The sequence below is a fragment of the Bacteroides sp. AF39-11AC genome (genome assembly GCF_003474285.1).
Classification (GTDB): domain Bacteria; phylum Bacteroidota; class Bacteroidia; order Bacteroidales; family Bacteroidaceae; genus Bacteroides.
On record NZ_QROH01000002.1, the window covers coordinates 429,826 to 545,168 of the forward strand.

The window sequence follows — 115,343 nt, forward strand, 5'->3', positions numbered from 1 at the left end:
GGTATAGACAGGCTCTTCCACACTGCCCTGATGAGGTTTCAAATCCATACCCAGATAGCGTCCATCGGCATCTGTAAACAGATTAGGTTGCACACCGGTATGATAGAGTGCAGTATAAAACATTACCCGCTGATCCTTGTCAGAGGTTTCAATATCTATCTTGGCAAGATAATTATTCCATGATTCACGGGCAGCACTACGCACACCGTTAAAGTCCCATTCAGGTATTTCAGCTTCCACATTCTTTCGTGCCCCATCCATATCTACAGCAGAAACACCGACTTTCACAAGAACTTCCTCATTATTCTCTGTCTGGAACTGTAACAAAGCCTTAGCTGTCGGAAAAAGTGGCCCCCCTTCATCCAATGCCATAGAATCGGTTACCAATGTATAGGTAAAAGGTTTGGAGAACTTCGCATAAAAATTGATATACTGGTCAAATGCCCAATATACTGTTTTCTTACGTCCTCGTATCTCTGTATCACTGATTACCTCCAACTCCATCTCTTCATTCTTCTGACGCTGCAGACTGTAATCCAAGTCCAGTATAAATCCGGCATCTTCCGCCTTCGGAAAAGTATAGCGGTGAATAGCTGCACGTTTAGTAGCTGTCAATTCGGCTTTTACCTGATAACGATCCAAAAAGACTGAATAGTAACCCGGTTGTGCCACTTCATTGTCATGAGAGAAAGCAGAAGCATAAGCCATCTGTTGGCTCTCTTCTCCCATTGCATGATAATCCTGTTTGCCTACGGTAGGCATCAGCAATACATCACCATAGTCTCCACAACCTGTACCGCTGAGATGGGTATGCGAAAATCCATTAATAGTAGAATCTGCATAATAATATCCGGAACAGGCATCCCACTGATAAATGCGTGTGTCGGGACTGGGCTGTATCATTCCGTTCGGAACTACAGCCCCAGGGTAAGTATGTCCATGCCCTCCCGTACCGATAAACGGATTAACGTATGATGAATAATCCTGTGCTCCCGGGGTACAACTGTACATTCCGAATAACAGCACTCCACTCATCAACATAAAATTCAGTTTCATGTTTTTCTTCATATTCTTAATAGTATTACATATTCATATCAAAGTGGCATAAAGGTAATGGCTTGTCCTCCACCTCTTGCCATGTCCACAGACAAAGTGTCTTCAGCAGTTACCTGCTTCTCTATAATCTCATAAGCCGTAGGATTCGTTATCCAGTCAGCCTCTTTACCATCAGCATAAATGACAGCCCTGTAAGTCTTGTCTTTTTCCAGAAAATCCAATTTGACTGTAAACTCACGTGCGTCTTCATTAGTAGCTGCACCCAGGAAATATTTTTCTCCTGCACGGCGCACGATGACTACATATTCTCCCGGCTCACCTGCCAGCGCTTCCGACCAGTCACAATCAGCATCAAAATCACGGAAGAATTGAAAAGCAGGATGTCCTTCGTAATTCTCAATCATGTCGGCAGCCATTTGTAAAGGAGAATAAAGTATCACCCAGTTAGCAATCTGCTTTGCCAGCGTAGAATTGATCCGGCAATCCTTACTATCCCTCATGTTCCACTTCTTGCGATAAGGAGACTTTTTGGCACGCTCATACAGTATGTCGAAGATTCCCGGAGTATAGTCCATTGGTCCTGACAACAGGCGGGTAAATGGCAAAAGTACGTGATGTTCGGGTGGATTGCCCTCGCTCCAAGCATTCCATTCCATGCCACGGGCACCCTCACGAGTCATCATATTGGGGTATGTACGACGGATACCAGTGTCTTTGATCGGTTCGTGTACATCAAGAGTGGTATGATATTTTGCAGCGGTCTCTACCACTTTACGGTAATGACGTACATTGTATTGTCCATGATGGTTGTGCCCATTGGGAAGTCCGCCGGCATAACCTGTCTTCACACTATGAATACCCAGGTCAGCATACCATTTATAAGACTTATCCAGTTGTTTCTCATAATTGATTATGTTACCCCCCGTTTCATGGTGTCCGATAATCTCAATTCCTTTTTCCTTAGCATAACGGGCTATTTCCTTTATATCAAAGTCGGCATACGGACGCGTATAATCAAAGTCTTGAGAGCCTCCCCAATTTTCCCAACCGGCGTTCCAGCCTTCAAACATCACTCCTTCAATGTTGTTGGCTGCTGCAAAGTCAATATACCTTTTAGCATTCTCCGTTGTGGCACCGTGGCGGTCATTTATCACCCAGCTTTCTACACCCAGATGCATTCCCCACCAGATACCTACATATTTCATTGGACGTATCCAATCCGTAGTTTCCAGTACACAAGGCTCATTCAGATTCAGTATAAGCCCGGAGTTAATTAAACCGACAGCTTTCGGAGCAATCTGTATGGTACGCCAAGGCGACTTGAAAACACCACCGTTTACCCGCACTTTAATGCCATCAGGCCAAGGAGCCAGTTCCGACTTGAGATTGCAACCACCTGTATTTTTCAATGTCATCTCGGGGAAGTCCGTCAATGCTGCTTCGTGAATGCTGGCATATACATTGCCTGCCTTAAATGTCATGGGAGTATTGGCATTGTCTATCCGGCTGACAGGCTGCGTACGATATAGCAATTCATAAGTATCATAATTGGCAGGTATGGACCATGAAGTACCATCCTGTGCTATATTGAACTCAGTCAGCTCATCCGTGATAAGAAGACTATCTGCTCCGGACACTTCATACTCGTAACGGAAGCCTACCCCATCATCGAATACACGAAACCGTAAAATCAGTTTGGTAGCAGCTGCATCAGACAAGTGAACAGCCATTTCATTATAGTGGTTGCGAATGGTTTTATTTTCTCCCCAAGGTTGCGTCCAGGTTTCATCCTGGGTAGTGAAATCAATATCTACAATGCGGAATTCTTTATGAAGATTAATCCCGTTCTCTGCTTCGAATCCCAAACAGGAAGAAGCTACAAAAGGAATACTGTCAACTTCAATTTGGTAGGTCATACGGTTACTGTCATTCAGAGAAAACTGTAACCTGATACGACTATCAGGTGAAAAGACCTCTTTTTGTTTAGAAGAGCAACTACTTGCCAGACAAACAATTACAATAAAATAAATAAAATGTATTCTCATATTCGATTCATTATTTTGTTATCGGAAATATGTTTCACCAGAACTCATGTGTCCGAAGTTATCGGTCAGCAAGATAGTTAAGAGAATGTCTCAAAGATACATAAAATAGCATGATTATTTGAGACATTCTCTTTTAAAAAGCCAAAAGCTTACTTTTTAGTCAGATTATAATTATCACCAGGATGGTAATAAGCATCATAATATGCCTCCGGCAATTCTGCCGTACCATCTACTATACGACAAAGAGAAATACCATAACGACGTGCTCTACCATTCAATGTCAAATTTCCAAGCGGGTCAAGTGTTCCTTTTGTAGCAGTCGTATTTGTATCATATTTCCATGTATTTTTACTACCGCTAGCATAAGTTCCCCATCTCATTTCCCATGTTTCGGGATCCTCTATATCACCTTCATGAATAACCTGAGGCATGGAAATAGTAAAGTTACCATTATTGGAATCAAATTCAGCTACCAAAGGATATTTATTGGTTATTTCAGGATATTCTCCCCAACCATAGATATAGTAAGTCTTACCATCCTCTTTAGCCTCAATACGAATATCAAATGTCTGATCTCCATTATAATCCCACCAGCCATTTCCACCTTCGGGAGGCGTAAAGAAGAATAAAGAACTGGTAGAAGCTACTTGCCATTCACCCAGATAAGCTTCATAGTTAGACTTAACCCCTGTTGAAGCCGTGAAGTCTGTCCTTCCATAATACTTGCCACTCCATTCTACCTCATCATTGAACAGAATCTTACTTACAGCTGTGAAATAATAATCATAAGAATACAATTGTGGCTTCGGGTTATAGAATACCTGTAAACCATATCCGGCATCTTTCAGGTCCTGAATCGTTTCTTCTTTAAAACTTGTCCAGCCACCTTTATATTCTTCATTAATCTTCAATGAATAAGGGCCATACTTTGATTTGGGAAGTCCGGTGAAATTAGATTCACGTCCTTTGACGTATCTCTGATAAGTTCCGTAACACATATAATCGACCAACTCGCCAATAGACTTACCGTCGACAGTTCCGCTTGGAGAATCCTCAAAATTACTTTTATATTCATAAATACCCAGCAATTTATCAGGCATCACCTTGCGACATTCGCTGATTAAGCGACAGTAATTCTCACGGGAACGTTGCTCGAAGCCCGGACTCGGATTCTCTTTGTAGTCTGTATACTCGTCATCAAAATCAATACCGTCCAAACCATAAATATCGACAAATGCTTTCAATTCTTTGGCTAAATCAGCCGCAGCAGCCTGCGATAAGTTACCCATACCGGCTTCATCATGATTACCCAAGATACTCATATTGACTTTGATACCTTTAGCCTGCAAAGGACGGATGAATTTATCTGCATTTTTCAACAGGAAAGATACCTGATCGTTACAATGAATATGCACACGACCGCTTTCACTATCCACATTGATATTGGCAGCAAAGATACTGACTACATCAAAGAACGGTTTTCCACTTTCCTTCATTACGTATTCACCACAATTCAGGATATTTTCATCATTCACTTCCACAAAACAGAGAGTACGTACATCTCCCTTTTTAGAATCAGGCACAGCCGCCAATGGCTTTACCAGATAAATATAAGTCTGATTATTAGCTGAAACAGCCACTCCATCATTTGCAGTAGCTGAAACCGCTACTGCATAGGTTGAACCGATTGAACCTCCGGCATTAATAGTTAACTCTACTGCACCGGACTTTTTCTCTCCGGTTTTAACAGTTGCCGTACCACCATTTGCCAAGCTCAATTTATCAGCAGGATACATAGCATAAGATGTACCATGAGCAGCATTATAAGCTTCAAGCGCTGTTGCATCTACTTTGAAAGTAACCGTTATGTCTTTTTCAGCAGCTTTACTCAATTCAAAATAAAGATGTCCTGCACCGGATTTATCCCCGAAGAGAGAAATCGAAGTAAGTTCGCGTGCCCCGGCAGCTGATCTGACATAACCGTATACGCCGTCCACTGTATCCAGCTTTTCTGTATTAACGGCATTGATTGTAATGTCATCTTCACAACTTGTGAAAACAGTTCCTGCACAGGCAAAGGTAACTGCCAACAAGCCTAATTTTATGTGATTCATATATTTCATAATATACATCTATTTAAAATATAACTTAATTTATTTCGCAGGCAATTCTACTGCAGTCCAAGTAAGCGATTCCACCGCTGTAGCATGATTCTCATTCCCGCTATAATCGGCTATTGAAGTACCTACACCTTCATCAAATTTCCAATAGGCAACCAGTCCTTCCGCACCCGGTTCTACCTGGTAGAAATGATTCTTTGCATTAATCTCCTCCTGAGTTAAAACTTTATTCCAAATACGGCATTCGGACATTTCACCATCAAACCAACGATCACGGTTATAAGAGTGACCAATCCAGAAACCATTACCCTCATCAGTTTTGGTCTTTCCCAAATCCAATGCTCCCCAATTCGCTGTCGCTTCCAATTTATTCACGCCATTGAAATAGGCTATCACTTTTTGAGCATCAGCATCATAAGTCACTGCAATATGTGTCCATTCACCGGTAGCCACAGTCAGATCTTCTGAATTTATCTTCTTATCTCCAGGACCTACAATCTGCAAACAATTCTTTGCCGGCGCAGTATCTCCGAAACGGAGCAGGAAATATCCTTCAATACCCAAAACTGTACTAATAGCTTTATCGAGCTTGCTGGGATTCACTAATACTTCCACAGTCATCTTCCGTAAACCATTTGCCTTTTCAGGTGTACCCCAATTTACGTATACAAGATTCTTAGTAAGATCAGCTACTACATTGATAAGTGCAGCACCTTTAAATACGTAATACATGGTACGGGCACTTTGCAGAATACCTACGTTAGCCTGATCGATGGTTACAGGTAATACATATACCTTTTCAGCATCCAGCTCTGTCAGATTACCAAATTTCAATGTGACTTTTTCTGAAAGAACGGATCCGGCAGGAATCACGGTCTGTGGAGTTTCCAATGTATAGTGCTTACTCGGCAAAGCCTCAGCATTGTCATAAAATGCAGCATTATAAGTATCAACCAACGCAGGTTCAGCTTTCAAGGAAATAGTTACATCTGTATTTTCCGGCTTAGCCATAGCAACCCTGAATTCACCTTCCGCAGAAGGAACCGTATTCTTCAGTAAAACATTACTAGTTTTCACCGAAGCATCTACATACACTTGGTTATCAAACGTTTCAGTATCATCACTACAAGCCGCCAAAGCTACAGACAGCAATGTGATCGATAGTAAATATAAGTTTTTTAATTTCATAGCTTGATTTATTTTTTAGGAGCAGGGTTCATAATATTAATAGCCTCTTTCACATACTGGTATGTGTTAGTAGCATTGTAATAGTCATTCTGAACATTATAGATAGCCAATCCGGCACGGGTATAGCCATCTGATGGTTCTGTAGTCCAATAAGCTGCTTCCGTAAGTGCCCGGTCGGTACCGTAGAACCCGGTTTGCTTATCAGATGCATCCAGTGAAGCTGTAGAAACTGCAACTACGAAACGATCAGTCGGAACACCTGCAGCAGCCATGGCCAAACGGGCAAATACCGACAACTGTGCATCATCCGTTACATTATCCGTAGCCAGGATGATGTGCTTACAATTAGTCAAAACGGTCTGCTCAATCAGATTTTCCGGATATCCCTGAAATGTCAGCAACTTATCCGCATTAGCTGTTTTCCAGGTTGAAACAGCACTGAAAAAAATATCCTGATATTTCTTTGCCTCCGCTTTTTGTTCGGCAGACATATAAATAGGATTATTTCCCTTATATTCAGTAATCATACCATCGAAACTCCCTGCATAACCAATCTGTTTGTCCATTTCTGACTTCAGATAAGTATCGAAGGATCCGGTTTCCGTACCTTCCTTTACTTTTTCAGTATATTCTTTTTGAATCTTATCAAAACTGATAGTATATACCACTTTGGTACCCTTAGCATGTACAGTTTTCATATCAACTAATTCAAACTCAGCTAGTTCCGCCGGGTACATCATTGAAATTACGTCCAAACTGTCAGGAGTATCAGAGATATGCTGTCCACGACTGAACGGTGTTTTCTCGCTATTGTCGAACCAGGCATATACAACCTTATGGTCCGAATTTTTATAGGCTACCAAATTTTGCAGATATTTGGCATACGCAGCCGGATCTTGTTCCTCTATTCCGGGAGTATTGATATTCACATTCTCTACTTCCGTCCAGTCGTCGCATGCGCTGAAACAGGTTATGGCAGCGAAGCAGGAAGCCACGATGAATATATTTTTCATTTTATTTTTCATAATTCTTTTCTTTATTAGATGTTAGGGTTGCAGTCCCACCATACTTTGGAAGACATTCTATCATTCGCAGGTTTCAAATCTTGCAGAGCATTCTGCACATTCGTACCATTGTCCTTGTACTCATCCTGCGGATAAGGCAAGCGGCGTGGGAAAGTACCTTCGGGAACTTCCGCCTTGTTTTTATTAACGGCAGCAGTCATCAAGCGTGGGTAACCCGTACGACGGAATTCAGCCCATGCTTCGTTACCCAACGGGAATATGGCGATCCATTTCTGAGTAATTATACGTTCCAGATTTGTTTCAAAGACGGCACTATTATCATACTTAATCGTAATAGTCGGCTGAGAACCGTTATAACTATAAGTTCCCAGAGGATCTTTATACAGATCGGGCAAACTACTACCATCTTCCAGATAAGCATCCGCACCGGAAGCCCCCCATTGGCTGAATGATAACTCTACGCCTTTCTTATAAAAACTTTCTGCAGTTCCACCCATGTTCCAACCACGCAATGCACCTTCGGCACGCAGGAAGGCAACTTCAGCAGCAGTCATCCAAACAAGTTTCGTATTGGCTTCAACATTCATGTTAGAATACTTATGAGCTGTTTCACTCGGAAGCGGTTCAGTTCCTAAACGAATACCATGATAACCGTTCTTCACTCCATCGGCTGTCGTAAAGGTAGATTCTACAAAATATTTTTCACGACGAGGATCTTTGTAGCCATTCATATAAGCAGTAATATCTGCCGCAATACGAGAGTCACCACCATTATATTCGTACATAATAACTCTGAATGGATTAGTAGTAGCCTGAATGGTTGCATTATCATCATTCGATGTAAACACACCTCCTCTTTCTGAGTCAACGGCTTCCACCGCTTTAGCTTGCGCTGTAGTAGAATCTACATATACCATACGCATAGCCATACGCAATTTCAAAGAATTCGCTAGTTTTATCCAGTTTTCCACTTTACCACTATAAACCTTATCAGCTTTGGATGAAAAAGTCTCCGTACGATGTGGCAATAATGCAGTCACTGCCTCATCCAGTTCATTCAACATAGTCTCATAAACTTTCTTCTGAGTATCCAGCGGAGCAGTCAGGTCACCATTTGCTCCCAACTGGGAATAAGGAATAGGACCGTATCCATCTGTAACACGCAAGATAGCTGCTACCTTTACAACTTTTCCTACTGACAAATAAACGGGGTCTTCTGTTGCAGCTTCCAACTGTGCATAGTTAGCATACACATTAGGAATAACATCTTTATATAATTTACCTACCCAGTCCTGAGATTGGTTGTAGTTGGAGAAACGGTTCGTGAAACCGGAATTGGATTCCGCCAGATAGCCACCGTAAGGTCCGCCCAGAAGGGCCTCCAGAAACTGATTAAGAAGTACATCCGTAGGGATGACATATCCCTGCATACCTGTCAATGCCGAACGGGTCAAGTAGGCATCACGATCCATCTGGTCTTTGGTTGCTTCATACGGATTAGTATTATAATCCATATAATCACCTGTGCAAGATGCCAACATGCCAGCTAACATTCCACCGCATAAAGCGAATTTTATAATTGATTTTCTCATTGTTTTTCTTTCTTTAATCTGTTAGAACTTAAATCTTACATTGAATCCTAAGCTACGTGCACTCGGCGTCATAAAGTTGTCAATACCCTGATAGTAGTTACCGGTAGAAGCTACTGCTTCCGGATCAAACGGAGCTTTACAATAAAGCATCAGTAAGTTACGGCCTACCAGAGATACGGTCACGTCAGCCACATTCCAAAGCTTATCTCTTGGAATAGTATAACCGACACTAGCCTCCTGGAGACGCAGGTTGGTAGCACTGTAAGTGTAATATTGTGGAATACCAGACTGAGAACCGATAGTAGTATACCATTTCTGTGCATTTACCAAGTCCGTTCCATTCACATAAACACCACCTTGATTACGCGCAGTTTCTGTTGACTCTGAAACACCATACATATCCATAGCAGCCTGTGTAGCAGAGTAAACAATACCACCGATACGTGCAGAGAGCATGAAACCAAAATTCAGGTTCTTCCAGCTAAAATCGTTTCTCCACGACATATTGCATTTTGCAAATACGCTACCCAATTTAATATCTTCTGCATTATAGTTAGCAGTCACACTACCATTCTGATCTACCAGAATATTGCCGTTACTATCACGTTGCAGGTCGGCAGTAGAATAGAGATCCCCCAGAGAACCACCTTTCTTCAGAATGAAACGAGCCTGTCCCATACCACCTACATCCAAGCGTTCTTTAGTGATGACAGTTCCGGTTTCAGGATGTACATAGTTTTCCAGCAGTTCAAGAATCTCATTCTTATTGGTACTGAATACGTAATTGCTGGACCATTTAAATTTACCCCATTCATTAGAGTAGCCTAATCCTAATTCAATACCCTTATTTCGTACGCTACCCGTCTGCACATACAATGTTGAGTAACCGGAAGATACGGAAATCTTAGGGTCAAACGTCTGATTATAAGTTTTAGTAGTATACAGAGCCAAATCCAGATTAAAATGATTCAGGAAACGGGCAGTAAGACCTACTTCCCATGAATCCGTTCTTTCCGGTTTCAGATTATACATCGGATAGTTACGTTTGGATTGCCAAACCTTATTGGAGTTATCCCATGAATAAGTAGGGTTGGCCAGGAAACGCGGGAAAGGAAGCCCCACAGATGCAAATGAGCCACGTACCTTCAGGAAAGAAATCTGTTGTGGCAATTTCAGTAACTCGGACAAGATAACAGAACCACCGACTGAAGGATAAAGGAATGCACTCTGAGTAGAGTTAGGACCTGCCAATTGTGAAGGCCAGTCAGAACGTCCGGTCAAAGTCAGGTAATAAGTACTCTTATATCCTACTTCAAGACTGGCAAAAACTGACTGAGTCTGATCATGAAAACCTGACTGTGTACGTTTCGTCTTACTGTCATCCAACTGGAATACATTGAAAACATTAGGAATGCCGTCTTCACTGATAGGACCACGATTTTGCAGTACATCTTGTTGCATATCCGATAAAGAAGCACCAATATTAGCCTGGAAAGTAAGATTTTCACCAAAGTTTTTATTGATGTTCAACATGATATCAGCATAAGTTTGCTTGTCATTCGTATTAGAAATACCATACAAACCGTTGTTAGAGCCTTCGGTCAATGTAGTATTACTCGTAGCATAAAGCTTTTCCGTATAAGTACTTGCAGAGTTATCCACACGCACACGGCCCGATACACTCAACCAATCTAAAATCTTATAGCTCAAGCTACCGCTCAGCATATAACGGTCCTTATTATTCTCACGCAGGTTACGGTAAGCAATCCAGTACGGATTTTGTCCTGTAAAAGTATCGATGCCCTGTGGCCAATATTGTGTATAAATGTTACGGGAAGTATCCCAGCGTTCGTACATCTTAATCTCATTCCAGTCGTCACCACGAGGGAACAAATAAGCTGTAACCAACGGATTAGAGTAAGTACCCTGATTCACCATGTTCTGGTCTTTCTGTTTGATATAAGAAGCACTTACATCCAGTGTCATCTTATCATTCAGGAAAGAAGTAGTGTTGCGGAAAGTAAAGTTATAACGGTCATAATCGTTATTCGGAACCATACCGACAGAATTCACAGCACTCGCAGAGAAGTAGGTCTGATTCTTTTCCGTACCTGTAGATAAAGAAACAGTCTCGGTAGCTACCACACCTGTTCTCAGAAAGTCATTGATCGGATTATATCCCATGTAATTGGAAGGGTTCAATTTATTACCCCAGCTTTTTTCTACAGAACCTGCACTGGACAGAAGATCGCCTGTACCATAGGAATTCTGAAAATTAGGAGTAACAAACGGGCGGAGGAATTCAGTATTCTGTGATACAGTCAAACTCAGACGTCCTTCCTTGCCTTTCTTAGTCGTAATAACAATAGCACCATTGGCAGCGTGACTACCATACAAAGCGGCAGCGGCAGCCCCCGTCAGTACAGACATAGATTCGATGTCTTCCGGATTTATATCTGCAATCGCTTCTGAAGAACCTTTAGAATCAAATTCCTGACCACCTTCACCGGAAAGATTGAACATAGGTACACCATCGATCACATAAAGAGCATTGCTGGACTGGTCAATACCTTTCGTACCACGCATCACTACTTTACTGGCGCCACCTACACCGGAGGAACTGGCATTAATGGTAACACCTGCCACTTTACCTGACAAAGAATTTACAAGGTTAGCATCTTTCACTCTGGTCAGTTCATCACTCTTGATTTCCTGAACATTGTAACTCAATGCTTTAGTGGCACGTTTAATACCCAAGGCCGTTACAACCACCTCTTCTACCAGTTGAGAATCGCTCTCCATCATCAGATTGATAACACTCTGTTCATTTGCTGCAATCTCCTGTGTTTTATAACCGACATAAGAGAATTGAATTACAGGATTTGCTTCGGTTGTGGTCAGCGTAAAATTACCGTCAAAATCGGTGATACAACCAACACTGGTACCTTTCACCAATACATTGACACCGATCAGAGGTCCCATATCGTCTGATACCTGACCAGTTATCGTACGTTCTTTTCCTTGTTGGGTACCTTCTTGTCCTGATTGAGACTTCTCTGAAAGATAAACGATGTTATCTTCTACTTTAAAAGAAATATTTTTCCCTTTAAGAATAGCAGTCAAGGCATCTTCGATAGATGCATTCTTCACATCGACTTTTTCCACTGCCGTAGCAGCAAGTTTGTCGTCATAAAAAAATTGATACTTGGATTGAGTTTTGATTTGTTCGATGACCGTACCTAATGTCGTGCGAGACATGTTCAAATTCAGTTGGGCAAAAGTCCACTGGATTGATACAGTCATGAAGAACAAGACTAATAAAGCCCGTAGAAATTTCGAACTTTGAAAAGCATGATTGTTGTCCATAAACAAAGTTTAAAGGTTACACATTGGTTAATTTTAATCTGCCAGGAGACCCTTTCTCCCGACTTTCATATATAAAACAACAGTCGCTAAAAATACACTTACTACAAAATGATATTTTTTTTCATTAAAACAAAAAAGGGAATAGTTTTAATTCCTATTCCCTTCTTTCTTACATTATTAACTTCAGTCCTTACTTCTTTTTTATTTCATTAGAGAAAGAATATGGATAATCTTCCGGATGTATTCCTCTCTGCAAGTTGGGCTTGTTACCCATATCAAATTTCAGGACACCACCCTTCAACAGGTCTTCATGTTTCACATAATTCTTCGTATATTCATTTCCATCCAGACGAAGCGATTCAATATACATATTTTCAGAACTATTATTTGCTGCATCAATGACCAATGAACGACCATTCTCCAGATGAAGCGTAGCTTTCTTGAACAAAGGAGCACCGAGAACATATTCATCGGTTCCCGGGCAAACCGGATAGAAGCCTAATGCAGAGAATACATACCAGGCAGAAGTCTGTCCGTTGTCTTCATCTCCACAATACCCATCAGGACCGGGGGTATACATACGGTTCATCACCTGACGCAACCAATATTGAGCTTTCCAAGGCTGTCCGGCATAATTGTACATGTAAATCATGTGCTGTATAGGCTGGTTACCATGCGCATAGTTACCCATGTTCATCACTGTCATTTCACGTATTTCATGGATCACCTGTCCATAATAGCTGTCATCGAAGATAGGAGGAACAATAAACACAGAATCCAACATTTCGACAAATACTTTTTCACCACCCATTAAATCGATCAAACCTTGCGGATCGTGGAAAACAGACCAAGAGTAATGCCAACTGTTTCCTTCTGTAAAGGCATCTCCCCATTTCAAAGGAGAGAAAGGTGCCTGGAACTGCCCATCTTTATTACGTCCACGCATCAACAGGCTTTCCTTATCGAACACGTTCTTATAGTTCATGGCACGATTGGCAAAAAGCTTCTGCTCTTTCTTCGGGCGATCCAACGCTTTTGCCATCTGATAGATACACCAGTCATCATAAGCATATTCCAGAGTACGGGCAGCATTCTCATTGATCTTTACGTCATAAGGAACATAACCTAATTCATTATAATATTCATGACCGAGACGCCCGGTAGAAGAAACTTCCGGATGTACATTCTTTGTGCCATGGATAAGTCCTTCATACAAGGTAACCACATCATCCACTTTAACCCCTTTCAGATAGGCATCAGCCAGTACAGAAGCAGAGTTGTTACCAATCATGCAACCACGATGTCCCGGGCTAGCCCATTCAGGGAAGAAACCGCTTTCCTTATATGTATTGACGAGACCTTCCTGGATTTGTTTGTTTACCGAAGGATACATCAGATTGAGGAAAGGGAACAAGCAACGGAAAGTATCCCAGAAGCCGGTATCCGTATACATATATCCAGGTAATACCTGACCATTGTAAGGACTATAATGAACAGGATTGCCCGCCTCATCAAATTCATAAAAAGCACGGGGGAAAAGTACCGAACGATACAGACAAGAATAAAAAGTACGATACTGATCAAGATTACCACCATCCACTTCTATTTTACCCAATGCCTCGTTCCAGGCATCTTGCCCTTTCTGAACCAAAGTATCAAAACTATCGTTCCCAAGCTCTTTCAAGTTTCTGTCTGCCTGCTCAAAACCGATAAAGGAAGAGGCTACACGAGCATGCACGATTTCTCCTTTACGGGTTTTAAAACCAATAATTGCACCTGCATGTCCGGTCTTCTGTTCTTTTTGATTCTCTGTCAAAACGCCATCGGCAACAGAAGCCTGATAAGTGAAAGGCTTGTCGAACTCAATAACAAAGTAATTTTTGAAATTATCGGGCACTCCACCACTGTTACGGGTTGTGTATCCGATAATCTTATTTTGTTCAGGAATAATTTTAATATAAGAGCCTTTGTCGAAAGCATCCACTACAATATATGAATGTTCATTCTCCGGAAAAGTAAAACGGAACAAAACAGCACGTTCAGTGGGAGTAAACTCTGTCACGACATCGTGTTCGGCAAGATACACCTTATAATAGTGAGGCAATGCAACTTCTCCTTTATGAGAGAACCAGCTGGCACGTTTATCTTCATTAAATTCGGGTTTGCCTACTACCGGCATGATAGAAAACTGACCGTAATCATTAATCCAAGGACTGGGTTGGTGGGTTTGTTTAAAACCACGAATTTTATGGGCTGTATATACATACTGCCAACCATCTCCCATTTTCCCTGTTTGAGGAGTCCAGAAATTCATACCCCATGGACGTGCAATAGCAGGGTATGTATTACCTGTAGATAGTTCGAAACTGGATAACGTACCCATCAGCGGGTTAACGTATTGTGTTAAATCTTTAGCCTGCGCCCAGAGAGCACAGCCCAAAAAGCACATTGATAAAAGCAGCTTTCTCATACTATTATATTTATAAGATTATATATTTCAAAAGTTTCCTTTTATTTTTTGGGAGACAAAAATACACTATTTCCTACAATTTTATATTCAATAGGTATTGCATTTGTACTTTTAATCAAATTCAGGATTTCCTCCACAGTGTTTTTCTTCTTCAGTGTACCCGAATATGTTTTAGTAGCATCCATATCAGGCGCCAGAATAATCTTCACTCCATAAGAGTTCTCTAAAGTACGGGCAATCGTAAATATATCGGCATTTTCAAAGACAAACTGATTATTATGCCAATTCTCAATACCTGTATCCACTTGCTTCACTACCAGACGACGAGTTACAGCATTCAATTCGGCTTTTTGCCCCGGGGCCAACACAATCATACCCTCATTGTGATTGCCCTTCACCTCAATCTCTCCCTTAATCAGTGTAGCTACTGCCGAACGGTTCATCTTATCACTCTTCAAGTTAAAGACCGTACCCAGCACTCTGACCTGCATGGCTTCACTTCGCACAATAAAAGGCTTTTCTACGTTTCTCTTTACTTCAAAATAGCCCTCTCCCTCCATATACACATTTCTTCCCTTTTCAGAAAACTCACGCGGGTACTTCAAGGTCGTGTGCTTATTCAACCAAACTTTAGTGCCATCGGGCAGCATTAACTCCTTCACCTCATCCCGGGCTACAACAGCCACTAACTGTTCTTCACTTTGAGACTGATAGATATGATAACTCAAACCGGATACAAGGAAAATTCCTATGAACATAGCAGCATACTTCATCCAAGTATGCATTCTACGCACCTTGAACTGCTCAGCTTCTTCCTGTGCCAACCGTTTGAATAACAGCTTTTCTGCTTTTTCTATTTTTTTCTCATCAGTAGAATCGCCACTCTTTCCCAGATGATATATTTCCTCTATCCTGAACAGTTCACGCGCATTATCGTCCGACTCGTTCAGCCAAGCGTTCACCTCACAGAGTTCTTCTTCAGAACATTCACCCATAAGGAATTTGGCCAGTAATTCTTCATTCAACTTATTTCTTCCTTCCTTCATCATACTAATAAAACAATCGTTTCGACAAAAACACTTATACCTTATTCAATAAAAACAGGACTAACATAAAGTTCAGGTAGCCCAATCTTTCACGCAGGAACTTCAAAGCTTTATACATGTGAGCTTCTACCGTCCGCAACGATATTCCCATTGTTTCTGCAATTTCTTTGTTCTTCATATCATGCAGATAACTGAGTTTGAAAACCATCTTGCATTTATCCGGCAGTTCATTAATGGCTTCGGAAAGTTCTCTTCTAAGCTCACGATCCTCTATCCTTTTCACGACATCATTACTATCCGGCTGATAGAATTCAACCCTCTTCTGATTAATTTCCGTTACGACAGCTTCGTAACTATTCTTGATGTCCCGGTGCTTCAAAACATTCAAAGCACGGGTATACACCGCCCGATACAGAAATGCCTGTATCTGCTCTCCCACCGTCACTGTATCTTTTCGTCGCCACAATTCCACAAATACATCTTGTACTACGTCCTCTGCTTCTTCCTCGCCCACAATACGTGTGGCATAGAAAAGCAGATTGGCATAGTATTTACGGAAAAGGAGTTTATAAGTTGAATCAAAGTTATCACCCATAATCCCACAACTTCATTTTATCACTCTATCGCATACCACACTGCCCCCGGTTTATCCCCCATTTCAAATTCAAAGACAGAGCCATTCATTATTTGTTCATGTGTGATATAGCTTTTATCATAAGGTTTCCCGTCGAGTTTCACCGACTGGATATATATATTTTCTTTACTAACAACCGGTGCTAATACCGTAAATGTCTTGCCGTTATTCAAATGCATTTTCATTTCAGGATACATAGGGGTACCTATTTCATATCTGCCGCTAACCGGATCTACCGGATAGAATCCCATTGCGCTAAATACGTACCAAGCAGACATCTGACCACAATCCTCATTCCCGCATAAACCGGCAGGCGTATTCTTATAAAGTTCATGCATCACCTCAGCGGCATATTTCTGAGTCTTCCAAGGTTGCCCTACAGCATTAAACAAATAAATGACATGATGACTCGGTTCATTTCCATGCGCATACTGCCCAATCATTCCGGTACTGAAAATAGGCAAATCTTCATCCGCAGAAGGATTATAAGTGAACATACTATCCAGTTTCCGGGCAAAACGCTCCGTACCTCCGACCAAGCCAATCAAACCATCGACATCTTGCTGCACAGACCAGAAATATTGCCAACCATTACTTTCGCAAATATGTGGAGTATACTCATCCGGACTGAAAGGATGAATAAAGTTTCCTTTATTATCACGAGGCTGCATAAAAGAAGTCTGGGGATTATATACATTCTTATAGTTTTGAGAACGTTTATAGAATTCATCTGCAATCTGCCTTTCACCCAACTTTTCTGCCATACGGGCAATACAATAATCATCGTAAGCATATTCCAGAGTTTTAGAAAGCGACCAGTTCTCTGAGTTATAATGATCCGTCACATCATAAGGTACATAACCATACTTTTTATACAATCCAATTCCGCGATATTCATCTATATTGGCTGTAGCTACACAAGCTGCCAAAGCTTTCTTCGGATCAAAATTTCCTATTCCCTTCAGATAAGCATCCACAATAACCGGTACGGCATGATAGCCTATCATCATGTCCGTTTCACTTCCATAGAAGTTCCATACCGGAAGACGTCCGTTCTGTTCAAAAAAAGCAAGAAAAGACTGAACCATATCATTCACACGTTGCGGTTCTACATAAGTGTAAAGAGGATGAGCGGCACGATAGGTATCCCACAATGAAAAAGTACTGTAATTGGTCCATCCATCTGCCTGATGCACTTGTTTATCGGGACCGTAATAGGTACCGTCCACATCATTATAAATAGTCGGTGCCAGCATAGAGTGATACAGAGCCGTATAAAATTTGACTTTCTCGTCAGGATCATCGCATGTGATTTCTATTTTAGAAAGTTGTTCATTCCAGCTTTTCCGGGTAGCAGCCAGATATTTATCGAAATCATCCTCCGGTGTTTCGGCTGCAAGATTACGGGCAGCACCTTCCATGCTTACACCCGATATGGCAGTGGTTACAAGAATCTGCTCTCCTGCAGCGGTATGGAAATCAAAACGGGCGATAGCAGAAGTTCCAATCCGTTCACCATCCTTGACAATAGCAGCAGTATCCAACTGCATTGCTTTAAACGGTTTAGAGAAGCGGGTACGAAAATAGATATGCTGATCGCGTGCCCAACCGTCAGAAAAGCGATACCCTTGTATGGTAACAGAATCGATTCTCTCAATATAAGTATCATTGGTAAAATCCCAATTCATAGCCTTTCGCAAGTTAAGGAAAATGGCAGCATCTGCTTCAGGAAAGGTATAACGTTGAATACCGCAACGCTCGGTTGCCGTCAGCTCTACATTGATATCATAGTCTTTCAACCGAACCTGATAATATCCGGCACTGGCAGTTTCTTCAGAGTGAGAAAACAAAGAATGAATACCTAACGGAGCATCCGCTTCTTTATAGGGCAAAGTAACAGGCATAAAAGATATATCATATAAATCACCTGCCCCGGTACCTGAAAGGTGGGTATGACTAAAACCTGCAATCGTACTATCCGGATAGAAATAACCGGAGATGCGATCCCATCCCGGAAGCCCGTTATCAGGACTTAACTGCACCATACCGAACGGGGATTGTGCTCCGGGATACGTATTCCCGGTAAAATCCGTACCGATAAAGGGATTGACATACTCTGTGGCATAGCACTTACTCTTCGTATCCGATTGCTGGGACACACACGCTGAAAGGGAGAAAAGGAATAAAACCAGTAAAAACAATTCTGACAATTTCATAATACTACATAGTTAACGTGCATATGTAACAACTCAGCATCCGGAAACACTTAGCGGTTTCCCAAATAAATTCATCGAACGAACAAATATAGCCTAAAAATTCCAATTAATTTATAACTTTGCCACAAAAAGCAACAATGAGCTATACGACTTATCTCTTTGACTTTGACTACACGCTCGCAGACTCCTCGCGCGGCATCGTTACCTGTTTCCGTAATGTGCTCAATCAACATGGTTATACAGATGTAACCGATGAAGATATTAAACGCACCATTGGAAAAACTTTGGAAGAATCTTTCTCTATCCTGACGGGTGTGACGGATGAAGACCAACTGGCTGGTTTTAAGAGTGAATACAGGAAGGAAGCAGATACCCACATGACAATAAACACCGTACTCTTTCTGGAAACCAAGTCCGTGCTGCTTGCACTGAAAGATGCAGGCGCATTCATCGGCATCATCTCCACCAAATACCGTTACCGCATAAAGGAAATGCTCGACCAGCACTTCCCCGGCAGTTTCTTCAATATCATCGTTGGCGGAGAAGATGTACAAACAGCCAAGCCTTCACCCGAAGGACTACTACTTGCCATCAAACAGCTACACGTCACCAAAGCGGAAACCCTCTACATTGGCGATAGTACAGTAGATGCTGCCACAGCCAAAGCGGCCGGTGTGAACTTTGCCGGTGTAACCCATGGGGTAACCACGGCCGAAGAATTAAGCAAATATCCGCATTGGAAAATTATGAACTCACTGGAAGAACTGTTGGAAGCGGATGAACAACCAACTCATGATAAGCAGTCGACTGATGATACACCTCCGAGTACGGATGTAACAGTATCCTCCCATCCGATTGTCAACTCACCTTCCGTTCCAGTTATTGCTCCCCGCCCCACTCCCCGCAAAAGGAAAATGATCAATATCTGGCAAATACTAATCCTGGCAGTGCTACTATGGTTATCTTTTGAAGAAGGAAAAGACAGTAATGTTTTTCTGTGGTCTTTCATACTGGTGCTTTGGTATATCCTTACCAAACGCAGGATTCTGCCGGACCGTGTATTAGATCTTATATCCCCCTGGTGGACTCCCTGTAAGAAGTACCTTCGAGCCTTGCATATCAAGATGGTACGTGGAAAAGATATTCCGCCCATCAGTGAGGAAAGTAACATCTGCCTGAATTGTGATACCGTTTATACAGGTAGCTATTGCAACCGTTGCGGCCAAAGCCGGAATACTCCCCGCTACCGTTTCAGTAATGCATTCAGAAATATATTAGGAGGATTCACCAATATTGATAATGGCTTCGGGCGTACCCTTCTGGACTTGCTCTACCGCCCGGGATATATGATCAGAGACTTCATTGCCGGCAAACGAATCTTATACTTCCGTCCCTTCCAGACATTATTTGTGCTTGCCGCCCTTTACATCATGGCTGTACAACTGGTGGATCCTGAAGCTCTAAAAGAGAAAAAGGGAAAGTCTCCGGAAGTCCAAAGACAAGAAATACTTGCTACACGCGAACAATTACAAAAACGGATAGAAGCAGCAACAGATCCGACTACCCAAAATATCCTGAATAAAACGATAGAAAGCCTGGATAAAGAACTGAAAACACTGGAAGCAAAAAGTTCTTTAAAAAAGGATAATATCACCCTCCAAATAAAAGGCGATGAAGATGGCGAGCTCATAGATGAACTTTTGGAAAGTGGATCATCAGTATTTAATAAGCTTGAAAAAGCCATTCACAATACACCTTTTCTGGAAAAAGTATGGAACTTACTGAAAAGTTGGGGACATGGTAACAAGGCATTCCGTATTATCGCCACATTACCTCTCTTTGCGCTGGCAACACTCATGGCTTTCCGCCGTAAAAAGAACAAACTGCGCTATAATCTGACAGAACATGTATTTATACAAGCTTATATTGCCTGCCAGATACTCTTGCTCAGTATCATAGTGCTTCCTTTCAACGGTAGTGCACAGGTAGGAGATTTATATGAATTGCCCATACTATTCATCTTTGCTCTCTTCTGTCTGGATTATAAGCAACTGTATGGATATACTTGGTGGAGAAGCTTCTGGACTACAATACTGATGTTCTTCTACAGTTTGATACTGCTTATTATCTTTGCTATTATTGTAGTAGCCCTGATAGTTGCGGCGGTTTATATACTAAAACCGCTTTTATAATTCATAAAATACCCGGCCACTTAATTATATAATAAAAGTCCTCTCTATCAATTGATATGAGAGAACTTTTATTTATTTCAGGAAAAATCAATTCGTATCTATTATTTGGGATTTGCAAGAGCTCCTACCATCCATTCTGCAAAAGGATAAGTATTCATCATACCGGAATTGATTGAGGAACAAGTCCAAGCATCCCAACTGTTCTGAGTTAATATGCGCAAGTCTGCCATATACGGAGAATATTCAAATGATTCCGGAACATTTTTCCCATCATCACCCAAATAATACGAACAATAATTCTCATACCAACCACCCATCCAATAATCGGCAGGATCGGTTGACACAAATCCGTCTCCTGTCACATCATCTTTCAGAAAAATTACACCATCCGTAAAATTCTTTGCATCATATGTAACAGACATGGATTCATTCTTTATAGAAAAACGACCATCACCATTGGCATCATAACCAAAACCACGAATAGACCGACTGTCATCACCACCAAATCCTGGCCCCATCACAACAAAGAAGCGAGGATCTGCTTTAGCTATTGCTAAGATCATCTGATATCCGGTGGATTGGTCACTTTCTTTCCAACGATATCCCCAACTCAAGAAATGGACATTATCCTGTGTCGGATCTTCCCAGTTGTCACCATTTATCCATTGCACGCCTAATGCAGACTGACATTCTCCCTCTCCTGTCCAGAATTGAATATCACTCATAGACTTTACAGCATCATAAGCCACATATACATTCACCAGTACAGCAGCATAGGCTTCATCTTTATCCTTATAAGCTGCAAACTTCACGTCGTAAGTGCCTGCCTTTGTGGGAGTAAAAACATACTTCAGTTCAGTTGACACCTTCTCACCATCCACCGTCCACTCAAAACGAGCATTTTCACCATTTTCCACTTTCGCCTCCAAAGTGAGGGACTTTCCAAGTGCAACATCTTGTTTTTCACCATCGACAATGGATACTGAGAGTAGTAAAGCATTGTCGTTGGAATCATCGTCACTACAAGATGCCAATCCTATAGTAAGGACAAGGCATGATAAAAAATAAATAATATTATTCTTCATAGTTATCTAAAATTAGAAGTGAAGAAGACGCCAGCCGGATATTTTGTACAATCATTGTAAGCAGCTCTCAGTGTAGGAGTTGTACCACTAAAATCGAATATACTAATCTGATTGATACCAACATCTCCATATCCTTTTATCGTATTGAAATAAACTCCTTCCGTTACCGGATCAACAGTAACTGTATTATAAACGATATTGGCATTTTCTACCATCTCTTTAACATCTACCATCAGTTTAGTTTCATTAGTACTAAAAATATGACGGTAAATTTTAGTAGCGAGACCACTCATATACAATGTATCTCCCTTAGCTGTTATACTGGGAGCAGCAGCAAATGAAGCTGACAACGTTTTTGTAGCATCTGTATTCGACGATAAATCGTTTTCTTTTATAATTGAGTAATCTTTAGCACTTACCTTAGCTATTTTACCGGATGCTACCGATACCCAAACGTTATTATCTGATGATTTCACGACGCCTGAAATCTTACCATCAAATTCAACTGTTGCCGACACTTTATCTTTTCCAGTTTCTATAACAAGAAGGTTCTTGTCTTGCGAAGCAAAAACTTTTCCTCCAACAACTGCCATTGTATTTTTTCTGGCTCCTTTCGTTCCTTCTATAAGGGTAGCCTCTCCCGTAGAAGGATGAAACAACTTAATGCCAGCATTATCGCGCAGATATATATTATCATCACTCAGCACTGCCACATGGGTAGGCCAATCAATCTTCCCCTTCAATTCATCACCAAAAGCAGTTTCCAGTTTCAATGTTTCAGCATTGACAACCGTCAAAAAACCACCCTCATTACCTCCATTCTGAGATACAATATACATTTTATTGTTGGCAATAAACACATCCTGCGGAACACTGCCTAACCATGCTCCATTGTTCTCTTTTTGGAAAGCCTTCTCCACAAGTTCTCCCTCCGGACTTATAAAGATTAGGTAGCCACCTTTATCACCTCCCCAGGCTGCGCCTTCGTTCAGGATAAAGGTTCCATACTTGTACTTTCCATACACGTCGAGGTCTAACTTAGCTGCTGCTTCACCTTGCTCTGCATTTGAAACAGTCAGTTGAATTTCACTTTTTCCAAGATCCGTCGCAGTAAAATCATAAGTAGAAGTGGTAGAGACTTCCTTACCATTCAATGTCCAGACGTATTTCACCTCAGAACTTCCCTCTACTACAGCCTTTAGATTCAGAGTTGCCCCCTGTACCACTTCCTGTGCTTCAGTGCCTTCTATCACAACCGTCAAAGGCGACAACGGTTCTTTGTCATCATCACTACAAGATACCAGTCCTACCGTAAGAACAAGGCATGATAAAAAATAAATAATGTTCTTCTTCATTGTTAGTATATAAAAAATTAAAAACTAAAATTCAAACATCAACGAGCACAGCACATTACGCAATGGCATCGGATAGTATTGTGTCGATTCATAATAAGTATTCAGAATGTTATCCACACGTACTTGTGAAGTAAGCTGCATGCCGTTCCCTAATTTCCACAAATAACCCACTAATAAGTTATGAACCGTATAAGGACGGGTTGAATAAGATTCATCAGTTGTGACATAACGTTTACCTATATAAGTAGTCTGCCACGAACAAAAGGCTTTTTTATAATCGAATGCCAGCCGTGCATTCCATTTCAATTCGGGCACATAAGGAATCTGCTGCATATAAGAGTTATCATCCACATGCTGCTTCTTCCGCGTACGCGAACGCGCCCAACTGAAATTACCGGAAAGTGTAGTTTTGAAATCCCCGAAACTAAGCACCATTTTGCCTGTAAACTCTGCTCCCAGCGAGAGAACGTTACGTTTGTTTTGAGGTGTCCATATCCATTGGTTGCCATCTTTTGGAAGCCACAATATCCAATTGTCAATATGCATCAGATAACCGGATGCTTCTGCATTCAATGTCATCCAGGAGGTTAAATCATTCTTATAACCGATAGCTGCATCGTAAGAATAGCCGTCTTCAGGTTTCACATCGGGATTTCCACCGGGACGCCAATAAAGATCGTTCATACTGGGAAAACGATAATTATACGACATGCTACCTTTTACGTAGAAAGTCTTATCAAAAAAGTTAGTGGCAAAACCAGCCGACCATGTAGACACGTTCCGGCTATTATTCTGCTCGAACATATACTGCCCATGTAGTTGTAACCATGGCAATAATGTCCAGTTCGCCGAAGCTTGCAACGACAAAACATTGCGATGATGTTTCAATGGCGGTTCGGGTACCGGTATATTATAATATACATCGTCTATCAGGTACTTAGCGGAATCCACATCAATGTAACTACTCACATTTACCAAGTCGTGTGTATAGGTAAGGGTAGCATTCAATACCAACTCGTCAACAGGTGCACACGAATAATCAGCAACACCCTGCCATGTCTGCGAAGAGTTGATATTGCCTTCCGGATCGAACAAGCCACCATCAAACCATTTGTCATACTTCAGACGATAATAAAGCCATGCACCCTTTACATGAAATTCATGGATGCCACGCACATAGTCGAACCCTACATACCCGCGAATATTCGTTTCATTCTGCTGTTCGTGCGTCTTTCCCACAATGCCTAATGGTTGGGGCAACATACGCTTCCCTTGTTGTATCCAACCTACAGCAGCCAGTTGTGCGTATGGATTCAGTTTAAAGTACCCTTCCTGCATCGCACTCCATTGTGAGTATTTGGCATCCTGCCGCTTCTCACGGAAAGCTTCATTAGTAAGTACTTTATTTATATAAGTATAGTCATTATCCGAATGTTGGTAAAACAAACGCGTTTTCGAAACCACCCGTTTGCCGCTTACATTAATCTGTGCTCCTCCGGTATATGTGTTATAAGAACCATATTCTCCAAAGAATTTACCTGTAATCCCCTTTCCCCACTCCGGATCATTGAAGATGTTTACACTCCCACCTACAGCACCGGTACCACTCTTCACATGACTGCTTCCATAATAAAGGTTCACGTTGTCGGCAAAGAAGACAGGGAACTGCGAAAAGTCAAACACTCCGGACATCGGCGGCGTGATGTTGATTCCATTCCAGTTGACCCGGGTTTGCGCAGCACTTCCTCCACGGAAAGAGGCTGTAGATAATGCTCCCGTACCCAGACTCTTAATGTAAGTAGCCGAATTTTCGGTCAATAACTCAGAAAACGAACGGGTTTTATTGATTTGCAACAATTCAGGTTCAAGATGCGTCACTTTTGCACCGGCATTTGCTTCATTGGCATGGCGTATCCGACGGGCTACAATCTGCACCTCATCCAGATTCAGACCATAGGCAATCGTATCCTTTTTCTGAGCTATCGCATCAGTCACCAGCAGACATGCGGCAACTATCAGGAAAAACAGTTTTCTCATAAACTCAGATTATTGAACTTCGGATAATTCAGGAAAATAGACCTGATTGGGATAAATACCAACACGGTAACTTTCAACATTTCCACTCTCTTTATAATGACGAATATAGCCACGCTGTGCCGAATAGTCCAGGCAGTCGCAGATATACACTTCCCCTTGCGGACTTACTCCACAACCATACATCATATCTACTCCAGGCACATGACGATGTAATTTAAAAGTGCCATCATCCGTGTTCAACGTATAAATACTTTGTTGTGAGTCATTCGGAAGACCCGGTTTGCAGGTTCGCACACTAAAATAAATCAGAGTTTTAGTAGCATCCATGTCTGTCCGATTATAGCTGATAGTTCCGGTTACATCCCCTTCTTTAGCTTCATTCTTACTGACAAAAGGCAGTCTGTAAGTAGTCACTACCTTCTCCGTCTGCGGATCAATACACTTCAACAAAATAGCAGTGGGTTTTCCTTTATCGCGTTCGTTCATCAAAGCCCATATCTTACCGTTTTTGTCTTTCAGCAATTTACAGGTTTTAGTAACTTCCTCATTATAGACTTCTTCTATCATGCGGCTTCCTTCCAGAGTTATATTGTCCAAATCGAACACATAAAGCCCTTTTGCCGTAATACCAAAGAGTTTATGATCAGCCACTTCCATATATTCGACCCATTTCCTGATAACAATATATTCCAAGGGAGAGCCATAAGGAGGTACGGTACGGATTCGTACCAGCTGACTGGGCAAATCAACACCGGAGACATTGTTACTTAAAAGATCGGAAACGATAGCAGTGGTATCCGATATAGCTACAATCTGACGCGGTAATCCTGCCTGTGTATAAAGTATCGTACCTTCGGATTCGAAAGTCTTGGAATTTACAATCTCGATTTTCTTAGAATTGTTCAAAGCGATGAAGTACTTCCCATTAATCATCGTAATAGATTGTGCTACATCCCCTAACGGTCGGTTATTCACAACACGAAAGACATCGGGACTCACCATCCCGTTACGGTACAATACGGATATAGCTCCCATATTCGTACCTATTCTTCCCTCGTTCAAAACAATAGCTTCGATATTACCCTCGCCCACTCCGGCAGGAAAATCATCCTCATACTCGCAAGCGGATAATAACACTATTAGCACTGCATAACATAACCTCAAAATGCGTTTCTTCTGCATACACACAATTATTTTTCGTTATGTTTCGAGGTACGAAGTCCGAGCAATGACCTCCCATATCTATAACAATATGAGTTGAAGCAATGTGAATCTCTTACGTTTCTTTTCCCCCGAAACTGTAGATTGCAGACTTTGCAGGCAGGTCTTCTGACTCGCTTCCCTTTCGGAAGTCCTTCCCATCCTATACAGACAGTGGACAAGTGTAGAATTTATCCGAAAAGTTTAATGAAGCTCACAGCAGTGGGTCTGTTCAGGAGTTTCACCTGATTCCCTTTTCACCTCGTTTGATAAGATATATCACGAAGCACCCGAAAGCCGGATTCTTAAATCCAGACGCAAATATAGATATTATAAATCATGCAAGGAAGAATATTCTAAAAAAAGAGAAAATGAACTTAATGTTTTATTCTCTCTTATAAGTTTGCCCGGTTCAGTACTCAATACTTTATGAATAGGCCCCGTATATTCATCATATCTAAGTCTTATTTACTCCGTGTCTTCTCCGTATCTATACGCTTGGACTTGATACGGAGTTGGTACGGCCTTGACACGGAGTTGGTATGAATCAGACATGCAAACATCCCCTTCTGATAGATTCCGCGAATCTAATACTCGAAAAAAGAGGAAGAAACGTTTGTCTGTTCCAAATAAAAAAAGTACTTTTGTGCCCGATTATTCCGCACCGGGTTCGACAAAGTGCTTTCTAAGTGATTAGAGACCACCCGACGGAGCTAACTTATACATTATATATAAGAAATGTACGCAATTGTAGAAATCAACGGTCAGCAATTTAAAGCAGAAGCTGGCAAAAAGCTGTTTGTACACCACATCCAGAATGCAGAAAACGGTACAACAGTAGAATTTGACAAAGTTCTTTTGGTAGACAAAGAAGGTGCTATCACCGTAGGTGCTCCCACTGTAGAAGGTGCAAAAGTAGTTTGCCAGATTGTATCAAGCCTGGTAAAAGGTGATAAAGTTCTTATCTTCCACAAGAAAAGAAGAAAAGGTCATCGCAAGTTGAACGGTCACCGTCAACAATTCACAGAGTTAACAATTACAGAAGTAGTAGCTTAATCAATTTAAAACAGTAAGAAGAAATGGCACATAAAAAAGGTGTCGGTAGTTCTAAGAACGGCCGCGAATCACAGAGCAAGAGATTAGGCGTTAAGATATTTGGTGGCGAAGCTTGCAAAGCAGGTAACATCATCATTCGTCAAAGAGGTACTGAATTCCACCCGGGTAATAACATCGGCATGGGTAAAGACCACACTCTTTTCGCTTTAGTAGATGGAACTGTACAGTTCAAAGTAGGTAGAGAAGACAGACGTTATGTATCTGTTATTCCTGCTGAAGGCACAGAAGCGTAAGTTTCAGAATAAGAAATAAAGAAAAGGGATGTAATCCAATGGATTGCATCCCTTTCTTTTTATAGCAAAAACAACACCTTATTTGTTTTTTACTTATCTTTGTACTCTCAAATCAAGATTTTAATCAAAACAAAGTATCAAGATATGCTTACCATCAAACAAATTACAGAAAACACCGACGCGGTGATCCGCGGACTGGAAAAGAAGCATTTCAAAAATGCTAAAGAGACAATAGACCAGGTAATTGCCTTTAACGACAAAAGACGTAGCACACAGTCTGTATTAGATAATAACCTCTCTGAAGTGAACTCTATTTCCAAATCTATCGGACAACTGATGAAGGAAGGAAAGAAAGAGGAAGCTGAAACTGCCAAAAGTCGTGTAGCCGAACTAAAAGAAAGCAACAAGACTTTGCAAGCTGAAATGGACCAGGCTGCTGAAGATATGCAGAATCTACTCTACACAATTCCTAATATCCCTTATGATGAAGTACCCGAAGGTGTGGGTGCCGAGGATAATGTAGTAGAGAAAATGGGGGGCATGGAAACCGAACTTCCCAAAGATGCACTGCCTCACTGGGAACTGACGAAGAAATATGATTTGATAGACTTCGACTTAGGCGTAAAGATCACAGGAGCCGGATTCCCTGTTTACAAAGGGAAAGGTGCACAGTTGCAACGCGCACTGATCAACTTCTTTCTGGACGAAGCCCGTAAGGCTGGCTATCTGGAAATCATGCCTCCGACAGTGGTAAATGCAGCTTCCGGTTACGGAACAGGCCAGTTGCCCGATAAGGAAGGCCAGATGTACCATTGTGAAGTAGACGATTTATATCTTATTCCGACAGCTGAAGTTCCTGTAACCAATATCTATCGCGACGTGATTCTGGAAGAAAAGCAACTTCCTATCAAGAACTGTGCTTACACGCAGTGTTTCCGTCGCGAAGCCGGATCTTACGGTAAAGATGTGCGCGGTTTGAATCGTCTGCACGAATTTTCTAAAGTAGAACTGGTACGAATTGACAAGCCTGAACATTCCAGAAAGTCTCACAAAGAGATGTTGGACCATGTAGAAGGATTGTTGCAGAAACTGGAATTGCCATATCGTATCCTTCGCCTGTGTGGCGGTGATATGAGCTTTACAGCCGCTCTTTGCTTCGACTTCGAAGTTTATTCTGAGGCACAGAAGCGTTGGCTGGAAGTAAGTTCCGTTTCTAACTTCGATACTTATCAGGCTAATCGCTTGAAATGCCGTTACCGCAGTGGAGAAAAGAAAACAGAGCTTTGCCATACATTGAACGGATCTGCATTGGCATTGCCACGTATCGTTGCCGCTTTACTGGAAAATAATCAGACACCGGAAGGTATCCGTATTCCAAAGGCACTGGTGCCGTATACGGGTTTTGAAATGATTGACTAAAAATAACTGCGCTATTCTGGCGGGTAAATCATAATTCGCTCTTACACAGGTAACCACAGACGTTTATATCATTACGTCTATATGACCTGGTAAGAGCGAATTATCGTTTGCCCACATCAGTTACACAGCTTTTTAGAAGAAACTTTCTTTGTTTTTACCAAATAACCCGTATCTTTGCAAACCGTAACAATCTGAAAGTGATTACGTAATTATACCAACAAAATTTATAGATAATGAACAAAATCATTAGCAAAGAACATTTTTCTGAAAAGGTTTTTAAATTAGAGATCGAGGCACCTTTAATAGCCCGCTCACGTAAGGCAGGACACTTCGTCATTGTACGTGTAGGCGAAAAAGGCGAACGTATGCCATTGACAATTGCGGCGGCTGACACCGTACGCGGTACTATCACTTTGGTAGTACAGGAAGTAGGCCTCTCCTCTACCCGCCTTTGCGAACTGAATGAGGGCGATTACATCACCGATGTAGTAGGTCCGCTGGGACAAGCTACTCATATTGAAAACTTCGGAACAGTGGTTTGTGCAGGTGGTGGTGTAGGCGTAGCTCCCATGCTCCCTATCGTACAGGCTTTGAAAGCTGCCGGTAACCGCGTGATCGCCGTACTTGCCGGACGTAGCAAAGAGCTGATTATCCTTGAAAAAGAAATGCGCGAAAGCGCAGACGAGGTCATCATTATGACCGATGATGGTTCATACGGACGCAAAGGATTGGTAACCGAAGGCGTTGAAGAAGTCATCAAACGGGAGAAAGTGGACAAATGTTTTGCCATCGGCCCCGCCATCATGATGAAATTTGTTTGTTTGCTGACTAAGAAATATGAAATACCGACCGATGTCTCGCTGAACACAATCATGGTGGATGGTACAGGTATGTGCGGCGCTTGCCGCATCACCATCGGCGGAAAGACCAAATTCGTTTGTGTAGACGGACCGGAATTTGATGGTCATCAGGTAGACTTCGACGAGATGTTGAAGCGTATGGGTGCTTTCAAGAGCATCGAACGCGAGGAAATGCACAAGCTTGAAGAAGGTGAATCCTGCAAAGTTATGCCGGAACCTGCACAGGAAGTAGACGAGAAAAGTCGTAATGCCGCATGGCGTCTGGAACTTCGCAAGGCAATGAAACCCAAAGAACGTACCGCTATTCCGCGTGTTGAAATGAACGAACTCGATTCGGAATACCGTTCGCATAGTCGTAAAGAGGAAGTAAACCAAGGGCTGACAGAGGAACAAGCCCTGACGGAAGCTAAGCGTTGCCTCGATTGTGCAAATCCAGGTTGCATGGAAGGTTGTCCCGTAGGTATTGATATTCCTCGTTTCATCAAAAACATTGAACGCGGAGAAATACTCGAAGCTGCCAAGACACTAAAAGAGACCAGTGCTCTGCCTGCCGTTTGCGGTCGTGTTTGCCCGCAGGAAAAACAGTGCGAGTCAAAATGTATCCACCTGAAAATGAAAGAAAAGCCGGTAGCTATCGGCTATCTGGAACGATTTGCTGCTGACTATGAGCGTGAAAGCGGACAAATCTCCGTACCGGAGATCAAAGAAAAGAATGGTATTAAGGTTGCCGTCATTGGCTCCGGACCTGCCGGACTTTCTTTTGCCGGAGATATGGCTAAATATGGTTACGATGTCACAGTTTTCGAAGCACTTCACGAGATAGGCGGTGTACTGAAGTATGGTATCCCTGAATTCCGTTTGCCAAACAAAGTGGTGGATGTAGAGATTGACAATCTAGCCAAGATGGGGGTTAACTTCATTAAAGACTGTATCATAGGTAAGACAATCAGTGTGGAACAGTTGGAAGAAGAAGGTTTCAAAGGTGTATTCGTAGCATCCGGTGCCGGATTGCCTAACTTTATGAATATTCCGGGAGAGAACTCTATCAATATTTTGTCATCCAATGAATACCTGACGCGTGTCAACCTGATGGATGCAGCAAGTGAAGACTCTGATACTCCGGTACCTTTCGGTAAAAATGTAGCCGTTATCGGTGGTGGAAATACAGCTATGGACTCAGTACGTACTGCACGCCGTTTGGGTGCCGAACGTGCTATGATTATCTACCGTCGTTCCGAAGAGGAAATGCCTGCACGTATCGAAGAGGTAAAACATGCAAAAGAAGAAGGTGTTGAGTTCCTTACACTGCATAACCCTATCGAATACATTGCCGACGAACTGGGAAAAGTGAAACAAGTCATTCTGCAAAAAATGGAACTTGGCGAACCGGATGCTTCCGGACGCCGTAGCCCTGTAGCTATCCCAGGTGCAACGGAAACTATTGATATAGACCTGGCTATCGTCAGCGTCGGAGTTTCTCCTAACCCGATTGTACCTTCTTCTATTCCGGGACTGGAAATGGGACGCAAAGGCACGATTGCAGTAAATGAGAACATGCAGTCGTCTATTCCGACCATTTATGCCGGAGGTGATATTGTTCGTGGTGGTGCTACCGTTATTCTTGCTATGGGCGACGGACGAAAAGCCGCTGCTGCTATGCATGAGCAACTGAGCAAGTAAGCAGAATTTGTCAAGAGTAAGTTTACATAACTTTAACAAAGCGGGAAGATTTCGCTCTTTCCGCTTTTCTTTTTCGGGAACAGAGGATATGTTTACCCCGATTACATCATTTGCTAACCCTAAACAGATGGTATGTTTCGAGCGATTACATGGTATGTTTTACCCAATTACATGCTATGTTATGAACCCAAACATAGTATCTTCTGATAAATCCCACATGCAGGCACAAAAAAAGAGAAGCAACTTACGTCACTCCTCTCAATATCTTCGTTCCCGAAACTAAATCAGGATTACATGGACAAAGATACGGAATCAAACAGCTAAAGTCAAGCTTTTCACCGTTTTTCTTCCCGTTTATTTCACCACTTTGTTCGTTGCCGGATCAGGGAAAATCACCGACGGTTTGAAAGACTTGGCCTCTTCAAAGTCCATCAAAGCATACGACATAATAATGATGATATCATCCGGCTGCACCTTACGGGCTGCCGCACCATTCAGACATATTTTGCCCGAACCACGTTCACCTTTAATAATATAGGTTTCAAAACGTTCGCCATTATTATTGTCGGCTATGTACACTTTTTCACCGGCAATCATATTAGCTGCATCCAGCAAGTCCTCGTCAATCGTAATGCTTCCCATATAATTGAGGTTAGCTTCTGTGACACGAGCGCAATGGATTTTCGACTTCAGCACTTCAATCATCATAAGGTCTGATCTCTCTTTTTAGGTTTATTACTCTTTATACTTAATATTGTCAATCAGGCGAACCTCACCACAGAATACTGTAATGCAACCTACAGCATACGCCGTATCTTCCCAATTGGCTATTTTCTGCAACGTGTTGCCATCCACCAGTTCGAAGTATTCCAGACGCAAACCGGGAGCGGCCGCAATTGCATCTTCCACAAACTTCTGAGTCTCAGCAACTGTATGAGAAGCTGCAAAGGTACGACTTTCAAATAATGTTTGCGATATTTTTAAAGCATTTTTGCGTTCTTCGGCAGATAAACGTGCATTACGACTACTCAGAGCCAGCCCATCCTCTTCACGTATAATAGGGCAACCCACTATTTCCAACGAATAATTCATCTGGCGCACCATCTCACGAATGATAGCCAACTGCTGGAAATCTTTCTCTCCGAAGTAAGCGCGATCCGGCTTCACTGCATCAAACAGCTTGCTCACAATCTGGCAAACACCATTGAAGTGTCCCGGACGAAAAGCACCTTCCATCACTGTATCCAGCGGTGCATAGCTAAACTGGCGCGTATCCGGTTCGGGATACATCTCCGCAACCGAAGGAGCGAATACAAACGCAGCACCGCAAGCTTCCAACAAAGCACAATCGGCATCCAGCGTACGGGGATATTTCTCTAAATCGTTCTTGTCGTTAAACTGTGTCGGGTTTACAAAAACACTCACTACCGCAGCATCATTCTCTGCAACACAACGTTTCACCAATGACGCATGACCGGCATGCAGGGCACCCATTGTAGGCACCAATCCTACCTTTTTACCTTGGGCCCGTAAAGCCGAAAGTCCGGCCTGCAAGTCCTTGATAGTATGTACTATTTCCATTTTTATAGGTTATATAATAACTTAGTTGTTCGCAAAAGCGGTGCAAAATAAACTATTATTTAGCATATAAAGAAGAAATATCGCAAATTAATGCAAAAGTTCTGCTTGATCAGCACTCTTCTTTGAGACAAAGCATCACTGATTAACAAGCAGTTAACAATTCATAAGGAATTATAGAGTCGCCTTATTTGCTCAAGTGCCCGATTTTTTTTATATCTTTGCAGAATAATTGAGAACATTGTTATTATGACAAAGGCGAATAAGGTTTTATTTATTACCCAAGAGATTACTCCTTACGTACCAGAATCCGAAATGTCCCTTGTAGGCAGAAACCTACCTCAAGCAATCCAGGAAAAAGGCAGAGAAATTAGAACATTCATGCCTAAATGGGGGAATATCAATGAGCGCAGAAACCAATTGCACGAAGTGATACGCCTCTCCGGTATGAATCTGATTATTGACGATACCGACCACCCCCTTATTATTAAAGTTGCTTCCATTCAATCTGCCCGCATGCAGGTATATTTCATCGACAACGATGATTATTTCCAGAATCGATTGCAGGCTGCTGATGAGAATGGCGTGGAATATGGAGACAATGACAGCCGTGCTATATTCTATGCACGCGGTGTATTGGAAACGGTAAAGAAGTTACGCTGGTGCCCGGATATCATCCATTGTCATGGCTGGATGACCGCCTTAGCTCCTTTGTATATCAAGAAAGCATATAAGGACGAGCCTTCATTCCGTGACGCTAAAGTAGTATTCTCCGTTTTTGAGGATGATTTCAAAGAATCATTCAATGCTGATTTTGTAAACAGATTGGTATTAAAAGGCGTTACTAAAAAAGATGTGGCTCATCTGAAAGCTCCCGTAGACTATGCTACGCTGTGTAAACTGGCTATCGATTATTCGGATGGAGTAATTCAGCAAAGTGAAAATGTTAACGAAGAGGTTATGGAATATGCCCGCCAAGCAGGAAAACCGATTTTAGAATATCAAACTCCCGAAACCTTTGCTGATGCTTGTAACGAGTTCTACGACAAAGTGTGGGAAACAGAACAAAAATAAACAAGATAACAAAGAAAACTATGAAAGTTAAGTACTTAGGAGCATTGCTTTTAGCAGCAACCCTTACTTTCTTTGGTTGCGATGACAATACCGGAACGTTAGGAATAGGAATGCTACCCGGATCTGACGGTATTAGCGCACATACGACAACATTCGATGTGACTACACGTTCTGTGGTTGCTGATTCTGTATTTGCAAAAACCAGTACCGGATATGTAGGCCGTTTTACAGATCCTCAATTCGGATATTACGAAGCCAGCTTCCTGACGGAATTGAACTGTATAGATGACTTCAGTTTTCCTGAGAAGTATGATTTTGATAAGAAAACCGGTATTTTGACTGATGATACAGTGGCAGGCGTACGTTTAGTTGTTTTCTATTCTACATGGTTCGGTGACTCTTTGAATGCCTGCCGTATGAGTGCATATGAATTGGACAAAAAATTAGAGCGTAACCGTTATACCAATATCAAGCCGACAGATTATTATGACTGGCTGAATCCTACAAAGTCATTATTGGGTCGCAGAGCCTATACCGCTTATGATACAAGCATAACGGATGAAGAAAGGAATGCAACCGATGATAATGGTAACAAAACGTACTATCCAAGTGTTATTTTCACACTCGATAAGGACAAATTTGGTAATGATTGGATTGACCTTTGCCAGAGTCATCCCGAATATTTTAAGAACTCCGATGCTTTCATCGAAAATGTGTTCAAAGGTGTATACATAAAAAGCGATTATGGAGACGGAACGGTACTCTACGTAGACCGCGTCGACTTACAAATGAAATATCAGTATTATGTATTGAATGATACTACCAAAGTACCTCGTAAACGTAAACAGGCAGGTTTCGAAGGTCAGGACTCTACTGCTTACAGATGGCAGACTGAATTTGCTTCTACAAAAGAAGTTATTCAAGCTAATCAATTCCTCAATTCTGATAAAATAGCAGAGCTTGCCAAGATAGAAGATTGGACATACATCAAATCTCCTGCCGGAATTTTCACAGAAGCAATTTTACCATATGACGAAATCTATGAAAAGTTATCTAATGATACGCTTAATGCCGTAAAACTGACTTTCACTAATTACAATGAAAAAAGTGATTATGAATTCAGCATGAGCGCTCCAAGTGAGGTTTTATTGTTACGTAAAGTAGATTTCAAGAGTTTCTTTGAAGAGAACAAGTTACCGGACAATGTCACTTCCTTTACAGTGGCACATAATAATGTAACAACTAACCAATATACATTTAATAATATTGCCCGTTTGGTAACAACCTGCATCAAAGGAAAGGATGCCGCAAAGAAAAAAGCAAAAGAAGAAGCTGGCAGTGCCTGGACTGATGAGAAGGATAAACAATGGGAAGAAGACTGGAAAACAGTATACCTGATCCCTGTTACAATCAGTTACGATACAAGTAACAACACTAAAACAATGACTGGTATCCAGAATGACTTGAGGCCAGGATATGCCAAACTGAAAGGTGGCCCTAAAAAAGTGAATGGGGAACTTGAGAATCCACTAAAATTGGAAGTAACTTATACCACATTTAATAAATAAACTTTTCCTAAGAAGTAAAGGTACAAAAAAGCCTTCCGTTCAAACGAATGGAAGGCTTTTTTTATTGATATACTCTAAAGTAGTAACTACTTAGTAACTTCTTTCTTAGTCACTTTCTTTGCAGCGGGTTTCTTTGCTGCCGGGGCTTTAGCTTTAGCTGCTGTTGCTTTGACAGCCTTTGCCGGATCAGCCTTCCCTTTTTCCAATTTCGTCTGTAATTGCTCTAATTCTTTATGCAATTCATCTATTTCATCACCTTGGTTCTTAATAGTCGTCAACAAAGCATTCAGTTCCTCATTGTCTATATCCATTGGATAAAGCGACTCTACCCGTTTGATGAAATCACCCAAGACATTCATGTAGTTGGTAAAAGCATCATACGGAGATTCATAAATACCCCTATTCAAGCCCACACCACTATTTTTCGTAGTCATAAAGCGGAAGTTATTACTTGCCTGCAAATAATCCCAATCCTGCTTGATACGACGGTCATCAGACAAATGGATACGTTCAGCAATGCTATATAGCTTATTGAAAGCCTCGCGTTGCATACTGTTACCCAGCCAGCAACTGGTATCTCTTTCCTCATCGACCCAAGACATAGGATATGGCACATCCAGTTGGGATACCGATTTCAGTTTACTGATAATCTCTGTTGGTGTAGAGAATGTAATGCCTTTATCTTTTGCACAAACAGGCAACGCCTTCAGGAATTCCAAGATATTGGATGAAAGTGGCTGGGACATCCCCAAAGCACTCAGTTCCATAAAGATATTGATAACCTGTTCTTCCTGCGGCAAAGCATCAATCCAGCCAATATATTTATCTGCAAACAACGGATACTCACTCCATTCCGAATTAGAAAAACGCAAACTTATGTCATCTGAAAGTTTAAAATCACGCAGCAACAATTTCAGGTTGGGATTATGACTGCAATGATATACATAGTGCGGGCTCTTCCAGCCCAAAATATGTTTAGCACCTTCAGTCAACATACCTTTAAAGCCCATACTTGCTACCAGTCCTCCTATTTCATCAGAGTAAATCAAGCTGGAGTTACGGAATACCTTCGGTGACTTACCGAACATTTGCTTCATCTTAGCGCACTGACGCTTTACTTCTTCTTTAAAACAATCCTCGTTTGCCAAAGAAGAAAGCCCATGAGAATAAGGCTCAGCAAGGAATTCACAACATCCCGTGTCATTCAACTGATGTAGCAGATCAATGACAGCCGGTGCATGGATTTCCAACTGTTCCAAAGCCACACCGGAAATAGATAAAGCTACCTTAAATGCACCTCCGGAGTTCTTTGCCATGTCAATGAGCGCACTCAATGCAGGAATATAGGAACGTTCGGCAACTTCGTTGATACTATATTCGTTGGCATAATCATCATAGTAATAATGATTCGTACCTATATCAAAGAAACGATAGCGTTTCAGGTGAATGATTTGATGAATCTCAAAATAAAGACAGATGGTTCTCATATCTATATTGTTTTATTGTTATCTATTATATTGTTTAATGACCTCTTCATAGATGCGGCGCACTTTCAATCCTACATCTTCCCACTTAATGGCATCCACTTCCTTCTTACCTTCGTCACGCAAGTATTCATAAAGCGCAGGATAAGTACAGATAGCGTAGATAGCATCTGCCATAGCGTGGATATCCCAATAATCGGTCTTAATACATTTCTCTAAAATCTCGGCACAACCAGATTGTTTAGAGATAATGGTAGGTACACTACATTGCATAGCTTCCAAAGGAGAAATACCAAATGGTTCCGAAACAGAGGGCATGATGTACACATCACTTGCCTTCAGCATTTCATACACTTGGCTTCCTTTCATGAAACCGGGGAAATGGAAGCGGTCGGCAATACCGCGTTCAGCTACCAAACGAATCATCTGGTTCATCATATCACCATTGCCCGCCATTACGAAACGGATATTACGAGTACGGTGCAATACCATTGCAGCAGCTTCTACGAAATACTCAGGTCCTTTTTGCATCGTGATACGGCCTAAGAAAGTCACCACCTTTTCATTCGGTTTCTTCTGCGGTACAATATCCTGTATTTCCTGCGGAAGTGGAGAAACTGCATTATGCACGGTAGATACCTTGCGTGGATCCTGGAAATACTTATGAATAACCGTTTGACGAGTCAGCTCGCTTACACACATAATGTGATCGGCATGATCCATTCCATTCTTCTCAATGGCATACACAGTGGGATTCACATTACCACGGCTACGGTCGAAGTCAGTGGCATGAACATGGATTACCAACGGTTTGCCTGATACCTGTTTGGCATGAATACCTGCAGGATACGTCAACCAGTCGTGTGAGTGGATGATCTCAAACTCCTGTTGACGTGCCACCACACCGGCCACAATAGAATAGTTATTGATCTCTTCGTGTAAGTTGGCCGGATAACGGCCGGAAAACTCGATACAACCGAGATCATTGGTATGCAAATAATTGAAATCGGCATAAATATGATCACGTAAATCATAATAGAGCTGGGGATTCATATAAGAACCTACACGTCCCTGAACATAATCCCAGTTTACATCACGCCACACTACAGGAGTGCTATTCATGCCTATGATACGCAAGAAGCTCTGGTCTTCATCGCCCCACGGCTTTGGAATACAGAAAGTAATTTCCATATCTTCCTGCTGGGACATTCCCTTCGTCAGACCGTAGCTGGCAGTTCCCAAGCCACCTAAGATATGCGGGGGGAACTCCCATCCAAACATTAAAACTTTCATTTTCGTTCCTCCTCTTATAAATTATACTTAGACAACAATTTCAAGATGCGCAGTATTTCAGCCACATTCATGGCAAAAGATACTGCACCACGACCTCTGAACGGTGGATTACCATCAAAGAGCTCGGGGAGCGAACCAATACAATGACTCGTCATCTCATCTTCAAAACCAATCAGATAACGCTCTACGAATGATACACCGCTCATCTTGTAAATACGCAGGTATGCCTCCATATAGAAACCCATAAGCCAAGGCCAGGCTGTACCCTGGTGATAAGCATAATCTCTCTGAATCTGAGGACCGACATAATTAGGATTGTATCCCCCACTCTTCGGACTGAGAGTACGCAGACCTTTTGGAGTAAGCAACTCTTTCGTCACAATATCAAGCACTTGTTTTTTCTGTGCCCGGTCCAGCGGAGAATAATCGAAGGCAACGGTAAATATCATATTGGGACGGACGCTCCAGTCCATCATAAATCCATCTACATAATCGAACAGATAACCGCTTTCATTACGGAATATTTCTACAAAGGACTTCCCGGTTATTTCAGCCTGGGCATCCAATTCATCTGCCAGATGGACATTACCAACTTCACGAACCAAGTCGGCTATGAAGCGAAGTGCATTATACCACAAAGAGTTCACTTCCACAATGTATCCCGTACGTGGTGTTACCGGACGACCATTTACCGTAGAATTCATCCAGGTAATAGCTTTCTCTGTTCCGTTGGCATATAGCAGACCATTTTCATGCAGGAAAAGATTATCATGCTTACGGCTACGGATGTAATCCATGATATCCTCCAGCAAACGACCATATTTCTGGCGACATTGTTCACGAGAAGTTTCTTTGGCATATTGTTGCAATGCCCATATAGCCCATAACAACACATCGGGATCTTCCATTTCGTAGATCTTATAGCTGGCGGGCTCACCATTGATAAACTCACGTATAGCCTTTTCAGCAGTCACCATAACATCTTCGAACTCATTCTGTTCATCTACTGCCAAAGTCAGTCCGGGCAAAGATATGAACAGGTCGCGGGCACGGCACTTGAACCAGGGATACCCGGCCAGTACATAGTGATCAGTTCCCTGCTTGTTATGGAACTGATGTGCCGAATTCTGCAGACAGTGATAGAAACTGTCGCGCGGCGTACGATCTTCCACCTCCGCTTCAAATGTCTGTTTCAATTTACGCGGGGAAATCTCAGAGATACCGGCAGAGAAAACAATACTCTCACCTTTCTTTATATCCACTTCGAAATATCCGGGAACATACAGGTCTTCATTGAAGTCATAACCACGTTCTTGTTCTTTAGGATACTCAATGCCACGATACCAGTCCGGCTGGTAGTGAAACTCATTTTTCTTATTCAGTTGCATGAAGAGCTCGGGATAGCCGGGATACATACAAGTTTTTATACCATTTTCTATCAACTGGTAGTCGCGGTTTGCCTGTGGATTTTCGTGCGTATATTCACGCACACTACGAAACGCCAGAAAAGGTCGGAAACGAAGTGTGGTTGCCGAATGGGCATCTACCAAGGTATAACGAATTAAAATTCTGTTTTCGTGGTGTACAAAGATCTTTTCTTTGCGAAGAATAACTCCTCCTACACGGTAAGTTGTCGCCGGGATATGTTCGCAATCAAATTCGCGGATATACTTATGTCCATTCGGACTAAAGTGGTTTCCTTGATATTTATGCAGCCCCAGGTTAAACTCCGCACCGTGCTGAATTACCGTTTCATCCAAAGAAGACAGCAGCACATGATTTTCATCGTCGAGATTGGGGACGGGAATCACCAATAGTCCGTGATATTTGCGTGTGTTACAATCTACAATCGTTGTACAATGATAGGCTCCTGATTTATTTGTCCGAAGTATCTCCCTTGGTAAAGATTCTTCCAGATTGATCATCAGAGTCTTGTCAAATCGTAAATAACTCATAGTTGTGCATTATTTAAAGGTTAATTGTTCAGGCATCATGCTCCATACCTCGCCTACTATATTTACGGGTATGGTAGTGATGCCCAAAAATACAAATTAAAGACAATACGCAAAATAAAAAGTTCATTTATTTTCGTTTTTTACTTAAATATTCGTAGCATTGTACCAAAATAACAGAAACCTGTACGAAACATGAAGCATGATATCCGCCGGATAGCTCTGGCAGCGGTTATACCGTTATTCCTAATTTTTATCCTTTACTTGCTAAAGTTCCTTGAAGTCGGTATGGACTGGGATTTCAGGAGGTTAGGTGTATATCCTATGGAGCAAAGAGGAGTATTTGGTATCTTCGCACATCCGCTTGTACATGGCAGTTGGAAGCATTTACTGGCAAATACATTACCGCTACTCTTCCTGATGTGGTGCTTGTTCTACTTTTACCGGCACATTGCCTCTTATATATTCTTTGCCATCTGGATAGGATGCGGTGCACTCACCTTTCTTATAGGTAAACCAGGATGGCACATCGGAGCCAGTGGAATCATCTACGGCCTTGCATTCTTTCTATTTTTCAGCGGCATCCTTCGAAAGCACGTTCCGCTGATTGCTATCTCCTTATTAGTTACCTTTCTTTATGGTGGACTTATCTGGAATATGTTCCCATTCTTTGCAAAAGAAACCACTTCCTGGGAAGGACACCTCAGTGGAGCCATAGCCGGCACAATATGTGCCATTGCATTTATGGAATATGGACCTCAACGACCAGACCCGTTTGCAGACGAAGATGATGAAGAAAAAATATCTGATGAAGAGTCCGGGAAAGAATCTGGGGAAGAGGAGCAGGTTAATGAAAAGAAGGCAGACTGCCACCCAATAGAAGAGGCAGACTGCCATAAGGTAGAAGAAGAGTCGGCATCATAATCTACAAAATAAGGAAACAAAGAACGGTACGCTCATATCAATAAGTAAACCATGAAAAATGGCAATAGGTACCATTTCTTTCCCTGAATAACGGGTAATTACAGGCAATATCACATCCATTGAATTAACCCCGGCAGCTGATATGGGAGCTAACCGACCGAAGTATCGCACCAACAACGGTGCCCCCAACAAGGCCATCATTTCTCTGAATATATTTGCCAACAGAGCTATTGTACCCAGTTCTGTAGCTAACTGAATCCCTATCGATGCTTCTTTAAACTGTGTAATCAGTACAGACGATAAAGAATAGTAGGCAAAACCACTTCCCACCGCCATACAGTCGAATATACTCCAACGACTGAGCAACAGACTGGCTATTGCTGAAAACAGCAGGGTTCCACTGATAGTAGCCAGCGGAATCAGTAAAAACTTCAGGCGAAGCTGAGAAATCATGCTCTTCAATTCTTTATTAGAGCCGATACTGATACCAATCTGAAACATTAGCGCATACAGTATATATATAGACAGATTACCCGTCTTCAAATCTAATGGGAAATATCCCAAAGCTCCTAAAAGACATCCGCCCACAAAAATTCCCAATACAATCAAGCTATCTTTCATATCTTTTTCTTTTTAGAAGTGAAAAACAATCTTAATACAATCCACGAAGCCAAAATACTCCCTACGGTAGCCGATAAGGCCAATAACGCTGCTTGCCATCCGAAAGAAAAAAGATTATCCACAATCAGCCGGTTGGAACCAATAGTAACTCCCAGAACAAACAGCAACAAAAATACCGTATAAGATATAGAAACTTCCACTTTGCGTAAAAACGAAATACGACGCAAACCATAACCTATGATAATGCCCAAGATCATCAGGCCAAGTATTTTAAACATAACAAATCCAGTTTAGATTAATGCAACAAAAAACACAATTACTAAAGAATTAGTAACAGACAAATAGAATGCCGGCAACAAACGTCATCCAGCTAAAGAAAAAAAGTGATAAGAGTATTTAGATAAATCCACTGAACCAATGTACATGCACGACGCTACAGCAGCAGATATGTTCGTTCTGCAGCAATCGCTTTAAAGGATTATATGTACATAAAATTTTCATTATCGTTCAGAATTTGAGTACAAAGGTAGGACTTTTATGTATATTTTCCAAATATGTATTCAATAAAGCAACGAATTTGATCTGTATCAAGTCAAGAAAACTATTTTTATCAGGTTTTATGCAATGCCTCTACCAGCAAAGTAATATTCGCCATAAACAACCTTACCGAGATAGCCAATAGAATGATACCGAAAAACTTACGGATAATGTAAATGCCGCCTTTACCCAAGAAGCGTTCTACACGCCCGGTCATGCTAACGACAAAATACACCCATATCATATTCAACACCAAAGCAACGATAATATTAACACTGGCGTATTCCGCACGAAGAGAAAGTAATGTAGTGAAAGCACCTGCACCTGCCAGCAACGGGAAAACCAGCGGCACTAAAGTAGCCTCCTTAATCGGCCCCTGATTCTTGAATATCTCTATATCCAGAATCATCTCCAGAGACATCAGGAAAATAACGAATGCCCCCGCAACGGCAAACGATTCAATATCCACATGAAATAACTTTAACATCATATCTCCTGCATAGAAGAAGCCTATCAATAACGCAAAAGATATCAACGTGGCCTTCAATGCGTTCACCTCTTTACCTTTTTCCTTCAAATTGATAATGATAGGAATAGAACCAATAATATCGATAACTGCGAATAGTACGATAAATGCACTAATCATTTGTTGTAAGTTAAATGCTGCAAACATGTGTCCCTCCTTTTTTTGCAAAGATAATCGATTTTTATGCATTCCACAAGATTTAATTACCTGAATGAATAGCACGTTTAAGAAATAATAAAAAAAACAAAAAGAGAGGCAAAGTGTTTACGGTAAATAGCTATTATGCCTACATTTGTTTTCAAACAAGAAGTTGATAAAGATATGGAAACGATGTATGACACCCTGCTCCAATTGCCACTATTTCAAGGACTCGCCCATGAGGACTTCACCAGTATATTGGGAAAAGTAAAATTACATTTCACCAAGCATAAGGCGGGCGAAATTTTAGTTAAAAAAGGTACAGCATGTGTACAGTTGGTATTTATCTTAAACGGGGAAATCGCTTCATCTACCTCATCTACAGATAATTCTTACACCTTTACAGAGTTCTTTCAGGCTCCTTACCTGATCGAGCCACAATCCTTGTTCGGTATGAATACATCTTATGTATCTACTCATGTAGCCCATACAGAAGTACATACCGTAACTATTAGTAAAGCATTTGTGATGAACGATTTGTTCAGATACGAAATCTTCCGACTCAACTATATGAATATTATCAGTAACCGGGCACAAACCTGCTACAATCGTTTGTGGACGGAAGTTCCGGAAAGGCTTGAAGCTCGTATTACCGATTTTATACTCTCACACATTGAACGTCCCTCGGGAGAAAAGATACTGAAAATAAAGATGGAGGAACTTGCCAATGCTATTAATGACACACGCCTGAGTGTATCAAAAGCATTGAATGGCATGCAGGAAAATGGTTTACTGGAGCTACACCGAGGCGAAATAGTGATTCCGGACTTAGAAAGATTGATCCCCTAAAAGCCTTTTTTATAAGTATCATAACATAGATTACGCGAATAATACAGATATTTTCTTTGAATTCTTAAAGAAATCAGTTCTGTATCATTCGCGTAATTCTTATTCTAAAGCCTTCTTTAGTTACCGTCCGGCTTTTCCACTTCCGTAAACGGAATGTTATTCCATTTAAAAGAGTCGCGATTATCCGGCTGTGACGGGTTATATCCCTGGTAATCTGCTCTCAGGAACTTCACAACAGGCAATCCGGCTTTCTTCATACCTTCAATTACACATTTAGCAATCTGATAGGCTCCATACGGATTAAAATGGGTATTATCCGCCAATGGTTTATCTTGTCCGGGATAAGAATTTGCCGGATAATGAACAAAAGCGTGTTTGGACTCCTCTACTCCCATAGCCTCATACAACACACGTGTCATATCATGCAGGTCTATTAAAGGTATATTTTCCTTTTCTGCCAACCAGCGTACTGCATCGGGAAAGTCGAGATGGGTATCCTTTATCTTTCCGTTTTCATCAAAACTACGTCTTTGAGTAGGAGTTACCAATACAGGCTGGGCACCACGTGCACGGGCTTCATCTACAAAAGTTTTCAGGCTTGTCATAAAAGAGTAAAAAGCACCCTTACCAGGACCTTTCTGCTTTTGGTCGTTGTGACCGAACTCCATAAAGATATAATCGCCCGGTTTCATTTGCGTCAGAGCTTTCTTTAAGCGACCGGCACCAATGAAAGTATTGGCAGATTCGCCAGATTCAGCATAATTTGCAAAGCAAATGCTATCTGTAAAAAAGCGAGGTACCATCTGTCCCCAACTGGCCCAGGGTTCATTGTCCTGATCGACTACAGTAGAGTTACCACATAAAAAGATCGTAGGAACATTTTCCACACGCTCAATAATCAATTCTGCTAACTGGGGAGCATCTCCGTTGAATTCTAAAGTCAGCTTATCGTCCCAGTTCAGTTTGCTACGTTCACGCGGCTTGATGCGTACGTCTTCTTTGTCGGAGATATGTATATCACGCTTATTTATAGTGAAGGAACAGGGCAGTAATTCCCCCTTTTTCGTTTTCACGTTCTCATAGAAGAGACGGCGTGATTCTCCACGAAGTGTTGTTTCTCCTGCATTGCGTTTGCTGCCTACAATAGCCGTAACATGATAATTCCCATCCGGTACGGCTATAGAAAAGAAGAAAGGAGCCTTACTCTTTCCTTCAGGAGAAGGACACAAGTCATATCCATAGCCTTTTGTCTGATCATACCGGTCGGCAGATGTAATCTTAATATATCCGTCCTTCACTTTTTTACCAGAAGTAAAGTCGAACTTATAACTTTGCGCTCCCGCACCGGAAGCAAACAATAATTCTAAAATTAACAATGTAAAAATCTGTCTCATATCTCTTTCATTTTATGTTAGTTACTTAATTTATTATGCAAAGAAAAAGAAAAGGAACGACTTCACAGCCCCTCCTTCCCCCCTAATTGACTTTTTAATCAATTATACTATAATCTATGAAATCTGTTACTAATTAATTTAATTTATATACTTCGGTTCCTGCCAACAGGAAGCAGCCGATACCATAATCCTCAAAATCAGGTATTTTATCATAAGTCACCGGCTGACCGTCTTTAGGTTCCTTTCCTGTTCCCTGTACATAGCCCAAACAACCGTTTGGATGAACAGCATCCTGTACCATTGCATTCCAGGCTTTCAACAATACAGGGAGGTATTCTTTCTTATCCAACAACCCATTGCGCACCCCCCAAGCCATTCCATAAACAAATAAAGCCGTACCACTCGTTTCTTTACCGCCAAAGTTTGTTTCATCATGCAAGCTCGCATTCCAGAAACCATCTTTACGCTGACATTTCTTGATTGCCTTACTCATAGTCAGGAAATCATTGATGTAATCTGCACGATGTAGCTCATTTGCCGGTAATTCTTCCAACACCCGCACCAAGGCGGCATACGCCCAGCCATTGCCACGGCTCCAATAGCAATCTTCCCCATTCGGTTCTTTATAGGGCGGAACAAAGTCATGATCTCTCCACCACAGTCCGTCTTTAGGGTTGAACAGGCCATTCTTGGCATACTCATTACGGGTATAGCTATACATCTCCCACATCTTATCAGTATATTTCTGCTCTCCTGTCAATTTTCCCAATTTAGCATAAACAGGCATTGCCATTTGTATGGCATCTACCCACCACCAATCGTTCACCTGCGGAGTATTAACCACCATATCGATATTAATCTTGATATTCTTAATCATCTCCGGATTGGGGCAAATATTATACAAATCGATATAAACCTGTCCGCAACACTGGTCATCGGCATTACGGGTAATATTTCCGTTGCGCATTCCCCATTTATGATAATCAGCCCACTGATAAGCATAATTATAATAATCTTCCCGTGGAAAAATGGAATGTAGCGCCATCAATCCCTCATAATATACTCCCCGCGTCCAGATATTGCTGGGACGAATAATACCATTATAAGACGGCGTACGATAATCTGCATACTTCTTCATGAAGTAATCATTCACTTTTACCAAAGTTTTAAGTGTCTCTTTCCTGTCGGGTAATCCTTGTGCACTGACACTCCCGCAAATGAGACTCATAAAGAGGAAAACTCCTATCAATTTCTTTTTCATGATGTGGTTATTACTCATTAATACTGTTCTATATCTTAATCTACCTATTGTTTCACACTAATTATTGTACCCTTCACCATCCACGGTTATATTCCGGTATACCACTCTTTCGGCATCATCCGTCACAAACAAAGGACGTCCATCCGGCTGTTTATAATGGAAATGTACATTATCCAGCGTCACTCCCTGTGCATGACGGATATAAAAACCTTTTGCCGGAATAGTACCAAACATCCATGGCTCCGGATAAGTCTTTTCATTCTCAGGCGGAATACGCTTGCCATCTTCTGCCGTATAGCCTCCCTGATGATAAATATGGATATTGCTGAAAGTTACATCCTCGATCCATGCTTCCGGCACCCCACTGATAATGGAAGAGTAACGTGAATCGGCATTGAATACATTGACATTACTGATAAGAATTCGTCTCATTGAACCTACCGGAGTTCCTTCGGGGCTACGCATACGTTTGCCAAGGCGCAAGAAGAAAGGGGCATTCACAATATCCCGCATTGTGATATTGCTGATGACAATGTCTTCCAACTGACCGCCATCCACCGTTTCAAGTGCAAGACCACGGCAACGCTCAAAGATACAGTTTGTAATAACAATATTTTTAAAGCCGCCACTGGATTCAGTGCCCAACTTTATACGTCCCGTTACATAGCCGTGATCGGGCGCCTGCGGTTCATCGCGCTGCCATGTGGCATCCAGCATCGTTCCACGGTCGTAACCGGTAACATAGCAATCGGAAATCGTCACATTCTCCGTGTCCCTGAAACTTCCGAGAGCATAGGATGCCTTCAATACAATCGCATCATCCCACGGACTGTTGACACTACATCCCATTATACGGACATTCTTACAGCAATCTATATCGAATCCGTCACGGTTGGTATCCACTTTCAGGTTGATGATACTCAGATTATCCACTCCGGTAGCCAACAAGGCAAAATGCCCGCAACGCAACATGGAGAAATCTTTCAGTGTGATATTTTTGCAAAGCTTCAGGCTGATAGCCTTATTTCCCACTCCCGGCAAACGACTTTCTTCACGAGTCAGTCCACGACCATAGATCAGTCCGGGACCGCTAATAGTCACATCTTCTATGCCGATTCCCCAGATCAGGGAGTTTTTCCAATGGCTATGACCAAAGTCCTGATAGCGGTTATGTTCGTTCGGCTCAGCCTCATCATATCCACCCTCCGGAGTAGGCGATGCCGCAATGATGCGTGCACCCTGTTCCAGATAAAGATGAACATGGCTGGCAAGCCGTATGGAATAGCAGGCATATTCTCCGGCAGGGATATATACGGTTCCACCACCTTCACCGGCAACCGCAGAGATGGCACGATTAATGGCGGGCGAATCAATGGTCACCCCGTCGGCACTGGCTCCATAATCTTTCACATTATGGATGGATGCCTGCATCAGTAACACCCAGCAACAAACCGATATGAATACAACCAAACGTTTCATCTCTTATTTTCTTTTAGAAATAATTCCGATAACATAAAGTAATTATAATCCGCCTTGGCATTCTGCTTATAGAAACAGAAGTAACAATTCTCTTGCGCAGTCCAAGAGTAGAAGCCGGAAAGTACAGGAGCATCTGTTTTCTTTCCCGAATGATACAATTCAAGTGGAGTTTTCTGCTGACGGGCATCCGACAAGCGAAGTTCAGAACCAATAGGCACGATTCCCGAAGCAACCCGCAAACCCATGCTTTCGCCATAATATACAGTGACAGCATTCTCTTCATCACTGAATACATTGTCCCGGCAAGCCCCGGGAGAGATTATATTTCCTTCTTTCGAAAGAGTTTCATCTTCATTGCAGGCTCCGAAAGCCCAACACAAAGATATATTTTGGGGTAAACGGGAGCCGGAAACCTCCATTACAAAACCCTTCGTATCTGCCAAAGGACATATTACCAACCTAACTTCACCCTTTTCTAACAATGCATCCTTTATGATATATATCCGGTCTCCCGTTTTCTTCAAATTACATTCATCCAACCAACGGCTTTCATCACCTGCTACTATTCCGAGCCGGAAAGTACCCGCCCCTTTAGACAAACGAAAAGGAAGCACCTGTGCTTTCACTTCCACCAGCACAAGAACTAACAATAATAATATCGTGATGCTTCTCTTCATAGTATCCAGTATTCCGTTAATTAATTCATGCTGCGAAAATAGGCCATTTCACAGTTTCAATAAATGGAAACATGTACATTTACATGGAAATTCATCTAAAAGAGTCCTATATTGCAGGAAATTGCACTATTTTCCATAGGCTCTTTTTCCTGAGTCACTTACCTTTGCGTACATATAAATCCAACAAGAAAAACATCCATGAAAAAGCAAATCTTCACCCTACTTTGTGCATACCTGATGAGCGGAATGCTCTTTGCACAGTCCACTTGGTTCAATGACAAAGACCTCACCCTGACCGGTGTCTACTACTATCCCGAACATTGGGACGAAAACCAATGGGAACGTGACTTCAAGCAGATGCATGACTTAGGTTTTGAGTTCACCCACTTTGCCGAGTTTGCCTGGGCGCAACTGGAACCGGAAGAAGGCAAATATGACTTCGCCTGGCTGGACAAGGCAATCGCTTTGGCAGACAAGTACAAACTAAAAGTAGTGATGTGTACTTCTACCGCTACCCCACCCGTGTGGTTAAGTCGTAAATATCCTGAAATCCTGATTAAGCATGAAGATGGTACAATCCTCGACCACGGTGCCCGCCAGCATGCTTCATTCGCTTCTCCACGGTATCGGGAACTTGCCTACAAAATGATAGAAAAGCTGGCACAACATTATGGCAATGATCCCCGCATCGTAGGCTGGCAGCTTGATAACGAACCTGCCGTACAGTTCGATTATAATGAGGTGGCAGAAGTAGCATTCCGCAACTTCCTGAAAAACAAGTATCACAATACTATCAAAGAACTGAATGATGCCTGGGGTACTGCTTTCTGGAGTGAAGTTTATTCGACCTTTGACGAAATCACCCTTCCCAAGACTGCCCAGATGTTTATGAACCATCATCAAATACTGGATTACCGACGCTTTGCCGCCGGACAAACCAATGACTTCCTGAACGAACAATGCCTGCTGATTAAGAAGCATGCCCGCAACCAATGGATTACCACCAATTATATCCCCAACTATGATGAAGGCCATATCGGTGGAAGTCCCGACCTGGATTTCGTAAGCTACACCCGCTACATGGTTTATGGCGACAACGAAGGCATCGGACGTCGCGGATACCGGGTGGGAAATCCGTTACGCATTGCCTTTGCCAACGATTTCTTCCGCCCCGTGCAAGGAACTTACGGAGTAATGGAACTGCAACCGGGACAAGTAAATTGGGGAGGTATTAATCCACAACCACTTCCCGGCGCTGTCCGCCTGTGGCTCTGGAGTGTATTTGCAGGAGGAAGCGACTTTATTTGTACGTACCGTTACCGCCAGCCGCTTTACGGAACAGAGCAGTACCATTACGGAATTGCCAACACAGACGGTACTACCATCACCCCCGGAGGACATGAATTCGAACAATTCATCAAAGAAGTGAAACAACTGCGTACACAGGCAAAAGCACGTGATGTGAAACCCACCGATTACCAAGCCCGTCGCACCGCCATACTTTTCAATCACGAAAATGCATGGAGCATCGAACGTCAGAAGCAGAACCGTACCTGGAATACGATGGCACACATTGACAAGTATTACCGTACGCTAAAAAGCTTCGGAGCTCCGGTCGATATCATTAATGAAAGCAAAGACCTGTCACAGTATCCGGTAGTCATTGCTCCTGCCTATCAGATGGCAGACAAAGCATTGGTAGACCGTTGGACTGAATACGTAAAGAATGGCGGTAATCTGGTATTAACCTGCCGTACAGCACAGAAAGACCGTTACGGCCGTCTGCCCGAAGCACCTTTCGGTTCGCTGATCTATGATTTGACGGGAAATGAAATGGAGTTTTACGACCTTCTGCTCCCCGAAGAACCGGGAAAGTTTGTGATGGATGGTAAAGAATACCCCTGGAATACCTGGGGAGAGATACTGAAACCGGGTAAGGATTGCCAGACCTGGGGAAAGTATATCGAAGAATTTTATGAAGGAAAACCAGCCATTACTACCCGCAAACTTGGTAAAGGTACTATCACTTATGTAGGAATCGACAGCACGGACGGAACCTTAGAAAGAGATGTACTCAAAAAGCTCTATGCAAAACTGAATATATCTGTAATGGATCTGCCGTATGGAGTAACGATGGAATATCGCAACGGTTTGGGAATAGTTCTCAATTATGGCGACAAGCCCTATCACTTCAATCTTCCTGCAGGAGCCAAAACTTTGATAGGAACAACAGATATTCCGACAGCAGGAGTACTGGTATTTGCAACAAAGCAATAGTTTAAGCCGCACATCTATTTATACACAATAAGTATCATGAGAAAGAAACTATTATTTATCATCTTCTGCCTGTCCGCCCTCACGGGATTCGCACAGACAGCAAACACTCACCCGCAAGCGGATGATCTGAAAGGAAAACGTATCGGAGTCATTGGTGACAGCTATGTGAAGAACCACAAAGAACCTGTTGAAAATACCTGGCACTACGCTTTTGCCCAAAAACATGGCATGGAATACTTCAATTATGGCAGGAATGGGAATAGCATTGCTTATTCCAGCCCGCGCTGGGGCGAGGCCATGTACATAAGATATAAAGAGATGGCAGACAACCTCGACTATGTTATCGTAATCGGAGGACATAACGATGCTTTCAAACTCGATTCCATCGGAGGGATAGATAACTTCAAGGCTAAGCTGGAAATACTCTGCAAAGGACTCGTAGAGAAATATCCCACAGCCAAAATATTCTTCTTTACCCGATGGAACTGTAAGGACTTCAAGGGAAGTGACTCCGAGAAAGTGATAGACGCCATGGTGGAAGTCTGCGGTAATTACAGCATTCCCATCTTTGATTGCGCCAGGAAGGGAGGCATCTATGCCGACAATGATGCTTTCAGGAAAATATATTTCCAGGGAGAGAAGGACACGGCACATCTGAATGCAAAAGGCCATGCCCGCTTCCTGAAAGTAGCGGAAAACTTTATATTACAGTATTAAGACGAATGGTGTATTTTATTTCACCACAAATTCACTTTGTATCTTAACCGCTTCACCCTTATCCGTGATTCCCTGCAAAGTCACCACATAAGTTCCTTTCATATCCGATGTATAGAAACTAACGGCATCCGTCGTAAGAGTTATATCCGGATTCCAATAAAGTGTATGACGGAAATCAGGAATACGGGATGTTAGTTGTTCTTCCGAATCATATGCCGGAGTCATAAAAACAGGCCGGTTCTGAGGAAACTCATAAGCAAACAACTGGGAATTCTCATCCAGACGCAGTCCGGGGAGAGTTCCCTTATGTGTAATCAATGAAACGATTCCCTCATACAGCTTACCACCAAATGTATACCTGCCACTATATTGGTGGATATAATGCAATAAGCGCGCATTGTAATCCAATACCGTTTCATGGTTTTCAATGGGAACTCCATCTATCAGCACTAACGCTTTCAAACTACTGAATCGTTTAATATCTTCCTGCAATATTCTGATAATGGTTTCACCTTCTACCTTACTTACGCGTACTCCCATCACAAACTCTATAAAGGCCTCACGTACTGTATTGAAACGAACGTACTCATCCAGATTATAACTGATCGAAGGAGAAAAATTATGTAACTGTTCCAATATACTCTGATTCTGAGTGGAATCTACCGGCAGAATAGCATGCAACTGCGCTCCGATACTACGTTCTATCAGTGCTTCTTCGTCGTATGCCAAACGTAATTCAGGAAGACTTTCGGGTAATAATCCGGCAAAAGGAGAGACTACTTCCAATCTGCCCGGACGTCCTCTTTCCGGCAAAGCCGTCAACACGACATCCTGCATATTCGTGATTCCGGAAGTATAAAAAACATAAGTACCATCGGGCTGTAGTTGCCCATCGAAGATCCGTATGTCCTTACCTACACATGATAACCGTGCATCCACTGAATCGGCAGATGCCCCTATTAATTTTCCGGTCACTATATGTCCTTCACATTCGGCAATAAGATGAGCAGATGAACCGGTATTCGTTTTTTGCAAACTCCCCAGGGATGGGAAAAGTGGTAATGTGCAGTCTTTCCTCACCACAGATAAAGTCAGATCCCGCATATTATCCGGTAATCCCGACAGCTTCAATGTTACCTTACTACGATTACCATATACAGATTTTTCTGTTAATGAACGTAACGAAGAAGCCGGCAGATTTTCGGAGATCCGTAAAATAGAATCTGTTAGTAACTCTACATCATCTTCCTCCGTAGCCTGATTAGCATTCAGTACGGCAATGTATTTTCCGGGGAAACAATCTTCCGACCGATTTCTCATGTAGCGAGTATACGCCATAAGCTGATAAGTGCCCGAATGCATGGTTTGAGGAAATTTGATACGTCCCCATCCCACCCCATTTTTCAAGGCTATTTTTCCTTGTGCATACGCCTGATGCGTATCACTGATTTCGACATAAGCCACCTTGCTTATCTGACTTTCACGCTGCAATGAATCGGTCACACAAACCTTTATCCACATGTCTTCTCCTGCCAGATAATTGTCTTTATCTGTATATATTCGCATATGTTCAGTAGTCTGAGCCTGCAAGGTCAACACTGAAACTAAACAAACGATGATAGATATAATTTTTCTCATAATACTCTGGTATTAATAATCCCTGTCCGGTAACGGCCAGAAAGAAGGTTTATTGAGAGTTGCACCTAAATCGCGAATATCCGTACACCCTTTTTTAGCCCACTCATAACCTAACATATCCAAATAAGCAATGCGATATCCTTCCATATACAAATCACGGTTACTTTTACCTTCCGTATCTTCCAAAAGATTACAGTCGTACGTATTGTCATACTGTATCTCACTGTTCGAAATATAAAGGCGGTACTCACTTACATTCATATTGACTCCCACATAGCCTATTGCCTGCTTATCCGGATTACTACAAGTGATATTGGTAGGCAGTTCCGACGGTTGCGGAGTAAACAGTCCTCCCATATCTTCACTCAATTTCGCCTTATTCTCATAATATTCAAACTCTCCTTTCGATAAGGCTCTTTGCTTCATCAACGTACTATAATAATACGAAACCCTGAGATTGTTGGAAGCAATAAAATAGATTTTCTTATCCTTTATCAAATTAGTCACATTCGATTCTGTAGAACCCACAAGCGTTTTGTTCGATTCTGCATGGGTCCAGCCTCGTGCAAAGGGAGCCTTTTCATAAGTCGTCACATCATCTGTCACCGGATCATAGAACCATTGGACATAAAATGCCGTCCTCACCTCCCAGTCTTCCTCATAAGACCAAAGATAATAAGCAGGTTCATTACCCTTTGCTGCTTGTGTGGAAAGGTAGATGTAGATATTCCCGTAGTCTTCCGGCTGATTAAAAGTAACACTCTCTATGGCCGCAGTCTCTATCGGATGCTGAAGTTCAGAGGTATATGTATCCCCCTCGTACACAATCTCCGCTCCATAACGTATTTGTTGATTCAAAGGACCTATCTGTACCTGATAGCGTCCGTTACCCATGGATACCCCCTTTATACGCGAACCATCATCTCCCACAACACTGACATCAGCTACTATCTGGTTATAATCCCCGGGGATACTTTCTTCGTTTAGAGAAAAGGTACGACTCAGTGAAAATACGACAGTACTATCTGATATGATATTTCCTTCCACCACCAGTAGCCCTACACTACCATCCGGAAGTTTTGCATCAAACTTATCAATGCAATTACTTAAAGTGATCCATAGCAAACTTGCCAGGACTAATATATTCGTTCTTCTCTTCATACCTCTTTAGAATTTAATGTTATAAGTGACAAAAGGAATAGGTGCTCCGAAAATAGACATTTTGTATCCTTGTATCTTACCCTTTTCGGACACATAATAAATGGAGTAGACATTCTTCCTTCCGGTCAGGTTGTAGATACCGAAAGAAATAGAGCTATGCGTCAATAAAGTCAAATGATGGCTTGGCTCCACATTGAAGGCAAGATCGAGGCGGAAATAATCGGGAACCCGGTAGCTATTGCGGTCCGTATAATAAACCTGCATCTTCTTCAGACCTTGATCATAATATTGTCCGGCAGGAATCGTAGTTGGACGTCCCGTACTGTAATCCATATTGAAAGACAGGCTGTAGCGACGGGTAAATTTATAGTTTCCTACCAGTTTGAAGTCATGTGGCTTGTCATATTCCGTCGGATACCATTCGCCATTATTCACAGGACGTGCAATGCGCGGATCATTCTGGCGCAGGAAAGTACGAGAATATGTATAGCTTGCCCATCCGTTCAACTTACCGGATGGTTTCTTTACCTGGAACTCAACACCATAAGCATACCCTTCTGTGTTAATCACATCTGTTTCCAAATGATGGTTCATCACCAACTTTGCTGAACTGCGATAGTCCAGATAATCATTCAGTTTCTTGTAGTACCCCTCTACCGATAGCTCTAACATCTGACCGGGCGTGTTGTAATATGCTCCGGCAGCCAGCTGCCAGCCATTCTGAGGTTTTATGTTCGTATCACTCAGCTTCCAGGTATCTGTAGGCGACATAATGGTGGTATTCGACACTTTATGAATATACTGCCGCATTGTATTAAAGCCTGCCTTGACAGAGAAATCATCATTGAAAGCATACCGGGCAGACAATCTGAATTCCGGTCCCTGGTAAGTCTTAACCACTTTTCCGTTACCAACCGATATTGAGTCAACGACAGTAGTGGAAGAAGGCAGCATACCATCCTGATAAGTACGGTAAGTACGCGGCCCCATCAGGTTGAACATGGAATAACGAATACCTGCATTTACAGATAACTTAGAAGTTACCTCCCACTGGTCTCCGATGTAAATAGCACTTTCCAATGCTTTATCCTTTTGAAGCTGATCGAGCCTAACCAGCGAGTTCTCATGTAACGGCTCGTAAGTTCCCGAATTTATATTGTAGAACTGGCTCATAAGGCCGAAATTCAACGTATGGTTATCGTCTATTTTGTAGCTGAAATCCGCTTTCCCAAACCACTGATTAATGGCAAACGACAACCGTGCAGCCGCTGTTTCTTCCACAGTTTCATCATTCCGGTAATCATAATGGTCATAACCGAAAGAGAAATTTCCCGTTAGTTTCTCTGAGAATATACTTCTCCAGTTGGCAGAGAAGTTCATATTGTTATAGGCATACTTCTGATTATCGTTAAAAGCGAAACGGTCATGGCTGTAATAACCATATATATTTAATTTATTACGCTCATTCAAAGTATGTGAGAATACACCACCCAAATCATAGAATCCGGCTTTACCATCGCGATAACCACTCTTTTCAGGTAACACCTTCATCATCCAGTCCGAGTAAGTGGTACGTCCGCTCAAAAGAAGCGATGTCTTTTCTTTAATGATTGGTATTTCAAGATTCAGTTTACTGGTCACCAGTCCGATACCCGCCGAACCTGTAAACTTCTCCTTACTGGCCTCTTTACTGGTTATATTCAGCACAGATGCAATACGTCCTCCATATTGGCTGGGAATACTACTTTTATAAAGTTCCGCATCCTTTATCATATCCGAATTGAAAGCTGTGAAGAAGCCAAACAAGTGATTCGGGTTATAAATCGTTCCATTATTCAGTAGTAACAGATTTTGATCCGCCGCACTTCCACGCACATTGTAACCGCTAGACGCTTCTCCTACTGTCTTGATGCCCGGAAGTGTCTGAAGCATCTTCAGTATATCCACTTCACCCATTGCAGTAGGGATATTCTTCAGTAAGCTGGGTTGGAATTTTTCCATTCCCAACTGAGTGCTTTTCACATTCTGCATACGTCCTGAAACAATGATAACTTCGTCCAATAAATGATCCTCTTCTTCCAGTTCTATGTGAGTATTTCCTTCTCCATAGAGCATAAACTGCCGGCGAGTCTCCTTTATATTCAATCCATTGATTTCAATCGTATTGTATCCGACAGGAAGCAGAATGGTAAAATTCCCCTGACGGTCGGTAGCAGTAGCAACCCACGGTTCACGATGAACAATATTGATACCTTCCAGTTCCTGTCCTGTTTTAAAATCAGTTACTTTTCCATTCAGAAGAACAGTCGCCTCAGGAGAAGGTTTATACCTGTTTCCTATTTCATATACCTTATTTTCAGAAGAAGACTTCACAATAGGAATAAAAGAAGAAACCTGTTCACTATCCTTTATCTGCTCCCCTTTCAGAACCGGAGTAAGAGTGGTAGATAAAAACGTCTCCGGCAAAATAAATATCTGATCGGCATAAACAGTGACTTTATAGCGTGTGGCAGCCAATGCCTGCCGCAAACTCTCGGCAGTAGGCTTCGATGTCTCAGACTTTTTCACCTTGAACGGGGTTGCAATCGTAGTATAAATACGGCAAGATGTGTTCTTTTCAACAGCATCCATCAGTTCAAAGATAGAAATGCTGTCTGTATTCTGCTGTTGTGCCAGCACTACGAAAGGGGATATAATAAACAGAATGACTGCTATATATCTTATTTTATATACTGTCATAATTATTTCTTATTGATTAGAGAATCAGCATATTGGGTTAATGCAGTCAAAGCCTCTGCGCGGTAGAGAGTACTAAAGTTCAGAAAATGATCCTTTGCATATCTTTTCAATTGCTTTTTATGATCCGGAAAGAGCTTTAGGAAACTGGAACGTGAAGTCACTGTATATTCTACCCCCTCTTTAGAAAGCACAAAACGCACCACTTTATCGAACTGTTTATAACTGATTCTATCCTTCTCTACGGATGCTCCCATCCTACACAAAACATACTGGGTCAATCCCATCTGTGGGCTATCATATAATTGTGCAGCAAAAGTATTGCCATGTGGAACAAACTTTTTATCTCCAATGACAAAGTAGTTAACTTTCCTCATATCGACCTCAAGAAGCAACCGCTTTTCAGGGGTAATCACAATCAGTTGTTTCTTAAAGGTGTCATACCGGAGCTGCATATCGGTATACAGTGATCCATCATAGCAAACTGCCCCTTCCTGAAATTCATCCGTATCCCAATAAGGATGATTTATATAAAAGTAAGGGCTGTAGCTCACTTCTACTTTACTGGTATAAAGAGCTGCATAATCTCCCGCCGATTTTTTGAATTCATCAAAAAGTGGCTGCTGCGTATACACCGGAGAAAGGATACAGAATGTGCATAACAGAATAAGTAGATGCGCTTTTCTAATATTCATAAGATATTAAGATTAACGGAAAGTTCTTTAATGGACTATTAGTTGTCTAAAGTAAGCAATATAGACGAACTTGATAACTATTAAGAGCACATATTTAGGTTTATTAAACAAATTACCCATATTGGGCAAATGAAAAGGGCTGCCCCACCCATTTACGGAGAGACAGCCCATTACAAATCAATAAACCTATATTAGTCTAACCCTATTGTGAGATAAATTAATATCCCGGATTCTGCCAAGCCTTTTTCTGTGCATCAGATAAGTTTGTGCCATCCTCATTGAGTAGACCATCTATAAATGATTGCGGAATAGGACGATATTCATGCTTGTTTTCTTTGATATTAGCAACCGTCTCCGGATTGAAAGCCTTGGCACGTTTAATCAAGGTATTGGTACGAGACAAATCTTCCCAACGTAACCATTCACCCAATAATTCGCGTGTACGCTCATTCAGAATAAAGTTGATAGCACGTTCCTTCTTATCAGAAAGATTCAATTTATCCAATATTTTTTTATCAACATCAGGGAAATTATCGAATGACCAATCTGTCAGATCCGAAGCGGCAGTTGTTCTTTGCAAACTTGGATTAGATAAATAATAGGTATTCTTAGGAATATTAGACCATTTATTCATTTCCACCAACGATGCCACATAAGATGAACCATCTTTCACCTGTGTCTTAAAAGTATTGGATGCGGTTGAATTAGCCTTTGCAAAATAATCATCCGTACTAATATATGTATCACGTTCTTCACCATTCTTCCATTGAGCACGTTTACGAACAACATCAATATCTATTTTAGCTTTATCATATTCGCCTTGACGAACGTAACATTCGGCACGTACCAAATAAGTCTCTCCTAAACGAGCCATTGTCACATCACGGTGGGCATCCCCTTTTTCTCCTGTGCGCGAGCAGTCATCTGTTTTATTAATACCGGCAAAGAAGTTAGATGCATTACTTGCCGTAGTACCAAAGGTATTACCTACATACTCTCCATTCTGATACAATACAAGCGATGCAGGAGCCCATTTGCCACCTAAACCCAATATATTATCTTTATCATACCAATTAGGATTTAAAGCGCCTGCACCAAATTTATACTCATTGTAAGTGCCGTCTTCTTCAGTATTAAGAATCATAACAATTGAAGGATCACCAAGTTCCAGTCCTTTCTCTGTCGCAAGTTTTGTATCAACAATCTTATTGATGCCATAAATAGTACGGAATGTTTTCCACATACGGGCATCATCCACATGATCATATACAGCATAAGCATATTCTGTTGGACGACAACGTTGGAACTCCATACCACCGATAAACTGACCACGTTGTGTCCACTGATTAGATACAGTACGATATTGGGGAGTGAAATAATTATAAGTACGATTACCAAAACGTCCGGTTGTCGAGCTATTGGCATTATGTCCAGCAGCCATCAGTATTTCATTAGTCTGCTCTATATCGCAATCAACACCAGACCAATTTGCGTACAAATCACTATAGTCTTCTACTAATGCTCCACGAGCATTTATTGCATATGTACATGCATCGATAGCTTCTTTCAAATCATTCTCTACATATTTGCCATTCCAACCGGAACAACGTTCGGAAGCACGGAATAAAAGAGCCTTTGCAAGGAAATGGGCAGCGGTGGCTTTTGTCCAAGTAATTCCCTTGCCATACGTAAATTCTTCACCTGTAAAATAATTATAGGCATTACGAAGGTCTGAAATAACTTGTCCCCAACACTCCTCCTCTGTAGAACGAGTAAAATTGCGTACTACACCCACAGCAGGAGTGGTTTGCAATACACAACCACCATACTGTGCTGTCAATCGATAGAAGTTATAGCCACGCAGAAAATAAGCATGTGCCAGACAACGATTACGCACCGTTTCATCAGGTACAAGATCGGCATTGGCAATAATCGTATTACATGATGCTATACCGAAGTACATTTCATCCCACAGCCCCGAAACTCCCGGACAGTTAGCATTAGGAGCTCCCAAAGCAGTTGTATAATTCAAGGGATTCAAAGCCGGTTCATAAGTATTCCATATCCAAGAGGTATTATCACCCCCCATAGTAAATTCATCCGTACCGTAAAGAGTAATACCATAAGCATGCTCATATCCGAAATGCCAACGAATATTTCCATAAAGGGATACCGCTAAAGCTTCAAGACCTTCAGCCGTTTGAAAATAGTCTGTTGAATACTGTGTATTCAGTTCTTCTTTCAGGAAATCTTCTCCACAAGAAGTAAACATCACACTTGATAAGGTCAGGAGACCCAGTCCGATATTCTTTATTTTATTCATAACTTAATCTTTTAATATATATGTTTTCATAATTAGAAACCTACCTGCAAACCAAATACAAAACTACGGTTATAGTAAGTATTGCTTGTATCAAGATCATACCAATCAATAGACTGATATAAGCTACCCGGATTTACAGCTTGCGCATAAATTTTCAAATTTCCAACTCCCATTTTGCTACAAATAGTTTTCGGGAAATTATAGCCCAAAGAGATATTCCGGATTTTAACAAAAGCCGCATCACGATAGCCCAACAAATTAGCAAATTCATCTGATTTCTTATAAATCGGTTTTTGAAATTCCGAATTTGTATTTTCAGGTGTCCAATAATCTGTTTTTTTATTGATATTATACTCACCGGTCAGTCCATTGCCCAGACCGCTTACCATATATCCCATACGACCATAAAGAGTGATGCCAGCCTCAATGCCTTTCCATGAAAGTGTATTTGTCCAACCTAATGTCCAATGAGGATTTGAATTACCTAAAACCACACGGTCTTCATCACCAATAACATAGTCACCGTTTTGATCGACCGGACGTACCATACCCGGAGAGAAATTGTAACCGCCTTTTTCCTTAAACTTAGCCATTTCAGCCTGATCCTCAGGAGTATCTTGCCACAAGCCTGCATTTGCATAAGAGTAATGAACACCGATAGACTGTCCAATAAACCAACTATTATCAGGCATATCATTCTTACCATACGCTAACTCTGAAATTTTATCTTTTTGATAAGCAGCATTGATATTTGATTCCCATGTAAGTCCATAACCAGTTTGCACGGGGATAAGGTTTAAAGAAACTTCAACACCATGGTTTTTAGTCTTACCCACATTTGCATAAGTCGTATTAAAACCTGTCAGCGTAGGAATAGTCACACCCATCAACAAGTCGTTGGTTCTTGACATATAGAAATCCAAACTACCACTGATACGACTATTAAAGAAACCAAAGTCTATACCCCAATTATATTGAGTTGTTTTTTCCCAGCCCAACTCTGGATTTGCCATTGTCATTCCATTCTTACTCATGTCCACATAATAAGGTTCATTGAATGTATATGCAAGGTAATCAGAAATTCCATTGAAAGGAAGCATAATACTGCTGATACCACCCTTTGTGACGTAAGGAGAAACCGTAGAATTACCAGTCACACCGACACCGAACCGAACTTTCAAATTATCCAACCAAGAAACATCTTTAAGAAAATCTTCCTGGTTAATACGCCATGCAGCAGATGCTGACGGGAAGAAATCCCACTTATGGCCTGCTGCTAACTGAGAAGCACCATCCCAACGACCTGTTACAGTTACCAGATAACGTTCATTAAAACCATAGTTTAGGCGAACCATATAAGAAGTAAGTTGACGATTGGTGATACCAGAGCCTATTCCCACTTTGTTACCTGCTTCCGTCGGGCTGTTATTTGTATTGCTGAACGCATTCCACAAATAGTCAGGACGAGGAATGTTTTCAGCCTCCATACTGCTATTTTCATTATTCCATTTTGAAGCTGTCTGGAGCAATGTGACTCCTACTTTATGCTTTTCAGCAAATGTACGGTCAAACATAATCATATTATCCAGAGTCCAAGAGATATCGCGGCTATTTTTTAAACGTGCCCAACTATTAGCTCCTGTTCCACGATTAGCCGATGTGGCATCAATATAAGCACCTTCACGCCAATGACGAAAGTCTGGTCCAAAACTAAATTTGTAACGGAGTCCTTTCAATGGTTCATAAATCTCACCCAAATCAAGAGTAGCTGAGAAATTACCCAATGCACGAAAAGTCTGTCTTTGTTGAGTAGACTTTTCTGATTCACCTACCACAGTATTGGAAATAGTCCCGCCCGGCTGGAAGATAATATTGCCGTTATCATCATAAGGCACCGCATAATTCATAAGTCCTTTAGCTGCACCATAGATAGCATCAGGCACTGAACCTGATTGTCCTTTCAATGTTGACATACCATAATCTTGCTCACTCCAAGTTGCATTGATCGAGGCATTCATAGTAAACCACTTGGTAGGCTTAATATTCACACTAATTTTACCAGTGTAGCGTTCGTACCATTGTCCTATCTGCGTACCTTCATTCTTAAGGTAACCGAATGAAGCATAAGCATTCAGTTTATCAGTACCTCCACTTGCGCTCAACGTATGTTCATGAGAAACTCCGGTTTGCGTTACAAAGTCAGTCCAGTCTGTATTCGCCATTTTCGAACCATCCCATGAGCCACCAGCCCAACCTTTCATTACATTAGCCAAAGCATAGGTATCGCCTCCAAATAATAACTCATCATTTTCCTTTGTAGGAGAATAAGGACTTGCATATTCTTCAGTGTTCGAGTTATAAGCAGCCCAACGGCGATATGTGACATAATCTGAAGCTGACATAGCCGGATTCTTATCTACAATATTAGAAATAGTCACTGTTCCCGAATAATCAATTTGGAACTTACCTTCCTTACCTTGCTTAGTAGTAACAATAACAACACCATTGGCACCACGAGAACCATAGATAGCAGTTGCCGACGCATCTTTCAAGATATCAATAGACTCAATATCCCGCGGATTTAACGTTTCAATTCCAGAACCTGACATCAAAGGAACGCCATCTACTACATAAAGCGGATTATTACCATCTTTAACAAGTGAACGGCTACCGCGAATACGTATGCTACCTAATTCACCCGGACGCTCATTCGTAGTAATATCCACACCGGCAGCCTTACCTTGTAATGCTTCGAAAGCATTATTAACCGGACGAGATGTCAGTTGTTCTGCTCCTACACTTACCAAAGCACCCGTTACGTCGCTCTTCTTCTGAACACCATAACCCACTACTACTACTTCATCCAACATTGCATTATCTTCCTGCAATGTCACCTGGAAATTTGTTTTCCCGGCAACAGAAATCTCTTGGTCCTTATAACCTATAAAAGAAATAGAAATCGTACCATTATTAGGCACATTAGAAAGGGTAAATCGACCATCCAAGTCAGTAATCACACCATTAGTAGTGCCTTTCACCAGAACATTGGCACCAATAACCGGTTCGCCAGTTTGATCAACCACAGTACCTGAAACTGTTTTACTTTGTGCGGCGGCTCCTATAGCCAATACCGATAACAAAGCAATGAGGAACAGCCGCTGGAGTTTACCCATGCGACCAAACAGACTTAAAATCTTGCTGTTTTTCATACTTTAATTATTAAGTTAAACAAAAGTTAGTTTTCTATTCTCTCAGGAGATTTAAGGCCTCCTGTCTGTGAAAAAGTGTTGCAAATATACAAGCAAGAGACAAAAAAGGGAATGTAGGATTGTGTCAAAGCATGGAAAATTTAATCTTTTCAACTGAAAAATAGTATCAACGACTGTGAATAAAATCAAAATGATTAGTCCTCGTAGCATTTTGATTATTCCGGGTATTTTATTATTAGATTTGTTACTTTAATATTGTATCAAGAAACGTATAAACCCAAAAACGAATATGGCTAATCTTTCAATAGTAATTGTACCAACTAAAAAGCTATCCAACGGAAAACATCGAATAAGAATTGCAGTAGCGCATCGCTCGCAAACCAGATATATTTCAACTCAATTTATATTGGATTCTGCTAGCCAAATGAAAAATGGCAAAGTTGTCAGGCACGAAAATGCAGCAAATATTAACACTTGCCTCCGCAAGATAATCTATGAATATGAAGAAATCCTATCATCCATTCATTATTTGCCAACTTTATCGTGTACAGAGCTAATACATACTATCACTCGCGAACAACAAAAAACAGGTATTACTTTCAAGACTGTGGCAAATGAATATCTTTCCCTCATGAATACTGAAGAACAAAAGAAATCTTATAAGCTATATTATATAGCTTATAAGAAATTCCTAAAATACATGAAAGGAGATTTTCCTTTAGTACAATTGAATCCATTGCAAATACAAGGATTTGCCAATACGATGAAAGATGAGGGATTATCGGAAACATCCATTAGAATCTACCTTACTTTAATAAAGGTAATACTCAATTATGCCGACAAAATGAATTATGTGAGTTATCGGGTTCACCCTTTTGTACTTTTCAAAATGCCCGTTAGCAATGTCAGAGAACTGGATTTGACTGTGGAAGAATTGAAAAGGATACGTGATGTGAAATTATTCAAGCCAACACAGATAATGGCCCGGGACATATTTATGCTTACCTATTATTTAGGAGGCATTAATTTGAGAGACTTGATGGAATATAATTTCAAGAACCGAAACAGTATGCGGTATGTACGCCATAAGACGCGGAACAGTAAAAAGAGTGAGAATGAAATAGCTTTTACCATTCAGCCGGAAGCGCAGGTAATCATCGATAATTATATCTCAGATAATGGAAAACTGGTCTTCGGCAGGTATTCATCTTATGAAAAAGTCTATAGTTTAGTTTTCAGACATATATATAAGGTGGCGAATTTGGCGGGAGTTAACAGGAAAGTCTCTTATTACTCCGCCAGAAAAACATTTGCCCAACATGGCTATGATATGGGGATCGAAATAGAAAAGATAGAATATTGTATAGGACATAGCATGAAAAACAACCGGCCTATATTTAACTATATACGAATCATGCAGGAACACGCGGATAAAGTTTTCAGGGCAATTTTCGATCAGTTGATAAAATAGCAATTTGAATAATCTTAGTTCAAAGCCTCAACCGTATCCGAACCGCGTTTACTCCGTATCATCTCCGTATTCTATAGATGCGAGTTCGTACGGACTTGACACGGACTTGGTACGGGCTTGATACGGACTTGGTATGTGGAGGATTATAAGTAGGGTTAAAAACACTTCCTTCACAGTAAGATTAATCATAGTAATAACTAAAGTATATATTTCTCAATTCGGCAAATAGATCGTATTATTGTATCGGGTCTTCTTAAAACCTCACCAAAAACACTCCATAAGTCATTTTTTTCATCATTATCAAGTTAACTTTTGTTTAACTTAATAATTTAAGTATGAAAAACAGAAAAAAATCAAGTCTGTTTAGTCGCTTGGAAAAAGTCCAGCGACTGTTCTTCGTTGCTTTATTTTCAGTACTGGCTATAGAAGCCTCTGCACAAAGCAAAACTATTTCGGGAACTGTCCTCGACAAAACTGGTGAATCTGTAATTGGCGCCAGTGTAGTAGTAAAAGGTACTACTAACGGATCAATTACTGATTTGGAAGGCAAATTTACTATTTCGAATGTTCCTGATAATGGGACGATCCAGGTTAGCTTCGTCGGATATAAGACCTTGGATATTCCAGTAAAAGGTCAGTCCAGTTTCCAAATTACATTAGAAGAAGACAGTGAGATTCTGGATGAGGTAGTTGTCGTAGGTTATGGTGTTGCCAAGAAAAGTGATGTGACCGGAGCACTGACACAGGTGACTGCAAAAACCATCAGAGAACGTCCTGTACAGAATGCCTTGCAAGCCATGCAGGGTAAGGCAGCTGGCGTGCAGATTACTTCTAACAACCGACCGGGAGAATTGGGCGATGTGCGCATCCGTGGTAATCGCTCTATCAATGCAAGTAACGACCCATTATACGTAATCGATGGTATTCCAATGACCGCAGGTTCCATGGCTGATGTCAATCCCAATGATATCGAATCTATGGAAATCCTGAAAGATGCATCCGCTACCGCAATCTACGGTTCACGCGGTGCGAATGGTGTCGTCCTGATCACTACCAAAAAGGGGAAAACTGGTAAAGTGACGATTAATTATGATGGTTCCATTTCCTTCTCAAAGATTGATTCAATGACCGATTGGATGAATTCGGGCGAATTGATCGATTGGAACCGGCAATCCAATATTAATGCAGGCGCATATACCGGCAAATATGGTAATGCTCCAGACCCTGACATCGACGGAGATGCTTACTTTGGTGGGGTAACCAAATATCCTTATCTGCGTCCGGTCTTCAATTCAGCGTTCCAGTTTAATGCCGACGGTACTCCTGTACTACGTGATGCAACCGAATATGAGCAGAATGTATTAGGATATGCCGCCAGAGTACCGGTATATGATTCTTCAAAGATTCCAACCACTCCCTGGACTGATTATGTAACCCGTACGGCAGTTACCCACAACCACCAAATGTCACTCTCCGCCGGAACAGAAAAGTCCAAACTGTATATGTCATTAGCCTATCTGGATCAGCAATCTCCGATGAAAGATCAGGATTATAAACGTTATACAATAAATTTGAATGGTGAAATCCAGGCTACTGACTTTTTGAAAGTCGGTATGGGAGTGAATATCAGTCATTCCATTAAAAACTACGGTATTGTCAGCAATTTTTCAAATACAACGGCTAAGGACTCTTATGGTTTAGCTACCAATCTGATGCCCTACGCACCGGCGTATGATGAAAATGGAGAATTACTGAGTCCGTCAGATGGTCCCTCACAGCACAATGCTTTATTAAACATTGATCAGGCTCAAAATGAAACACGCTATTACGGTGTCATGTTAAGCTCTTTTGCAGAACTTGATTTTGGCAAAATATGGGCTCCATTGGAAGGAGTAAAATGGCGTACTAACTTTGGTTCCCAATATCGCAACGCCCGTGAAGGCAGCTATTATGGCAATGATTTCACCAATCCGTTAGGTTATGCCTCAACAGAACCGAATGTAGCTTACAACAATCAAAGTCAGAAACTGGCATGGACACTGGAGAATATGATCTTTGTAAACAAGACATTCAATAAGATTCACTCTTTAGGTCTGACATTGATGCAATCAGCTGAATATTATCGCACAGAAGGTATAGAAGTACGTGCTTACGAATGTAAGTTCCCTACCGCCTTATGGTATAGCGTAGGTGATTCGAACACTTCAAAAGCAGGTATTGGCTCCTCGTTCAGCGAACAACAAAGGGCTTCTTATATGGCTCGTGTCAATTACTCATTGATGGACCGCTATCTGCTGACTTTAACAGGTCGCTGGGACGGTGCTTCCATGTTAGCTGTAGGCAACAAATGGGATTTCTTCCCTTCAGCAGCATTGGCATGGAAACTGAATGAAGAAGATTTCATTAAAAGTATCAACTGGATTAATACTTTGAAAGTGCGTGTGGGATATGGTGTTACCGGTAATGCTTCTGTAAGTCCTTATCAGACAGGAGGGGCTATGGTTTCCCAATGGGCTAACAAGCCTTTCGGACAAGGCGGTGTGACTACTAATACTACAGGTGCCAAAGCTTCCGTATTACCCAACAGAATGCTTGGTTGGGAAAAAACAGCTTCTACGAATGTGGGAATCGATTTTGGATTCCTGAATAATAGAATCAACGGTAGTGTTGAATACTATGTTGCCAAGACTTCCGATCTGCTGCTGAACCGTTCAATTCCTATCATGACCGGATATACTCAGATCTTATCAAATATAGGTAAGACTCAGAATAAAGGTTTTGAAATAACCCTCTCTACCACAAATATTCAGACCAAAGATTTCACCTGGAAAACTGATTTCACTTTCTCTACCAATAAAGAGAAAATCGTAGAACTGGCCGATGGCAAAAATGACGATACCGCTAATGGTTGGTTTATCGGAAAGCCTATCAATGAGGTATGGACTTACAAATATGATCGTTTGTGGCAAAATACACCCGAAGACCAGAAATTATTAGCAGTCTATAAAGCCAATGGCATTACAATGTTCCCCGGTATGGCTAAACTGGTCGATCAGGATTTCATTGAAGTACCTAAAGGCACAGAGGGAGCAATAACCAAGACGGTGGATATCAATGGACAAAAACAGGAAATCACATACATGGACAATGGTTTCGGCAAATTCAACAATGACGATAATCATTTCTTAGGTTCATTTACTCCAAAATGGGAAGGCGGATTCACTACTACTTTCATTTATAAGAATTGGCAGTTGAATGCATTCATCTATGGTCGCTTTGGTAACACATATTATGGATTGATGCAAACTTACGGACGCCGTGTGGAAAAGGACATCTGGAGCCCGGAAAATACAGGTGCCAGATTCCCTCAACCACGTGCAGGTGGCGAAACATTTACTGACTATAGCGCATATATGAGTTATACCAAAGGAAATATGATTGCTATTCGTAATATAGCCTTGTCATATACACTACCGGAGAAATTATTGAATAAGATCGGCGCATCAAGTTGTTCCATTTATGCTCAGGTATTGAATCCATTTATCTTTGGCGGTGAGTTGGTAAAAGCAGGCATCAATCCTGATGATACTACCGGATGGAGTGAGAAAACCAGCGCTACTAACTTTATCGGAGGTCAGACCAATAACACGGTATTGAACCGCAGCTATGTGATAGGTTTAAGACTTGGCTTTTAATTGATGAACCCTATTAAGAATAAAACAAATATGAAGAAATATATATTACTTTCAATGATTGCACTGGGAAGCATATCTTGTACTGACAGCTTTCTGGAGGAGAAAATGGTATCTACCATTACACAAGATTATTTTGAAACCGAACAAGGTCTGGAACAACTGATAGTCGGCACCTATGATGCCTTGCGTGTAACCAAACAATATGAACAGGGCCCAAGTAGTTTAATGCTGGGAGTAGATAACTTCTCTGCAAAAACGGCAGCTTACGGCATGTATTCTGCAAGTGAATGGAATGCAACCGGCAAATTGGCAGGCTATGCTAATGGCTTGTGCGGTGAGAATGCAAAATCATTATTAGGTTTCTATCCTATTATAAATAACTGTAACCGTGCCATATTATCTATTCGTGAAGGTAAGGCACTCGGAAAATTTGCAAGTGATGCAAACTATGCAGCCAAGGCTTTGTCGGAAGCTTTATTCAATCGTGCTTACTCACTTTATATAATGAGTACAATGTATGGTGAAATATTTGTCCCCAAAGGATACACTGCAGAATTACCTTCCAACTATAATTATGTACGCGAAAGTGTGCCCAGCATTTATAGCCTGTTGATTGGAGACTTACGTTATGCCTACGATCATCTACCGGATGTTAATGAACAGAACCTGACCACAGACTTTGGTCGTGCAACCAAAGGGGCGGCTGCCCATTTTCTGGCAAAGCTCTATTTACAACGTGCACAAGGTGCTAAATATGGCAGTTCTGAATATGGTGTAAAAGCCGATGGCCATGTAGATACCAGTAATTCAAAGTCTTATTTAGGTATGCTGTACAAAGGTGAAGGTACCGCCGATTTGGACTCTTGCATATATTATGCAACGAAAGTAATAGAGCATGGTTATTATGCATTGGAATCAGACTATAGAAAGCTCTTCAGTCATCCGATGGGAGACTATTCAAATGAGAACAGTCATGAATTGATTCTTTCTTGTGTATATGGTCCGATGGGAGGCGCCGACAATGGTCGCTACGGTAATCGTTTGCCTTATTTCTTTGGTGGTGATTACTCGAATGCATCCTGGGGAATTCCTGATTTCTGTTGGGAATATCCTACAAAATCCTCTGCACGCATTGGTTTCACCAATGATTTCGGTTTTGACTTGTATGTAAATAAGCAGGCTGACTCTCGGTATGAGAAATCATTCCATGTGGAATACACAACGGCACTCAAGGGAGGAGATTCAAACTCATCACCCGCCGCCAACCTAGACTATTATGCTTATGACAGCGATAATAACAAGACTTATGTGTGGACTGATGCAATGGCAAAGTACTTTAACGAAAAGATTCTTCCTACGTACACCAGAGCATCTTGGGGAAATCGCAAAGCTGTAGCCGGTGAACACAAAATGGGTAAAGGCGACCTGGCTTTTGCTTATGTAGAAAATACCAAGGAAACCGCTATCGACATAAATGAAGCTTTAGCGCATCCTTTTGTCCTGATGGCTCGCTGGATAAAAGATGGAAATAAATACTATTACCGTATTCCGACAAAGGCAGAAGGAAACAGTTATACTTATAATGACAAGAGTTATTCAGGTTTGGACAAAATGGGATCTACCGCATGTCCGGCAACTCTGAAGTACGATGAGCCGAATCGTAGCAACTATACACACTACGAATCGGGCCGTGATGTACCTTTATTCCGTCTCGCCGAAACATACCTGCTTCGTGCTGAAGCATATGGCCGTAAAGGTAACTACAATGCAGCGATTGCCGATATTAATGCAGTACGTGCACGTGCAGCCTACAAAACCGGAGAAAAGCGTGCAGAAGTCATAGCCATTTTACAGCCGGGATATGAAAAACTATCGCAGACCGAACAACAATGGCCGTATGAAGTAGCAGTTGATATGACATCTGCAATGTTGATAGACGAATCTTATTGGGATGGAGTCTCCGATCATTCAAAAGCAGAGATGTATCCCAAGACAGCTACTTCAACAGAAGATCGTTTTGCCAACTTCATTCTGAATGAATTAGCACGCGAATTGAATCAGGAAATAATTTATTATGAGAACTTGCACCATTCCGGTTGGCAGGCAGATCGCATTATCTACCATGACCAACTGGCATCTCCTCAAAAAGGTTTATGGGATTCTTCTGATAACCTGATCAACGGTATCGGCCAAACGGGTGACGGTATGGGTATGTTTGAACCTCATTATACCCTTAAACCATTCACTCAATCCATGCTCGACTTATTGACTGACGAGAATGGTAACCCTTTAGACGACTCAGCTAAAAAGGCTTACCAGAATAATGGTTATTAATCAATGATTTTTTAGAATGGGGACTTATTGTCCCCATTCTATCATGCTATTCTTTTGGGGTGCTGTTACAAGCCCTCCCTCTTACTGTACATAAAGCGCATTTATAGGGTATATAAGTGGACGAATAACCATATAAATGTATGAATTTCTATTTTATAGAGCGCTCATTGCGCCTAACTTTGTAACATCAAATAAAAAAATGACATACTATGAGAAAGCTCTGTTTAACCATTATTTTATTAATCGGCTTCAGTAAAGCGCTGTTTGCCCAGTTTGGTAATTGTACCGCATCCGAAATGCAGACTTATACAGACCATGAAACCGGGAACACCATTACCATACTCACCGATACTTTAAAGAACGACCGTTTCCTCTATCAGACAGACCCGATGTGGACATCTGACGGCAAATATCTACTGTTCAGATCATCCAGCCGTGGAAATGGTGAAAAGATAGAACGTACACTTCCAAACGGGGAGAAACGCAGTTGGACTCCCACACAAATTTATTTTATAGAAATGGCAACAGGCCAAATCATTCAGGCTACGGAAGGTCCTGATCTGGGCAGTGCATTTCTGGCCAATAAGAGCAATCGTATGTTCATCAGCCGAAAAGAGAAAGAAGACTGGAATCTGTATGTCATGAACTTGGATAAGTTCTTTGCAGATGTGAAACAAGGAAAGGTAGGAAAACCCGCCGCCTACGAGACTCTTTTAGGTACTTTTCCCACGAATATGGGACGTCCCGGAGGATACGCCGTAGATTGTAACGATGACTATGCATATATCACCGTGGAACGTGAAGGTACAGAAGAAGAGAAAGAACGCATGGCGAAAAATGCATTCTTGCCGGAAAGTAATCAGCCGGTAAAAATAAAACCATCTCTTTGTGGCATCCGAAAAATGAACCTTGCTACCGGCGAAGTAACCAAAGTTATCGATACCGAATTTAAGACAGGACACATACAGGCCAGCCGTTTCACACCGAAAGAAATAGTTTTCTGTAATGAAACCGGTGGCGATGCACACCAGCGCATGTGGTTCTGCACAGCAGACGGATCGGTCTTCAAGCCTCTTTATAAAGAAACTCCGTTAGACTGGGTCACTCACGAAACTTTTGCAACCAAGGACTATGTTTATTTCAATATTCTGGGTTTTCAGCCTCGTCTTCGTAAACAAGTAAGTGGTATTGCCCGTATCAATCTTCGCACCGATGACGTGGAATTAGTGGGTCAGGTAGAACTGGATAAAGACCGCAAAGCCATAGAAGGACAACTTACCGGACGAGGATTCTGGCATTGCAATGCAAGTCGCGACAATCGTTGGGCAGCGGGTGACACCTTCGGAGGAAATGTCTGGCTTATCAACGTGCAGACCGGTCAACGCCATTGGCTGGTTTCGGACACCAAAATGAAACCGGATCATGCACACCCAAGTTTCAGTCCCGACGGCACAAAAGTACTTTTTCAATCCGGGCACTTCACAAACGGTACGCGTTTGAATCTGATGATGGTCGATATTACTTCATTCAATAACTAAAAAAGAAAGCAATGAAAAATAGATATTTACTCCTCTGTACTTTACTAATCGGTGCAGCCGGTAGTTTACAAGCCCAAGATTTACGTGAACGTACTTACTACTATGAGATTCTGGAACCACGGCATGAACCGAAGCCTAAAGTGAATGGTTTTGCAACCGAACGAATAAAAGAGCACTTGGACAGAGGACTGGCGGCAGCCCCTGCTATAGATGGAAAAGGCATATATCTTAGCTGGAGATTATCGGAACAAGATGATGCAGATGTGTCCTTCCATTTATATCGCACTGCAAATGGCAAGACGGAACGCTTAACCAAATCTCCGGTAAAATCAACTTGTGATTTCATAGATCGATCTCCTGCAAACGGAAAAGCATTTTATTGGATCTGCGCATTGGATAAAAAGAAAAAAGTGATTGACACATCTGCTAAAATAGAAGTGGAACTCCCATCATTGAAGAATTATCAATCAATCAAACTTAATAGAAATATAAAAGCCGGCAAGATAGCTGTTGCCGATTTAAATGGAGACGGGATTTATGATTACATTATCCGTACGCCGGATAAAAATGTAGATCCGGGAATGCCGGGTACTTTGGGTGGAGAAACTTATCAAATTGAGGCTTATCTGAATGACAGTACTTTTTTGTGGTCTAAAGACTTGGGGCAAGGTATAGAACCGGGGGTATGGTATTCTCCTTTTATCGCTTACGACTTCAATGGAGACGGCAAAGCTGAAATAGCATTAAAGACCGCTCCAGAAAATTCAAAACGTAATGAAAAAGGGCGTGTAGATTCAGGTGAAGAATACTTGAGCGTATTGAATGGCATGACTGGAGAAGAAATAGCCCGCGTGAATTGGCCTGAGCGCAATGACAGATATGGAAATCTTGTCCGCCAGAATCGTAATCAGATAGGTATGGCATATCTGGATGGGAAGACACCTTATATATTAGCTTGTCGCGGAACCTATAAATTGATGGTTGTAGATGCCTGGCAATTAAACAGCAACAAACTGGAACGCGCCTGGAGATGGGATAGTGATGAAGAAAACCCTGTAGTAAGAAGTATGGGATCACACAACATGATATGCGGAGATGTGGATCAGGATGGAAAAGATGAAATACTCTTAGGCTCATGCATGCTTGATAACAATGGTACACTATTGTGGTCTACCGGATTAGGACACCCGGACAAGATTTATCTGACAGATATTGACCCGAATCGTCCGGGAATGGAAGTATTTCTATGTTTGGAACCTTGGCATGACAACGGCCGTGGAGTTTGTGTGGTAGACGCAAAAACCGGACAACCCGTTTGGAACATCGGTCACAAAACGTTCCATGTGGGTGACGGCATGGTTGCCGACTTCGATCCTACTCATAAAGGGCTGGAATGTTTCGCAAGCGAAGACCGTAAAGGAGGAAGTACGGACAAATACCTGCTTTCTGCAGATGGTCAATATTTAGGCAAAAACGAAGATGTACCTTCCTGCCGAAACTGGGCATGGTGGGACGGAGATTTATTGCGTGAAACATTTAAAGGAGACGATAACCGATGGGGAGCAAACTCTTCTTCTAACGGAAAATCTTTAAGTATCATAAAATGGAAAGGGGAATCTCTGACAGAAGGTATTGAAGGGGATATCCTGATGATTGCCGATTTATATGGTGATTGGCGTGAAGAGATCATCACAGCCTTACCGGGCGAAATTCGTATTTACACAACGAATATCCCCGCCAAAGACCGTCGTGTAACTTTAATGCAGGATGCAATATACCGGAATTATGTAGCACATCGTTCCATGGGTTATCCACAGGCACCTGTACCTTCCTACTATTTAGGAGAGTAAATAAGATTATTTTAAATGATTAATAAACCATGAGACGTAGAATCCTTTTATTCCTTTTGGCTTTTATATCCATAAGCCAGTATGTAGGAGCATCAGATGCTCGCAATAAATATAATTTCAATTCCGACTGGTTACTTTCCGTTGGTGATACCCCTGAAGCCCAACAAGTACGTTTTCAGGATACGGATTGGAAAAAAGTCACTTTACCCCGCGCTTTCAATGAAGATGAAGCTTTTCGCTTAAGCATCGACCAGTTAACAGATACAGTGATGTGGTATCGTAAACACTTCCGTTTACCCGCTGGCAGTAAAGATAAAAAGGTATTTATAGAATTCGAAGGTGTCCGCCAAGGAGCTGATTTCTACATTAACGGTCAATATCTGGGCCTGCACGAAAATGGTGCGATGGCTGTTGGTTTCGACTTGACTCCTTATATAAAATACGGACAGGAAAATGTAATAGCCCTCCGCATTGATAATGACTGGAATTACAAGGAACGCGCTACCAACACCAAATATCAGTGGAGCGACCGTAACTTCAACGCCAATTATGGTGGTATTCCTAAGAATGTATGGCTACATGTTACAGATAAATTATATCAGACTCTGCCTTTATACAGCAATCTGCAAACCACGGGTGTCTATATCTATGCGGAAGATATTCGTGTAAAATCCCGCAAAGCGGTGATTCATGCGGAATCCGAGATAAAGAACGAGTACAAGCGTGCCAAACAAGTGGCCTATAAAGTTGAGTTGATAGACCGTGACGGTAAAACAATCAAAGTATTCGACGGTGCTCAGACTTTAATAAAACCCGGAGAAACAGTTACTTTAAAAGCAGCTGCGGAAGTGGACGGTTTGCATTTCTGGAGTTGGGGATATGGCTATCTGTATACCGTAAAAACAAGTTTATGGGCAGACGGTAAAAAGATAGATGAAGTAGCTACCCGGACAGGTTTCCGCAAAACTCGCTTTGGGAAAGGTATGATATGGCTGAATGATCGCGTAATCCAGATGAAGGGGTTTGCCCAACGTACCAGTAATGAATGGCCGGGAGTAGGAATGAGCGTTCCGGCATGGCTGAGTGACTATAGCAATGGATTGATGGTGGAAGATAATGCCAACTTGGTTCGCTGGATGCATATCACTCCATGGAAACAGGACATTGAATCGTGTGACCGCGTGGGGTTGATCCAGGCAATGCAAGCCGGTGATGCAGAAAAAGACCGTGAAGGACGCCAGTGGGGACAACGGACTGAACTGATGCGTGATGCCATCATTTACAACCGTAATAACCCGAGTATCCTGTTTTACGAATGTGGAAATGAGTCTATCAGTCGGGAACACATGATAGAGATGAAAGCAATACGCGATAAATATGACCCTCATGGCGGCCGTGCCATAGGTTCACGTGAAATGCTTGATATCCGCGAAGCCGAATATGGCGGAGAAATGCTTTATATCAATAAGAGTAAACATCACCCGATGTGGGCCATGGAATATTGTCGCGATGAAGGATTGCGCAAGTATTGGGACGAATACTCTTACCCCTATCATAAGAATGGAGAAGGGAACAATTCTTTCAAATCCGCCGCAACCAATAAAATCCAGAAGAAAGTAGATGCACGTGCTTACAATCATAATCAGGATTCATTTACGATAGAAAATATAATTCGCTGGTTCGACTATTGGCGTGAACGCCCGGGAACCGGAGAGCGTGTTAGTTCAGGTGGAGTAAAGATCATCTTCTCTGATACTAATACTCATTTCCGCGGGGTAGAGAATTATCGTCGTAGCGGGGTAACTGATGCCATGCGTATTCCCAAAGATCCTTTCTTTGCACATCAGGTGATGTGGGACGGTTGGGTAGATATAGAAAATCCACGCATCCATATCATTGGCCATTGGAATTATAAAGAAGGTACAGTGAAACCGGTTTATGTAGTTTCCAGTGCAGAGAAAGTGGAATTGTTCCTGAATGGAACATCCTTAGGATATGGTAATAGAGACCACCATTTCTTATATACTTTTGAAAATGTAGCATTTGCAACCGGTAAATTGGAAGCAGTGGGCTATGATGAAAACGGAACAGAATGCTGCCGTACACACTTACAGACAGCCGGTGAACCAGAGCAAATAAAGCTGAGCCTGATTCAAAGTCCTAATGGATGGAAAGCAGACGGTGCGGATATGGTATTACTCCAGGTAGAAGTAATGGATAAGGATGGAAGACGTTGTCCGTTGGCCAATGATCTAATACATTTCGATGTGGAAGGACCTGCCGAATGGCGTGGTGGTATCGCACAGGGAAAAGACAATTTTATTCTTTCAAAAGATCTGCCGGTAGAATGTGGCATCAACCGCGCACTCATCCGCTCTCTGACAACTGCTGGTACAGTTCGCGTAACTGCAAAAGCTAAGGGTTTGAAATCTGCTGAGATCAGCTTCTCATCATCACCAATAGAAGTAAAAGACGGATTAAGCAGCTATATCCCCGGCAATGAACTGGAAGGCAGATTAACCCGTGGGGAAACTCCATTAACACCTTCTTATAAAGATACGAAAGTAGATGTTGGCATCTTATCCGCTGTCGCCGGCGCAAATAATGAAAACGCTATCAATAGTTTCGATGATAACGAATTGAGCGAGTGGAGAAATGACGGAAGAGCAAACACAGCCTGGATCACTTACCAATTGGAACGTGCCGCACGAGTGGATGAAGTTTGCCTGAAGCTGACCGGATGGCGTTTGCGCAGTTATCCGCTGGAAATCTATGCAGGTGACGAACTGATCTGGAGCGGAGAAACAGATAAAAGTCTGGGATATGTTCATTTGAAAGTAAAACCTGTATTGACCAACGAGATCACCATTCGTCTGAAAGGGGCCAGCAAAGAAGGGGATGCCTTCGGACAGATAGTTGAGGTAGCTGCTCCCGTCGCCAATGAATTGGATCTATATAAAGCTAAAGATGGAAACAAGACCAGGCACGAATTACGCATTGTGGAAATTGAGTTTAAAGAAAACTTATGGCAATAAGGTTGAATTGTTATATAAAACACTGGGTTATTATGTATATACTCCTGCTTTGCGGGAGTATATATGCTTTTTCTCAACCCTATACAGCAGAGAAACTCTCAAAAGGCTTGGTCGGAATCCCTACAGAGAAAGGAATGTACTTCAGCTGGCGCATGACGCTGGATGATGCACCCGGCTTGCAGTTCGACATCTATCGAAGCACCAATGGCGGAACAGCCATAAAACTGAATAAAGAACCCATTAGCCAGACTGCCGATTTTCTAGATGAGGGCACTGACTTCAAAGTCACTAATCGCTGGATACTGAAAGCTGATAATAGAGAAGTAGCCACCTGGACACATTCGACAGAAGAGGAACTACACCCCTATTTAAGTATTCCAATCCGGAAACCGGAAGATGGAGAAATCGCAGGCGAACATTTCTCTTATACAGCCAATGATTGCAGTATAGGAGATTTGGATGGTGACAGTGAATATGAAATCATACTGAAATGGTCACCTTCCAATTCTAAGCGTCCTCCGCAACGTGGCTTTACAGGAAATACTTACCTGGATGCGTATAAAATGGATGGAACATTGCTTTGGCGCATTGATTTGGGACCGAATATCCGTTCAGGAGCAGCCACCACCTACTTCCTTGTCTTTGACTTCGATGGAGACGGGTGTGCTGAAATCTGCTGCAAGACAGGAGACGGAACCGTGGATGGAACAGGACATACTATCGGTGATAACCAAGCAGATTGGAGAACATGGGATAAAGAGAGTCCGACTTATGGAAAGATAGTCAATGGGCCGGAATACCTGACTGTGTTTGATGGTAAAACCGGAAAAGAATTAGATACCAAAGAATACATTCCTACCCGCTATCCCATAGACGGATGGGGAGGCATCGGCGGTAACTGTGGCAACGATAATACCGGCGGACGCTCCGACCGCTTCACTGCGGGAGTCGCCTTTCTGGATGGTAAGACTCCTTCACCTGTAATGGTCAGAGGATGGTATGGACGTACTGTAGTCTGTGCATGGACATTTACTAACTCAACCTTGAAAAGCATCTGGACTTTCGATAGTGCCGCCCCCGGTATGGAAGGATATTCCGGTATGGGAAATCATAGCGTAACAATAGCCGATTTTGACGGAGACAATTATGATGAGATCTGCGTGGGGGCTATGACAGTGGACCATGATGGAAAAGGTCTCTTCACAACGGGACTGCGCCATGGAGACGCCCTGCATGCCGGACGTTTAATCCCTTCGCGCCCTGGTATACAAGTATTCGGCGTACATGAGAACGAAGGAGATAATGAGATTGTCAAGCGAACTCCCGCCGTAGCCATGTTTGACGGAGCCACCGGAGAAATCATCTGGCAAGATGGGTTAGGCAAAGACGCCGGACGCGGAGTAGCAGCCGACATCGATCCACGCTATGAAGGAGCAGAATGTTGGTGCAACATCGGTGGCTTACGAAGAGGAGATACCGGAGAATTTATCAGTGATAAGAAACCGAATTCCTGCAATTTCACAATCTATTGGGATGCCGATCCGCTGGCAGAGTTATTAGACCATGTCTCCATCAGCAAGTGGAATTGGCAAACGGAAGAAACTGAACTATTGCTGAAAGCCGAGGGAGTAGTTTCCAACAATGGCACCAAAGGGAATCCCTGCCTGTCCGGAGATATTCTGGGAGATTGGCGCGAAGAAGTCATCTGGGCTTCAGAGGACCAAACAGAACTGCGCATATACACAACAACGATACCTGCCGCCGACAGGCGCCCGACATTGATGAACGACCGTCAATATCGTCTGGCTATCGCTTGGCAAAACGTAGCATATAATCAACCACCACACACAAGTTTTTAATCATGATGAAAAGAAACAGATTCCGTACTAGTTTGTGCCTTTCATTTTTCTTTCTGTCTTTACTACCATTGAAGGCACAGGACAATCAGGTTTCCGGCTTAAATGCCCGCCAGTTTCACAAATACTGGAAAGTGGAGTCGGAATCGCCCGATTACAAAGTAACGTTCCGGGGAGATACAGCCGAAATTGTCTCCCCAAAAGGGCTGACTCTTTGGAGAAAGGAGAAGATGAGCGGCAAAGTCACCATTGAATACGATGCCTGCGTAGTCAGTGAAACGGAAAAAGACCGCCTGAGCGACTTGAACTGCTTCTGGATGGCTTCCGACCCGAAGTATCCGGACAACTTATGGAAACGCGAGAAGTGGCGCAATGGAATATTTCTGAACTGCTACTCCCTGCAACTTTATTATCTGGGATATGGCGGAAACCACAACTCCACTACACGCTTCCGTCGCTATGATGGCAATGAAGCAGGCATCACCAATCCTCAGGCCCGGCCTGCGGTCTTAAAAGAATATACCAATGTAGAGCATTTACTGAAAGCGAACCACTGGTATCATATTAAAATTACGAACGAAAATAATAGGGTTAGTTATTATATAGACGGAAAGCGTCTGGTGGATTTCAGGGATGCCAAACCACTGACTGAAGGTTGGTTTGGCTTCCGCACCACCCTATCGCGTACCCGTATTACCAACTTCCGCTACGAGTGCTCACTGCAAGAAACCTCCGTTGTGCCTTTGCAATGGATCGGCGACACTCCCGAAATGGACAAAGCGACCAGCTTCGGCGTACCTTTTGAGAAAGGCAAGATCTTTCCTGAAAGCACTTTACAGTTAACCACCGTAAATGGTGAAAACATACCGATCGACACCTGGGCGCTGGCCTACTGGCCGGATGGTTCGGTGAAATGGAGCGGAGTAGCAGGCGTTATCCCCGCCGGAACAGAGGGGGCTACACTTGAACTAGCAAAAAAGAAATCGGTAAAAAAGGTAAGAACAACAAATCCCAACGATCAAGCATCCGTTTCCGTCACCGAGACATCCCGGAATATTCTGATAGAAACAGGAGTGATTTCGGCTTACATTCCCCGCCAAGGTGAATTCCTGATAGACAGTCTGCTATATAAAGGGGTGAAGGTGGGCGAGAAAGCACGCTTGATATGCAGCACACAGAGCACGCCCGTTCTTGAAAGCACTTCGCAGGTATCTTTCAATAACTATGTGAGCGAAATGAAATCAGCGACGGTAGAGCGGTGCGGTGCTGTACGTACGCTGATAAAACTGGAGGGCGTACATAAGAATAAAAACGGACGTGAATGGCTGCCCTTTGTGGTACGTCTCTATTTCTATGGTGGAAGTGAGCAGATGAAGATGGTGCATAGTTTCCTGTTCGATGGAGACCAGAACCAGGATTTCATTCGTGCTTTAGGCGTCCGCTTCGACGTGCCTATGCGCGAAGCACTTTACAACCGCCACATAGCCTTCTCCTGTGCTGACGGCGGAGTGTGGAGCGAACCTGTACAGCCATTAGTAGGGCGTCGTGTACTGACATTGGGCGATGCAGCGAACAGGAACTCCGGCCGGGATGTGACAAATAAAAATGCCGGCAAGGATAAGGAACCCTCCCTGCAACAGCAACAGATGGAAGGGAAACGCATCCCACCTTATGAAGCTTTTGATGAAAAAAATCGCTCGCTGTTGGACAACTGGGCATCGTGGAACACCTACCGCCTGTCTCAGCTCACTGCGGATGCTTTCTCCATCCGTAAACGGGCCAATGACACGAATCCCTGGATAGGTACCTTCTCCGGCACGCGCAGTGAGGGATATGCTTTTGCCGGCGACGTCAGCGGTGGATTGGGGCTTTGCTTGCACGACTTCTGGCAGTCTTATCCTTCGGCCATCGAAATCTCCGGGACGAAGACTCCCGTAGCCACCCTTACCGCTTGGCTATGGAGCCCCGATGCCGAACCCATGGATTTGCGCCACTACGATAATGTAGCACACGATTTAAATGCCAGTTACGAGGATGTTCAGGAAGGGCTGAGTACACCTTATGGAATTGCCCGCACCACCACACTCACCCTGATCCCACAGGGAGGATATGCAGGAAAGCAGGCTTTTGCAGACCGTGCCAAGCAACTTTCGGAACCGGGTGTATTGATGCCTACCCCCGAATACCTGCACGCGCAACAAGCTTTTGGCGTCTGGAGCCTTCCGGATCGCAGTACTCCATTCCGCGACCGGGTAGAAGACCGACTGGATGCATACGTTGACTTTTACAAGAAGGCCATCGAACAGAACAAATGGTATGGTTTCTGGAACTACGGCGACGTCATGCATGCGTATGACCCTATTCGCCACACCTGGCGCTACGACATCGGAGGCTTTGCCTGGGACAATACGGAACTGGCCTCCAACATGTGGCTTTGGTATAATTTCCTGCGCACAGGGCGTGTAGACATTTGGCGCATGGCAGAGGCTATGACCCGCCACACAGCCGAGGTAGACGTCTACCACATAGGGGAGAATGCCGGATTGGGTAGTCGTCACAACGTCAGCCATTGGGGATGTGGCGCCAAAGAAGCACGCATCAGTCAGGCTGCTTGGAATCGCTTCTACTATTATCTCACTACGGACGAACGCTGCGGAGACCTCATGACCGAAGTGAAAGACGCCGAACAGAAACTCTATACCCTAGACCCTATGCGCCTGGCACAACCACGTAGCGAATATCCCTGCACCGCCCCTGCCCGCCTGCGCATTGGTCCCGACTGGCTGGCATACGCCGGAAACTGGATGACGGAATGGGAACGCACCCGCAATGTGGCTTACCGCGATAAAATCATTACCGGCATGAAGAGTATCGTCGCCCTGCCCAACCGGATTTTCACAGGCCCTAAAGCGCTTGGCTTTGACCCTGCAACCGGCATCATCAGCAGTGAGTGCGACCCCAAACTGGAAAGTACCAACCACTTAATGAGTATCATGGGCGGCTTCGAGGTGATGAATGAAATGCTCCGGATGATTGAACTACCCGAATGGAAAGATGCTTGGTTAGATTATACGATACGTTACAAACAGAAAGCATGGGAGCTAAACCGTAGCCGTTTTCGCATTTCACGTCTGATGGGCTATGCAGCTTATCAGACACGCAACCCGGAAATGGCAAAGGAGGCTTGGGCGGAATTGTTCACAAGACTGGAGCACACGCCGGCACCGCCTTTCCGCATCACAACTCTACTTCCACCCGAGGTGCCTGCCCCGCTGGACGAATGTACCAGCATCAGCACAAACGATGCCGCCCTGTGGAGTCTGGATGCTATTTACATGCAGGAAGTAATTCCCATGGACGAATGATTTGCACGATTTTCCATGTATATTGCATATTATTCTATGGAAGTATTTCGTATTAAGCCGTATTTTTGCAACTAATGAAAAACAAAATATATCATGAAAAAACCTTGTTTTAAATCCTTGACCGGCATAGCTGCCATTGCAGTGATTGCACTGGGATTATCGGGCGCCATGCCCGCCCCGAAATATAAGACTGTCACCGTTAACGCACCTTTTGCCATGGAGCCGATAAAGGAATTTATTTTCCCCAACCGTGATTTTTCCATCGCAAATTATGGAGCAGTAAAAGGAGGGAAAACTATAAATACAAAAGCTATCGCTAAGGCTATCAAGGCATGCAATCGCGCCGGTGGTGGCCGTGTAGTAATTCCCACCGGCGAGTGGCTTACAGGCCCCATACACCTGATGAGCAATGTGAACCTGCATTTATCTGACGGTGCCATACTGCGCTTCACAGACAATCCGGAAGACTATCTTCCTGCCGTGATGACGTCATGGGAAGGTATGGAATGTTACAACTACTCGCCTTTGGTGTATGCTTTCGACTGTGAAAATGTAGCCATCACCGGAACCGGGACACTGCAACCCATCATGGACACGTGGCGCAAGTGGTTTAAGCGTCCCAAGCCTCACATGGACGCATTGGCCGAACTCTACACAATGGCCTCAACGGATGTTCCGGTAGAGAAAAGACAGATGGCAAAAGGAGAAAATAATCTTCGCCCGCACCTGATACACTTCAACAGATGTAAGAACGTCTTGCTCGATCAGTTCAAGATTCGTGAAAGCCCCTTTTGGACCATACACTTGTATATGTGCGATGGCGGTATTGTTCGCAATCTGGACGTATATGCCCACGGACACAATAACGATGGCGTCGATCTGGAAATGAGCCGGAACTTCCTGATAGAAGATTGCAAGTTTGATCAGGGAGATGATGCAGTTGTCATTAAAGCCGGACGTAACCAAGATGCCTGGCGATTGGATACCCCGTGCGAGAATATTGTGATACGCAACTGCGACATCATAAAAGGACATACATTACTGGGCATCGGCAGCGAAATGTCGGGCGGCATACGCAACGTATATATGCACGATTGCGCAGCACCAGACTCCGTGTTCCGCCTCTTCTTTGCCAAGACCAATCACCGCCGGGGAGGTTTCATCGAAAACATCCACATGGAGAACGTAAAAGCAGGCAAGATGCAGCGTGTACTCGAAATTGATACGGATGTACTCTACCAATGGCGTAATCTGGTACCTACTTACGAGGAGCGCATCACCCGCATCGACGGCCTGTACATGACGAACGTGACCTGCGAACGCACTGAAGCCATCTACGATCTGAAAGGGGATGCCAAACTGCCTGCAAAGAACGTCGTTATAAAGAATGTACATGCCGATGAAGTTACGAAATTCATCAAGAACGTACATAACGTAGAGAATGTAACGGAAGAGAACGTGACGTACGGCCGCTTCCGCAACGCGGCGAATGCTCCGGCTTATGATTATTCAAAGCTACAAAAGGAAAAGTTGGGTCGTGGTGTAGTAGCCATCCGTGAGAACCCGTCAGAAGTAGCTGTTTCCTGGAGATACCTCTCGTCCGACCCCGAGAATACAGCGTTCAACCTCTATCGGGACGGAAAGAAGATAGCCGAAGTACCTGCTACTACGGGAACTTTCTACCGGGATGCCTATAAAGGAAAGAAAGCAACTACGTACACCGTGCGGCCCGTTGTAAACGGCGTGGAAACAGGACATATCGAGGGCAACTATACACTGCCGGCGAAGGCACCCATAGGATACATCAATATTCCGCTGGACCGTCCGGCGGATGGGGTCACCCCTTCGGGACAAGCATTCACCTATATACCCAATGACGCTTCTATTGGTGATGTCGATGGGGATGGAGAATATGAGATTATTCTGAAATGGGATCCCTCGAACGCACATGATAATGCCCATGATGGCTATACTGGAAATGTCCTCTTCGATTGCTATCGATTGACAGGTGAACGCCTCTGGCATATTGATATGGGACACAATGTCCGTGCAGGTGCACACTACACTCAATTCATGGTATATGATTTTGATGGCGACGGCTGTGCAGAGATCATCATGAAGACTTCTGACGGAACCATCGACGGACAAGGTAAAGTGATCGGGGATGCCGCGGCCGACTATCGCGAACCGGGTACCCCTGCCAATCAAGGTCGCATCCTGAAGGGTAATGAATACCTCACCGTCTTCAATGGACGCACAGGTGCCGCCATGCAGACTATCGATTATGTTCCTGCACGCGGAAATCTGGCAGATTGGGGAGATAATCGCGCCAACCGAAGCGACCGTTTTCTGGCTGCCGTTGCCTATCTGGATGGCATCCATCCCAGTGTAGTGATGTGCCGCGGATATTACACCCGTACTGTACTTGCAGCTTTCGATTGGGATGGAAAAGAACTGAAACAACGTTGGATATTCGACAGTAACACCCCAGAATACAAAGCTTATGCAGGACAAGGCAATCATAACCTCCGTGTAGCAGATGTAGATGGGGATGGATGTGACGAAATTATATATGGTTCCTGCGCCATCGATAATAATGGTAAAGGGCTTTACTCTACCGGAATGGGACACGGAGATGCCATGCATCTGACGAAGTTCTCGCCCGATATGCCCGGACTTCAGGTTTGGGATTGCCATGAAAATAAGCGCGACGGTTCCAGCTTCCGCGATGCAGCAACAGGAAAAGTATTCTTTCAGGTGAAAAGCGGAATAGACGTAGGCCGTTGTATGGCTGCCGACATCGACCCGACGAACCCCGGCGTGGAAATGTGGTCTTGGGAATCAAAAGGACTACGCAATATCAAGGGAGAAGTAGTCAATCCCGATATCAAAACATTCTCTGTCAATATGGCTGTGTGGTGGGACGGCGATTTACTCCGTGAGTTGCTGAACAAGAATGTGGTATCCAAGTACGATTGGGAAGCCGGCGTCTGCAAACCGCTCGTCACATTCGAAGGTGCTGTATCGAACAACGGAACCAAAGCAACTCCCTGCCTGCAAGGCGATATTCTGGGTGACTGGCGCGAAGAAGTATTGCTACGCACAGAAGACAATACGGCACTACGCCTCTATGTATCACCCATAGCAACTGATTACCGTTTCCACACTTTCCTGGAAGATCCGGTTTACAGGATCAGTATTGCTACACAAAACGTAGCATACAACCAACCGACACAACCCGGTTTCTATTTCGGACCTGATCTGAAAGGAAGTTTCAGAGGATATGAATTTAAATAGTAATTATATAATGTAGTATTTAAAAGTATGAACATAAAGACATTCTGCCTGACAGGCACCTTGCTGTTACTCAGCATCAGCACTTATGCCCAGAAAAAGAAGGAAGCAATAAATGACTCCAACACCCCGCTGCACCTGTTGCAACCAGAGTATAAAGTACCCTATAAAGCTCTTTCTACTACTGAAGTAAAAACTGATATCGACCGTATTCTCCGTTATTTGGAAAAGACTACTCATACCCGTGTGGTCAGTGAGAAGACCGGAAAAGTAATCACTGATTATAGTAACTTGCCTGCCGACGCCCAATTGGAACGCGGCGCCTTCCGCCTGGCCAGTTATGAATGGGGAGTTACTTATTCGGCCATGATGGCAGCTGCCGAAGCCACCGGAGACGCAGCTTACATGAAATATGTTACTGATCGCTTCAAGTTTCTCGCCGAAGTGGCTCCGCATTTTCGTAATCTGCTCGAAAAGAATGGTACTACCGACCCACAAATGAAGCAAATCCTGACACCTCATGCGCTTGATGATGCCGGTGCCGTATGTGCTGCTATGATTAAGGCACAATTACAGGATAAATCTCTCAATCTCTATCCTTTGATAAATAATTATCTCGATTTCATTCTAAACAAAGAATATCGCCTTGCCGACGGAACCTTTGCCCGCATCCGTCCACAGCTCAACACGCTTTGGCTGGATGATATGTTCATGGGCGTTCCTCCCATAGCCTGGTACTCTCGTATGGCAGATAAAGAACAGTCCAAATATCTGGCCGAAGCCGTTCGCCAAATCTTCCAATTTGCCGAGCGTATGTGGGTACCCGAGAAGAAACTCTTCCGTCACGGTTGGGTAGAAGGTATGGGGGATCATCCTGCCTTCTTCTGGGGACGTGCCAACGGTTGGGCGCTGCTCACCATGACCGAAGTACTGGACGTAATGCCGACCGACCATCCCCAGCGTGAAAAGCTCATGAACCTCTTTCGTGAACACGTCCGTGGGCTGGCTGCTCTTCAAAGTGGCGAAGGATTCTGGCATCAACTGTTAGATCGTAACGATTCTTATCTGGAAACTTCAGCAACTGCTATCTATGTCTATTGCATCTCCCATGCCATCAACCAAGGTTGGCTCGACGCAATGGCTTACGGTCCCGTAGCGCAACTTGGCTGGCATGCAGTCTCCACACAGATCAATGCAGAAGGACAGGTAGAAGGTACCTGTGTGGGTACCGGAATGGCATTCGATCCTGCATTCTACTATTACCGCCCGGTCAATGTGTATGCCGCACACGGCTATGGTCCTGTAATCTGGGCAGGGGCTGAAATGATCAACCTGTTGAATAAACAGCATCCTAAAATGAACGACAGTGCCATTCAGTATTACCATACTGAACAGAAGACTACCGCACCGATCTTCAGTGTTAGTAAACCCGATTAACCCTCAATGAATAATATATTATGAAAAGAGAAGCATTTAAAATGTTCCTGAAGCCCGGCTTCGAAAAGGAATACGAGAAAAGACATGCAGCCATCTGGCCCGAACTGAAAAAGATGTTATCCGACGGCGGAGTATACGACTACTCCATCTATTGGGACCGCGACACCAACATCCTCTTTGCCTGCCAGAAGACGCGGGGTGAAGAATCCTCCCAAGATATGGGTACCAATCCCATTGTACAAAAATGGTGGGATTACATGGCGGACATCATGGAAGTAAATCCGGATAATTCTCCGGTAACCATACCCTTGCCCGAGGTATTCCACATGGAATAAACCTTAAAAGTGCATTGAAGTTAGTCTTCAATGCGCTTTTTTCCTTATTTTTGTTACGTACTAAAATCTATGAAATATGAAAAAGCACTTATTGCTTGCATGCCTATATCTATTATTCTTCATTCTTAACACCTCAGCCTCTGTCGAAGTACGTTCTACCCATATGACTACTGCCGACGGGCTTGCCAACAATTCCGTCTGCTATGTATTCCAGGATAGTAAAGGGTTTATTTGGATGGGAACCCTGAACGGACTCAGTCGTTACGACGGCAACACTTTCGTTACTCTTCTGCCCGAAGGCGACACCCAGCCCGGCCGCCTCTCCCTCTCCTCCAACCACGTCCGCTCCATCAGCGAAGACTGCAACGGCTTCCTGTGGCTCGAAACCTCCGGCGAATTCTTCAACTGCTATGACCTGAAAACAGAACGCTTTGTCGACTTCACCGGCCGCGGCGAACACCGCCAACACTACGACCGCAAGGCTGAAGCTCCCAATGGAGATATATGGTTGTGGAACAGTCGCAACGGCTGCCGCCTCATCACCTACCACAATGGTGCGTTTTCATCCGTTGCTTACAAGAAATCCAATGGTAATCTGCCTTCGGACAGCGTGGCCTATGTATACCCCGACCCACAGGGAAACATCTGGATAGGTACCGATCACGGTGTGGTCCTGGTCAGCGGTACACAAACCGTCATTATCAATAACGGCAATGCCTTTGCCGCACAATCCTTCGGAAAAGACGTCTTTTTCCTCTCCACCGATGGCATCATCAGCCGGAAGAGCGGTACTGCACCCACTACAACCGTCGCCCACCTGCCACGTAGCGAGGGAGGGATCACCCTGTACGGCACACTCCGCCTACAAAACGAGTGGGTCATCTTCACCTCCACCGGAGGCTATCTATTCAACATGAAAAACAATCACGTCAGCCGCCACCCTGAACTCGACATCCATAACGGCAATGTGCTGACGGATAATCGAGGCGACTTCTGGATATATAACAACACCGGCCAAGTATGGTACGTCAACGCCACCACTCACGCCGTTAAAACCTTCCGCCTCTCCCCTCCCGATAAGCTGAACTATGTGGACATGGAACGTTACCACATCGTACACGACTCCCGAGGCATTATCTGGATCTCCACCTACGGCAATGGACTCTTCACCTACAACACTACCACAGAAGAACTCCAGCACTTCGACTTCCAGATCGACGGCTTCAGCCACATCAGCTCCAACTATCTGCAATACATCATGGAAGACAGTTCCGGCGCCATCTGGGTCAGTTCCGAATACGCCGGCATCGCCCGTCTCACCATCCTGAACGAAGGCATCAAACGTATATACCCCGAAGCCATCTCCATGTCCGACCGTTCCAATACCGTCCGCATGATTACCCGCCTCAAGAACGATGACATCTGTATCGGTACCCGTGGTGGTGGCGTCTATACCTACGACCCACTAATCAACACACTGAAAAAAGAAGTTCACTACAACTCCAACATCTACGCTATGGCCGAAGATAATGATGGAACCCTATGGATGGGAAGCCGCGGTGAAGGCCTCTGCATTGGCGGACAATGGTATATCAACCATCCTTATGATGCTTCTTCCATCAGCAACAACCATATCTTTACTCTTTACTGCGACCAAAAAGGTCGTATGTGGGTAGGCACCTTTGGTGGCGGACTGGATTTGGCCATCAAGGAGAACGACCGATACACCTTCCGCCACTTCTTCAACAAAACCTTCGGACAGCGCCGCACGCGCGCCATCATCGAAGACTCGAACGGCTGGATATGGGTGGGAAACAGTGACGGAGTCTACGTCTTCTCTCCCGATTCCCTGCAAACCAACCCGCAGAACTACCTGACTTACAATTACAACAACGGAAAGTTGCGCAGCAACGAAATCAAGTGCATCTACCAGGACACTCGGGGGCGGATATGGATTGGTTCCTCTGGTGGTGGTCTCAGCATGTGTATCCCCAGTACCGACTACCGTAACCTCACCTTCAAGCACTACGGCACCAGCAACGGCCTCGTCAACGACATGGTCCAAGCCATCGCCGAAGACAAGCAAGGCAACCTCTGGATTGCCACCGAATACGGTATCTCGCGCTTCAACCCCGAAACGCAAGTCTTCGATAACTACTTCTTCTCAGCCTACACGCTTGGTAATGTCTACAGCGACAATAGCTCGTACGTCAGCAAAAATGGCAGCCTGCTGTTCGGCACCAACTACGGTTTGTTGGTCATCAACCCCGAACAAATGGGAAACAATTCGGTACTCAACTCCTCAATTACCTTTACCAACCTTCAGGTGAACGGAATATCCATGCGCCCCGGTGATCCCGACTCCCCCCTCTCCAGCGCCATGATGTACACCGACGAAATCGAACTGAAGTATTTCCAGAGATCATTCGTCATCGACTTCACTACGTTCGATTACTCAAAGACCAACAGCTATACCTACACCTACCGGCTGGAGAACTATGATAAAGAGTGGAGCAAACCCTCGCCTCTCAGTTTTGCATCCTACAAAAACCTGCCACCGGGTAAATACAGCTTGCACGTGAAAGTTTGCAATGCCACCGGCATCTTGGGCGATCAGGAAGCCGTTCTGAAAATTATCATCACTCCCCCCTTCTGGAAAACTACTTGGGCATTCCTCATCTATGCCCTATTGTTGACAGTCATGCTGTACATCACCTATAGACTGATACGTAACTTCAATCTCCTGCGTAATAAAGTACAGGTAGAAAAGCAACTGACTGAATATAAACTCGTATTCTTCACAAACATTTCACACGAATTCCGTACTCCCCTAACTCTGATTCAGGGAGCACTGGAGAAGATACAGAGTATAGACAAGGTACCCAAGGAAATGGTCAACTCGCTAAAGGTTATGAACAAGAGTACCCAGCGCATGCTCCGTCTCATCAACCAATTGCTGGAATTTCGGAAGATGCAGAACAACAAGCTCGCCCTCTCCCTGGAAGAAACAGACGTTATGGGCTTCCTGCACGAAATATTCCTAAGCTTCAAAGACACCGCCACATCCAAGAACATGGATTTTCGTTTCCAGCCCTCAGCTGCTTCCTACAAGATGTTCATTGACAAAGGGAATCTGGACAAAGTGGTCTATAACCTCCTATCCAATGCCTTCAAATACACCCCGAGCAACGGGAAAGTCACCCTTGCTGCTATCGTTGATGAAGACAGGAAATGCTTGGAAATCTCTGTAGCAGACACAGGTATCGGCATCGCCAAAGAGAAACGGGGAGAACTCTTCAAACGCTTTATGCAAAGTAATTTTTCAAGCAATAGTACAGGCATAGGACTACACTTGACACACGAACTTGTCAATGTCCATAAAGGGAATATCAATTATGATGAGAACCAGGGAGGAGGATCAGTTTTCACTGTTTCACTCCCCATTGACATCAGTGTATATGAAGAAAAAGATTTTTTGATTCCTCACAATGCCTTTCTGGAAGAGAAAGCATATAAACCGGAAAGTAATGAAGAAGAAAATATTCTGGAAGTAAACGTTGCAAAGGAAAAAGAGCCTTCGAATCAATATAAACTGCTCATTATAGAGGATGATAATGATGTACGCGAATTCCTGAAAGAAGAATTTAAACCTTATTTTGAGGTTGTTACTGAAGAGGACGGACTTTCAGGTCTTGAGCGCGCCCGCACATACGACGCCGACCTCATCATCTGCGATGTACTGATGCCAGGTCTCACCGGCTTCGAAGTTACCCAGAAGCTTAAAAATGATTTCGATACCAGTCACATTCCTATCATATTATTGACAGCTATGAGCTCGGCAGAAAATCATCTGAAAGGTGTGGAAAGCGGAGCAGATGCATATATTACCAAACCGTTTAGCCCTAAATTATTGCTGGCAAGGGCATTCCAACTAATAAAGCAACGTGAAAAGTTGCGAAAGAAATTTTCGGATGATCCGGGAATGATTACGCCTGCCATCTGCACATCGGAGAAAGATAAACAATTTGCCGATAAGCTTCAAACTATTCTGGAAGAACAGATTGGTAACAGTGAATTCGCTGTAGATGACCTGGCTTCAGTAATGGGGCTGGGACGTTCAACCTTCTATCGCAAGGTACGTGGAATAACCGGTTATTCCCCCAATGAATACATGCGCATCATCCGCATGAAAAAAGCTGCTGAACTTTTACTTGAAAATCGTTATACAGTGGCAGAGGTATCTTATAAGATAGGTATCGAAGACCCATTCTATTTCAGCAAATGCTTCAAGAAACAGTTCGGAGTATCTCCATCCGTATATTTACGTGGTAAGAACAACCCGGAAGAAAAAGAGGTTGATGACAAAGAAGAAGAGACGTTCGAACAAGAGTGAATACAGAAAAGCCCGGAATTTAAAACTTTCCGGGCTTTTCCATATTAGAAAATTTCTAAATATAAAGAGGATATTTACCAATCATTATTTTCATTCCCAACAAGACCATTTTTTGCAGCTTCTTCTATTTTATCCATGATAACATTTGAATAAGCGTGTGTCATAACAAGTGCTTTAGAAGAACTTTTTTTAGCCTTATATTCATCTTTTTTTTGAAATGGAAAACACTTTTCTATAGCCCACATTTCAACTGATTTCGTAGGTTGTGTACCCCCTATTGCTCCCATTATGCCTCCACCAATATACTTACTAACATCATAATTTTGTACGGTATAAGTTACACGGATTTTGCCATCCTTAATATCTACTCTGATAATAGGGTGTATACTGATAACATAAGAATTCATACCACCTGCATGAGCTGCAATACCTCCTATAAACCCTTTACCAATAATTACACCGGATTCTTTATCATTTAGCTGAATAACTGCATCAGCATCATTGAATGTGGCAGTAAACCAATAATTCAATGCAACATAAAGCTGATCTTTAGTTTGTTCCCCACAGTCAATAACCTGCGTATAAGTTAATGAATTATTTTTATCCAATGAAATCCCCGCTCCCAGATTCTCAGCCGCCTCAGTCCATTTATCTCCATACTTCTCAACTGCATACTTCTCAAGTTCTTCAGCACGCATAATTTGAGCACTTGCACATACTGCCATAATACATACCAGCGTGCTTACAAAAAATCTTTTCATATTATTAAAACATGCATCGTAAGTTCATCAATGCCTTTATGATAAAATAGTATTGGCGCATTAAAGAATGTGTGAACCTATTAGTTCAATTCACTAAAATTTAAAGTCGAGTTTTATCATTTTGGAACGGGACTAAACACTTCCTTATATGTGTCTGTTGTGTTGTACAACTGTGCAAAGATAAGGAGTTTTCTGTAAAGTTTTAATTTTTGTAGACTTTTTCTTTAAAAAAAACGTAAAACATACAAAATAGCCCCGACTATTATAAAGTCAGGGCTATCTCAAAATTATATAAAAAACTTTTTATTCCCACTCAATTATCATAAACCATTAATTTACAATAATTTATATTTTATTTAAAAATATAGGGTATACTTTCAGGGTACATTTTTCAAAAAATGGTTGATATTATATATCAATGAAATAGCCCTGAAATGTAACTTATAAATCATCTGATTTTTAAGTTGATGTAGCAAAGGTATAAAAAAAGAGTAATCCAAACAAGGACTACTCCATTAAAAAGATAATGAATAAATGAGGTATCGCCATACCTCGTTTAATACTTAAAGAATCAGTATATATAACCTTGAAAGCACAAAACTTCTTTTTAGCCATATATCAATAAATATCACAAAGTTCCATTTTATTTATTATTTCCTTTGACAATCCCCAAATACTATCCTTACTTATTATACTATAAGTAACCAACTCCTGATTATCTTCCAAGTCAATATGTTCTTTCACCGAATTTATATCATTTTCAGGTATAACGTATTCAGACATTTCAGGTGTGTTTTCATCTTCGCTACAAGCCATAAAAAGCACAGCAAACAATGCGGTTAGTAAAAGTACTTTTTTCATAATATCCTATTTTTTAGTATTTACTTTATATGGTTTCAAATTAAAATCCTCCACTTCCACTGAAATCTTATATTCCATCTTGGGATTCAAGTTCACAATGTTGCTTCCCGTATTCAGTTCTATGTCACTGACCTTTCTTCCGTCTTGGAAGCATGAAACAACTCCCGTTTCCGTTGCATCATCCTTTATATTGATGATTAACTTTCCCTTATCCAAACGAATGTCAATGGGATTGGGTGACACATAACCAAAGTATGTCAGGTTCTTAGATACCCCCCACTGTTTGTCATACTTATAATTCAAATAATATTTCCTGCTTGGTGCAACAATCTTTGCATCCTTAAACTTCATACCAAATGAATTTTCCGCAATCTTCGGTTGTATTGACGAGGTTACAATAATGCTGTCAAGATTGGTGTTTATCGGTCTGTACTTAATGATGTCAGAATTGAAAGCATTCTCACCAATGGATTCAAGATTTTCAGGAAGATAAATTCTTGTTGATATGGTATTGACAAACGCATTATCCTTAATTGTTTTAAGGTTCTGCAAGTTGGATAAGTAGATATATCCATCATATTCATCGTCCCAAAAACGTGGATTGGGTGAATGAAATGATTCATCCCACTGTTCTTGTGAATCCAAATAAATGTCAATGATGTTAGCAAAAGCATACTCACCAATTGAAATTATATTCTTTGGTAAGATGATTGTACTATATTGTGGCTTTTTATTCAATTTCTTGTTGTTGTAACTTTTATCAAAGGCATAAGGTGGTATTTCATTATCAGGATATTCATAATATCCGTTTATTGTACCATTTCCCCCCTTATAAGCACGAATTTCAATATTGTCACGCATTCTAACACTATGCAGGTTTGGAAGACTATCACGCATGAATTTAAAGTCCTCTGCTGTTAGGAATGTATGATGCCAAGTACCATCTTCGGGATTCTGCCAATCACTATAACTAATGATTAATATAGATTTTTTCCATGTTTCATAATTGGGTTCAACTCCATATAATTCCCAGCATTCATCATTAGGGTCATACCAAGTTTGAACCTTATATTGAAGTGATTCGTGTGGGTATTTTTCGCCACTCATAAGCATAGCAGTGCCAAATTGTGAATCACCAAAATCAAATGCTTCATCTCCTTTTGTATTATTATTCAACCCTCTTGTACTAACATTGTCAATCTTGTATGTCTCAATCTTCATGGATGAAGTTTGCGCATTTACCAATGGAAAAACAAACATTCCAAAAAGCAACGTAAAAAGCAGTTTCTTAATCATATAATATTAATTTAAAAGTTATATATTATCTATTGTTGTGAGTACATTTTGTACCACATTATATATTACATTTTATCAATATACATACTCTAATGTAAGTGTTCTGTAAATGTAATTATGTTCTTTACCTGCAATTAGATGAATATATCTAACTTTCTTGATTAAACTTCCATCTAATTCATATTCATAATGCGGACTTATGGTACTACTACCATATCCCGAACCATCTTTACTCCCCTTCAACGCCTTTGTTGTATTTAATCCAAACCATTCTGTAAACCCAATATTTTCATCCTTGTATGTTTTACCCGTACCTCCTAATTTGAGGAAATTTATATTCAAATTGGTATTATTTACGATTTCCGATTCCGTATAATATTCCAAATCGTCACTCCAATTTCCCCCTCCTTCCATTCTTTCCGACACTATATTTCTTTTTCTCCAAGTAAGCATCATTATTTCATTGTCACCAATGCTGTTTGTCCCTCTATGAATTGCTTGTAATTCTCCATTACGATATACATAGTTAGTTGTTTCGCAAAAGCCATCATCACCATACGCTTCTTTTTTAACCACAAAAAATCTATTAAAGGATTTTTGTTCTAAACTATAATATGTTTTCTCCAACCAACACAAGGGTTTATTTTTATTGGTATCAAACACTTTTCCATTTTTATACCCAATATAGTATATATACTTTTCATCAGAATATTTCCCACTACGGAATGTATAGACATGAACATATTTATCATTTCCATGATAACCGCTTCGTGTTACTTTCACCAAATCGTTTGAACCGTCATACTCAAAATCAAGTTTATAAGAAAAGTCTCGTCCACCATAAGATTCAACGATGGCAGACTTTACCATATACTCACCTCTGTTATTCGTTCTTTGAGCAAATACGCATGCACTAACATTTATCAAGACAAGTGTAATTAAAATATTTTTCATATTCCTATATTTTTAAGCACTCATTAATGGCTATCGTTTATTATTTCATTTGAAACCTGTTTCAAATTGACAGACAGTGAATTATCACCAACCCTTCCATATCCTTTTAAGCGTTCAGGAGAAGAAAAAGAAAGTTCAAATACAATTTTCTCATTTTGATTCTCGCCAACTAACTGTAATGATTTCTCGGAGATTAATTGTCCTACCAAATCTAATACCGTACCATACTTTACATTTTGATATTCACCATTTATCACACCATTTGGTAAAACGCCAAAATCCACCTTTATAGGAAAACCTTTCATATCGCCCTCATAGCGATAAAAATATCCTTCTGATAATCCCACACTTCCACTTCTCCGCTTTATTGGGGGATTTTCTTCTTCATCAACAGTCCTTTTAGTACCACCCAAATCTACTAATTTATCACCGTCATATTTGAAGATATGGCTATCTTTCACAGCAATTCTTTTTCCGTCATTCATTCTTTTCATATATTCAATTCGGTGGGCATGTATTTCTCCATTGTCTATATTATCAACAAAGAACATGGTATATAATTTTGTTGCAACAGCAAGTTCGTAAGTTTTACCATTATTCAGAAAACAAAATATATAAGACTTATCTTCATTATCATTGTTGGATATTTCCTTTGCACTCGCAGTAACATACGCATTAACTATCGCATCATCTATACCGTCACCATCTAAATCTCCAATAAAGATATTATACCCTTCACTGCACGTTTCTAACGGAATAAATTCCCTATCATCTTTGTAGTGTTTCCAATGTTGCAGAAATACTTCTTTTATATCCGCTTCTGTCATTTTTTTTATTGTTTCTGTACGCTTAAGGGGGATTTCCCGTTTAAATGTGTCACGCTGTTCGCTATTGGTCTGTTGTATGCTCGTGACGCTTTCTTTACTTTTATCTTGACGATTACCAATATTATATCCAACATACACAATAAATAGGATAGTAAGAACCGCAGCAACACCCCAATATACTCTTTTGCCATTTTTAAAAATTGAAACATTGGGTATTTGCTCGTATTTCTCTGTTTCATTCTTGGGTGAAGAATTTACCGTATGTGCATCCTCATTAGTCGGTGTGCCGCACATGGGACACGCCTCCGACATGGGAGACATTTGGCAACCACACTTTTTACATATAATATATTCCACTTCCTATTTAATTTTAATTGAGACCTTGTTAGTAATTAACAGAATGATACTTTGTGCTGTAAGAGACAACACTATAACCAATAGAAACCAATTATTTTCAAAAGTTTTTGAAGAGAACAACGATAATACAAACTCTATACCTCCCAACATGGAAAATAGTACATACAACGATATTTTAAAACCATCTTTTAGTATTATCACATTCAAACTAAATAATAACGCAGTAGTAGCGACTATAACCAAACTACTGACAAACAAGTTGAACACTTCATAAGATGAAAGTATCAAGCCAAACAGCAGATTGGCAACTAAAAGGATGATTCCTATTACTATTATAATCTGTTTCATAGCCGATAAAATTACATGGTTGGTAACTTGGGAGGTAATTCATTGAAGAAAGATGAAAATTCAGGAAGTTGGGAAATAAAGCCCCAATTAGCCATCCCCTTTTTCCAAATTAAAGTATTTCCCTGAATTGTCCCGTTCTCAATATTCACTTTAATGGTATTGAAATCAAAAGCCCCTTGTTGCTGCCCATTGACCGCAATATAATATTCTTGGACGGGTAATGGGGGAGGTACTGTTAATGACGGAGGATTAACATTCATTGTATTCATTGCCATGTTGCCGACTTGATTACCTATATTTAATCCCATCCCAATCCCAACACCTGAACTAACAAGCCCACCCCCTTCATTGGAAGCCGCATTCTCTAAAACATTGAAGCTACGCTCCATTTGATACACGTCTTTTCCCGTTATTTTCAAACGTGCTGCCAAATCTTTTGCTTCCTTCAAACGGATAAAGCTTGGGTCATTCTCCTGAACATTAATCCCTATTACATTGAAACTTTCAAGTTTAAGTCCATACTTCTCAAATTCAACGCCAATGCGTTGTTGGCAAAATTCAGAAATGTTGCTTATGTGTGAATTTATGTTAATTGCCGATATTCCATCTTGGGACAACTTATCTGAAACAATATTTGTCAGCTTAGACATTATAATTCCCCGAAAATAATTGGTAAGTTTTTCCACTGTGAACGAAGTCATATTGCTTACCAAACTCTCCAAGAATTGCCGTGGGCTGACAACTTTAAATCCATACTGCCCAAATGCCCTTATTGGCACGATAATCCCATATTTAGGGTCTTCAATTTGTATTGGGCTTGCTGTACCCCATTTGCAATCAAGAATGGCTATCTGATTGATAAACCAAACCTCCGCTTTGAAAGGTGTCTGTCCATTGAAGGGAAGATTTATCAGCTTACCCAATAACGGAATGTTCTCTGTTTTTAAAGTGTATGTACCACAAATAAACTCATCCAAAATCACACCGCCTTTCACAAAAAAGGCTGTTTGTGTTGGATATACAACTAATTGTGAACCCAATCGCAAATTTTCTGACGGAAACTTGTACACAAGCTCCTTGTCATTCACTTCACATTTGATTACATCTATAAGATTCATATTTTATATCTCCTTATTACTAATGCTTTCCAAATACAACCTGCGGGAACGGCTAACAAACAGAGTATAAGAGCCAAAACAAATTTATTTGAGAAAAATCCAAATGAACTAATAAAAAAAATAGCACCCAAAAGGCACAAAACCGACCAAAAAACAGACCAACCATTAAATATTTTAGGAGAACCTTTTTCTACAATCCTATCACCATCCATTTTTATTGTAAAGAAGTGGTTTACACCTATATCTTCCATCCCATAATAGAGGTCAAATTTACCTGTACCTTTAGATTCTATTCTATCATATCGGCAAGGTGCAATTTCTTCCCCTGTCAATTTAAACAACCCCCAATTCTCTCCATTACCCAACTTTATTCCTGCCTTTATCCAATTACTTTCCATAATAACTTTATCATAGACACATGGTAAGATTTCCGTTTTACTCTCTATGTTATATACTCCATTCTTCCCTTCTTTGCTGACAATTACATTAGGGAGAAAATCAGAAACAAACGAATATATACGTGGTAATACTTCTTGGTAGGTATTCATATCATACAATCCTGATACAAACGACTCTCCATCCATCTTGGTAAAAGTTATATACCGTTCTCCGTTTCCACATGTACGGATAAAAAAATGAATACAAGGATAAATTTCACGCCCACTTACATCAAATACTCCATATTTACCGTCTTTAGCAACTTCTATATACTTGTCATATTGTAGAGTTTTATCTTTACAAAACAGTGGTATAATTCCTCGTTCATCGTAAATACATGGGAGTATTTCTACTCCATTGGAGTTTATAATCCCCCATTTTCCCTTCAATTTCACCTTAATTAACCCCTTGGGATTGTATACCGCACGCCCAATCTCTTCATATCCTATATCCCTTATATCATCAAATTGGAAATCAATAAGAAATTTGCAATCATCATTCAGTAAAGCCCATTTTCCTTTTCTACAAATGGCAAATAGTCCTTCTATTCTAATTGTACTAACAATATTGTCGTATTCCAACCCAACTCGTAAATCACCATTCCTATCAATAAGCCCAAATCTTTGTCCTATTGAAACAATAGCAAGTTTTCCATGATACTCACCAACAGTCTGATACTTGGATATTTTTTCTGCATATTGTTCGCCTGAAATAGTTTTCTTTTCCGTTTTCGGGAAGCCTTTTTCAAGCATTGGAGTAGATAACTGTATAACTGAACCACAATATTCACATATAGAGCCAACGCTCCCCAATCCACCACAAAAGGGGCAAGCAATTTTTTCTTGTGCCATAATATTCGCAAGAATCTGTTTCCTGTAGGCTCAAAAGGAAGGATTATAAAAAAGAAGTGTGAGCCTGAATAGACTTATCCCCAACCTTTGATTGGCTCTCGACTGCCGTGTAACAAATTGAGTAATAAGAAAAACAGCTCACACCTTTGGCTGTATATGTTGTTTGAAAACATATATAACAAACCAAAGGAAGAACGTTCTTTATTATTCCATGTTACACAAAGATGAGGTGTCGAGATTCATCAAAGTGGAATAAAGCTAAAACGCTTCCTATAAATTATATGTCTGTCATTGCGATGCAATGACAATGCAAATATATTAATAAAAAGCGAACTTAGCAACGTTCTGTGAGCTGTTTATAAGGCAAATATATATTAAAAGGTCAAGCAATCATAGGTTTGGAGCAATTCTTCTGTACGTAAACCTAAATATCTTTTGGTAATGGCTACGGAACTGTGATTAAATAACTCCATCAACTTTATTAAGGCAAGTTCCGCACTCTCGCCATTCATGTTATAAACTTGTCGTCCAAAAGTCTTACGCAAACTGTGACAACTGAAATTTTTGATTGACAAGCCGTATTTTGTTTTTACCTCTTTCAAAATCACATTGATACGCTGTACTGTGAATACAGTCCCCTTCTGACTGACAAGTATAGGAGCATCTACGCCAATGGGGTGAATTTGTTCGTAACAGTCCGAAATATGCCTTTTCAATTGTGGGTTAATCCGTATGGTTCTACTTTTTCCCGTTTTCTTCTCAATAATGCAAAATTCATCCACATACAAAATTTGCTTCCAACGCAAAGCCAATATATCAGAGACCCTCAACCCCCAAAAACAACCAATCGAAACGAACAAAGACATTTGAAATTTGCCATCCCGATATAGGGTGCGGATTAAATTCATTGCTTCTTTCCATTCTAAATAATCACTTGTTGTTTGACTGTATTTTAAGCTCATAAATGTTCAATTTTGTTGGTTATCAAATAAAAGTGAACATCATATCAATACCTCAAAATAACAAAATTATTTAAGTTATTGGTATTCAATACAATATTCACTTTGTGCATTAGTGAATATTAAAATACCGCTATTAAGTTCTCCCAACGGAACGAACGCCAACCACATTTTTCCAAATCAAAGTATGCAGTAGTAGCATAACTTTCACGACTTTCACCCCAACCGCAAACTTTATCTTTCACAAAATCGGGATTAGTTGTACCAAATGCAATACGAACTTCACCATTACTTTTTAAGTAGGCGAATTTTACGATTTTGCCACTTTTCAACTTGTTTTTCAGTTGTTCAATCAAAATTGCCTTTGAAATCCCATCTATTTCACGTGCATTTGTGCGCACTGTAACAACTCTCGCTCTTGTCGCTGTAATACCGTTTAAAATTATTGCTTGCATATTTTTATTATTTATCGGTTAATATTCTACAATCAATCACCACAATAGAAACCATTGCCACGACCATAGCCCATAGCATAAGAAACTGCATCAGAAGACAAACCTTCAAACTCTTTTTTGTTAGGCTTCTCGTTTTTACGGGTGTTGTGCGCTGCCCAACTTGCGGCAATCATAGCATCAAGTCTTGCTGCTTTTTCTTCGCGAACTTTGACCGCATCCCGTTCCCAACTCCAAGCAGCTTTCAAACACTCCGACCAAGAACGTCCCCTGCGTTGGAAATCGTTTTTATAAATTCTGTGTGCATCCTTCATCACTTGTCTTTTATCGTATCGGTTCATATTATTGTAGTGTTATTGATTTCTTATTGTATTGCAAATGTAGTGCTTTTAATATACATACACAAATAAAATCGTATATTTTTAGAGCTACATTAAATTATTTTATGTATATCCATCAATATACATATTAATAATAAACGTATATTTGTATTTATAATATAAATGAATACTTATGGCACTACGAATTAAAGAGATTATCAAAGAAAAAGGTATGACCGTTCAAACATTAGCGGATAAAATGGGGATTAATCGTGTTGGATTAAGCAACCATATTAATGGCAATCCATCTGTTGCAGTATTGGAAAAGATTGCTGCTGCATTGGAAGTACCGATACAAGAATTATTTGAACAAGAAAAGAATGAAAATATTAATGGATATATTGAGATTGGGAGTGAAATTTTTAAAGTCACTTCCTTTCAGGACATGGAAAATCTGCTTACTCGTTACAAACAGCCTGCAAAATGAAAAAAAAATCATATAGCCAACTGTTTCATGTCTATGTACAATGGTGCGAAATACGATTTATATAATTGATATTCAATGATATAATGCGTATAATTGATTTTGTATGCTTATTACCATACTTGCTTAAAAGGTGAATAAAAATGCAATAAATAACACGAAAATATGGGAAAGTTACCAATGAAGCAACTTATATATACTTTCAAGGATATAAGCATTGATGCAATAATTGAGAAACATATAGAGTTGTTGAAAAACCAAAATCAACCTCAACGAACTATTACTAACTTCAATGAGGTCACTTGTGACAGTAGTTTTATCGCCAAAATCGAAACTGTCGAGGGAGCAAACAAATCATTGCCAAGAAAGCAAATATTATATAAGAAATATGCGTTCCTTATTCATCGGTTTATTCAACGGTGTAAATCCAATAAAGAAGGAAACTTCACCCGCTTTAATTCCAAAATATTGCAAACTGTATTAGGACATGTTTATATTGACATGTTGAACACATTGGAGGTGTTGGGTATTATAAAAGTATCAAGTAGTTATATACCATCTATTCAGGCTCGTTTAATAGAACTTAATCCTAATTTACCCACTGTATCGGAAATGAAATATTCATCTTATATTGAAGAATATTCCGATAAGATGCAACAAGAATTGAAAAAATATGAGCAGATACAAATTCAGGAGATAAAATCTGAAATGGGGAATAGCTTATATGATAATTTTACAAAATCGTTGAGAATGCTCAAATTAGCACATAGAGAAGAAGCAGAAGGTTATAGGAATAGGCATCATTTTATAACTCCCAAATCAAAAGAATATTTTACTTATATTCTAAATGAATATAACAAAGGAAACTTTAATATATTATCTGTTGATAGCAATTTACGCATATATTCCATTTTAACACAATCACCAAGAATCTTTAAGAATTTTCTTAATATAAAATATTCCATAGATATACATAATAGTCATCCTTTATTATTTAATAAACTAATAATTGAAAGATATAATATTAATGATAATATCTTACATATATTATATAATAATCTTTCTAATATAGATAATTCTTACTATTCTGTTAGTAAACAACTCTGTAAATTATTGGTAAACAACGGAATACCAAAAGAAGAAATTGCAAATATCCCTAATGATATTTGGGAGTACATTTATAATACTTCAAAGGGGATATTTTGGGATGATTTTACGAGATTGGACGAGTTTAAACGATTATTACGTTCTGACATTAAAGCAACGCTATTCCGTGAAGTCTTTTATTCCAAGACACTGACAACAAAAGGAAAAGACTTTGCCAAGTCATTTAAAAAGAAATATCCAAGTGTTTATAAATTGGTGAAGGAAAGTAAAAGAGAAGACCGTACTTTCTTGGCTAACCAAATGATGCGCATTGAAAGTAATATATTCAGGAGTATATTAACCAAACTGTACGCCAAACGATTTAAAGTGCTGACAATACATGATGCAATTGTAGTCTTAGATACAAAAGCTAACGACCAATGTACTCCCGAACTTATACGCTCGATTATCGAAAAAGAATACCTGCGGATTGGTTTGTTTCCCAATATATCAGTTGATTACTATTCAACGGAGCATGTAGCAAGAGAACTGCGACAAGAAGAACAAGATATGAAAGAAATAAATGAATTGATAGACAGCTTTAAAGCAATAGCCAAGAATGAGTCCCATTCAAGGTGTCAAACTTGCAGAGATATACTAAAAGAATTGGAAAATGGAACATCAGAAATTTATATAAACCATGCTACAAACGAATTTGTATGGCACAACATTTCCACTTGGTAGGCAAAGTCTTTACAAACTTATTTCCACTTTGAAAGAAAGTCATTTTTGCGGAGAAAATTTTACGGAAAAAGGAACTACCCGTTGGCAATTTAGCCCCCCCCTTCCTCCAAAGAGGGGTATTTAAGAGAGGGGTTACGTAGCCCCCTCTTTAGAAACCAAACATACTTATTCAAAGTATTGCTGTGCTATATCTGCCGTTTCTTTTTTGTCAATACAAATGTATTTAAAAAAGTTTTCTTCTGTTTTATGTCCTGTGAATGTCATTACCAATTTTGCATTTTTACATTTCAGGTACAAGTTAGTTGCGAATGAACGCCTTGCCGTATGGCTTGAAATCAGTTGATATTTCTTATATGATTTTTGTTTGGCAACTCCTCCTTTTCGCCTAATCAAATACACATCTGAATCAATATGGGCTATTTCTCCACACTTTTGTAATTGCTTATTCAAGTGAGATTTATAAACGGGACGTGGAAATTTCCCTGCATACTTTTTATAAATGGCTTTCACTTCTTTAGATAAAGGGATAATAACTCTCTCTTGCGTTTTACTCGTATTGATAATAACAGTATTTTCTTCAAAATTCCATTCAGAAGAACTTAAACGACCCCAATCACCCAAACGCAATCCCAACCTGCAAGCCACAATAAACAAGTCTCGTGTCTGCTCAATATTGGATTTTAAATCTATCTTATATTGTGTTTTTAGTTCATCGGTAAAATCAATACTATATATTAATTGCAATTCGTTATCATTTAGATATATATGCTCAACGTCATTACCTTTTGTTTTCCAACTCTTAAATGTGGTATCTGTTATTAATCCTTCTTGTAGAGCTTTATTAAGCCACACCTTCATTATACTATTCGTTGCGCATACTGTATTCATAGTATATTCTTTTACTGTTAGCAGGTAATGAGCTAAATTATCTTCAAAATATTTATTGAAGATTGAAAAACTATCTTGATACCCTCTATCTTTAATGAAATCACTAAATCGTGAAAGTACTATCTTATGATTGGTTATCGTACCTTTAGACGCAAATGTTCCCGTCCGTTTAATAATAACCTTATCCATATTACTGATATAATTTTGAAAATAAGTGATAGGAGTAACTTTGGCTTTAGCTTCAATTTCTTCCTCTTTCTTATTATAACTATTAATATAACCAAGTAAAACACGTTTCAGCAAAACGGTATCTATATCACTCGCTTTATACCATACCACAGAATTAATATGCTCTTCTGTCTTATCTTTGAGATAATCCAAAAATCTATTGACCTTATTCGCCTGTCTGTTTTCAGCCTGTTTAAATTGGCTGCTGTTTATCATTCTTTCCCTTTCATTATCCCATTGCTCTTTTTTAGACTTGTACCCCGTTGAGAATTTGAAGCGTTTTCCCAACACACTAAACATTATATAAATTATTTGTTCTCCATCCCCCGATTTAAGGTAAAAGTGAATTTTGTATTTTTTCTCCATGCTCCTTCTTTTTTAGATTGATACAAAGGAACACAAAAAACATCATATTTGCAATGTCGTAGGGTACACTTTTAGGGTACAAAATTGCATTTTAAGTTGAATAATGTAAGAAAAAGAAAATCAGCAAATTAAGCTAAAACAGGCTCAAAATGCTGATTTTAAATAGATTAATATAAAAATTTTATTGATGGTCAGATACTATCTATTATTCCCACTCTATCGTTGCAGGCGGTTTTGACGAAATATCATAGGTTACCCGGTTCACCCCTTTCACCTTATTAATAATATCATTGGAAACCTTGCCCAGAAATTCGTAAGGCAAATGTGCCCAGTCTGCCGTCATGGCATCCGTAGAAGTCACAGCGCGCAGCGCAATGGCACGTTCATACGTACGCTCATCTCCCATTACACCAACTGATTGCACAGGGAGCAGGATAACGCCCGCCTGCCAAACCTGATGATAAAGAGAAGTTTCGCTACCATCAGCTTCTTTCACTTTCCAGTCACGCAACCCCTGAATAAAGATATCATCCGCATTTTGCAGAATAGCTACTTTCTCCGGAGTAATATCCCCCAAAATGCGCACAGCCAGACCCGGTCCGGGGAAAGGATGACGGGTAATCAGATGTTCAGGCATACCCAATCCGCGACCTACACGGCGAACCTCATCTTTAAACAATAAGCGAAGCGGCTCACAAAGTTTCAGGTGCATCTTTTCAGGTAAACCACCTACATTATGATGACTCTTAATAACCGTACCGGTAATAGAAAGAGATTCGATACAATCAGGATAGATCGTACCCTGTGCCAGCCATTTCACGTCCTTAATCTTATGGGCCTCCTCATCAAATACTTCGATAAACCCCTTGCCTATAATCTTACGTTTTTCCTCAGGCTCCGTTACACCTGCCAGTTCTGCAAAGAATTTGGCACTGGCATCCACGCCGATAACATTCAGACCGAGACATTCATAATCGTGTAGTACATTCTTGAACTCATTCTTACGGAGCATACCGTGATCCACGAAGATACAAGTCAGGTTCTTGCCGATAGCACGATTCAACAATACAGCAGCTACGGAAGAATCCACACCACCGCTCAAACCAAGAACCACCTTATCGTCACCCAACTGTTCCTTCAATTCGGCAACCGTCGTTTCAATAAAGGAAGCAGCACTCCAGTCCTGTTTGCAACCGCAAACATCCACCACAAAATTCTTCAGCATCTGCGTGCCATCTTCGCTATGAAATACTTCCGGATGGAACTGTACCCCCCACACCTTTTCGTTCTCTATCTGATAAGCAGCAATCGCCACCTTATCCGTCGAAGCTATTTTTTTGAAATTGGAAGGGATAACCGTAATTGTGTCTCCGTGGCTCATCCACACCTGTGTATTTTCCTTCACGTCCTTGAACAACACATTGTCCTTGTCAAAAGAGCTCAAATGTGCACGTCCGTACTCACGACTTCCGGCAGGTTCCACCTTGCCGCCATTGGTATAAGCGATAAATTGCGCACCGTAACAGATACCCAGAATAGGATACTTTCCACGAATTTCACTCAAATCTGCCTTAAACGCATTTTCATCGTATACAGAGAAAGGGCTTCCCGAAAGGATAACCCCCTTTACACTTTCATCCCCCTTCGGGAACTTATTGTAAGGTAAAATTTCGCAATATGTATTCAATTCACGGACACGACGGGCTATAAGCTGTGTAGTCTGTGAACCAAAATCAAGAATGACAATCTTTTCTTGCATATAATCTGTATGGATTTAGTTTAAAATGAGCTGCAAAAGTATGAAAAACTGAGAGAATAATAGGAATTATAGAGCGGAAAATCTATATTTGCAAATAAATAAATCATTTAATGCACAGGAAAACATGAAAAAAATCAGCTTTTTACTACTATTGCTTTTATGTAATATTGTATGCCTGCAGGCGCAGGAAAACAGAATTGTTGAATTAGAAAAATCACTCGAAATCATACGTACTGATCTGCAGCAAAAGAAACTGCTGTTCAATTGGACACTTATGGAAAAATATCTGGATGCTTGCGAAGCATCCAACAAATTAATAAACATTAGAAATGAACCGAAGCTGACTTATATCATTTTCGAATTAAAGCCTCAAGAATTATCTGCTTCCAAAGAAACCTACGAGACAGCCAAAGACGAACTGAAAAAGATATTGAATACCTATCCCGAGTATGCACAATTAGACTCTGCCTACCGGAATACCGCTAAAGAGGAAATTCGTAAAGAAATCAATGTAGCCATGAATAATTTTTATCGTCATTTATCCGACGAGAATAAAGACTACCGCCCCATGCGCAATAAAGAGCAGAAGGCACTCAGAAACTACTATATAGCCGCAGCACGCTATATGTTGGAAGAAAGCAAGAAGAAACAGGAAGTGGCACCAAATGGCATTATAAATTATAAAGAGCGAGAAGAGATTCTCAACTCCAATGCCAGCCTCAATCAATTATCCGTAGAAATCAGACTACTGGAAAATTTACAGAAAGAAGCACTCCAGGAATATCAAAAATTAAAATATCATATAACTCCATCCAAGTAAGGTAAAACCCATTCAAAGTGAAACAAAGCCATGCTAATTATCAGCAACTTACAAGAAGTTAAGAGTTTATCAGCAAGGAGTTAAGAGTTTGTCGACAAACTCTTAACTCCTTGTCGACAGGGTATTAAAAGCCTTTAATAATTGTTCTTTATCCGACCTCGCCGTACCCTCCCCGCATCAAGTCCGTACCTGCTCCGTATCTATACACTTGGACTTGGTACGGAGTTGGTATGGACCAGACACGGAGTTGGTATGTGGCAGACTATTCTTTCTATTTTTTTTCTTTCAAGATATCCCTGATTTCCGTCAGCAAGACCTCTTCTTTGTTGGGTGCAGGAGGAGCAGGAGGTGTTGCAGGTGCTTCTTCTTCTTTCTTAGCCGTCAGCTTGGTCAGCAACTTGATGAACAGGAAAATAGAAAAAGCAATAATAAGAAAGTCAAACGTCACTTGCAGGAAATTCCCATAATTCAAGGTTACGGCAGCAATCTCTTTACCGTCCACAACTTCGGCAGGTTTCATCACCCACTTCAAGTCCGTAAAGTTCACACCTCCCACCAATAAACCAAGAGGCGGCATGATAATATCTGCCACCACAGAAGATACAATTTTACCAAACGCGCCACCGATGATTACACCGACAGCCATGTCTACCACATTGCCTTTCATGGCAAATGATTTAAAATCTTGTAAAAATGAACTTTTTCCCATCACTTCCATTATTTAATTATAAAATTAAGTGCGAATATAAAAACATTTTCTTACTTTTGCACCGCATTTCAGAAATAAATGCGCAAGAGAAGAGAGATATTTGAACAAATATTATAAAACCCTTAAAAGTTTAAACAAAATGATTAAAGTAGGTATTAATGGATTCGGACGTATCGGACGTTTCGTATTCCGCGCTGCAATGAAAAGAAACGATATCCAAATCGTTGGTATTAACGACCTTTGTCCGGTTGACTACTTGGCTTACATGCTGAAGTATGACACTATGCACGGTCAGTTCGACGGAACAATCGAAGCAGATATTGAAAACAGCAAGCTGATTGTTAACGGCCAAGCTATCCGCATCACTGCAGAAAGAAACCCGGCTGACTTGAAATGGGATGCTGTAGGTGCAGAATACGTAGTTGAATCTACAGGTTTGTTCCTGAGCAAAGACAAAGCTCAAGCTCATATCGAAGCTGGTGCAAAATATGTAGTAATGTCTGCTCCTTCTAAAGATGACACCCCGATGTTCGTTTGCGGTGTAAACGAAAAAACATACGTGAAAGGTACTCAATTCGTATCTAACGCTTCTTGTACTACTAACTGTTTGGCTCCTATCGCTAAAGTATTGAACGACAAGTTCGGTATCTTGGATGGTTTGATGACTACAGTTCACTCTACAACTGCTACTCAGAAGACAGTTGACGGTCCTTCTATGAAAGACTGGAGAGGTGGTCGTGCTGCTTCTGGCAACATCATCCCATCTTCTACTGGTGCTGCTAAGGCTGTAGGTAAAGTAATCCCTGCTTTGAACGGCAAATTGACTGGTATGTCTATGCGTGTTCCGACTTTGGACGTATCTGTAGTTGACTTGACAGTTAACTTGGCAAAACCGGCTACTTACGCTGAAATCTGTGCTGCTATGAAAGAAGCTTCAGAAGGCGAATTGAAGGGTATCCTGGGTTACACTGAAGATGCAGTAGTTTCTTCTGACTTCTTGGGTGACGCTCGTACTTCTATCTTCGATGCAAAAGCTGGTATCGCTTTGACTGATACTTTCGTAAAAGTTGTATCTTGGTATGACAACGAAATCGGTTACTCTAACAAGGTTCTTGACCTGATCGCTCACATGGCTTCAGTTAACAACTAATAAGCAGAGTACAAAATAATATTTAAAACAGGCAATCTCGACGAGGTTGCCTGTTTTTTGTTAAAATACAACGGGTTATTCATTAAATCAGCTATTTTTTTTGCACTTTTGCAGTTAGATTATTTTTACCGAACCTAAGTAAGTATGATAAAATTAAAACTAACGCTAACATTACTCTGCTTTATGAATATAATACAGGCTCAAAACCCTTTTTTTGAAAAGTATTCTACGCCTCACGGTACCATCCCGTTTGAAAAGATAAAGACCGAACATTATGAACCCGCCATTCGTGAAGGTATCAACCGTCACAATGCGGAGATTGATGCTATCACCAATAATCCGGAAGAGGCTACATTTGCCAACACGGTCGCTGCTTACGAGAAGTCCGGCGAACTGTTGAACCAGGTCAGCACTGTATTCGGCAATCTGCTGAGTGCGGAAACCAACGACGACATGCAGGAACTGGCAAAAACCATCATGCCGTTGCTGAGCGAACATGGCAATAACATCACTCTGAATGAGAAGTTATTTGCACGCATTAAAGCAGTATATGACCAGAAAGACCAGGCTAATCTTACTCCCGAGCAAAACAAGCTGCTGGAGAAAGTATATAATAGCTTTGTTCGCAGTGGAGCCAACCTCGAAGGAGAAGCCAAAGAGCAATATCGTGCTCTGAGCAAAGAACTCAGCTTGCTGACCCTGCAATTCGGAGAAAACAATCTGAAAGAAACCAACGACTATAAACTGATACTGACAGACCCTGCACAACTTGCCGGCCTGCCGCAAAGCGCCATTGATGCAGCCGCAGAAACTGCCAAAGAAAAAGGCGTGGAAGGATGGGTGTTCACTTTGCAGGCCCCCAGTTATAGTCCGTTTATGACGTATGCCAGTAACCGCGATTTGCGCTGTAAGCTTTATATGGCATATAATACCAAATGTACCCATGACAATGAAACCAACAATCTGGAAATTGTAAAGAAGCTCGTTAATACCCGCCTGGCTATTGCGCAACTTTTGGGTTACAACAGTTTTGCCGAGTATAACCTGCAAGAGCGAATGGCAGAAAACAGCGGCAATGTATATAAGCTGCTGGATCAGCTACTGGAAGCCTACACTCCCACCGCCAAGCAAGAATATGCAGAAGTAGAGGCGCTGGCACGCCAACTGGAAGGCAATGATTTCACTGTGATGCCTTGGGACTGGTCTTATTATTCTCATAAACTGAAAGACCGGAAGTTCCAGATAGATGATGAAATGCTCCGCCCCTATTTTGAACTGAGCAAGGTAAAAGAAGGTGTATTCGGTCTGGCTACCCGCTTGTATGGTATTACTTTCAAGAAAAACAGCAATATCCCGGTATATCACAAGGATGTGGATGCATATGAGGTCTTTGACAAAGACGGTAAATTCCTGTCCGTACTCTATACAGACTTCCATCCCAGAGAGGGTAAACGCGCAGGTGCATGGATGACTTCTTATAAAGAACAATGGATTGACGAGACAACCGGTGAAAACAGTCGTCCGCACATATCTATCGTGATGAACTTCACTAAGCCGACCAAAGACAAACCCGCCTTACTGACATTTGGTGAACTGGAGACATTCCTGCATGAGTTCGGGCATAGCCTGCATGGCATGTTCGCGAATTCCACCTATGAAAACCTGAGCGGTACAAATGTATATTGGGACTTTGTGGAACTTCCCTCTCAATTCATGGAGAACTTCGCTATTGAAAAGGAGTTCCTCCACACATTTGCCAGACATTATCAGACCGGAGAACTCATACCGGACGAACTGGTACAGCGCATTGTAGATTCTTCTAATTTTGATGCCGCTTATGCCTGCCTGCGTCAAGTTAGCTTTGGATTACTGGATATGGCATGGTACACCCGTACCACCCCATTTGATGGTGACGTGAAGGCTTACGAAAAAGAAGCATGGAAGAAAGCACAGATTCTTCCTGTGATAGAAGATGCCTGTATGAGTACACAGTTCTCGCATATCTTTGCCGGAGGTTATTCTGCCGGATATTACAGCTATAAATGGGCGGAAGTTCTGGATGCAGATGCGTTCTCACTGTTTAAACAAAAAGGAATCTTCAATCCGGAAGTAGCCGCTTCCTTCCGGGAAAACATTCTTTCCAAAGGAGGAACAGAACACCCGATGACACTATACAAACGCTTTCGCGGACAAGAACCAACTATTGATGCATTATTAATCAGAAATGGAATAAAGAAATGAAAAAGATGAAGACCTATATACAGCTGCTGTTAGTAGCTCTCTTCGTACCCGTATTGAGCGCTTGTGATCAGGAAGACGATGTTATTGACATCTTCACCGGAAAAACCTGGTACATGACTTACATTGCAGTGGAAGGACAAAACAAAATGTACGACTTCTGGCAAGGAGACCAAGATGCAAGAGAAAAGAGTTTTAAGACAATTGCAGGAGATAATTACACTTTAGTGTTTGAAGGTGCTAATGTAAATGATGTAGCAATCGGGACTTTTAGCGGAAAAGCCACCAGTGCCTCTGTCAATGGTGACTGGAGTGCAAACGGGGATAATCGGGAATTAAAGATTACCATAAAAAATGGAGGAGGCACCGATGGAGATAAGTATTTAGGTAAAGCCTTTATGGACGGACTAAAGGGTGCATTCAAATATGGAGGAGACAATAAGAATCTATATATTTACTACAAAGAGGGGCAGACTGTAAAGTTCATCTCCTTCGCTCCACAACGTAACTCAGGTAATTAAGACTATGGAAGGTTCTGCTAAAGAAAAACAAGAAGCGCTGGACAAGCGTTATATACGTATGGCAAGTATCTGGGCGGAAAATTCATATTGTAAACGCCGCCAGGTAGGTGCACTCATCGTCAAAGATAAAATGATCATTTCTGACGGGTATAACGGAACGCCTGCCGGTTTTGAAAATGTATGTGAAGACGATAATAACGTTACCAAACCTTACGTGTTGCATGCCGAGGCGAATGCAATCACGAAGATAGCATGCTCTAACAATAGCAGTGACGGTGCCACTATGTATGTCACCGCTTCGCCATGCATTGAATGTTCAAAACTGATTATCCAGGCAGGTATCAAACGGGTGGTTTACTCCGAGAAATACCGTTTGGAAGACGGTATCGAACTTTTGAAGCGTGCAGGTATCGAGGTAGTATATGTAGCTACAAGTGACGAGCTACAGGCTACAAGTAAAGAATAAAGACCTTAAACAAACAATAAACTAAAATCTACGAACCACCAGCCACTACTCGTAGCTTGTAGTTCGTAGCTAACAACTAAAAGATATGAGTACAAAAAACTCTTCCCGCTTTACTCCGCTCGTCATTGCAATCAGCGTGGTAATGGGAATTCTGATCGGAACATTTTATGCCAGGCATTTCGCCGGAAATACGTTGGGCATTATTAATGGCTCGTCCAACAAGCTGAATGCTTTGTTGCGGGTTGTTGAAGACCAGTATGTAGACACCGTCAACATGACGGACCTTGTGGAAAAAGCAATGCCACAGATATTGGCTGAGTTAGACCCCCACTCTACTTACATTCCTGCCCAGAATCTGGAGGAAGTTAATTCAGAGTTGGAAGGCAGTTTCAGCGGTATCGGTATTCAATTCACCATTCAGGATGATACGATTCATGTGAACAGTGTCATTCAAGGCGGTCCGTCCGAGAAAGTAGGACTGATGGCAGGCGACCGCATTGTTATGGTAGACGACAGCTTGTTCGCCGGAATAAAACTGACCAATGAGAAAGCCATGCGCACTTTGAAAGGTCCGAAAGGAACCAAAGTGAAACTAAGCGTCAAACGTGCTACAGAAAAGAATTTGCTGGACTTCGTCATCACCCGCGGTGATATTCCACAGAATACAATTGATGCAGCTTATATGCTCAGCAATGATTATGGATATATTCAAATCAGTAAGTTCGGACGTACCACTCATGTAGAACTGCTGAATGCTATTGCTCAACTCAGTCATCAGAATTGCAAGGGAATTATTATTGACTTGCGCGACAACACCGGTGGTTATATGGAGGCTGCCGTGCGTATGGTAAATGAATTCCTGCCGGAAGGACAGCTCATTGTCTATGCCCAGGGACGCAAATACCCCCGTATGGAAGATTATGCCAACGGAACAGGCAGTTGCCAGAAAATGCCTTTGGTTGTGCTGACCAATGAAAGTTCGGCATCCGCCAGTGAGATCTTTGCAGGAGCAATTCAGGATAATGACCGTGGTACAATCGTAGGACGCCGCTCCTTCGGAAAAGGATTGGTACAACAACCGATTGACTTCAGCGATGGCTCTGCTATCCGCCTGACAATCGCCCGCTACTATACTCCATCCGGACGTTGCATACAACGTCCGTATAAGAACGGTAAGGACGCCAAGTACGAAATGGATTGGCTGACCCGCTACGAGCATGGTGAATTCTTCTCTAAGGATAGCATCAAGCTGGACGAGAATTTGCGCTACTCCACCCGTTTGGGACGTCCCGTTTACGGTGGTGGTGGTATTATGCCGGATGTATTCGTACCGCAGGATACCACAGGAACCTCTTCTTATCTGATTGAAGTGCTCAATAAAGGACTGACTTTACAGTTCAGTTTCCAGTATTCCGACCGCAACCGGGCTAAACTGAATGAGTTCGAAAATGAAGAAGACATGCTGAAATATCTTCGTCAGCAAGGCATCGTAGAACAGTTTATCCGTTTTGCAGACAGCAAGGGAGTGAAGAGACGCAATATCCTTATCCACAAGTCCTACAAGCTGATGGAAAGAAACCTTTATGGAAACATTATCTATAATATATTAGGCAGGGAGCCTTATATAAGGTATATCAACCAGGGCGATCCTACCGTACAAAAGGCATTGGAAATTCTGGAGAACGGCGAAGCA

General features: G+C 41.8%; 77 protein-coding genes and 1 riboswitch (2 of these 78 only partly in view). Of the genes, 31 read left to right on the plus strand and 46 right to left on the minus strand.

The features are described from left to right. The 11 genes from DW036_RS04420 to DW036_RS04470 all read right to left on the minus strand — a co-directional run. A protein-coding gene (locus DW036_RS04420; protein ID WP_118461614.1) for a GH92 family glycosyl hydrolase crosses the window boundary here: on the minus strand, positions 1-1,068 show its 5' portion. The gene continues 1,200 nt to the left of window position 1, outside the view; the window shows 1,068 of its 2,268 coding nt (coding positions 1-1,068); the start codon lies at positions 1,066-1,068; the stop codon falls past the left edge of the window. A gap of 26 nt (positions 1,069-1,094) precedes the next feature. Further along, positions 1,095-3,101, minus strand: coding sequence for a glycoside hydrolase family 97 protein (locus DW036_RS04425; RefSeq protein WP_118461616.1), 2,007 nt, complete (start codon positions 3,099-3,101; stop codon positions 1,095-1,097). A gap of 149 nt (positions 3,102-3,250) precedes the next feature. Further along, the gene (locus DW036_RS04430; RefSeq protein WP_233560295.1) at positions 3,251-5,224 is read right to left on the minus strand and encodes a BT_3987 domain-containing protein; all 1,974 of its coding nucleotides are present in this window, start codon (positions 5,222-5,224) and stop codon (positions 3,251-3,253) included. Positions 5,225-5,254: 30 nt separating this feature from the next. Beyond that, on the minus strand, positions 5,255-6,409 hold the full coding sequence (locus DW036_RS04435; RefSeq protein ID WP_118461620.1) for a DUF1735 and LamG domain-containing protein: 1,155 nt from the start codon (positions 6,407-6,409) through the stop codon (positions 5,255-5,257). A gap of 8 nt (positions 6,410-6,417) precedes the next feature. Beyond that, the gene (locus DW036_RS04440) at positions 6,418-7,434 is read right to left on the minus strand and encodes a glycoside hydrolase family 18 (RefSeq protein WP_118461622.1); all 1,017 of its coding nucleotides are present in this window, start codon (positions 7,432-7,434) and stop codon (positions 6,418-6,420) included. Between the two features lie 14 nt (positions 7,435-7,448). Further along, on the minus strand, positions 7,449-9,026 hold the full coding sequence (locus DW036_RS04445; protein WP_007666457.1) for a RagB/SusD family nutrient uptake outer membrane protein: 1,578 nt from the start codon (positions 9,024-9,026) through the stop codon (positions 7,449-7,451). 21 nt (positions 9,027-9,047) lie between these two features. Next, entirely contained in the window at positions 9,048-12,392 is a 3,345-nt protein-coding gene (locus DW036_RS04450) for a SusC/RagA family TonB-linked outer membrane protein (protein ID WP_118461624.1), read from the minus strand. A gap of 190 nt (positions 12,393-12,582) precedes the next feature. Continuing rightward, complete coding sequence (locus DW036_RS04455) at positions 12,583-14,862, minus strand: GH92 family glycosyl hydrolase (RefSeq protein ID WP_118461626.1); 2,280 nt, start codon at positions 14,860-14,862, stop codon at positions 12,583-12,585. 41 nt (positions 14,863-14,903) lie between these two features. Further along, a complete protein-coding gene (locus DW036_RS04460) occupies positions 14,904-15,911 on the minus strand; it encodes a FecR family protein (protein WP_118461628.1) in 1,008 nt (335 codons plus the stop codon). A 31-nt stretch (positions 15,912-15,942) separates the two neighbouring features. Beyond that, positions 15,943-16,503, minus strand: a complete 561-nt coding sequence (locus tag DW036_RS04465; RefSeq protein WP_022394495.1) for an RNA polymerase sigma-70 factor — start codon at positions 16,501-16,503, stop codon at positions 15,943-15,945. A gap of 20 nt (positions 16,504-16,523) precedes the next feature. Continuing rightward, positions 16,524-18,758, minus strand: a complete 2,235-nt coding sequence (locus DW036_RS04470) for a GH92 family glycosyl hydrolase (RefSeq protein WP_118461630.1) — start codon at positions 18,756-18,758, stop codon at positions 16,524-16,526. A gap of 137 nt (positions 18,759-18,895) precedes the next feature. Between DW036_RS04470 and DW036_RS04475 the strand changes: the two genes are divergently transcribed. Continuing rightward, positions 18,896-20,950 carry an HAD-IA family hydrolase gene (locus DW036_RS04475; RefSeq protein ID WP_118461632.1) on the plus strand — a complete coding sequence of 685 codons (2,055 nt, stop codon included), beginning with the start codon at positions 18,896-18,898 and terminating at the stop codon, positions 20,948-20,950. A 101-nt stretch (positions 20,951-21,051) separates the two neighbouring features. Here the strand turns inward: DW036_RS04475 and DW036_RS04480 are convergent, their stop codons facing one another. From DW036_RS04480 to DW036_RS04495, 4 genes are read right to left on the minus strand one after another with little or no spacing between them, the layout of a single operon-like run. Continuing rightward, positions 21,052-22,035, minus strand: coding sequence for a PKD-like domain-containing protein (locus DW036_RS04480; RefSeq protein WP_118461634.1), 984 nt, complete (start codon positions 22,033-22,035; stop codon positions 21,052-21,054). Between the two features lie 2 nt (positions 22,036-22,037). Continuing rightward, positions 22,038-23,390, minus strand: a complete 1,353-nt coding sequence (locus DW036_RS04485; RefSeq protein WP_118461636.1) for a DUF5074 domain-containing protein — start codon at positions 23,388-23,390, stop codon at positions 22,038-22,040. A 24-nt stretch (positions 23,391-23,414) separates the two neighbouring features. Beyond that, positions 23,415-25,427: a TonB-dependent siderophore receptor gene (locus DW036_RS04490; protein ID WP_118461638.1), complete on the minus strand. Its 2,013-nt coding sequence runs from the start codon at positions 25,425-25,427 to the stop codon at positions 23,415-23,417. A 9-nt stretch (positions 25,428-25,436) separates the two neighbouring features. Beyond that, positions 25,437-26,609, minus strand: a complete 1,173-nt coding sequence (locus DW036_RS04495; protein WP_118461640.1) for a DUF5074 domain-containing protein — start codon at positions 26,607-26,609, stop codon at positions 25,437-25,439. A 119-nt stretch (positions 26,610-26,728) separates the two neighbouring features. Next, positions 26,729-26,936, minus strand: a riboswitch (cobalamin riboswitch). Between the two features lie 429 nt (positions 26,937-27,365). Here DW036_RS04495 and rplU point away from each other — a divergent pair. The 4 genes from rplU (at position 27,366) to DW036_RS04515 (ending at position 31,935) form a co-directional block, all read left to right on the plus strand. After that, entirely contained in the window at positions 27,366-27,683 is a 318-nt protein-coding gene (rplU, locus tag DW036_RS04500) for a 50S ribosomal protein L21 (RefSeq protein ID WP_007666485.1), read from the plus strand. A gap of 23 nt (positions 27,684-27,706) precedes the next feature. Further along, on the plus strand, positions 27,707-27,976 hold the full coding sequence (gene rpmA / locus DW036_RS04505) for a 50S ribosomal protein L27 (RefSeq protein ID WP_118461642.1): 270 nt from the start codon (positions 27,707-27,709) through the stop codon (positions 27,974-27,976). Positions 27,977-28,120: 144 nt separating this feature from the next. Then, positions 28,121-29,395, plus strand: a complete 1,275-nt coding sequence (gene serS / locus DW036_RS04510) for a serine--tRNA ligase (RefSeq protein ID WP_118462038.1) — start codon at positions 28,121-28,123, stop codon at positions 29,393-29,395. 233 nt (positions 29,396-29,628) lie between these two features. Then, positions 29,629-31,935: a bifunctional dihydroorotate dehydrogenase B NAD binding subunit/NADPH-dependent glutamate synthase gene (locus DW036_RS04515; RefSeq protein WP_118461644.1), complete on the plus strand. Its 2,307-nt coding sequence runs from the start codon at positions 29,629-29,631 to the stop codon at positions 31,933-31,935. Between the two features lie 354 nt (positions 31,936-32,289). Here DW036_RS04515 and panD read toward each other — a convergent pair whose 3' ends face one another. Both panD and panC read right to left on the minus strand, forming a co-directional pair. Beyond that, complete coding sequence (gene panD / locus DW036_RS04520; protein WP_007212709.1) at positions 32,290-32,643, minus strand: aspartate 1-decarboxylase; 354 nt, start codon at positions 32,641-32,643, stop codon at positions 32,290-32,292. Between the two features lie 27 nt (positions 32,644-32,670). After that, positions 32,671-33,516: a pantoate--beta-alanine ligase gene (gene panC, locus DW036_RS04525; RefSeq protein ID WP_118461646.1), complete on the minus strand. Its 846-nt coding sequence runs from the start codon at positions 33,514-33,516 to the stop codon at positions 32,671-32,673. Positions 33,517-33,762: 246 nt separating this feature from the next. On the opposite strand from panC, the gene DW036_RS04530 reads away from it, so the two are divergent. Together DW036_RS04530 and DW036_RS04535 are read left to right on the plus strand one after the other, a co-directional pair. Next, positions 33,763-34,587, plus strand: coding sequence for a glycogen/starch synthase (locus tag DW036_RS04530; RefSeq protein WP_118461647.1), 825 nt, complete (start codon positions 33,763-33,765; stop codon positions 34,585-34,587). 20 nt (positions 34,588-34,607) lie between these two features. Next, positions 34,608-36,155 (plus strand): DUF4270 domain-containing protein, encoded by a 1,548-nt coding sequence (locus DW036_RS04535; RefSeq protein WP_118461649.1) that lies wholly within the window; start codon positions 34,608-34,610, stop codon positions 36,153-36,155. A gap of 86 nt (positions 36,156-36,241) precedes the next feature. Here DW036_RS04535 and DW036_RS04540 read toward each other — a convergent pair whose 3' ends face one another. From DW036_RS04540 to DW036_RS04550, 3 genes are read right to left on the minus strand one after another with little or no spacing between them, the layout of a single operon-like run. Next, on the minus strand, positions 36,242-37,642 hold the full coding sequence (locus tag DW036_RS04540) for a glycoside hydrolase family 57 protein (RefSeq protein WP_118461651.1): 1,401 nt from the start codon (positions 37,640-37,642) through the stop codon (positions 36,242-36,244). Positions 37,643-37,660: 18 nt separating this feature from the next. Continuing rightward, positions 37,661-38,932, minus strand: a complete 1,272-nt coding sequence (locus tag DW036_RS04545; protein ID WP_022392375.1) for a glycosyltransferase — start codon at positions 38,930-38,932, stop codon at positions 37,661-37,663. Positions 38,933-38,946: 14 nt separating this feature from the next. After that, a complete protein-coding gene (locus tag DW036_RS04550; protein WP_118461653.1) occupies positions 38,947-40,887 on the minus strand; it encodes a glycogen debranching enzyme N-terminal domain-containing protein in 1,941 nt (646 codons plus the stop codon). A 192-nt stretch (positions 40,888-41,079) separates the two neighbouring features. On the opposite strand from DW036_RS04550, the gene DW036_RS04555 reads away from it, so the two are divergent. Next, positions 41,080-41,808 carry a rhomboid family intramembrane serine protease gene (locus tag DW036_RS04555; protein ID WP_118461655.1) on the plus strand — a complete coding sequence of 243 codons (729 nt, stop codon included), beginning with the start codon at positions 41,080-41,082 and terminating at the stop codon, positions 41,806-41,808. On the opposite strand, the gene DW036_RS04560 is transcribed toward DW036_RS04555, so the two are convergent. From DW036_RS04560 to DW036_RS04570, 3 genes are all read right to left on the minus strand, one after another. Beyond that, positions 41,803-42,429, minus strand: a complete 627-nt coding sequence (locus DW036_RS04560) for a lysine exporter LysO family protein (protein ID WP_118461657.1) — start codon at positions 42,427-42,429, stop codon at positions 41,803-41,805. The genes DW036_RS04555 and DW036_RS04560 overlap by 6 nt on opposite strands. Further along, positions 42,426-42,707 (minus strand): LysO family transporter, encoded by a 282-nt coding sequence (locus DW036_RS04565; RefSeq protein WP_118461659.1) that lies wholly within the window; start codon positions 42,705-42,707, stop codon positions 42,426-42,428. The genes DW036_RS04560 and DW036_RS04565 overlap by 4 nt, the downstream gene beginning before the upstream one ends. A 332-nt stretch (positions 42,708-43,039) precedes the next feature. Continuing rightward, positions 43,040-43,639 (minus strand): MarC family protein, encoded by a 600-nt coding sequence (locus DW036_RS04570; protein WP_118461661.1) that lies wholly within the window; start codon positions 43,637-43,639, stop codon positions 43,040-43,042. A gap of 174 nt (positions 43,640-43,813) precedes the next feature. On the opposite strand from DW036_RS04570, the gene DW036_RS04575 reads away from it, so the two are divergent. After that, on the plus strand, positions 43,814-44,479 hold the full coding sequence (locus DW036_RS04575; protein WP_118462040.1) for a Crp/Fnr family transcriptional regulator: 666 nt from the start codon (positions 43,814-43,816) through the stop codon (positions 44,477-44,479). 116 nt (positions 44,480-44,595) lie between these two features. Here the strand turns inward: DW036_RS04575 and DW036_RS04580 are convergent, their stop codons facing one another. The 4 genes from DW036_RS04580 to DW036_RS04595 form a co-directional block, all read right to left on the minus strand. Beyond that, positions 44,596-45,873 (minus strand): rhamnogalacturonan acetylesterase, encoded by a 1,278-nt coding sequence (locus DW036_RS04580; RefSeq protein ID WP_118461663.1) that lies wholly within the window; start codon positions 45,871-45,873, stop codon positions 44,596-44,598. 133 nt (positions 45,874-46,006) lie between these two features. Next, positions 46,007-47,134, minus strand: coding sequence for a glycoside hydrolase family 88 protein (locus tag DW036_RS04585; protein ID WP_118462042.1), 1,128 nt, complete (start codon positions 47,132-47,134; stop codon positions 46,007-46,009). 57 nt (positions 47,135-47,191) lie between these two features. Continuing rightward, positions 47,192-48,613, minus strand: a complete 1,422-nt coding sequence (locus DW036_RS04590) for a glycoside hydrolase family 28 protein (RefSeq protein ID WP_118461664.1) — start codon at positions 48,611-48,613, stop codon at positions 47,192-47,194. Then, positions 48,610-49,290, minus strand: a complete 681-nt coding sequence (locus DW036_RS04595; RefSeq protein ID WP_118461666.1) for a DUF4450 domain-containing protein — start codon at positions 49,288-49,290, stop codon at positions 48,610-48,612. Before DW036_RS04595 ends, DW036_RS04590 begins: the two co-directional genes overlap by 4 nt. A gap of 237 nt (positions 49,291-49,527) precedes the next feature. On the opposite strand from DW036_RS04595, the gene DW036_RS04600 reads away from it, so the two are divergent. Both DW036_RS04600 and DW036_RS04605 read left to right on the plus strand, forming a co-directional pair. Then, positions 49,528-51,567, plus strand: coding sequence for a beta-galactosidase (locus DW036_RS04600; RefSeq protein ID WP_369905953.1), 2,040 nt, complete (start codon positions 49,528-49,530; stop codon positions 51,565-51,567). Positions 51,568-51,603: 36 nt separating this feature from the next. Next, complete coding sequence (locus tag DW036_RS04605; RefSeq protein ID WP_187374552.1) at positions 51,604-52,284, plus strand: SGNH/GDSL hydrolase family protein; 681 nt, start codon at positions 51,604-51,606, stop codon at positions 52,282-52,284. 15 nt (positions 52,285-52,299) lie between these two features. On the opposite strand, the gene DW036_RS04610 is transcribed toward DW036_RS04605, so the two are convergent. From DW036_RS04610 to DW036_RS04635, 6 genes are all read right to left on the minus strand, one after another. Continuing rightward, positions 52,300-53,922, minus strand: coding sequence for a hypothetical protein (locus DW036_RS04610; protein ID WP_118461672.1), 1,623 nt, complete (start codon positions 53,920-53,922; stop codon positions 52,300-52,302). Between the two features lie 12 nt (positions 53,923-53,934). Continuing rightward, positions 53,935-55,083 carry a DUF4249 domain-containing protein gene (locus DW036_RS04615; RefSeq protein WP_118461674.1) on the minus strand — a complete coding sequence of 383 codons (1,149 nt, stop codon included), beginning with the start codon at positions 55,081-55,083 and terminating at the stop codon, positions 53,935-53,937. 6 nt (positions 55,084-55,089) lie between these two features. Continuing rightward, on the minus strand, positions 55,090-57,822 hold the full coding sequence (locus DW036_RS04620; RefSeq protein WP_118461676.1) for a TonB-dependent receptor domain-containing protein: 2,733 nt from the start codon (positions 57,820-57,822) through the stop codon (positions 55,090-55,092). A 2-nt stretch (positions 57,823-57,824) separates the two neighbouring features. Then, the gene (locus DW036_RS04625; RefSeq protein ID WP_118461678.1) at positions 57,825-58,514 is read right to left on the minus strand and encodes a hypothetical protein; all 690 of its coding nucleotides are present in this window, start codon (positions 58,512-58,514) and stop codon (positions 57,825-57,827) included. A gap of 217 nt (positions 58,515-58,731) precedes the next feature. Further along, positions 58,732-60,837: a RagB/SusD family nutrient uptake outer membrane protein gene (locus DW036_RS04630; protein ID WP_118461680.1), complete on the minus strand. Its 2,106-nt coding sequence runs from the start codon at positions 60,835-60,837 to the stop codon at positions 58,732-58,734. Between the two features lie 32 nt (positions 60,838-60,869). Further along, the gene (locus tag DW036_RS04635; protein WP_118461682.1) at positions 60,870-64,046 is read right to left on the minus strand and encodes a TonB-dependent receptor; all 3,177 of its coding nucleotides are present in this window, start codon (positions 64,044-64,046) and stop codon (positions 60,870-60,872) included. Between the two features lie 289 nt (positions 64,047-64,335). Here DW036_RS04635 and DW036_RS04640 point away from each other — a divergent pair, with 289 nt between their 5' ends. The 12 genes from DW036_RS04640 to DW036_RS04695 all read left to right on the plus strand — a co-directional run bounded on the left by DW036_RS04640 (position 64,336) and on the right by DW036_RS04695 (position 92,649). Beyond that, positions 64,336-65,517, plus strand: coding sequence for a phage integrase SAM-like domain-containing protein (locus DW036_RS04640; protein WP_118461684.1), 1,182 nt, complete (start codon positions 64,336-64,338; stop codon positions 65,515-65,517). 335 nt (positions 65,518-65,852) lie between these two features. Continuing rightward, positions 65,853-69,212, plus strand: coding sequence for a TonB-dependent receptor (locus DW036_RS04645; protein WP_118461685.1), 3,360 nt, complete (start codon positions 65,853-65,855; stop codon positions 69,210-69,212). Between the two features lie 30 nt (positions 69,213-69,242). Continuing rightward, positions 69,243-71,546 (plus strand): RagB/SusD family nutrient uptake outer membrane protein, encoded by a 2,304-nt coding sequence (locus DW036_RS04650; protein WP_118462043.1) that lies wholly within the window; start codon positions 69,243-69,245, stop codon positions 71,544-71,546. A 209-nt stretch (positions 71,547-71,755) separates the two neighbouring features. Then, on the plus strand, positions 71,756-73,084 hold the full coding sequence (locus DW036_RS04655) for a PD40 domain-containing protein (protein WP_118461687.1): 1,329 nt from the start codon (positions 71,756-71,758) through the stop codon (positions 73,082-73,084). Positions 73,085-73,095: 11 nt separating this feature from the next. Then, on the plus strand, positions 73,096-74,934 hold the full coding sequence (locus tag DW036_RS04660; protein WP_118461689.1) for a silent information regulator protein Sir2: 1,839 nt from the start codon (positions 73,096-73,098) through the stop codon (positions 74,932-74,934). Positions 74,935-74,963: 29 nt separating this feature from the next. Further along, complete coding sequence (locus tag DW036_RS04665; protein ID WP_118461691.1) at positions 74,964-77,969, plus strand: DUF4982 domain-containing protein; 3,006 nt, start codon at positions 74,964-74,966, stop codon at positions 77,967-77,969. Between the two features lie 32 nt (positions 77,970-78,001). Then, entirely contained in the window at positions 78,002-79,828 is a 1,827-nt protein-coding gene (locus DW036_RS04670) for a rhamnogalacturonan lyase (protein ID WP_118461693.1), read from the plus strand. A 5-nt stretch (positions 79,829-79,833) separates the two neighbouring features. Then, the gene (locus DW036_RS04675; protein ID WP_369905873.1) at positions 79,834-83,190 is read left to right on the plus strand and encodes a DUF6250 domain-containing protein; all 3,357 of its coding nucleotides are present in this window, start codon (positions 79,834-79,836) and stop codon (positions 83,188-83,190) included. 93 nt (positions 83,191-83,283) lie between these two features. Further along, positions 83,284-86,487 carry a glycosyl hydrolase family 28 protein gene (locus DW036_RS26230; protein WP_118461697.1) on the plus strand — a complete coding sequence of 1,068 codons (3,204 nt, stop codon included), beginning with the start codon at positions 83,284-83,286 and terminating at the stop codon, positions 86,485-86,487. Positions 86,488-86,514: 27 nt separating this feature from the next. Further along, positions 86,515-87,921, plus strand: a complete 1,407-nt coding sequence (locus DW036_RS04685; protein ID WP_118461699.1) for a glycoside hydrolase family 105 protein — start codon at positions 86,515-86,517, stop codon at positions 87,919-87,921. A gap of 20 nt (positions 87,922-87,941) precedes the next feature. Then, on the plus strand, positions 87,942-88,256 hold the full coding sequence (gene rhaM, locus DW036_RS04690; protein ID WP_044262093.1) for an L-rhamnose mutarotase: 315 nt from the start codon (positions 87,942-87,944) through the stop codon (positions 88,254-88,256). A gap of 76 nt (positions 88,257-88,332) precedes the next feature. Next, positions 88,333-92,649, plus strand: a complete 4,317-nt coding sequence (locus tag DW036_RS04695; RefSeq protein ID WP_118461701.1) for a hybrid sensor histidine kinase/response regulator transcription factor — start codon at positions 88,333-88,335, stop codon at positions 92,647-92,649. Between the two features lie 74 nt (positions 92,650-92,723). On the opposite strand, the gene DW036_RS04700 is transcribed toward DW036_RS04695, so the two are convergent. From DW036_RS04700 to DW036_RS04750, 10 genes are all read right to left on the minus strand, one after another. Beyond that, a complete protein-coding gene (locus DW036_RS04700; RefSeq protein WP_022391780.1) occupies positions 92,724-93,410 on the minus strand; it encodes a DUF4468 domain-containing protein in 687 nt (228 codons plus the stop codon). A 618-nt stretch (positions 93,411-94,028) separates the two neighbouring features. Next, positions 94,029-94,271, minus strand: a complete 243-nt coding sequence (locus DW036_RS04705; RefSeq protein WP_118461703.1) for a hypothetical protein — start codon at positions 94,269-94,271, stop codon at positions 94,029-94,031. A gap of 6 nt (positions 94,272-94,277) precedes the next feature. Beyond that, positions 94,278-95,567, minus strand: a complete 1,290-nt coding sequence (locus tag DW036_RS04710) for a leucine-rich repeat domain-containing protein (protein WP_118461705.1) — start codon at positions 95,565-95,567, stop codon at positions 94,278-94,280. A gap of 75 nt (positions 95,568-95,642) precedes the next feature. Further along, on the minus strand, positions 95,643-96,521 hold the full coding sequence (locus tag DW036_RS04715; RefSeq protein ID WP_118461707.1) for a hypothetical protein: 879 nt from the start codon (positions 96,519-96,521) through the stop codon (positions 95,643-95,645). A gap of 23 nt (positions 96,522-96,544) precedes the next feature. Then, positions 96,545-97,705 carry a hypothetical protein gene (locus DW036_RS04720; protein WP_233560301.1) on the minus strand — a complete coding sequence of 387 codons (1,161 nt, stop codon included), beginning with the start codon at positions 97,703-97,705 and terminating at the stop codon, positions 96,545-96,547. 359 nt (positions 97,706-98,064) lie between these two features. Beyond that, positions 98,065-99,171, minus strand: a complete 1,107-nt coding sequence (locus tag DW036_RS04730; protein WP_118461713.1) for an SPFH domain-containing protein — start codon at positions 99,169-99,171, stop codon at positions 98,065-98,067. Next, positions 99,168-100,460, minus strand: coding sequence for a WG repeat-containing protein (locus DW036_RS04735; protein WP_118461715.1), 1,293 nt, complete (start codon positions 100,458-100,460; stop codon positions 99,168-99,170). The genes DW036_RS04730 and DW036_RS04735 overlap by 4 nt, the downstream gene beginning before the upstream one ends. A 374-nt stretch (positions 100,461-100,834) precedes the next feature. Then, positions 100,835-101,422 (minus strand): tyrosine-type recombinase/integrase, encoded by a 588-nt coding sequence (locus DW036_RS04740; RefSeq protein WP_118461717.1) that lies wholly within the window; start codon positions 101,420-101,422, stop codon positions 100,835-100,837. Positions 101,423-101,541: 119 nt separating this feature from the next. Continuing rightward, positions 101,542-101,874: an SH3 beta-barrel fold-containing protein gene (locus DW036_RS04745; protein WP_118461718.1), complete on the minus strand. Its 333-nt coding sequence runs from the start codon at positions 101,872-101,874 to the stop codon at positions 101,542-101,544. Positions 101,875-101,906: 32 nt separating this feature from the next. Further along, complete coding sequence (locus DW036_RS04750) at positions 101,907-102,212, minus strand: hypothetical protein (protein WP_118461720.1); 306 nt, start codon at positions 102,210-102,212, stop codon at positions 101,907-101,909. Between the two features lie 172 nt (positions 102,213-102,384). Here DW036_RS04750 and DW036_RS04755 point away from each other — a divergent pair, with 172 nt between their 5' ends. Both DW036_RS04755 and DW036_RS04760 read left to right on the plus strand, forming a co-directional pair. Beyond that, positions 102,385-102,678 (plus strand): helix-turn-helix domain-containing protein, encoded by a 294-nt coding sequence (locus DW036_RS04755; protein ID WP_118461722.1) that lies wholly within the window; start codon positions 102,385-102,387, stop codon positions 102,676-102,678. Positions 102,679-102,840: 162 nt separating this feature from the next. Beyond that, a complete protein-coding gene (locus DW036_RS04760) occupies positions 102,841-104,505 on the plus strand; it encodes a hypothetical protein (RefSeq protein WP_118461724.1) in 1,665 nt (554 codons plus the stop codon). A gap of 165 nt (positions 104,506-104,670) precedes the next feature. On the opposite strand, the gene DW036_RS04765 is transcribed toward DW036_RS04760, so the two are convergent. Further along, entirely contained in the window at positions 104,671-105,987 is a 1,317-nt protein-coding gene (locus tag DW036_RS04765) for a tyrosine-type recombinase/integrase (protein ID WP_118461726.1), read from the minus strand. 205 nt (positions 105,988-106,192) lie between these two features. Beyond that, complete coding sequence (gene guaA, locus DW036_RS04770) at positions 106,193-107,746, minus strand: glutamine-hydrolyzing GMP synthase (RefSeq protein ID WP_118461728.1); 1,554 nt, start codon at positions 107,744-107,746, stop codon at positions 106,193-106,195. Positions 107,747-107,870: 124 nt separating this feature from the next. Between guaA and DW036_RS04775 the strand changes: the two genes are divergently transcribed. After that, a complete protein-coding gene (locus DW036_RS04775; RefSeq protein WP_118461730.1) occupies positions 107,871-108,566 on the plus strand; it encodes a DUF5039 family protein in 696 nt (231 codons plus the stop codon). A 271-nt stretch (positions 108,567-108,837) separates the two neighbouring features. On the opposite strand, the gene mscL is transcribed toward DW036_RS04775, so the two are convergent. After that, positions 108,838-109,275: a large-conductance mechanosensitive channel protein MscL gene (gene mscL, locus DW036_RS04780; protein WP_118462045.1), complete on the minus strand. Its 438-nt coding sequence runs from the start codon at positions 109,273-109,275 to the stop codon at positions 108,838-108,840. A 139-nt stretch (positions 109,276-109,414) separates the two neighbouring features. Here mscL and gap point away from each other — a divergent pair, with 139 nt between their 5' ends. The 5 genes from gap to DW036_RS04805 all read left to right on the plus strand — a co-directional run. After that, positions 109,415-110,425: a type I glyceraldehyde-3-phosphate dehydrogenase gene (gene gap / locus DW036_RS04785; RefSeq protein WP_118461732.1), complete on the plus strand. Its 1,011-nt coding sequence runs from the start codon at positions 109,415-109,417 to the stop codon at positions 110,423-110,425. Positions 110,426-110,608: 183 nt separating this feature from the next. Further along, complete coding sequence (locus DW036_RS04790) at positions 110,609-112,666, plus strand: M3 family metallopeptidase (RefSeq protein ID WP_118461734.1); 2,058 nt, start codon at positions 110,609-110,611, stop codon at positions 112,664-112,666. After that, on the plus strand, positions 112,663-113,184 hold the full coding sequence (locus DW036_RS04795; RefSeq protein ID WP_118461736.1) for a DUF4847 family protein: 522 nt from the start codon (positions 112,663-112,665) through the stop codon (positions 113,182-113,184). Before DW036_RS04790 ends, DW036_RS04795 begins: the two co-directional genes overlap by 4 nt. 4 nt (positions 113,185-113,188) lie before the next feature. Next, positions 113,189-113,650, plus strand: a complete 462-nt coding sequence (locus DW036_RS04800) for a dCMP deaminase family protein (RefSeq protein ID WP_044534672.1) — start codon at positions 113,189-113,191, stop codon at positions 113,648-113,650. An 85-nt stretch (positions 113,651-113,735) separates the two neighbouring features. Then, positions 113,736-115,343, plus strand: the 5' portion of a protein-coding gene (locus DW036_RS04805; protein ID WP_118222040.1) for a S41 family peptidase. Its footprint extends 135 nt past the window's final position; 1,608 of the gene's 1,743 nt are visible here — the first part of the coding sequence; its start codon is at positions 113,736-113,738; its stop codon lies beyond the right edge, outside the window.

Bases quoted from the DNA above. Each gene is read 5' to 3' on its own strand.
- DW036_RS04630 (WP_118461680.1), bottom strand. From the start codon at position 60,837: ATGAATAAAATAAAGAATATCGGACTGGGTCTCCTGACCTTATCAAGT.
- DW036_RS04465 (WP_022394495.1), bottom strand. From the start codon at position 16,503: ATGGGTGATAACTTTGATTCAACTTATAAACTCCTTTTCCGTAAATAC.
- DW036_RS04545 (WP_022392375.1), bottom strand. From the start codon at position 38,932: ATGAAAGTTTTAATGTTTGGATGGGAGTTCCCCCCGCATATCTTAGGT.
- DW036_RS04560 (WP_118461657.1), bottom strand. From the start codon at position 42,429: ATGAAAGATAGCTTGATTGTATTGGGAATTTTTGTGGGCGGATGTCTT.
- DW036_RS04795 (WP_118461736.1), top strand. From the start codon at position 112,663: ATGAAAAAGATGAAGACCTATATACAGCTGCTGTTAGTAGCTCTCTTC.
- serS (WP_118462038.1), top strand. From the start codon at position 28,121: ATGCTTACCATCAAACAAATTACAGAAAACACCGACGCGGTGATCCGC.
- DW036_RS04490 (WP_118461638.1), bottom strand. From the start codon at position 25,427: ATGAGAAAACTGTTTTTCCTGATAGTTGCCGCATGTCTGCTGGTGACT.
- DW036_RS04495 (WP_118461640.1), bottom strand. From the start codon at position 26,609: ATGCAGAAGAAACGCATTTTGAGGTTATGTTATGCAGTGCTAATAGTG.
- DW036_RS04735 (WP_118461715.1), bottom strand. From the start codon at position 100,460: ATGGCACAAGAAAAAATTGCTTGCCCCTTTTGTGGTGGATTGGGGAGC.
- DW036_RS04755 (WP_118461722.1), top strand. From the start codon at position 102,385: ATGGCACTACGAATTAAAGAGATTATCAAAGAAAAAGGTATGACCGTT.
- panD (WP_007212709.1), bottom strand. From the start codon at position 32,643: ATGATGATTGAAGTGCTGAAGTCGAAAATCCATTGCGCTCGTGTCACA.
- DW036_RS04475 (WP_118461632.1), top strand. From the start codon at position 18,896: ATGAGCTATACGACTTATCTCTTTGACTTTGACTACACGCTCGCAGAC.
- DW036_RS04450 (WP_118461624.1), bottom strand. From the start codon at position 12,392: ATGGACAACAATCATGCTTTTCAAAGTTCGAAATTTCTACGGGCTTTA.
- DW036_RS04590 (WP_118461664.1), bottom strand. From the start codon at position 48,613: ATGAAACGTTTGGTTGTATTCATATCGGTTTGTTGCTGGGTGTTACTG.
- DW036_RS04760 (WP_118461724.1), top strand. From the start codon at position 102,841: ATGGGAAAGTTACCAATGAAGCAACTTATATATACTTTCAAGGATATA.
- DW036_RS04535 (WP_118461649.1), top strand. From the start codon at position 34,608: ATGAAAGTTAAGTACTTAGGAGCATTGCTTTTAGCAGCAACCCTTACT.
- DW036_RS04775 (WP_118461730.1), top strand. From the start codon at position 107,871: ATGAAAAAAATCAGCTTTTTACTACTATTGCTTTTATGTAATATTGTA.
- DW036_RS04595 (WP_118461666.1), bottom strand. From the start codon at position 49,290: ATGAAGAGAAGCATCACGATATTATTATTGTTAGTTCTTGTGCTGGTG.
- DW036_RS04615 (WP_118461674.1), bottom strand. From the start codon at position 55,083: ATGAAGAGAAGAACGAATATATTAGTCCTGGCAAGTTTGCTATGGATC.
- DW036_RS04655 (WP_118461687.1), top strand. From the start codon at position 71,756: ATGAGAAAGCTCTGTTTAACCATTATTTTATTAATCGGCTTCAGTAAA.
- DW036_RS04570 (WP_118461661.1), bottom strand. From the start codon at position 43,639: ATGTTTGCAGCATTTAACTTACAACAAATGATTAGTGCATTTATCGTA.
- DW036_RS04670 (WP_118461693.1), top strand. From the start codon at position 78,002: ATGTATATACTCCTGCTTTGCGGGAGTATATATGCTTTTTCTCAACCC.
- DW036_RS04740 (WP_118461717.1), bottom strand. From the start codon at position 101,422: ATGAGCTTAAAATACAGTCAAACAACAAGTGATTATTTAGAATGGAAA.
- DW036_RS04480 (WP_118461634.1), bottom strand. From the start codon at position 22,035: ATGAAGAATAATATTATTTATTTTTTATCATGCCTTGTCCTTACTATA.
- mscL (WP_118462045.1), bottom strand. From the start codon at position 109,275: ATGGGAAAAAGTTCATTTTTACAAGATTTTAAATCATTTGCCATGAAA.
- DW036_RS04460 (WP_118461628.1), bottom strand. From the start codon at position 15,911: ATGATGAAGGAAGGAAGAAATAAGTTGAATGAAGAATTACTGGCCAAA.
- DW036_RS04665 (WP_118461691.1), top strand. From the start codon at position 74,964: ATGAGACGTAGAATCCTTTTATTCCTTTTGGCTTTTATATCCATAAGC.
- DW036_RS04675 (WP_369905873.1), top strand. From the start codon at position 79,834: ATGAAAAGAAACAGATTCCGTACTAGTTTGTGCCTTTCATTTTTCTTT.
- panC (WP_118461646.1), bottom strand. From the start codon at position 33,516: ATGGAAATAGTACATACTATCAAGGACTTGCAGGCCGGACTTTCGGCT.
- DW036_RS04645 (WP_118461685.1), top strand. From the start codon at position 65,853: ATGAAAAACAGAAAAAAATCAAGTCTGTTTAGTCGCTTGGAAAAAGTC.
- rpmA (WP_118461642.1), top strand. From the start codon at position 27,707: ATGGCACATAAAAAAGGTGTCGGTAGTTCTAAGAACGGCCGCGAATCA.
- DW036_RS04435 (WP_118461620.1), bottom strand. From the start codon at position 6,409: ATGAAATTAAAAAACTTATATTTACTATCGATCACATTGCTGTCTGTA.
- DW036_RS04470 (WP_118461630.1), bottom strand. From the start codon at position 18,758: ATGAAATTGTCAGAATTGTTTTTACTGGTTTTATTCCTTTTCTCCCTT.
- DW036_RS04430 (WP_233560295.1), bottom strand. From the start codon at position 5,224: ATGAAATATATGAATCACATAAAATTAGGCTTGTTGGCAGTTACCTTT.
- DW036_RS04660 (WP_118461689.1), top strand. From the start codon at position 73,096: ATGAAAAATAGATATTTACTCCTCTGTACTTTACTAATCGGTGCAGCC.
- DW036_RS04715 (WP_118461707.1), bottom strand. From the start codon at position 96,521: ATGAAAAATATTTTAATTACACTTGTCTTGATAAATGTTAGTGCATGC.
- DW036_RS04695 (WP_118461701.1), top strand. From the start codon at position 88,333: ATGAAAAAGCACTTATTGCTTGCATGCCTATATCTATTATTCTTCATT.
- DW036_RS04610 (WP_118461672.1), bottom strand. From the start codon at position 53,922: ATGAGAAAAATTATATCTATCATCGTTTGTTTAGTTTCAGTGTTGACC.
- DW036_RS04515 (WP_118461644.1), top strand. From the start codon at position 29,629: ATGAACAAAATCATTAGCAAAGAACATTTTTCTGAAAAGGTTTTTAAA.
- DW036_RS04640 (WP_118461684.1), top strand. From the start codon at position 64,336: ATGGCTAATCTTTCAATAGTAATTGTACCAACTAAAAAGCTATCCAAC.
- DW036_RS04685 (WP_118461699.1), top strand. From the start codon at position 86,515: ATGAACATAAAGACATTCTGCCTGACAGGCACCTTGCTGTTACTCAGC.
- DW036_RS04445 (WP_007666457.1), bottom strand. From the start codon at position 9,026: ATGAGAAAATCAATTATAAAATTCGCTTTATGCGGTGGAATGTTAGCT.
- DW036_RS04455 (WP_118461626.1), bottom strand. From the start codon at position 14,862: ATGAGAAAGCTGCTTTTATCAATGTGCTTTTTGGGCTGTGCTCTCTGG.
- DW036_RS04650 (WP_118462043.1), top strand. From the start codon at position 69,243: ATGAAGAAATATATATTACTTTCAATGATTGCACTGGGAAGCATATCT.
- DW036_RS04540 (WP_118461651.1), bottom strand. From the start codon at position 37,642: ATGAGAACCATCTGTCTTTATTTTGAGATTCATCAAATCATTCACCTG.
- DW036_RS04765 (WP_118461726.1), bottom strand. From the start codon at position 105,987: ATGGAGAAAAAATACAAAATTCACTTTTACCTTAAATCGGGGGATGGA.
- DW036_RS04705 (WP_118461703.1), bottom strand. From the start codon at position 94,271: ATGAAAAAAGTACTTTTACTAACCGCATTGTTTGCTGTGCTTTTTATG.
- DW036_RS26230 (WP_118461697.1), top strand. From the start codon at position 83,284: ATGAAAAAACCTTGTTTTAAATCCTTGACCGGCATAGCTGCCATTGCA.
- DW036_RS04750 (WP_118461720.1), bottom strand. From the start codon at position 102,212: ATGAACCGATACGATAAAAGACAAGTGATGAAGGATGCACACAGAATT.
- DW036_RS04710 (WP_118461705.1), bottom strand. From the start codon at position 95,567: ATGATTAAGAAACTGCTTTTTACGTTGCTTTTTGGAATGTTTGTTTTT.
- DW036_RS04440 (WP_118461622.1), bottom strand. From the start codon at position 7,434: ATGAAAAATAAAATGAAAAATATATTCATCGTGGCTTCCTGCTTCGCT.
- DW036_RS04425 (WP_118461616.1), bottom strand. From the start codon at position 3,101: ATGAGAATACATTTTATTTATTTTATTGTAATTGTTTGTCTGGCAAGT.
- rplU (WP_007666485.1), top strand. From the start codon at position 27,366: ATGTACGCAATTGTAGAAATCAACGGTCAGCAATTTAAAGCAGAAGCT.
- DW036_RS04575 (WP_118462040.1), top strand. From the start codon at position 43,814: ATGGAAACGATGTATGACACCCTGCTCCAATTGCCACTATTTCAAGGA.
- DW036_RS04600 (WP_369905953.1), top strand. From the start codon at position 49,528: ATGAGCGGAATGCTCTTTGCACAGTCCACTTGGTTCAATGACAAAGAC.
- DW036_RS04485 (WP_118461636.1), bottom strand. From the start codon at position 23,390: ATGAAGAAGAACATTATTTATTTTTTATCATGCCTTGTTCTTACGGTA.
- guaA (WP_118461728.1), bottom strand. From the start codon at position 107,746: ATGCAAGAAAAGATTGTCATTCTTGATTTTGGTTCACAGACTACACAG.
- DW036_RS04790 (WP_118461734.1), top strand. From the start codon at position 110,609: ATGAATATAATACAGGCTCAAAACCCTTTTTTTGAAAAGTATTCTACG.
- gap (WP_118461732.1), top strand. From the start codon at position 109,415: ATGATTAAAGTAGGTATTAATGGATTCGGACGTATCGGACGTTTCGTA.
- DW036_RS04580 (WP_118461663.1), bottom strand. From the start codon at position 45,873: ATGAGACAGATTTTTACATTGTTAATTTTAGAATTATTGTTTGCTTCC.
- DW036_RS04620 (WP_118461676.1), bottom strand. From the start codon at position 57,822: ATGACAGTATATAAAATAAGATATATAGCAGTCATTCTGTTTATTATA.
- DW036_RS04700 (WP_022391780.1), bottom strand. From the start codon at position 93,410: ATGAAAAGATTTTTTGTAAGCACGCTGGTATGTATTATGGCAGTATGT.
- DW036_RS04565 (WP_118461659.1), bottom strand. From the start codon at position 42,707: ATGTTTAAAATACTTGGCCTGATGATCTTGGGCATTATCATAGGTTAT.
- DW036_RS04555 (WP_118461655.1), top strand. From the start codon at position 41,080: ATGAAGCATGATATCCGCCGGATAGCTCTGGCAGCGGTTATACCGTTA.
- DW036_RS04605 (WP_187374552.1), top strand. From the start codon at position 51,604: ATGAGAAAGAAACTATTATTTATCATCTTCTGCCTGTCCGCCCTCACG.
- DW036_RS04635 (WP_118461682.1), bottom strand. From the start codon at position 64,046: ATGAAAAACAGCAAGATTTTAAGTCTGTTTGGTCGCATGGGTAAACTC.
- DW036_RS04530 (WP_118461647.1), top strand. From the start codon at position 33,763: ATGACAAAGGCGAATAAGGTTTTATTTATTACCCAAGAGATTACTCCT.
- DW036_RS04730 (WP_118461713.1), bottom strand. From the start codon at position 99,171: ATGAATCTTATAGATGTAATCAAATGTGAAGTGAATGACAAGGAGCTT.
- DW036_RS04625 (WP_118461678.1), bottom strand. From the start codon at position 58,514: ATGAATATTAGAAAAGCGCATCTACTTATTCTGTTATGCACATTCTGT.
- rhaM (WP_044262093.1), top strand. From the start codon at position 87,942: ATGAAAAGAGAAGCATTTAAAATGTTCCTGAAGCCCGGCTTCGAAAAG.
- DW036_RS04585 (WP_118462042.1), bottom strand. From the start codon at position 47,134: ATGAAAAAGAAATTGATAGGAGTTTTCCTCTTTATGAGTCTCATTTGC.
- DW036_RS04745 (WP_118461718.1), bottom strand. From the start codon at position 101,874: ATGCAAGCAATAATTTTAAACGGTATTACAGCGACAAGAGCGAGAGTT.
- DW036_RS04550 (WP_118461653.1), bottom strand. From the start codon at position 40,887: ATGAGTTATTTACGATTTGACAAGACTCTGATGATCAATCTGGAAGAA.
- DW036_RS04800 (WP_044534672.1), top strand. From the start codon at position 113,189: ATGGAAGGTTCTGCTAAAGAAAAACAAGAAGCGCTGGACAAGCGTTAT.